General features: G+C 58.3%; 109 protein-coding genes and 1 tRNA gene. 66 read left to right on the top strand and 44 right to left on the bottom strand.

What is annotated here, in order from left to right; translation table 11 throughout:
• The first annotated feature begins 166 nt into the window (after positions 1–166).
• The gene (locus tag ACQE3M_RS13975; protein WP_011222433.1) at positions 167–1,237 is read left to right on the top strand and encodes an iron transporter; all 1,071 of its coding nucleotides are present in this window, start codon (positions 167–169) and stop codon (positions 1,235–1,237) included.
• 60 nt (positions 1,238–1,297) lie between these two features.
• Here the strand turns inward: ACQE3M_RS13975 and ACQE3M_RS13970 are convergent, their stop codons facing one another.
• Both ACQE3M_RS13970 and ACQE3M_RS13965 read right to left on the bottom strand, forming a co-directional pair.
• On the bottom strand, positions 1,298–2,809 hold the full coding sequence (locus ACQE3M_RS13970; RefSeq protein WP_004594554.1) for a hypothetical protein: 1,512 nt from the start codon (positions 2,807–2,809) through the stop codon (positions 1,298–1,300).
• Positions 2,793–3,059 carry a hypothetical protein gene (locus ACQE3M_RS13965; protein WP_004594555.1) on the bottom strand — a complete coding sequence of 89 codons (267 nt, stop codon included), beginning with the start codon at positions 3,057–3,059 and terminating at the stop codon, positions 2,793–2,795. Before ACQE3M_RS13965 ends, ACQE3M_RS13970 begins: the two co-directional genes overlap by 17 nt.
• A 481-nt stretch (positions 3,060–3,540) precedes the next feature.
• On the opposite strand from ACQE3M_RS13965, the gene ACQE3M_RS13960 reads away from it, so the two are divergent.
• The 6 genes from ACQE3M_RS13960 (at position 3,541) to ACQE3M_RS13935 (ending at position 8,771) form a co-directional block, all read left to right on the top strand.
• The gene (locus ACQE3M_RS13960) at positions 3,541–3,945 is read left to right on the top strand and encodes a DUF7541 family protein (RefSeq protein WP_004594556.1); all 405 of its coding nucleotides are present in this window, start codon (positions 3,541–3,543) and stop codon (positions 3,943–3,945) included.
• A gap of 20 nt (positions 3,946–3,965) precedes the next feature.
• Complete coding sequence (locus tag ACQE3M_RS13955; protein WP_004594557.1) at positions 3,966–4,154, top strand: DUF7333 family protein; 189 nt, start codon at positions 3,966–3,968, stop codon at positions 4,152–4,154.
• A gap of 126 nt (positions 4,155–4,280) precedes the next feature.
• Entirely contained in the window at positions 4,281–6,965 is a 2,685-nt protein-coding gene (locus tag ACQE3M_RS13950; protein ID WP_004594558.1) for a heavy metal translocating P-type ATPase, read from the top strand.
• A gap of 1 nt (position 6,966) precedes the next feature.
• The gene (locus ACQE3M_RS13945) at positions 6,967–7,404 is read left to right on the top strand and encodes a hypothetical protein (protein ID WP_004594559.1); all 438 of its coding nucleotides are present in this window, start codon (positions 6,967–6,969) and stop codon (positions 7,402–7,404) included.
• A 21-nt stretch (positions 7,405–7,425) separates the two neighbouring features.
• Complete coding sequence (locus tag ACQE3M_RS13940) at positions 7,426–8,361, top strand: cation diffusion facilitator family transporter (RefSeq protein ID WP_004594560.1); 936 nt, start codon at positions 7,426–7,428, stop codon at positions 8,359–8,361.
• A gap of 26 nt (positions 8,362–8,387) precedes the next feature.
• Positions 8,388–8,771 carry a SpoIIAA family protein gene (locus ACQE3M_RS13935; protein ID WP_004594561.1) on the top strand — a complete coding sequence of 128 codons (384 nt, stop codon included), beginning with the start codon at positions 8,388–8,390 and terminating at the stop codon, positions 8,769–8,771.
• On the opposite strand, the gene ACQE3M_RS13930 is transcribed toward ACQE3M_RS13935, so the two are convergent.
• The 5 genes from ACQE3M_RS13930 to ACQE3M_RS13910 form a co-directional block, all read right to left on the bottom strand.
• Entirely contained in the window at positions 8,768–10,090 is a 1,323-nt protein-coding gene (locus ACQE3M_RS13930) for an arylsulfotransferase family protein (RefSeq protein ID WP_004594562.1), read from the bottom strand. The genes ACQE3M_RS13935 and ACQE3M_RS13930 overlap by 4 nt on opposite strands.
• Positions 10,087–10,365 (bottom strand): DUF7521 family protein, encoded by a 279-nt coding sequence (locus ACQE3M_RS13925; protein ID WP_004594563.1) that lies wholly within the window; start codon positions 10,363–10,365, stop codon positions 10,087–10,089. The genes ACQE3M_RS13930 and ACQE3M_RS13925 overlap by 4 nt, the downstream gene beginning before the upstream one ends.
• Positions 10,362–10,739 (bottom strand): winged helix-turn-helix domain-containing protein, encoded by a 378-nt coding sequence (locus ACQE3M_RS13920; RefSeq protein WP_004594564.1) that lies wholly within the window; start codon positions 10,737–10,739, stop codon positions 10,362–10,364. The genes ACQE3M_RS13925 and ACQE3M_RS13920 overlap by 4 nt, the downstream gene beginning before the upstream one ends.
• Before the next feature lie 140 nt (positions 10,740–10,879).
• Positions 10,880–11,107, bottom strand: a complete 228-nt coding sequence (locus tag ACQE3M_RS13915; protein ID WP_004594565.1) for a hypothetical protein — start codon at positions 11,105–11,107, stop codon at positions 10,880–10,882.
• Between the two features lie 60 nt (positions 11,108–11,167).
• Complete coding sequence (locus ACQE3M_RS13910; protein WP_004594566.1) at positions 11,168–12,130, bottom strand: transcription initiation factor IIB; 963 nt, start codon at positions 12,128–12,130, stop codon at positions 11,168–11,170.
• A gap of 70 nt (positions 12,131–12,200) precedes the next feature.
• Between ACQE3M_RS13910 and ACQE3M_RS13905 the strand changes: the two genes are divergently transcribed.
• From ACQE3M_RS13905 to ACQE3M_RS13885, 5 genes are all read left to right on the top strand, one after another.
• Complete coding sequence (locus tag ACQE3M_RS13905) at positions 12,201–12,818, top strand: COX15/CtaA family protein (RefSeq protein WP_011222430.1); 618 nt, start codon at positions 12,201–12,203, stop codon at positions 12,816–12,818.
• A 104-nt stretch (positions 12,819–12,922) separates the two neighbouring features.
• Positions 12,923–13,909, top strand: coding sequence for a thioredoxin domain-containing protein (locus ACQE3M_RS13900; RefSeq protein ID WP_004594568.1), 987 nt, complete (start codon positions 12,923–12,925; stop codon positions 13,907–13,909).
• Positions 13,910–13,916: 7 nt separating this feature from the next.
• Positions 13,917–14,333, top strand: a complete 417-nt coding sequence (locus ACQE3M_RS13895) for a disulfide bond formation protein B (RefSeq protein ID WP_049909643.1) — start codon at positions 13,917–13,919, stop codon at positions 14,331–14,333.
• A 98-nt stretch (positions 14,334–14,431) separates the two neighbouring features.
• Positions 14,432–15,157, top strand: a complete 726-nt coding sequence (locus ACQE3M_RS13890; protein WP_004594570.1) for a CPBP family intramembrane glutamic endopeptidase — start codon at positions 14,432–14,434, stop codon at positions 15,155–15,157.
• Positions 15,158–15,325: 168 nt separating this feature from the next.
• Positions 15,326–16,480: a multicopper oxidase domain-containing protein gene (locus ACQE3M_RS13885; RefSeq protein ID WP_004594571.1), complete on the top strand. Its 1,155-nt coding sequence runs from the start codon at positions 15,326–15,328 to the stop codon at positions 16,478–16,480.
• 204 nt (positions 16,481–16,684) lie between these two features.
• On the opposite strand, the gene ACQE3M_RS13880 is transcribed toward ACQE3M_RS13885, so the two are convergent.
• The 3 genes from ACQE3M_RS13880 to ACQE3M_RS13870 form a co-directional block, all read right to left on the bottom strand.
• Positions 16,685–16,870 carry a DUF7333 family protein gene (locus ACQE3M_RS13880; RefSeq protein ID WP_011222429.1) on the bottom strand — a complete coding sequence of 62 codons (186 nt, stop codon included), beginning with the start codon at positions 16,868–16,870 and terminating at the stop codon, positions 16,685–16,687.
• Positions 16,871–17,153: 283 nt separating this feature from the next.
• Positions 17,154–17,906 (bottom strand): DUF7260 family protein, encoded by a 753-nt coding sequence (locus ACQE3M_RS13875; protein ID WP_011222428.1) that lies wholly within the window; start codon positions 17,904–17,906, stop codon positions 17,154–17,156.
• Between the two features lie 103 nt (positions 17,907–18,009).
• Entirely contained in the window at positions 18,010–18,573 is a 564-nt protein-coding gene (locus ACQE3M_RS13870) for a plastocyanin/azurin family copper-binding protein (RefSeq protein WP_011222427.1), read from the bottom strand.
• A gap of 98 nt (positions 18,574–18,671) precedes the next feature.
• On the opposite strand from ACQE3M_RS13870, the gene ACQE3M_RS13865 reads away from it, so the two are divergent.
• The 4 genes from ACQE3M_RS13865 to ACQE3M_RS13850 all read left to right on the top strand — a co-directional run bounded on the left by ACQE3M_RS13865 (position 18,672) and on the right by ACQE3M_RS13850 (position 20,783).
• A tRNA-Glu gene (locus ACQE3M_RS13865) sits at positions 18,672–18,746 on the top strand.
• A gap of 40 nt (positions 18,747–18,786) precedes the next feature.
• The gene (locus tag ACQE3M_RS13860; protein ID WP_011222426.1) at positions 18,787–19,206 is read left to right on the top strand and encodes a hypothetical protein; all 420 of its coding nucleotides are present in this window, start codon (positions 18,787–18,789) and stop codon (positions 19,204–19,206) included.
• Between the two features lie 128 nt (positions 19,207–19,334).
• Entirely contained in the window at positions 19,335–20,546 is a 1,212-nt protein-coding gene (locus tag ACQE3M_RS13855; RefSeq protein WP_011222425.1) for a hypothetical protein, read from the top strand.
• Positions 20,547–20,600: 54 nt separating this feature from the next.
• On the top strand, positions 20,601–20,783 hold the full coding sequence (locus tag ACQE3M_RS13850; protein ID WP_225935282.1) for a hypothetical protein: 183 nt from the start codon (positions 20,601–20,603) through the stop codon (positions 20,781–20,783).
• Positions 20,784–20,846: 63 nt separating this feature from the next.
• On the opposite strand, the gene ACQE3M_RS13845 is transcribed toward ACQE3M_RS13850, so the two are convergent.
• Entirely contained in the window at positions 20,847–23,219 is a 2,373-nt protein-coding gene (locus tag ACQE3M_RS13845; RefSeq protein WP_004594578.1) for a heavy metal translocating P-type ATPase, read from the bottom strand.
• A gap of 362 nt (positions 23,220–23,581) precedes the next feature.
• Between ACQE3M_RS13845 and ACQE3M_RS13840 the strand changes: the two genes are divergently transcribed.
• Both ACQE3M_RS13840 and ACQE3M_RS13835 read left to right on the top strand, forming a co-directional pair.
• Positions 23,582–23,878 carry a PadR family transcriptional regulator gene (locus ACQE3M_RS13840; RefSeq protein ID WP_004594579.1) on the top strand — a complete coding sequence of 99 codons (297 nt, stop codon included), beginning with the start codon at positions 23,582–23,584 and terminating at the stop codon, positions 23,876–23,878.
• A 68-nt stretch (positions 23,879–23,946) separates the two neighbouring features.
• Positions 23,947–24,834 carry a DUF8172 family protein gene (locus ACQE3M_RS13835; protein ID WP_430506197.1) on the top strand — a complete coding sequence of 296 codons (888 nt, stop codon included), beginning with the start codon at positions 23,947–23,949 and terminating at the stop codon, positions 24,832–24,834.
• 352 nt (positions 24,835–25,186) lie between these two features.
• On the opposite strand, the gene ACQE3M_RS13830 is transcribed toward ACQE3M_RS13835, so the two are convergent.
• The 6 genes from ACQE3M_RS13830 to ACQE3M_RS13805 all read right to left on the bottom strand — a co-directional run bounded on the left by ACQE3M_RS13830 (position 25,187) and on the right by ACQE3M_RS13805 (position 30,463).
• Positions 25,187–26,404: an RNA-guided endonuclease InsQ/TnpB family protein gene (locus ACQE3M_RS13830; protein ID WP_430506196.1), complete on the bottom strand. Its 1,218-nt coding sequence runs from the start codon at positions 26,402–26,404 to the stop codon at positions 25,187–25,189.
• 139 nt (positions 26,405–26,543) lie between these two features.
• On the bottom strand, positions 26,544–28,826 hold the full coding sequence (locus ACQE3M_RS13825; RefSeq protein ID WP_430506195.1) for a copper-translocating P-type ATPase: 2,283 nt from the start codon (positions 28,824–28,826) through the stop codon (positions 26,544–26,546).
• A gap of 131 nt (positions 28,827–28,957) precedes the next feature.
• A complete protein-coding gene (locus tag ACQE3M_RS13820) occupies positions 28,958–29,155 on the bottom strand; it encodes a heavy-metal-associated domain-containing protein (RefSeq protein WP_049938511.1) in 198 nt (65 codons plus the stop codon).
• A 145-nt stretch (positions 29,156–29,300) separates the two neighbouring features.
• Positions 29,301–29,696: a hypothetical protein gene (locus tag ACQE3M_RS13815; protein ID WP_430506194.1), complete on the bottom strand. Its 396-nt coding sequence runs from the start codon at positions 29,694–29,696 to the stop codon at positions 29,301–29,303.
• A 137-nt stretch (positions 29,697–29,833) separates the two neighbouring features.
• The gene (locus ACQE3M_RS13810) at positions 29,834–30,109 is read right to left on the bottom strand and encodes a DUF7521 family protein (protein ID WP_004515576.1); all 276 of its coding nucleotides are present in this window, start codon (positions 30,107–30,109) and stop codon (positions 29,834–29,836) included.
• Positions 30,110–30,112: 3 nt separating this feature from the next.
• On the bottom strand, positions 30,113–30,463 hold the full coding sequence (locus ACQE3M_RS13805; protein WP_095638028.1) for an ArsR/SmtB family transcription factor: 351 nt from the start codon (positions 30,461–30,463) through the stop codon (positions 30,113–30,115).
• A 114-nt stretch (positions 30,464–30,577) separates the two neighbouring features.
• Between ACQE3M_RS13805 and ACQE3M_RS13800 the strand changes: the two genes are divergently transcribed.
• On the top strand, positions 30,578–31,138 hold the full coding sequence (locus ACQE3M_RS13800; RefSeq protein WP_430506193.1) for a DoxX family protein: 561 nt from the start codon (positions 30,578–30,580) through the stop codon (positions 31,136–31,138).
• 30 nt (positions 31,139–31,168) lie between these two features.
• A complete protein-coding gene (locus ACQE3M_RS13795) occupies positions 31,169–31,567 on the top strand; it encodes an SHOCT domain-containing protein (RefSeq protein WP_430506192.1) in 399 nt (132 codons plus the stop codon).
• An 11-nt stretch (positions 31,568–31,578) separates the two neighbouring features.
• Here ACQE3M_RS13795 and acnA read toward each other — a convergent pair whose 3' ends face one another.
• A complete protein-coding gene (gene acnA, locus ACQE3M_RS13790) occupies positions 31,579–34,362 on the bottom strand; it encodes an aconitate hydratase AcnA (protein WP_430506191.1) in 2,784 nt (927 codons plus the stop codon).
• 71 nt (positions 34,363–34,433) lie between these two features.
• Complete coding sequence (locus tag ACQE3M_RS13785) at positions 34,434–34,631, bottom strand: heavy-metal-associated domain-containing protein (protein ID WP_049938510.1); 198 nt, start codon at positions 34,629–34,631, stop codon at positions 34,434–34,436.
• A gap of 134 nt (positions 34,632–34,765) precedes the next feature.
• Between ACQE3M_RS13785 and ACQE3M_RS13780 the strand changes: the two genes are divergently transcribed.
• The 7 genes from ACQE3M_RS13780 to ACQE3M_RS13750 all read left to right on the top strand — a co-directional run bounded on the left by ACQE3M_RS13780 (position 34,766) and on the right by ACQE3M_RS13750 (position 41,648).
• Positions 34,766–35,356 (top strand): AsnC family transcriptional regulator, encoded by a 591-nt coding sequence (locus ACQE3M_RS13780; protein WP_049938493.1) that lies wholly within the window; start codon positions 34,766–34,768, stop codon positions 35,354–35,356.
• A 94-nt stretch (positions 35,357–35,450) separates the two neighbouring features.
• Positions 35,451–38,057, top strand: a complete 2,607-nt coding sequence (locus tag ACQE3M_RS13775) for a heavy metal translocating P-type ATPase (protein WP_004594598.1) — start codon at positions 35,451–35,453, stop codon at positions 38,055–38,057.
• A 17-nt stretch (positions 38,058–38,074) separates the two neighbouring features.
• On the top strand, positions 38,075–38,299 hold the full coding sequence (locus ACQE3M_RS13770) for a DUF7123 family protein (protein ID WP_004594599.1): 225 nt from the start codon (positions 38,075–38,077) through the stop codon (positions 38,297–38,299).
• Positions 38,296–39,297 (top strand): DUF63 family protein, encoded by a 1,002-nt coding sequence (locus tag ACQE3M_RS13765; protein WP_004594600.1) that lies wholly within the window; start codon positions 38,296–38,298, stop codon positions 39,295–39,297. Before ACQE3M_RS13770 ends, ACQE3M_RS13765 begins: the two co-directional genes overlap by 4 nt.
• A 28-nt stretch (positions 39,298–39,325) precedes the next feature.
• Complete coding sequence (locus ACQE3M_RS13760) at positions 39,326–40,501, top strand: NAD(P)/FAD-dependent oxidoreductase (protein WP_011222414.1); 1,176 nt, start codon at positions 39,326–39,328, stop codon at positions 40,499–40,501.
• Between the two features lie 307 nt (positions 40,502–40,808).
• A complete protein-coding gene (locus ACQE3M_RS13755) occupies positions 40,809–41,354 on the top strand; it encodes a DoxX family protein (protein ID WP_229772977.1) in 546 nt (181 codons plus the stop codon).
• Between the two features lie 6 nt (positions 41,355–41,360).
• Positions 41,361–41,648, top strand: coding sequence for a hypothetical protein (locus ACQE3M_RS13750; RefSeq protein ID WP_004594603.1), 288 nt, complete (start codon positions 41,361–41,363; stop codon positions 41,646–41,648).
• Between the two features lie 264 nt (positions 41,649–41,912).
• Here the strand turns inward: ACQE3M_RS13750 and ACQE3M_RS13745 are convergent, their stop codons facing one another.
• Positions 41,913–42,911, bottom strand: coding sequence for a universal stress protein (locus ACQE3M_RS13745; RefSeq protein WP_004594604.1), 999 nt, complete (start codon positions 42,909–42,911; stop codon positions 41,913–41,915).
• Between the two features lie 579 nt (positions 42,912–43,490).
• Between ACQE3M_RS13745 and ACQE3M_RS13740 the strand changes: the two genes are divergently transcribed.
• From ACQE3M_RS13740 to ACQE3M_RS13705, 8 genes are all read left to right on the top strand, one after another.
• Positions 43,491–43,862: a DUF411 domain-containing protein gene (locus ACQE3M_RS13740; RefSeq protein WP_229772983.1), complete on the top strand. Its 372-nt coding sequence runs from the start codon at positions 43,491–43,493 to the stop codon at positions 43,860–43,862.
• A gap of 52 nt (positions 43,863–43,914) precedes the next feature.
• On the top strand, positions 43,915–44,286 hold the full coding sequence (locus tag ACQE3M_RS13735) for a hypothetical protein (protein WP_004594606.1): 372 nt from the start codon (positions 43,915–43,917) through the stop codon (positions 44,284–44,286).
• A gap of 7 nt (positions 44,287–44,293) precedes the next feature.
• Positions 44,294–45,175 (top strand): class I SAM-dependent methyltransferase, encoded by an 882-nt coding sequence (locus ACQE3M_RS13730; RefSeq protein WP_004594607.1) that lies wholly within the window; start codon positions 44,294–44,296, stop codon positions 45,173–45,175.
• 349 nt (positions 45,176–45,524) lie between these two features.
• Positions 45,525–45,665: a YHS domain-containing protein gene (locus tag ACQE3M_RS13725; protein ID WP_011222411.1), complete on the top strand. Its 141-nt coding sequence runs from the start codon at positions 45,525–45,527 to the stop codon at positions 45,663–45,665.
• A gap of 59 nt (positions 45,666–45,724) precedes the next feature.
• Positions 45,725–46,327, top strand: a complete 603-nt coding sequence (locus ACQE3M_RS13720; protein ID WP_004594609.1) for an AsnC family transcriptional regulator — start codon at positions 45,725–45,727, stop codon at positions 46,325–46,327.
• 216 nt (positions 46,328–46,543) lie between these two features.
• Entirely contained in the window at positions 46,544–47,167 is a 624-nt protein-coding gene (locus tag ACQE3M_RS13715) for an ATP-binding cassette domain-containing protein (protein ID WP_430506188.1), read from the top strand.
• 127 nt (positions 47,168–47,294) lie between these two features.
• Positions 47,295–47,897, top strand: coding sequence for an ABC transporter permease (locus ACQE3M_RS13710; protein ID WP_004594611.1), 603 nt, complete (start codon positions 47,295–47,297; stop codon positions 47,895–47,897).
• The gene (locus ACQE3M_RS13705; RefSeq protein ID WP_004594612.1) at positions 47,894–48,646 is read left to right on the top strand and encodes an ABC transporter permease; all 753 of its coding nucleotides are present in this window, start codon (positions 47,894–47,896) and stop codon (positions 48,644–48,646) included. The genes ACQE3M_RS13710 and ACQE3M_RS13705 overlap by 4 nt, the downstream gene beginning before the upstream one ends.
• A gap of 284 nt (positions 48,647–48,930) precedes the next feature.
• Here the strand turns inward: ACQE3M_RS13705 and ACQE3M_RS13700 are convergent, their stop codons facing one another.
• The 8 genes from ACQE3M_RS13700 to ACQE3M_RS13665 form a co-directional block, all read right to left on the bottom strand.
• Positions 48,931–49,677, bottom strand: coding sequence for a plastocyanin/azurin family copper-binding protein (locus ACQE3M_RS13700; RefSeq protein WP_004594613.1), 747 nt, complete (start codon positions 49,675–49,677; stop codon positions 48,931–48,933).
• A gap of 19 nt (positions 49,678–49,696) precedes the next feature.
• Positions 49,697–50,005 carry a thioredoxin family protein gene (locus ACQE3M_RS13695; RefSeq protein ID WP_004594614.1) on the bottom strand — a complete coding sequence of 103 codons (309 nt, stop codon included), beginning with the start codon at positions 50,003–50,005 and terminating at the stop codon, positions 49,697–49,699.
• A gap of 123 nt (positions 50,006–50,128) precedes the next feature.
• Complete coding sequence (locus ACQE3M_RS13690; RefSeq protein WP_004594615.1) at positions 50,129–50,482, bottom strand: SHOCT domain-containing protein; 354 nt, start codon at positions 50,480–50,482, stop codon at positions 50,129–50,131.
• A gap of 3 nt (positions 50,483–50,485) precedes the next feature.
• Positions 50,486–50,902, bottom strand: a complete 417-nt coding sequence (locus ACQE3M_RS13685; RefSeq protein ID WP_004594616.1) for a DUF302 domain-containing protein — start codon at positions 50,900–50,902, stop codon at positions 50,486–50,488.
• Positions 50,903–50,997: 95 nt separating this feature from the next.
• Positions 50,998–51,351, bottom strand: a complete 354-nt coding sequence (locus ACQE3M_RS13680) for an SHOCT domain-containing protein (protein WP_004594617.1) — start codon at positions 51,349–51,351, stop codon at positions 50,998–51,000.
• 57 nt (positions 51,352–51,408) lie between these two features.
• Positions 51,409–51,729 carry a hypothetical protein gene (locus ACQE3M_RS13675; protein WP_004594618.1) on the bottom strand — a complete coding sequence of 107 codons (321 nt, stop codon included), beginning with the start codon at positions 51,727–51,729 and terminating at the stop codon, positions 51,409–51,411.
• A 168-nt stretch (positions 51,730–51,897) separates the two neighbouring features.
• On the bottom strand, positions 51,898–52,497 hold the full coding sequence (locus ACQE3M_RS13670) for a helix-turn-helix transcriptional regulator (RefSeq protein WP_430506187.1): 600 nt from the start codon (positions 52,495–52,497) through the stop codon (positions 51,898–51,900).
• 125 nt (positions 52,498–52,622) lie between these two features.
• Positions 52,623–54,017 carry a permease gene (locus ACQE3M_RS13665; RefSeq protein ID WP_004594620.1) on the bottom strand — a complete coding sequence of 465 codons (1,395 nt, stop codon included), beginning with the start codon at positions 54,015–54,017 and terminating at the stop codon, positions 52,623–52,625.
• Between the two features lie 328 nt (positions 54,018–54,345).
• Between ACQE3M_RS13665 and ACQE3M_RS13660 the strand changes: the two genes are divergently transcribed.
• The gene (locus ACQE3M_RS13660; RefSeq protein ID WP_050051507.1) at positions 54,346–55,812 is read left to right on the top strand and encodes an amidohydrolase family protein; all 1,467 of its coding nucleotides are present in this window, start codon (positions 54,346–54,348) and stop codon (positions 55,810–55,812) included.
• A 29-nt stretch (positions 55,813–55,841) separates the two neighbouring features.
• Here the strand turns inward: ACQE3M_RS13660 and ACQE3M_RS13655 are convergent, their stop codons facing one another.
• The gene (locus ACQE3M_RS13655; RefSeq protein ID WP_004048660.1) at positions 55,842–56,366 is read right to left on the bottom strand and encodes an ArsR/SmtB family transcription factor; all 525 of its coding nucleotides are present in this window, start codon (positions 56,364–56,366) and stop codon (positions 55,842–55,844) included.
• A 201-nt stretch (positions 56,367–56,567) separates the two neighbouring features.
• Between ACQE3M_RS13655 and ACQE3M_RS13650 the strand changes: the two genes are divergently transcribed.
• The 3 genes from ACQE3M_RS13650 to ACQE3M_RS13640 are packed head-to-tail and all read left to right on the top strand — an operon-like array spanning position 56,568 to position 59,389.
• Entirely contained in the window at positions 56,568–56,783 is a 216-nt protein-coding gene (locus ACQE3M_RS13650) for a heavy-metal-associated domain-containing protein (RefSeq protein ID WP_004048661.1), read from the top strand.
• 4 nt (positions 56,784–56,787) lie between these two features.
• Entirely contained in the window at positions 56,788–58,707 is a 1,920-nt protein-coding gene (locus tag ACQE3M_RS13645) for a heavy metal translocating P-type ATPase (protein WP_430506186.1), read from the top strand.
• Between the two features lie 28 nt (positions 58,708–58,735).
• Positions 58,736–59,389: a hypothetical protein gene (locus ACQE3M_RS13640; protein WP_430506185.1), complete on the top strand. Its 654-nt coding sequence runs from the start codon at positions 58,736–58,738 to the stop codon at positions 59,387–59,389.
• Between the two features lie 36 nt (positions 59,390–59,425).
• Here ACQE3M_RS13640 and ACQE3M_RS13635 read toward each other — a convergent pair whose 3' ends face one another.
• The 3 genes from ACQE3M_RS13635 to ACQE3M_RS13625 form a co-directional block, all read right to left on the bottom strand.
• A complete protein-coding gene (locus tag ACQE3M_RS13635; protein ID WP_430506184.1) occupies positions 59,426–60,658 on the bottom strand; it encodes a phage integrase SAM-like domain-containing protein in 1,233 nt (410 codons plus the stop codon).
• A 273-nt stretch (positions 60,659–60,931) separates the two neighbouring features.
• On the bottom strand, positions 60,932–61,339 hold the full coding sequence (locus ACQE3M_RS13630; RefSeq protein WP_430506183.1) for a hypothetical protein: 408 nt from the start codon (positions 61,337–61,339) through the stop codon (positions 60,932–60,934).
• Entirely contained in the window at positions 61,336–62,154 is an 819-nt protein-coding gene (locus ACQE3M_RS13625; RefSeq protein ID WP_430506182.1) for a ParA family protein, read from the bottom strand. The genes ACQE3M_RS13630 and ACQE3M_RS13625 overlap by 4 nt, the downstream gene beginning before the upstream one ends.
• Positions 62,155–62,583: 429 nt before the next feature.
• Between ACQE3M_RS13625 and ACQE3M_RS13620 the strand changes: the two genes are divergently transcribed.
• Both ACQE3M_RS13620 and ACQE3M_RS13615 read left to right on the top strand, forming a co-directional pair.
• Entirely contained in the window at positions 62,584–63,258 is a 675-nt protein-coding gene (locus tag ACQE3M_RS13620; RefSeq protein WP_430506181.1) for a helix-turn-helix domain-containing protein, read from the top strand.
• Positions 63,255–63,950: a nucleotidyl transferase AbiEii/AbiGii toxin family protein gene (locus tag ACQE3M_RS13615; protein WP_430506180.1), complete on the top strand. Its 696-nt coding sequence runs from the start codon at positions 63,255–63,257 to the stop codon at positions 63,948–63,950. Before ACQE3M_RS13620 ends, ACQE3M_RS13615 begins: the two co-directional genes overlap by 4 nt.
• 58 nt (positions 63,951–64,008) lie before the next feature.
• Here the strand turns inward: ACQE3M_RS13615 and ACQE3M_RS13610 are convergent, their stop codons facing one another.
• Positions 64,009–67,641: a UvrD-helicase domain-containing protein gene (locus ACQE3M_RS13610; protein WP_430506179.1), complete on the bottom strand. Its 3,633-nt coding sequence runs from the start codon at positions 67,639–67,641 to the stop codon at positions 64,009–64,011.
• On the bottom strand, positions 67,634–70,822 hold the full coding sequence (locus ACQE3M_RS13605; protein ID WP_430506178.1) for a PD-(D/E)XK nuclease family protein: 3,189 nt from the start codon (positions 70,820–70,822) through the stop codon (positions 67,634–67,636). The genes ACQE3M_RS13610 and ACQE3M_RS13605 overlap by 8 nt, the downstream gene beginning before the upstream one ends.
• A gap of 128 nt (positions 70,823–70,950) precedes the next feature.
• On the opposite strand from ACQE3M_RS13605, the gene ACQE3M_RS13600 reads away from it, so the two are divergent.
• Genes ACQE3M_RS13600 through ACQE3M_RS13585 form a run of 4 tightly spaced genes read left to right on the top strand, consistent with a single transcriptional unit; the run spans position 70,951 to position 79,989 of the window.
• Positions 70,951–71,787 carry a BrxA family protein gene (locus tag ACQE3M_RS13600; RefSeq protein WP_430506177.1) on the top strand — a complete coding sequence of 279 codons (837 nt, stop codon included), beginning with the start codon at positions 70,951–70,953 and terminating at the stop codon, positions 71,785–71,787.
• The gene (locus ACQE3M_RS13595; protein ID WP_430506176.1) at positions 71,787–75,533 is read left to right on the top strand and encodes a hypothetical protein; all 3,747 of its coding nucleotides are present in this window, start codon (positions 71,787–71,789) and stop codon (positions 75,531–75,533) included. Before ACQE3M_RS13600 ends, ACQE3M_RS13595 begins: the two co-directional genes overlap by 1 nt.
• Complete coding sequence (locus tag ACQE3M_RS13590) at positions 75,530–76,150, top strand: BREX protein BrxB domain-containing protein (RefSeq protein WP_006182471.1); 621 nt, start codon at positions 75,530–75,532, stop codon at positions 76,148–76,150. Before ACQE3M_RS13595 ends, ACQE3M_RS13590 begins: the two co-directional genes overlap by 4 nt.
• On the top strand, positions 76,147–79,989 hold the full coding sequence (locus ACQE3M_RS13585; RefSeq protein ID WP_430506175.1) for a hypothetical protein: 3,843 nt from the start codon (positions 76,147–76,149) through the stop codon (positions 79,987–79,989). Before ACQE3M_RS13590 ends, ACQE3M_RS13585 begins: the two co-directional genes overlap by 4 nt.
• A gap of 90 nt (positions 79,990–80,079) precedes the next feature.
• Here the strand turns inward: ACQE3M_RS13585 and ACQE3M_RS13580 are convergent, their stop codons facing one another.
• Positions 80,080–80,559 carry a hypothetical protein gene (locus ACQE3M_RS13580; protein ID WP_430506174.1) on the bottom strand — a complete coding sequence of 160 codons (480 nt, stop codon included), beginning with the start codon at positions 80,557–80,559 and terminating at the stop codon, positions 80,080–80,082.
• Between the two features lie 123 nt (positions 80,560–80,682).
• Here ACQE3M_RS13580 and pglX point away from each other — a divergent pair, with 123 nt between their 5' ends.
• The 6 genes from pglX (at position 80,683) to ACQE3M_RS13550 (ending at position 92,084) form a co-directional block, all read left to right on the top strand.
• Positions 80,683–85,008 carry a BREX-5 system adenine-specific DNA-methyltransferase PglX gene (gene pglX, locus ACQE3M_RS13575; protein WP_430506173.1) on the top strand — a complete coding sequence of 1,442 codons (4,326 nt, stop codon included), beginning with the start codon at positions 80,683–80,685 and terminating at the stop codon, positions 85,006–85,008.
• Positions 85,009–85,082: 74 nt separating this feature from the next.
• Positions 85,083–85,643 carry a type II toxin-antitoxin system antitoxin SocA domain-containing protein gene (locus ACQE3M_RS13570; RefSeq protein ID WP_127015184.1) on the top strand — a complete coding sequence of 187 codons (561 nt, stop codon included), beginning with the start codon at positions 85,083–85,085 and terminating at the stop codon, positions 85,641–85,643.
• 3 nt (positions 85,644–85,646) lie between these two features.
• Positions 85,647–86,228, top strand: a complete 582-nt coding sequence (locus tag ACQE3M_RS13565; RefSeq protein WP_127015183.1) for a hypothetical protein — start codon at positions 85,647–85,649, stop codon at positions 86,226–86,228.
• A 61-nt stretch (positions 86,229–86,289) separates the two neighbouring features.
• Positions 86,290–86,607 carry a hypothetical protein gene (locus ACQE3M_RS13560; protein WP_430506172.1) on the top strand — a complete coding sequence of 106 codons (318 nt, stop codon included), beginning with the start codon at positions 86,290–86,292 and terminating at the stop codon, positions 86,605–86,607.
• 398 nt (positions 86,608–87,005) lie between these two features.
• Complete coding sequence (gene pglZ / locus ACQE3M_RS13555; RefSeq protein ID WP_430506171.1) at positions 87,006–89,171, top strand: BREX-5 system phosphatase PglZ; 2,166 nt, start codon at positions 87,006–87,008, stop codon at positions 89,169–89,171.
• A 6-nt stretch (positions 89,172–89,177) separates the two neighbouring features.
• On the top strand, positions 89,178–92,084 hold the full coding sequence (locus tag ACQE3M_RS13550) for a helicase-related protein (protein ID WP_430506170.1): 2,907 nt from the start codon (positions 89,178–89,180) through the stop codon (positions 92,082–92,084).
• Between the two features lie 227 nt (positions 92,085–92,311).
• Here the strand turns inward: ACQE3M_RS13550 and ACQE3M_RS13545 are convergent, their stop codons facing one another.
• Complete coding sequence (locus ACQE3M_RS13545; protein WP_430506169.1) at positions 92,312–93,670, bottom strand: AlbA family DNA-binding domain-containing protein; 1,359 nt, start codon at positions 93,668–93,670, stop codon at positions 92,312–92,314.
• A gap of 173 nt (positions 93,671–93,843) precedes the next feature.
• Entirely contained in the window at positions 93,844–94,935 is a 1,092-nt protein-coding gene (locus ACQE3M_RS13540; RefSeq protein WP_430506168.1) for a hypothetical protein, read from the bottom strand.
• 352 nt (positions 94,936–95,287) lie between these two features.
• Here ACQE3M_RS13540 and ACQE3M_RS13535 point away from each other — a divergent pair, with 352 nt between their 5' ends.
• A complete protein-coding gene (locus ACQE3M_RS13535; protein WP_430506167.1) occupies positions 95,288–96,316 on the top strand; it encodes a Cdc6/Cdc18 family protein in 1,029 nt (342 codons plus the stop codon).
• Positions 96,317–96,331: 15 nt separating this feature from the next.
• Here ACQE3M_RS13535 and ACQE3M_RS13530 read toward each other — a convergent pair whose 3' ends face one another.
• Positions 96,332–97,021: an SOS response-associated peptidase gene (locus ACQE3M_RS13530; protein ID WP_430506166.1), complete on the bottom strand. Its 690-nt coding sequence runs from the start codon at positions 97,019–97,021 to the stop codon at positions 96,332–96,334.
• A 181-nt stretch (positions 97,022–97,202) separates the two neighbouring features.
• Here ACQE3M_RS13530 and ACQE3M_RS13525 point away from each other — a divergent pair, with 181 nt between their 5' ends.
• The 5 genes from ACQE3M_RS13525 to ACQE3M_RS13505 all read left to right on the top strand — a co-directional run bounded on the left by ACQE3M_RS13525 (position 97,203) and on the right by ACQE3M_RS13505 (position 103,786).
• Positions 97,203–98,648 (top strand): ribonuclease H-like domain-containing protein, encoded by a 1,446-nt coding sequence (locus tag ACQE3M_RS13525; RefSeq protein WP_430506164.1) that lies wholly within the window; start codon positions 97,203–97,205, stop codon positions 98,646–98,648.
• A gap of 274 nt (positions 98,649–98,922) precedes the next feature.
• Positions 98,923–99,867, top strand: coding sequence for a hypothetical protein (locus tag ACQE3M_RS13520; RefSeq protein ID WP_430506163.1), 945 nt, complete (start codon positions 98,923–98,925; stop codon positions 99,865–99,867).
• A 2-nt stretch (positions 99,868–99,869) separates the two neighbouring features.
• Positions 99,870–100,175 carry a DUF8156 family protein gene (locus ACQE3M_RS13515; RefSeq protein WP_430506162.1) on the top strand — a complete coding sequence of 102 codons (306 nt, stop codon included), beginning with the start codon at positions 99,870–99,872 and terminating at the stop codon, positions 100,173–100,175.
• Positions 100,176–100,177: 2 nt separating this feature from the next.
• Positions 100,178–102,343, top strand: a complete 2,166-nt coding sequence (locus tag ACQE3M_RS13510; protein WP_430506161.1) for a type B DNA-directed DNA polymerase — start codon at positions 100,178–100,180, stop codon at positions 102,341–102,343.
• A gap of 174 nt (positions 102,344–102,517) precedes the next feature.
• On the top strand, positions 102,518–103,786 hold the full coding sequence (locus ACQE3M_RS13505) for an orc1/cdc6 family replication initiation protein (RefSeq protein WP_430506160.1): 1,269 nt from the start codon (positions 102,518–102,520) through the stop codon (positions 103,784–103,786).
• Between the two features lie 564 nt (positions 103,787–104,350).
• Here ACQE3M_RS13505 and ACQE3M_RS13500 read toward each other — a convergent pair.
• Positions 104,351–104,674 (bottom strand): DUF6788 family protein, encoded by a 324-nt coding sequence (locus ACQE3M_RS13500; protein ID WP_430506159.1) that lies wholly within the window; start codon positions 104,672–104,674, stop codon positions 104,351–104,353.
• Between the two features lie 139 nt (positions 104,675–104,813).
• Between ACQE3M_RS13500 and ACQE3M_RS13495 the strand changes: the two genes are divergently transcribed.
• The 4 genes from ACQE3M_RS13495 (at position 104,814) to ACQE3M_RS13480 (ending at position 108,303) form a co-directional block, all read left to right on the top strand.
• Positions 104,814–105,740: a helix-turn-helix transcriptional regulator gene (locus ACQE3M_RS13495; RefSeq protein ID WP_430506158.1), complete on the top strand. Its 927-nt coding sequence runs from the start codon at positions 104,814–104,816 to the stop codon at positions 105,738–105,740.
• The gene (locus tag ACQE3M_RS13490; RefSeq protein ID WP_430506157.1) at positions 105,737–106,540 is read left to right on the top strand and encodes a DUF6036 family nucleotidyltransferase; all 804 of its coding nucleotides are present in this window, start codon (positions 105,737–105,739) and stop codon (positions 106,538–106,540) included. Before ACQE3M_RS13495 ends, ACQE3M_RS13490 begins: the two co-directional genes overlap by 4 nt.
• A 163-nt stretch (positions 106,541–106,703) precedes the next feature.
• A complete protein-coding gene (locus tag ACQE3M_RS13485) occupies positions 106,704–107,471 on the top strand; it encodes a helix-turn-helix domain-containing protein (RefSeq protein ID WP_430506156.1) in 768 nt (255 codons plus the stop codon).
• A 73-nt stretch (positions 107,472–107,544) separates the two neighbouring features.
• Entirely contained in the window at positions 107,545–108,303 is a 759-nt protein-coding gene (locus tag ACQE3M_RS13480) for an MBL fold metallo-hydrolase (RefSeq protein ID WP_430506155.1), read from the top strand.
• 54 nt (positions 108,304–108,357) lie between these two features.
• On the opposite strand, the gene ACQE3M_RS13475 is transcribed toward ACQE3M_RS13480, so the two are convergent.
• Together ACQE3M_RS13475 and ACQE3M_RS13470 are read right to left on the bottom strand one after the other, a co-directional pair.
• On the bottom strand, positions 108,358–109,182 hold the full coding sequence (locus ACQE3M_RS13475; protein ID WP_430506154.1) for a hypothetical protein: 825 nt from the start codon (positions 109,180–109,182) through the stop codon (positions 108,358–108,360).
• A gap of 98 nt (positions 109,183–109,280) precedes the next feature.
• Entirely contained in the window at positions 109,281–110,219 is a 939-nt protein-coding gene (locus tag ACQE3M_RS13470; RefSeq protein WP_430506153.1) for an ImmA/IrrE family metallo-endopeptidase, read from the bottom strand.
• 156 nt (positions 110,220–110,375) lie between these two features.
• Here ACQE3M_RS13470 and ACQE3M_RS13465 point away from each other — a divergent pair, with 156 nt between their 5' ends.
• Positions 110,376–110,522 (top strand): zinc-ribbon domain-containing protein, encoded by a 147-nt coding sequence (locus ACQE3M_RS13465; RefSeq protein WP_430506152.1) that lies wholly within the window; start codon positions 110,376–110,378, stop codon positions 110,520–110,522.
• On the opposite strand, the gene ACQE3M_RS13460 is transcribed toward ACQE3M_RS13465, so the two are convergent.
• On the bottom strand, positions 110,523–110,870 hold the full coding sequence (locus tag ACQE3M_RS13460) for a DUF8013 domain-containing protein (protein WP_430506151.1): 348 nt from the start codon (positions 110,868–110,870) through the stop codon (positions 110,523–110,525).
• A gap of 70 nt (positions 110,871–110,940) precedes the next feature.
• Entirely contained in the window at positions 110,941–111,942 is a 1,002-nt protein-coding gene (locus tag ACQE3M_RS13455) for a DUF6610 family protein (RefSeq protein ID WP_430506150.1), read from the bottom strand.
• Positions 111,943–112,197: 255 nt separating this feature from the next.
• Here ACQE3M_RS13455 and ACQE3M_RS13450 point away from each other — a divergent pair, with 255 nt between their 5' ends.
• Genes ACQE3M_RS13450 through ACQE3M_RS13440 form a run of 3 tightly spaced genes read left to right on the top strand, consistent with a single transcriptional unit; the run spans position 112,198 to position 114,212 of the window.
• Positions 112,198–112,596: an ArsR/SmtB family transcription factor gene (locus tag ACQE3M_RS13450; protein ID WP_430506149.1), complete on the top strand. Its 399-nt coding sequence runs from the start codon at positions 112,198–112,200 to the stop codon at positions 112,594–112,596.
• Positions 112,589–113,752, top strand: a complete 1,164-nt coding sequence (gene arsB, locus ACQE3M_RS13445; protein ID WP_430506148.1) for an ACR3 family arsenite efflux transporter — start codon at positions 112,589–112,591, stop codon at positions 113,750–113,752. Before ACQE3M_RS13450 ends, arsB begins: the two co-directional genes overlap by 8 nt.
• 13 nt (positions 113,753–113,765) lie before the next feature.
• Entirely contained in the window at positions 113,766–114,212 is a 447-nt protein-coding gene (locus ACQE3M_RS13440; protein WP_430506147.1) for an arsenate reductase/protein-tyrosine-phosphatase family protein, read from the top strand.
• Positions 114,213–114,225: 13 nt separating this feature from the next.
• Here the strand turns inward: ACQE3M_RS13440 and ACQE3M_RS13435 are convergent, their stop codons facing one another.
• On the bottom strand, positions 114,226–114,441 hold the full coding sequence (locus ACQE3M_RS13435; protein WP_430506146.1) for a DUF8129 domain-containing protein: 216 nt from the start codon (positions 114,439–114,441) through the stop codon (positions 114,226–114,228).
• A gap of 131 nt (positions 114,442–114,572) precedes the next feature.
• On the opposite strand from ACQE3M_RS13435, the gene ACQE3M_RS13430 reads away from it, so the two are divergent.
• Entirely contained in the window at positions 114,573–114,779 is a 207-nt protein-coding gene (locus ACQE3M_RS13430; RefSeq protein WP_426963462.1) for a heavy-metal-associated domain-containing protein, read from the top strand.
• Positions 114,780–114,869 lie beyond the last annotated feature (90 nt).

Genomic DNA, 114,869 nt, shown 5'->3' with positions numbered 1-114,869 from the left:
GGCGACGTTACTTGGCGTTGTCTCACTCCTGGTACTCACCGGATTCGTCGTTCGCTTAGCGTAGACAGTCACAGAATGGCCGAGGCTGGCAGTTACAGAAACCCCCGGTTGACGACAGCGAGGTCGACTCAATGAATCTACCAAACATAGTATCTCAGAGGAGAACATGAATCGGAGAACGTTTCTCAAACAGGGGACTGCTCTCTCGGGGGGCCTGGTACTGTCTGGTTGCCTGGGGCGGCTCGGATTCGAGACGCAGTCTGCATGGCGTGATCCACCGATCGTGGAGGATCGACCTGACGCGGTCTACTATCCGGCAATCATCGAAGGGATGGGAATGTACGGAACGACGACGGCAGGCAGTCTCGGATTTGCACTGATGCACTCCTTCCCGCACCGTTTCTGGAACCTCACTGGCTCACGAAAGACGAAAGTCGTCGTTCAGTCGGATGATTCGGTGCATCTGATGGCGAGTGTCTGGGACACCGAGACGGAGACGATCCTCCCGGTCGACGTCTCTGTCGAAATCAGTAACAGCGACGGTCGAGTGTCCTCGACCAACCTCTGGCCGATGATCTCGCCGAATATGGGGTTCCACTACGGCGACAATATCGCTCTCCCGGGGGAAGGACAGTACGATGTGACGCTCCAGGTTGGCCCGTTGCAGACAGCTCGTACGAGTCCATTCAACGGGCGATTTACAGAGGGACAGTCTGCCACGATGCAGTTCACGTTCGATACGGATGAGACGTACAATTTGGAGATTCGCCGGTTAGGGGACAAAGCAGGCACCCGTGGGACAGTCGATCTAATGGATATGGAAATGATTCCTGAACCGGTCGTGCCGACAAAATCCGAGCTTCCCGGTCGACTACTCCACGAAGGGCAATCCGGTGACGCAACGATGCTGGTTGCTCTCGTTGACGGTGACCATCGGTTTAGTGATACTGAAGGACCCTTCCTAATCGTTTCTCCACGCACACCCTACAATCGCGTGATGCTCCCGAGGATGGCTCTTTCAGCAACACTCGACCGTGGAGGGGATACAATCACACAAGGGACACTCCAAGCGTCCCTTGATCCTGACCTCGGGAGTTTCTATGGGATGGGTATTGATGAACTCAAGACTGGCGATACGGTCAGAATCACTGTAGAGACACCACCCCAACTGGCGCGCCACGACGGCTACGAAACCGCGTTTCTCGACATGGACCCGATTGAGTTCACTGCCGAGTGATCTTTCTGGTTGAGTTCTGACCTTAGTGTGCGATCCGTTGTTCTCTCGAAACCACCAGAATCAGGGTAGATATGGGGGCGTCGCTCCTGGAAGTGAGAGAATCCAGAGGCTAATAACGGTGTACCCGATCATCACACCGATGAACGGGTACTGGCTCCGGATTGCGACGAGACGACTCGAGAAGAGTTCGTAGGCGGTCGCGTGCGCTGCCCAGATAGCGAGGAGATGCCCGATGAGCACGTAGGCGATACTCAAACCCTCGAACCACCCAGGTGGAGACAATGTCAGGGGATTCGCTGGGGGCGACAGTGGAGAGAGAATTGCCATGCCTAGAGCCGGACTGAGGGATACAGCCAGTCCGGTGTAGTGGGCGAGGTGATATCCCGCTGCGATGGCCAATAGCGAGGGTGCAAACCGAAAGGCGATACGTTTCGCTGTGATGTATGTCCCGGTCCGTCGCCGAGAGAGTACGCCCGCATACCAATACGCGGCGAAGAAAACGACGTAGCCACTGACGAAAAGGAGTGTGTAGATGAGGATCGCACGAATCTGTACGGCTCCCACTCCAATATTGGAGAGGCTGACGAGTGCCTCGGTAGTTGCTGCGCCCGTCTGCGTCGTGATGAAGCCGCTGTACGTGAGCTCCCAAATCAGCGCAATGACGAACGCAACATCGGAGGTGTCCGTGATTAAGTCTGAGTCAGTCAGGTCGCTACCGGGCAGTTTTACAGTGAGCTTCCCGTCCCGCCGTTTTACAGGGGCGACAGCCCCGAAAAATCGGAACAGGACGGATAACGGATCTGCGTTCTCGAACCACGCGTCAGGACCGAAGAGTACTGCGCCTGCGATTGTGACGGCACTGTAGCCGAGGATCGCAAGCGAAAGAATTGACGGAATCGTGCTGACAGGGAAAATCACCTCAATCCACACAAGGAGTAATAGGCCACCGACAGCTGGCCATCGGGCTAATTCTCTTGGATACGTTCTGTGTCCAGCTGGGAGAAGCGAGACGATCCCTCGCCAGGGGTTCAGTGCTGGCCAAACGTTCCCTCCAAGATACGTAAGCATCGGCAAGCCCGCTCGAACGACGACAAATGTGACGAGAATGGTGAAGCTTGCTGTCGGGAGCTGCGGTCCGGTCAGTCCGAGATACACTGCCAGTCCAAGGACGACAATCCCAAAACTACGTCCGATCCATCGAATCGGTGTCCACCAGTCGTCGACCGTCGGACCGGGGAGTGACCAGTTGTGGAGATAGCGGATAAAGGCTCGATCAGTAACGAAGCTCGCAAGTAGGGCAGAGGCGCCGATCGTGGCGCCGCCAGTGGCAAGATACAGCCATCGGGGAACGGCAAGGGTATCCCGAGGCTGCTTCGAGAGCGTCATCCCGTTACCGGCAGCGACTGTTTCGGTAAACAGCGTCAGTATCGAGACCCAGAGTACAAACTGTACGAAGAGTCTGAGCTTCGTGTTCGAGACGACCCAATGACGAAGCCTCGACCCTGGACCTGACTCTATGTGTACCTCTTCGCTTGCCCCGGTGTTCGTATCTGAGTCAGGCAAAGATAGCATACATGAATAGAAGACCGAAGTACAGGAGCACGAGGGCTCCAAGCGCTTTCAGACGGAGTGTACGCAACTCGTCTTCTTCGTCTGCTCGGGCAGAGAGGAATGCGTCCTCCTCGTCGTCATCCAGCTCTTGGGGATGTTCTAAGCCTTTGTGGAGGACGAGGCGGTCGGTCGTCGGGAACGGATGCCCACAGTAATCACACTCCCCTGCAGGTGAGTCACGCCGTGGAACCGTAGTGCCTTCGTATGACATACTCTCGAAAGCTGTTATTCGGCCGTAGGCCAGTCAGCGTTGAAACCGTTCTGGTTCGACGTTCGAACTTCTCCGCTCGCGTATCGACCTACGTGGCGTCATCAATGGCCAGAATGGTCGGTTACAACAGATCTGCTAGCGAAGAACGAAGTTGTCCAAACGCTCCCTTTGACAGCGTGGAAGTAGTCTTTTGTTCAGAGTGGTTGTCTTCGACTGGAGACTGACTCTCCGTTTCTCGCTCTTCTTCGTAGGCGTCGCAGTAGATGCACATAAAAAAGAGTAGGCAGAGCGTCTCTATAAAACCATTTGACCGTAAGATGGGATAGCGCGGAGAATCGGGACTAAGCAGTATTACCAGCTTCAGACTGTGAGGTTATACCGCACCAATATTAACTAACGGCTGAATTACAGCCATTTTCTATTAACTATAGGGGTATCAATAACAGCCGATTTATTATATCGTGAAGCTCAACTCGAGATAATGAGCGATTCCGAAGACACGGATTCAACCTTCACGGGAGCGAGTCCATGGCCACTCTTTGTCGCTATTGGATTTGCTCTCTCGGAGGTCGGTGTCGTTCTCGGCCTTCGTCCTGTCTCTGTTGCGGGACTGTTGTTGTTCGTCGGATCTGTTGCTGGCATTCTCACAGAGGCGGAGTATATTACTGAACCAGCGAAAGCAGCAGGTGTTCAAGGATTCGTCCTCTTCGGCATCGGTATCTTGCTGATCACACAGAACCAGACCGGGACGACAATCCGCGGTCAATCGATTGCGATCGCTGGTATCCTGTGTCTCGTTGGTGCACTTGTCTGGGTAGGCTTCGTTCGAAGGAAGACCCGCGCAACGGTATCGACAGCAGAGACGTCGGAAACAACATCTGATTGAGTTTCAGTAACAAACTATCGATGGAATTCGATAACACGAAAACGGTAATCGCGTTCGGGGTCCTGCTCACCCTCATAATTGGTGGGACGATGATGAGTCCGACGAGCAAAAGTACAGTCATGATGGTGAGCGTCGGCCTCGTCGTGTTTGGAGTCTTTACGCTCTTCCTCGAGGTCAAACACGGTGAGTATCGAGCAAACCATACTTAGGTCTGCATTTGAGATGAGACAACGGCCGAGTTAATAATATAGGGCAAAGTATTTATTAGGTATTGGCAGAAAATGGGTGTTTTATAGCAGTCGATTTAATAAATGTGTAGTGGCTAGGGGAGAGTGATGACCTCCCCCGACGACGATTCCCACAACAGGAGTGGTGAGCCACCGGATCGCGCCCACGAACACGAAGAAGGGTCCCACGAGCATAGTCACACGCATGACCACGACCACAGTGATCACGAACACGCCCAACACACAGAACAGGGCGTCGACGACGTTTCTCCACCCATAGACCAAGGGGACGTTGCACAATTCGCGGTCCCGGAGATGGATTGTCCATCCTGTGCAGGAAAGGTAGAGAACAGCGTCGAAAAACTGGACGGAATCCGCAGCGTCGACCCGCAAGTGACGAAAGGGACGCTGACCGTTTCATACGACGGCGAACAAACGAGTGCCACCGCGATTGCTAATCGGGTCGAAAAGGCCGGGTACACCGTGGAGGACACCGGCGAAGTGTCCTCGAAATTCACGGTTCCGGAAATGGATTGCCCGTCGTGTGCTGGCAAAATCGAGAACGCTCTCGAGAGGGTCGAGGGAATTACAACATTCGAAACCCAGCCGACGACCGGAACCGTCGTCGTCACGTACGATTCTTCGAGGACTGGAGAAGCCGATATCATCGGCGCTATCGAACGTGCCGGGTACAAGGTTACAGACACGTCGAGCGACGAATCAGGACGGCAGGACCCGACTGAGGAACGCGAGAGCATCTGGACGAGTCCACGAGCACTCAAGACGTGGATCAGCGGTGGATTCGTCGCTCTCGGCTTGCTCTTCGAGTTCTTCCTGACCGGGCAGAATGTACAGCTTGCAAGCCTTCTCGGAACGGAGCTGCTCGTCGCCGACGTACTGTTCCTCGTTGCCGTCGCGTCCGGTGGTCAGGAGATCTTCCGCAACGGCTACTACTCCGCTCGGAATCTGAACCTCGATATCGACTTCCTGATGTCGGTGGCTATCCTCGGAGCACTCGTTGCGAGCCTCGCCTTCGGTGAGGCGCTCTACTTCGAGGCGGCCACCCTCGCGTTCCTGTTCAGTATCGCCGAGCTGCTGGAGCGGTACTCGATGGATCGCGCTCGGAACTCGCTCCGGGAGTTGATGGACCTCTCACCGGATGAGGCAACCGTCAAACGGGACGATACCACGGAGACAGTTCCTGTCGACGAGGTCGCTGTCGGCGACGTGGTCGTCGTCAAACCGGGGGAGAAGATCCCGATGGACGGAACCGTCGTCGACGGTGAAAGCGCCGTCAATCAGGCACCCATCACAGGCGAAAGCGTACCCGTCGACAAGACGATGGGAGATGAGGTATACGCCGGCACGATCAACGAAGAGGGCTATCTTGAGGTAGAGGTTACCTCTGAAGCCGGTGATAACACGCTCTCGCGAATCGTGGAGATGGTCGAGGATGCCCAGTCGAACAAGACCGAGCGCGAGCAATTCGTCGAACGCTTCTCAACGTACTACACGCCAGTCGTCGTTGCCTTCGCCATTTTGACGACGGTGGGAAGCCCGTACGTTCTCGGCACGACCTGGCCCACGGCCGTCGTCTACGGGTTGACGTTACTGGTACTGGCCTGCCCGTGTGCGTTCGTCATCTCGACACCCGTGTCCGTCGTGTCGGGAATTACGAGCGCCGCGAAGAACGGCGTCCTGATCAAGGGCGGCAACCACCTCGAAGCGATGGGGGCCGTCGACGTCGTCGCCTTCGACAAAACGGGGACGCTCACGAAAGGTGAGCTCACCGTCACTGACGTCGTTCCATTAAACGAAAATTCGGAGGAAGACGTCCTCCGGTGTGCCCGCGGGCTCGAACAACGGAGCGAACATCCCATCGGCGAGGCGATCGTCGCTGAGGCCGGCAGCATGGGAGTCGCCGAGCGCGAGATCGATGATTTCGAGAGCATCACCGGCAAGGGCGTCCGGGCCGACCTCGACGGGACGCCCCACTTCGCTGGCAAGCCGGGGCTGTTCGAGGAGCTGGGATTCGACCTATCACACGTCCACGCGACCACTGACGGCGGTGTCGTCACCCAGACAGCTCGGCAGATATGCGACCGGAACAACTGCCTCGACCTTCTCGACGAGACCGTTCCCGAACTCCAAGCAGAAGGGAAGACCGTTGTCCTCGTTGGAACCGAAGACGAACTCGAAGGCGTCATCGCAGTCGCCGACGAGATCCGACCCGAAGCGAAGCGAACAGTGACGCGACTCAAGCAACTCGGCGTCTCCCGAACGGTGATGCTGACGGGTGACAATGAGCGGACTGCCCGCGCGATCGCCGAACAGGTCGGCGTCGACGAGTACCAGGCCGAATTACTCCCCGAGGACAAGGTGACGGCGATCGAGGAGCTCGTCGAGGAGTACGACGGCGTTGCGATGGTCGGTGACGGCATCAACGACGCACCGGCGCTCGCCACCGCCACAGTCGGCGTGGCGATGGGGGCTGCCGGGACTGATACCGCATTGGAGACCGCCGACATCGCCTTGATGGGTGATGACCTCGCAAAGCTCCCGTACCTCTACGAACTCGCACACGATGCGAACGGGGTCATCCGACAGAACATCTGGTCGAGTCTCGCTGTCAAAGCCGGGCTGGCAGTCGCAGTCCCGTTCGGATACGTCCCGATCTGGCTCGCCGTCCTCGCTGGCGATGCCGGAATGACGACGGCCGTCACCGGGAACGCGATGCGACTCTCTCGAATCACGCCGGAGACAGACACCGAAACCAGCGCTTCGGAGGGGTAAGATGGGTGCAGAGAATGAGGGAAACGCAACATCCCATACGGAGGCAGATCAGCAACGATACCCGTTCGGACTCTCGTCTCCGCAGTTTGCCGTCCTCGTTGTGCTCATTGGGCTCATCGGGCCCGGTTTGTTGGTATACACCTTCGAACAGGCGAACCTCTCTGCAGTTGCTGACCTCGTGTGGATCGTCGGCTATGGCACAACCGTATTTGTGGTTTGGTTCATCTGGCTTCGTCCGCTCGATTTCGCGGGCTCCTCCGCCCAAGATACATCACTCTCCGAAGAATCGGAGCGGTCCAAACCAGAACCGGAGGGAGCCGATGAGGAGATTACCTCTTCGGATAGCACTGAATCAACGGCGCAGGATTCGATGGTGACGAGTGAAGACGGGGCCCAGGAATCTACCCAGGAACAACCGGAATCCTCAGATTCGAAATAGAACCCCCTCTAATGTGAACTTATGACCCTTCACGAGCATACTGATGAGGAGACCGCAGAGCACAACCTCCCGTCTAAATCAAGTGGCAGTACGCGTCGGCTTGCGCTCGTCGCGGTCGTCAATTTCTTTGGATTCGTCATCGAACTGGCTGGTGGACTCCTGTTCGGGTCGGTCGCGCTTATCAGCGACGCACTCCACATGCTGTTCGATATGCTGGCGTACGCGATGGCGTTCGGCGCGAGCTACACCGCCGAACGGTTCGAGGGTGGCGAGGCGTGGTCGTACGGTCTCCACCGACTGGAGCCGGTTGCGGCCTTCCTGAACGGCGTCTTGCTCCTTCCAATGGTCGGATACATCGTCTGGGAGTCCTACCAGCGGTTCCTTGAGCCAGTGGCGATCAATCCCGAGTTGACGCTGATCATCGCTACGGGTGGCCTGCTGGTAAACATCGGCTCCGTGTACGTGTTGCAGGGTGGTGAGATGAGTCTCAACGAGCGCGGGGCGTTCTACCACCTGCTCGGTGACGCCGGTGGCTCTGTTGCGGTAATCGTCTCGACCGCCGCCGTCGCAGTGTTCGATCTCCCCATCGCAGACCCTGTGGCGGCCGTACTCATTGGGCTGCTGGTGCTCGCGTCGGCCGGGAACGTCCTCCGGGAAAGCACCTCGATCCTGTTGGAACGGAGCCCGGTGTCGTCCGAAGAACTCCGGGATGAATTGACGACACTCGATGGCGTCGACCAGATTGAGGATCTCCACGTCTGGCAAGTCTGTAGTCAACTCACCGTCGCAACCGTCCGACTGACAGATACGTCGACCACACTCGAGGAGCAACGGAGAATCCAGTCACGGGTTCACGACTATCTCACGAATCGAGGAATCGACCACGCAACCGTGGAGCTCGTCGGGCGTACCGATCCCGATACTGACCCTGTCGGTACGACGAATCACTCCCACTAACGATGTCCCACACAGCACCCGATCAAATGTTCGAGGTGTTGGACGAGACGAACGAGAACCTCATTGCGATTCGCGTCGGGAAGGGCACGCGAACAGGCTATCAAGAGCTGTACTCACTCCTCGTCGAAAAGAGCGATAAGCACGGGTACATCCACGTGTACGAGGAAGTTCCGAACTGGACGTTCAGGGCGTTTCTCACACACCTCCACGGGGTGGTTCCCGATCTCCGGTACGGCCCTGAGTTCGATATCGACCGGTACGCCGCAGTCGGCGATACACGATGGGCAAAACTCCTGTTCGACTGGTGGTATGCAATCCGACCGATCTGGCCAGTCGCCCCCAACGAAATGCGATATTTCGACATCAAGAAACGCGAGCGAGCTCTCGACTGGCTTCGAGAGGAAATTTAGTTACGAATACGATCAACTCCGCCGACGACAATGAGGAGTGTAGAGACAAGCGTCAGTCCAAGTTGTGGTTCCCGGAACCAGAATGGCGTTGACGGAACGACTGCCCGAAGCCCGACCAGCAGTAGTGAGAGAACCGGCACGCCGGCGTCAGGGCTGTCGACGCTGCTTCCGTTAGTCGTGTACTTCGGGGCTCCGACAGACTCACCGTAGGGCAGTCGGTCGGCTTCGTATGGGATACGCTCTGTTCGAACGCTCCAGACGACAGTCCCGGATTCGTCGACCTCTACGAGTCGCCGGTTGAGCGTGTCGGTGATAAGCGTGTTTCCGTTCGGGAGGCGATCCGCATCCCGGGGCCAATCGAGCTCGACACCCGCTGCCCGATCAAGAGCCCACGCTGGCTCCCATTTACCGCCCTCCGTTCGATGCAGTTCCACGACTCGGTCGTTCTCGCTGTCGGCAACGAGGACGGCACCATCCCCGAGCCACTGGGGGTTGTGCTGGTGGTTGAGCACGTCGGGGTCACCGCATCGAATATCGCCATCATTGTCATAGTCGTTCAACTGGCCGGATTTCCGGCAATTGGCATCGTTCGAATCGGTCGTATCCTCATTGATAACCTCAACGACGCCCTCGCCGCGCTCGATAACGAGTAGCTGGTTGGCATTCCGTACTGAGACGAGATAGCGCCCAGAGCCGATGACGTCCACGTCGTTGATGTGCAGCCAGTCGGTCGTCGTCGGATCTTGTGGGGCGTCGTAGAACGAACTCGCATTCCACTGCCACGTGACTTCGCCGTTCTTGACAGTAAAGATACGCTCGTACTCCATATCGGTGACCAAGTATTCTCCCGATTCGAGTCGTTCGACATCGTGGACTTCGCTGTTCTTGTTCGTTCGCACCGGGAAGCTATACTCCGAAACCACCTGCAGGTCTTTCCCGGGGTCAATGACTCGGAATCCCGTTCGGGTACAGGGAGACTCGTACGGTCCGCACGAAGCGTACCCGCTGTCCATGAACCCGGCTAACACTGTTCCGTTCTCCGTTTGTGTGACGTCAAAATAGCTATCAGCACTCGATTCACGCCAGGTAGTGTTCGTCCCGTTGAGAAGATAGACGCTGCCGTATTCGTGCCAGCCTGGGCCACCCCCCTGAGACCCGACCAAGGTTCGGGACGTCTGGTCTGTCTCCGAAGCCGTCCCAATCGCAGGGGCGAGCATTGCACTGCTAACAAGCGTGAGAACGAACAGAACAACGCCGAAAAGGATTAGGTAGCTACCCCGACGGAGATCAGGAACGGCAACATTCGGAACGGGGTTCATTTCTGGATATACAGCGAGTACATGATGACCGCGAGGCCAAGGGCGACGAACAGGCTGTTGATGAGCACGCCGAGGGCCAATCCGACAGAAAAGAACTGGTTGGCCACGCCAGTTAGAATTGCCCCGAGTGTGATGATACCGAACCCGACACCAAGGACACGTAGCGAATCCGCACCCGTACGTCGATAGGCTTTAAATGCAATATAGGTAATCCCGCCACCGAGAAGCAGGATTACGAACTTGACGACTGCAATCGCCGTGATGACGCCGTTCATACTTCGTCCCCCATCATCGACCAGATATCTGCAAGCCGTTCGTCTGTAGATTTCGGCGGCCGATCGACGCTCACCGAAAACGTACCTGTGTCGTCCATAGAGATCGTGACGTCCTCGAACGACCGCTCGTAGTAGGTAACCCGTCCACCTCCGGGGTTGATCGTCTCCTGTTCTCGAACGAGGGAAGCGGAACTGAGGAGTTCTAATTTTCGATACAGCGTCGACTTGGGGATGTCACATGCGTCGAGGAGTTCGTTCGCAGTCATTGGTTCGATAGTTTCCTGGAGAATAGCCCGACACGCGGGATCATCCAGCGCATCAAGGACATCCTGTACCTCCGGAGTGTCCTCGGACGACACTGAATCATCTCCCATTATTCGATAATACGTGGTCCTCGGGATATGGTGTCCGATTGCTGGAGAGGCATCCCATTGGTCCCACGAACTCAGTCGGGATCGTGGTTCCAGAGTCATGACGGTCGATCCATCGAAAGAGGGGAGACATGGTGACACAATTATGAATCGTGCTGAATTTCGAGTCGTTGTTCGCCTGCGTCTGTGATCTCGTAGAGACCCCTCCCCAGTGGAACAATACAGCCCTCACTATGGAGGTGAGCACACGTTTGGTCAATGGTGATCGGGTGTCCATCGACGGCGTTAGTGATCTCCATCACATGGCACGGTGACTCATCAACGAGCAGCTCCAATATCTCGACCTCGGTCTGTATTGAGAACTCGCTCATGGTAAATATCGTATCATGACCCACTCAGTAGCTGGATTTCGCCCGGCAGGGGCTATCCGGTCAGTCATACTGCGCGTACACCTCGAGAAGCTCTTGGTATCGATTTCGGATCGTGACTCGACTGACGTGGGCGACCTCACTCACCGTCTCCTGTGTGAGCTGTTCGTTCGTGAGGTGGGTCGCAGCATACAGAGCGGCAGCCGCCAACCCGGCTGGACTCTTTCCACTGTGGACGGCATTATCTGTAGCTACCTCAAGCAGTTCTCGAGAGCGCCGTTCTGCTTCGTCGCTCACGTCGAGCGATGACGCGAATTGTGGAATATATTGCATGGGATCCTCCGGCTCGATCTCCAGCCCAAGTTCTCGGGACAGATATCGGTACGCTCGCTGGATCCGGATTTTCTCGACACGGCTGACATCGGCGAACTCCGTCAGCGGCCGTGGCATTCCGTGCTGTCGAGCAGCCGCATACAACGACGCCGTCGACATACCCTCGATCGAGCGACCGGGGAGCAGGTTCTGCTCCACAGCACGCCGGTACAGGACGCCTGCAGTTTCCCGAACCGATTCAGGAAGTCCCAGAGCGGACGCCATGCGGCTGATCTCCCCGAGCGCTTGCTTGAGATTCCGCTCGTGAGCATCCTTCGTACGGAACCGCTCGTCCCACGTCCGGAGGCGCTGTAATTGAGCACGTTTGCGACCAGAGACAGCCTGTCCGTAGGCATCCTTGTCCTGCCAGCCGATAGTCGTACTCAGACCCTTATCGTGCATCAGCTGCGTCGTCGGAGCCCCGACCCGACTCTTTTCATCGCGTTCCTCTGAAGTGAACGCACGCCACTCAGGACCGTGGTCGATTGGATTATCTTCAAAAACCAACCCACAGCTTTCGCAGGTCGCCTCACCGCTGTCGCTAGTCCGTGTAATATGACCCTGACACTCGGGACAGATGTTGTCGTTGGCAGACTTCACCTCGCGGTCGCGTTCATCTATTGACCGTTCCTGGGTATGTTCTTGAGCCATCATACTATTGGCATATAGGGGTTTTCCCTACAAACCGTGTGTCTTCTTAACAGTATCATGAGACGGCTCCTCAATGAATAGCAGGCGGTGTCCCACTCGCTGGGAATCCGGCTTAACACTTTGTCTCCAAGACATCAACTCGTCACACCGCAAGTCAACGTCCCTACCCAATATTATGTCTCAAGCCCGACTCCGCAGGCACGATATACGAACCGCGATTTCAAGGATTCCGGTCGAGTACAGGCATATCGCCAGTTTGACGCTACTAGTGACGTATATTGTGATGCTTCTTGGAGCCTACACCAGTGCAATCGGTGCTGGACTTTCCTGTCCCGATTGGCCGACCTGCTACGGGACGTGGGTCCCCTTCCTTCAACCCGAGATCATTGCTAACTCGCCATACTCTGCACTCCAAATCTTCGCTGAGTGGGCTCACCGTGGACTGGCGATGACGGCCGGGGTTCTGATCGTCGGCACGACCCTTGGAGCGTGGGTGACACACCGTAATACCCCGATTGTCAAATGGTCGGCCACGGCCGCTCTCGTCCTCCTTCCGTTACAGGTTATCCTCGGAGGATTGACCGTCACGGAAGATCTCCAACCGACCATCGTGACGACGCATCTGGGCGTGGCAATTCTCATTCTCCTCTGTCTCCTGACGACCTGCCTCGTCGCATATCTCCGCCGCTGATGACCCCTTGCGTATAACACAATGCCACAGATACCGACGATTCAGCTCACTATGAGAGCAGAACACGGAGCCTATGAAATCTACACTTGGAGTAGTGATCACGAATGACTGCCCATACCTGCCCGATCTGTACAGATCAATTCGAAACAGCTGGAGCAGCGCGTGACCACACATGGAACGTTCACAGCGCCTGCCATTATTGTGGCGAACAACTCGGTGACGAGACTGACGAGCAGCTCTACAGACACTGGCTCGTCGCGCACCCCGACGACCTCTCAGGTGTGGATTACAAACGGGCTGAGACAGCCGTTGATTCACTCACGTTCTCAGAGCGGCTCTCCGAGGGAGGTGTTGGAGCTGCTGTCGGAGGACTAACCCGCCGACAGCTTCTCCTCGGCGGTGGTGGTGCCGCCACTGCCGGTCTCGTGATCGGCGCCACCGCTCTCTCTAACAATACGAGCACTGAGCCGGATGACGGCGCGACTGCTGGAGGTGATACGGGTGCCGTTACCACTGCCCCGATTCCCGACTCGCCTGGAGACTTCCGCTATGCGACGATGGGGTCTGCTGATGCCGATGTCATGGTCACATACTTCGGGAGCTGGAAGTGTCCGTACTGCGCCCAGTTCAGTACGGAGATGCTTTCACAACTCGTGACGGACTACGTGGAACCAGGAACAATTGCGCTCGAGTTCCGCAATCTGGCATATATCGGTGGCGACCCATTTTTGGGCCCCGATGCACCGGCAGCCGGTCAGGCCGGATTAGCCGTCTGGAACACCGACCCAGCCTCATACTGGGCGTTTCACGAATACGTGTTCGGGAATCAACCACCCGAGAGCGACCAGTGGGCGACCGCCGAGAGATTGGTCGAGTTTGCTCAGGCCGCAGGCGTCTCCGAGACAGCGTCGGTCCGCACGGCCATCCAAGAAAATCAGTATGACGACGCGCTGCGGGCGACTGACAGGGCTGCGAGCGATGTCGGTGTCGATGCCACACCCACGCTCCTCATCGATGGCATGACGGTCAATCCACTCGGAAACGAAGAGCGAGTAAGACAGCTGATCGAAGATGCAGCTGGATCAAACTGAGTCATGGATGTCCGACGGACGATTCTGGCTTGCAGGCGGGGCAGGCGTCGCGGCGATTGCAACCCTGGGAAGCCTCTGGTTCAGTCTCGGCCTCGGTCTCGTTCCGTGTACCCTCTGCTGGTACCAACGTATCCTCATGTATCCGCTTGTCGTCGTTCTCGGCGTTGCCGCCCTCGAGAGCCACAACACAATCTGGCGAACAGTCGTGCCACTATCCGTGGTGGGAGCTTCAATCGCGGGATATCACTCCGTACTCCAAGCAACGACGGCCTCATGCACCTTTGCTGGCCCCTGTGCAGTTGTCCAGTGGCAGGCTCCGGTGCTCGGACTTACAATTCCGAATCTCTCACTCATCGCGTTCGTGCTCGTGATAATTACAGTCCTCGCTGGATCCAACCTCGTCGAACCTGAACGTCAGCTATGAACAAAATCACTACCGCGGGATGTCTTGGAATGAATAGCGCCGGAATCGACCTATCGAAGCCAGCTTGTAGGGTGGAGCCCTACGCTCACATCTGATTAATGTCGTCGATATCTCGTTTCCGGTCTGTCGCCTCGGCGATTGGTCTCACGTATGGATCATACGTCGCGGGGGCTATCGTAATCCTTGCCGTCGCGACGGTAGTCGGGTTGTTCGGAGTCGACCTCGCGTCGCGCCCAGCCCTCAGACTGGTTGTGAGCACGTTCTTCCTCCAAGGAGTGACGTTTGGGGGCATCGCCATCCTTTATCTCAAAGGCCGTGATCTCGGATTGGGATTCGTTCCAGTTCGTTCACCTGACAAGCGTGATGGAGCAGTGATTGTTGGCGGGAGTATAGCGATCCTGGGGTTGCTCTTTGTGGCGTCCTCAGTAATCACAGCCCTCGGTCTGAACTCGGCTCAGAATCAGATCGTCGAGGTCGGGCGACAAAATCCGAGTGTATTCCTTCTTCTGATCCCCCTTCAATTCCTGTTAGTCGGCCCGGGAGAAGAGCTGTTGTTCCGGGGCCTCGTACAGGGCACCCTCCGTGAAAGTCTCCATCCGGCTCGTGCAATCATCCTCGCAAGCGCTCTGTTCGCATCGATCCATCTCTTCTCGTTGTCAGGGGAAGGCAAACTGGTGTACATCGGTATCGCATTCGTCCTGGCCTTAGTACTGGGAGCAGCGTACGAGTATACGGACAACCTCACAGTGCCGGCTGTGATTCACGGGACGTATAACGCGGTGCAGTTTGCAGGGGCCTATCTGACGGCGACGGGCGGACTCTAAAAATCTGACCACTTTGTCGTCTCAATTTCAGACTCCTAACGGCGAACAAGTATAAATAAAAAGCCGCCATCTCCATTCGCCTTTTGCCGAACATATCCACGCACTGTCCCGTGAATTGGGACACCGCAGTCGCCCTATGTTTAGGCCAACCAAAATGCCGAGTGTATCATGACCACACGTTTCGGCGCACCCGGAACCGGACTGTCCCGGCGTGAGTTTCTCGCGGCAACTGGCGCGACGGGTATCGCTTCGTTAGCAGGCTGTTCGGCGGGCGGAGCTAACGAGCCAGCAGCAACGAGCGATACGGCCACGCAGACACAAACTGACTCGCCTAATCTCCCCTACACCAGCCCTCCAACAGTCGTCAACGTCGACGAGCAGGGTGGTGGAGTGACGATGCGGACTCAACAGGCCCGCCACGCCGTCCACCCGCTCGATACAATGGGTGGGCCCGTCGAATTCCCACGCGTCTGGGCGTTCCAGGCCGACGACAACGACCCCAGCGTCCCAGGCCCAATTCTCAGAACGACCGAGGGTAACGCGATGGAGGTGACACTCGACAACACCGATGGCCGACGTCCCCACACGATTCACTTCCACGGAATTCGCAAGACGTGGGAGAACGACGGCGTCCCGACGACGACCGGGATTCAGGTCCCGCCAGGGGAGACACACACCTACGAGATTCCCGCTAACGTCCCTGGAACGCATTTCTACCATTGCCACTTCCAGACCCACCGGCATATCGACATGGGCATGTACGGGATCTACCGAGTTGATCCCGAAGGCTACGAACCGGCGGACCGCGAATACTTCATGACGATCAAGGACTGGGATTCGCGGGTTCCGCGGAAGTGGGCCGGTGAGGCGGACTTCACATACAATTCGGCCAGTCGCAATCCGGACGTGTTCACCGTCAACGGGAAGAGCGCACCCCGAACGCTGCACCCCGAAGAAGGCTCACCGATCATCGTCGACGAGGGCGACTCAGTTCGCATCCACCTCGTCAACGGTGGATACATGTCGCACCCGATGCATATCCATAACCACCGCTTCCAGCGTGTCGAAAAGGACGGCGGGACGATTCCAGAGGCTGCCCGCCACGACATGGACGTCACGAACGTCGCCCCCGCTGAACGACACACGATCGAATTTACTGCCGATGCAGACCCCGGCATCTACCTGATGCACTGCCACAAGGTCAACCACGTGATGAACGGCACGTTCTATCCCGGCGGGATGCTCACCGGCGTGGTCTATCGGTCCGTCATGGATACTGACATTTTCAACCAACTTATGGAGTACGCTGGCTACTCCACGTAGAGACCCTCTACACCACGACCAGGACAGGATCTAACTGAACGATAGGGGTTACCCAACCCAGGTGGACTCCTGTTGGTTCGACATCACCCCGCTAAAACAGCCGTCGCTAGGACTGCGAACCGGTCATCGAAATAATCTGAATCAACACAGCTGGGGGCTAGCATGGACCGCAACACAGCGGATTCCGGCTACTGGGTCGGCCTATTATGCACTGGCGCGGAACTCGCCATGTTTCATTCCCAGGAAGAACGCGATGACCGAGAAGATAATCATCGAGGGCAGAACCATCATAAAGACCGTCGAGGAGGTCATCACGGTCGTGAGCGCAATCGCCGCGACGGCGACAATTACGACAAGGGGGGCCACCGAGCGCACAAAGTCGAATTCCATATGTACAGTTGTGACCGGATAGACAAAACCGTTAACAAAGTAGATTTGCTGGAAGCCGGTATTGACACGGTGCGAGCGGAAGCCCACCCTTTCACAGTCATTGCCGGAGTCGATTATCTAACATGTTCGACGCCCACTCACGCCGATTCTGAAAGCCGTGCACCCGGTGCACGGAGTTCCTCGATTCCATCGCTGAGTTTGCCAGCACTAATCGCAGCCAAATCAGCAACTACTGTTCAGCCATAGGACGACGTCAAGACAGAGTAGGAGGTAAAAGAGAGGACTACTCATATTGGGAGATGATCTCCAAGATATCGACAAACGTCGCCAATACCGGATAATCAACCTCCAGACCCTCATAGAGATATGAACAGAGGTCAGTGTAGGCATCCACGTCTGCCGACCGATCGATTCGATGAGCGTGGATTTCCTCCTGCCGTTGCTGGATCCAACTCTTACATTCATCATTCAACGTATGAAGCGTCTCGTATCGGTCGGTTAGTTCAATATCTGAGTTCCCCTGTAATTTCGTAGAATCAAGTTCTGCTATCGCCTCTCGAATCTCTTGAACTGTAGATTGCACGTCTTTGAGGGTAGTGAATTCATCCTGGAGGCTCTCCAGAAAGACTCGGCGGTTGTCAATACACTGCTGTGCGGCCTCGAGGAGCCGTTGTTTGATGAGCGGTGAGAACGTAGTCGCTTCTGAGATCAGGAGCAACACATCGGCCCCGAATTCGGCACTGAGGCTCGCCTCGAACGAATCACCGTACACGTCGCCGTAGTGGTCGACCGCCATCACAGTATCATGATACCACGGCTCGATGGTATTACGGACCGACTTCTCTTCGGATGTAAGGTTCTGATCCACTCCAACAACGGACCGTTCGAACCGAGGAGTCTGTGTGTCGACGGTCTGGATACGCTGGCGAAACCGTTGGAAGGCTTGACATTCGCGCTCAACCTCACGTCGTTCTCGTAGAACACTATCGAGGGCAGCATCCGTGTATGTCGGCCACGGGCCTTGTGCGAGTGTCATCGACAGCGTATGTCTCCATACTGTCGGTCCGAAGCACAGTCAATGTCGGCCATATGGTGTACAAGCGATTCCGGAGCGCACAGCTCGCAGTATACGCGGCCGCCTACCCGGAGAACGAGCTGTACGAGACGCTGCCTTGATCAACGATGGTCTGGCTTTCGGGGACGTCTCCGTCCGGCGGCATACTCCCCTCCGCGGGACCGCCGGGTTCGCCAACGACGATCCGACCGACCATCCCCAGAGTCTTGTGCGGGATACAGAAGTAATCGTACGTCCCCGTGGTCTCGAACGTGTGCTCGAACGTTGCGCCCTGTTCACTCAGCGTTTCGCTATTGAACGTTTCTGCGCTTTCGGGAATCCGGGTAACTGATGCTGAGCTCGTTCCCTCTTTGTAGGCGGTTGCCGAGTGACTGCCGCTCTGGATTTCGAATGTCACAGTTTCCCCGGATTCGATGAACAGACCAATGGGATCGAAATAATACTCGCTCCCGTCAGTGACCATCATAACAGTATTCGAGTCTCCAGACCCACCAGCTGTCTCCTGCGTTTCAGTCGTGGTCGGCTCACCGCCACCGTCTCCGTTCCCCGAACTACTGCATCCAGCGAGACCAGTTACGCCACCTGTTGCGAGAATTCCGGCTGTCTTGAGAACCTGTCGACGCTCCATACCACATTATCAAAGACCCCAACATAAGGGGAAACGGCGGATTCCCACTGAATAGGACACCGACCAGACCTGAAGTACTGAAGCTCCAAGTTGAAGCTGCTCCGTTGGTGTAGCTCGGCCAACCATCTCGGCATCTCACGTCGAGGACCGAGGTTCAAATCCTCGACGGAGCATCCCCGATCTGATCCACTGCCCTACCCATAACCCTCACAGATGGCTACCGCACAACAAGGGACTGAGGAACACATTTTGACCCGCTATGCCTCCGTAGAGATCGGTACAATCACCAGTCCGTGTCTGATTGTTCTTGCCACCGCAACGGTTGTATACAACTGGCCACCGGCTGTACTCGGCTGGTTTGTATCCGGCCTACTCGGACTTCTCATCGCAGTAGTATCCGGCCGGACGTCAGCAATCAGGCCCAGTCTCATCAAATGGCCCCGGGCTGAGTCAAGAGGCGATTTAGCGGTGAATGCGATTGCATACAACGGCGTCTTGATTATTGGCACCGTACTTGGACAGATCGTGTGGACAGCATCGAATAGTCTCCTACTCGCTGCAGGGGTTGGAGCCGTTCTTCCGGTCTGGTTCTTCAAGCATATACAGTTCCTCGTATTTCTGGACGGCGAGTGAATTCACCGTGCCGATCGTACTTTCGGAGGGGGATATTTCCACAGCCAGCAGGATCTAACGACAGTCAAGCCCAGGATATCAGAGGTAAATCAGTCAGGTAGAAGTGCCTCTCTGTCCAAGACAGAATAATGTCACCGGAAGAGCGTCACCCACGTGGAGATCCCTCCCGTGGACAGACCACTCGAATCGGGTCTGTTCGGCCACTCTCTGTACTTCTTGCCGCAATTGTTACGCTCACTCAGGTTCCCGTCGCGTCCGCCCACGGTACAACCGGAAGCGGTGGACTCTCGCAAGGACACGGTGTACTTCTTGCTTTCGTTGGTGCCGTTATTCTCGGCGGCTTCATCCTTCTCAAACGGACCGATCGCATCACCTCAACAACCGCCCTTTACGGCGTATTTGTCGGGATCTCCATCACGGCACTCGGAGCAATTCTCTTCGAAGGGCTCTCCCCAGATCCGACATATACTGCGAGTTCGATGCCGTTCCCCCGGTCGTGGTATCAGCCGTTGGCCCTACTGAGTGGCTTGGGCATCATGGTCGCGAGCTTCATCGTTGGGTGGCTCCGCTGGCCATCCCGCCCACGATACACGTTCCTCGGCATCCTCATGGGATTGTGGATCTCGTACCCCTACCTCATTCCTGGACTGGCAAGTGATACACACCCACTAGGGTACGCAATCGTCCTCGGAACACCAATTCTAGTCGGCTACGTTGTCTGGAAGGACGCAGGGAGTGTCATTCGCGCAGTCATGCGTGATCCGGTTGCGCGTCGCTTCGGCATCGGCGTCGGTGTCGTGTTAGCACTCTTTTTCGTCTCTATAACAGGATACCTCTCGTTTTTCCCCGAGGAGGGCTTCCCCGAAGAGGTGACGGTCGTCGTTCTACCCGCAATCTATCAGCTAGTATCGTGGCCGACGCTCGAAATCGCGATTCCGCATCTCCCGTTCATACATATCCCGTTCTTCCTAGCCCTGTCACCCGGCCAGGTCATCGTCGTCGGGATGCTAAGCGCACTCATCGGGTTAAACGCCGCTCTCATCGCCCGTCACTGGCGCGTCGAGGAACGAGCCGGCATGACCGAAGGGACCGCCGGAAGCGCTGCAATCGTCGGGACGTGTACCTGTGGATGCTGTGGGCCACTCGTCGCGAAGATCGCGGTACTTGCTGCCGGGCCATCGATTGCCGCCCCTCTCTACTGGGTGTTCGTCGATTCGGCCTCGCCGCTCAGTGCAGTATTCATCGTTGGAAGCTTCGTCCTCTTCACGGGGAGCCTAATCTACTCGGTCCAAGCAGCCCGACAGCCCGATCAATCGGCTGCCATCATCCCGGCGGACTGAGGTAAGGTATCTACTGTGATCTCACGGTACCTAGGGGGACAAATGCCTCAATATATGAGGGGAAAACGTCGTCAGTACGTGTTTTTGGAACTGGCAGCGGTACTGATCGTTGTCGGCACCTTCGCAACCGGCTTCCTCCCGTCGACGCCGTTCTACCAAGTCCTCTCCGGAGGCATCATCGTTGCGGGCTTTGCGGTCGGGTACGCGGGGCTCGGTGCCTTTGAATTGCTCGAATGAAGCGATAGGAATCGTCTTCACCCGGTTACAGCAGGTATCTGCCGCTTCGCTGGGTTGGTGCCGCTACTCGTGAAGCAGGTCTCGAAACGAATTCGCTGCGAGGAGACCGCCGGTCGCCACGACCGCACCCATCGCGAACACCGGATTCAGCAACCCCGTCGCTGCGAGTGGCATCGTGACCCCATTATAGAGCAGCGCTAGCCCGTTGTTCTGTTTGACACGCCGACGAGCTGCATCTGCGAGATCGAACGTCGTCTCCACCGCCGCGAGGTCATCATCGACGATAGAAATATCCGCGGCATCGGACGCGAGTGCCGTTCCACCACCGAGCGAGATTCCCAGGTCTGCGGTCGCAAGAGCCGGTGCATCGTTCGTTCCATCACCAACCATTGTAACCTGTCCCCGGGACTGTAACCGCCGGATCGTCGCGGTCTTGCCTGCCGGCGGGACCCCCGCAAACACGTGATCGACGGCAGGATGACTGTCGAGAAAGTCAGTAGCAGCCTCGTCATCACCGGTCAGAACAACGATCTCGATATCACGGTCATTCAGCTGCGTGAGTGTGTCATCCCAACCTGCCCGTGGTTCGTCCCCCACGACGACGACGCCCTCTGCATGACCGTCACGACCGACGACGACCGGAAGGTGACCGGCCGTTCGTGCCTCTGCGGCACGCGTCTCGATCTGCTCGCTCACCGACCACCCAAGTTCCGCGAAGAGATCGAGATTCCCGACGAGAACGCGCGTGTCCTCGACGACTCCTTCGACGCCGGTCGCGTGGCTCGTGAATTCGGTGATGTCCGCTGCGTACTCGTGGTCACTGCCATCGGCAACCCCCCCATCGGCTCTTGAGCGATCGCCCTCCTGATTCCTTTGTGCAAACGTATTCACGATTGCGTCGGCCGCTGGGTGGGATGCTCGCTGTTCGAGGGCCGCGACGGTTTCAAGGAGATCCGACGGTGCATCCACCTCGAGGACATCCATCTGGCCGGTCGTGAGAGTCCCTGTTTTGTCGAAGACGACGACGTCGACGTTCCGAAGGCGCTCGAAGACTGTCTCGTCGAAGATGACGATGCCCCGCTCTACCGCTTGTTCGATACTGGTTGCCACCGAGAGCGGGGTTGCCAGGCCAAGTGCCCACGGACATCCCACTAAGAGAACTACCAGCGCCGTCAGGACGGCGACGGGAATACCAGTCCCCACCAGAAGCGACCCCAATCCAGCGAGTACCGCCCCACCGACGACGACCGGGATGATGACTGACGCGAGCTTATCGGCCTGCCGCTGGACACCGTGATCCCCACTCTGGAGATTCCAGACAGAGGTGACGAGGCGATCGATACTACTGGTTGTCCCATCGCTCACCGTGAGGACAGCAGCCCCATTTGTGACGACCGCCCCGCCGACGACCTCGTCCCCAGCTTGTTTCGATACCGGGAGCGACTCGCCCGTCACGATCGCTTCATCGACCGTGCACTCACTCTCAGCGAGAACACCATCGACTGGGATGCGTTCGCCCTCACGGACGAGAACCCGTTCCCCGGGTTCCAGACTGTGTACGTCGACCATCGTCGTCCCATCGGCGCCATACCGCCTGGCTTCGGTGACGTGGGAGATAGTGAGATTCGTCAGGCGATCCATCGCTCGCTGCTTGCTCAGTGATTCGTAGAAGATGGCGGCCACCACACTCGCGGCAACCACGATCGTGAGGTCGTAGAAAACGTCGAGTCGACCGAGGAGAAAGGCAATCGTGCTGTACACGTAGGCGCTCACCACGGTGATCGCGACGAGAAAGTCCGTATTCGGCTGTCGCATCTTCAGACTGACATACGCACCCTGTAACAGCGGCAGGCCGGTAAACACGAGGACGACACCCGTCAGAACGAGAAAGAGCGGGAGGATCAACAGGCCATCTCCACCGCCGATCCCGGACGTACTCGCGTACATATCGAGCGTCCCCTCACCAAAGAACGACGAGAGCTGCGCCGGATAGAGGAGGACCGCATATGGGAGGAGCATGAACGTCCCGAAAATGACGCCAGCAGCGTAACGGAATCCCAGCACCTCGTCAATCCCTCGTTCATTCGGCTCGTCCGACCGGCGCGACTGTCCGATTATAGTCGGTGTGTCATCGCTCCCTCCAGCACGGAGGGTTGCCGAATAGCCGAGTGTACTCAGGGTATCACAGAGAGTTTCCTTCGAGACGCGATCAGGGTCGTATGTGATACGAACCGTCTCGGTGACGTAGCTTGCTGCCACGTCTACAACACCCTCGCAGTCCTCGGCGACTGATTCAAGAAATGCTTCACACGTCGCACAGTGCATCCCGTCGACCTGAAAGAAAGCTCGTTCCTCAGACCCTAATCGAGGGGTATCCGCATCGCGTTCGCCCGCCCCAGCACCGGACTCGCGCATGGGGTCGTCTGTCGGGTCCATCCGACTGTGGACTCCATCGCCACCGAGTACTCGATGGACGTTTCGACATCCATCACAGCAGAAGACGGTGTCGTTCTCACCCACGACTCTATCGTCAGGGACAGCCCTACCACAAAGCGCGCACGTGGAAGATGAGGATTGAGATGAAGACACAATTGATTACCACCGGCTGACAGCTGACCGAGCACAGCCATGGAACCTCAACGGCGACCTCGGCCGAAGCGCCATTACCGGTGATACAGAGGCATGGGTATTAAGCGCTGTTTGGAGACGAGTGTACTGGTAGATATCCTCGATCCGAAGCTCTGCTTCTGAGTACCAGAGAGAACATATGCCATCCCTCAAAAATAGGGAGCAGACGGATGCACGATCTAACCGGGTTCCAGCGGGACGTCTTGTACGTTATCGCCGGGCTCGAGGAACCACACGGGCTCGCAGTAAAGGCCGAACTCGACGACTACTACGAACAAGAGATCAATCATGGGCGGCTCTATCCAAACCTCGACGACCTCGTCGGCAAAGGCCTCCTGGAGAAAGGTGAACTCGACAAACGGACGAACGTGTACACGGTCACACAACGCGGAGTGCGGGAGATCGAGGCGCGACGTGAGTGGGAAAGCCAGTATTTAGAGGACGTGAACGCACCCACTACGTCGTAGAACCAGGCGAGTAGAACTCAATATCAAAGCGGGACTGCTTTACCCACTTCCCACGAATACGCATTGAGATGGCTCGGCTCGTCTTCTATCATCACCCACAGGCCGAGAATTTCTCACTCAAATATAGCTCGGCATCGGTAGCAGAGATCCGGTCTCAGCAAGAGCAATCCGACGAGTCGACAAAGCTCATCGGGTACCCCTTCGAAGCTCCGGTCTATGTGCTCTATGAAGGCGATTCAGAGATCGAATCAGCGCAAGATATCGACTTTGATCAGGAATGGCTGAGCGATCGTATTCGTGACCTCCCCCGTGCTGGGCAGGTTGTCGCATTCCGATTAGTAGAGTTGCTCGAAGCCGCGGTCGATGTTCGAGATGAGGATGAGTTCCGGCTCTACAAGGAGTTCGAACCACAAAAGATCCAGCAGGCACTCGATCACGTCTCCTGGGAAGCACCGCTTCCGACCGTCGCTGGAGAGGTGATGTCGAATTTGATCCTCCGACATTCCCTCCCGAATGCGAATCATCGAACTGGCATCGCGATGCTGCAGTTCTGTATTGAGAGTGTGGACCCGGATTTTGAGATGCCACGAACGCACGTCGACGACGATTCCTGGCGAGAGTGGGTCGATCCCTATATCGTCGATTCCAAACGGCTCATTACTGTCCGCCGGAACAACCTCCGTTTCAAGCAACTCGAAGAGCTGGACGTCGACCTCGTCGAACGGAAAGATGGGATCCAAATCCGGTTAGCCGAGTTCGAGCTGGATATGCACTGGCGAGAAGCCCTCACAGAGTATGCTGGGCAGCACGAATCCCACTGTACGGACTTCGCGCAGGCAGTTCTCGAACGAGCAGGACGGGACGATCTACTTGACCGTCAAGGACCAACGAAACAAGAGTTCATCACGTATCTGGAGAACGGACTGGTCGAACGAGACTTCAGAGAAATGTTTTGATCAGTCGCGAAGCTCGGCGACCGACTGACCGACCTCACGGACGTGTTCACTCCGCTCGAGGTCAAGTTCCTCGGCGAGGTAGTCAACCGTCTCTTCGAGGCTCATATCGGAATGAAGTCCGTCTAACGGTATAAACCTAGTGCTGGCGCAACAATGTCGCCCATCAGAGGAAGCGTCTGTGTATACCAAACTTCGCACCCCTCGGGATAACTGTGGAATCGGTGACCGCATAGCGATACCCACCGAAATCACGCAGTATCGCTATTTGCTGTCCATCAACCGAACTCAAGTCAACTGCCCCGCGCACGGTGGCGCGGGGCTTGTCAGTGAACTCGGCCTTTACCGACCGTGGTTAGTCGGACGGGACAAATCCCCGATTCGGCGTCACTACTCCTGACTTCAGGGCGAGTTGACTGTCACCCGTCCGCCGCGACGACTGTAGGCCGCGACGGACGTACCGCCATCCAACATTCTTCGCACCCACGTAATCTGCATTCTGAGTTGCACCGCACGACTCACACTCAAACTCCGCCTGTCGCACTCGGTTCCCGTCGCTCGTGTGACCACATTCAGGACACCGCCGACTCGTATTCTTCGGGTCTACAAACTCGACGCTAATCCCTTCAGCTTCAGCCTTGTACTCCACGAGGTCAACGAGCTGCCGGTGCGCCCACTGGTGGAATTCTTTGACCGGCGGCGCACGTTCCCTAATGTGTTTCAGGTTCTCGAACGCGATGTACTCGCAGTCGTGTGTTCGTGCTTCTTCGAGAATCTGGTTCGCAACTTGATGGAGTTGGTCACGAAGATACCGTGATTCTCTACCCCCCATCTGCTGAATCGTCCGATGGGCGGATTGTGTCCCAGTCCGCTGGAGGTTGCCACGAATCCGCTCGAACTCTCGATGCTGGTGTCGAAGTTCTCTCCCCGATGCGAAGTATGCCGTGCTAGTGGTGGCGATGTTGACGATGCCGAGGTCAACGCCGAGAACTGTCCTGTCCTCGTCGTCATCCTGTATTTCGACCTGTTTTTCGGGTTTGTCTTTGCGGAACCCGAGGTGGAGGTAGTAGTCGCCATCACGCTTTGACAGCGTAGACTCTGTCACTTCCCACTCGTCATCGGTGAGGTATTCGTGTTGATACCCGTCGTCTTCGTCGGGGAGATTCAGGTCACACCGAATCCGGCCATCGACAGTGGAGAGCGAAACAGACCCGTCATCGAACAGCGTCATCGTCCGGGTGTCGTATTTCACCGTGTTACTGGTGAACTCTGGTTGAGACGTTTTGTAGTGTTCGTCAAGGTCTTCGATTGCTTCGACACCATCGAGTGCGGCTGCGGCTTGGTGGGTGGCGAGAATTGCGTGTTGGCTCCCGAGACGTGTTTCCTCCAACGCAGTGTTGTAGGCGAGGTCTTGGAGGTAGGTTTTCCGCGTTTCACCGTGTTCCCATCCGATGCGACTACTGATGTTACAGGCATCTTTCCACTCGCTGATGGTGGCGTCGAGCAAGTCCTGTTGCTCGTGGGTGAGGATGGGGCGGGTGATTGCGGTGCGTCTCAGGTAGTCGTCTGCCACGGGTTTCAATAGATAGCAGAGGTACTTAATATTCCGTGGTTTGTGGCAGCGAGTGTCGGCTTCCTCCCCGCCCACGGTACGCCGGGGAATCCGCCTCGCTACCTAGTTTGAAAGAAGCTCCGAAGCGTTCGGGAGCGGTTCAGTCTGCAGGTTGTGCGTCAGTCGCTGGTGTCCCGCCCGGAAGCTCGGGAATGGACAAGTCCACACGGCGGAGCAGCTGAGCGTTGATGGCAACGATGACCGTACTCAACGACATCAGGAGCGCACCCACAGCGGGGGAGAGCAGAATCCCAATCGGTGCCAACACGCCTGCTGCGAGCGGAATCGCGAAGACGTTGTAGCCGGCCGCCCAGACGATGTTCTCCTGCATCTTCCGGTAGCTCGCCTTACTGAGTTTCACGAGCCGAACGACGTCCATCGGGTTGTTCTGCACGAGAATGACGTCGGCCGACTGGACGGCGACGTCGGTGCCGCTCCCGATCGCGATGCCGACATCGGCCCGCGTCAGTGCCGGCGCGTCGTTCACACCGTCGCCGACCATCCCCACGAGTTTGCCCTGGTCCTGGAGTTCCTGGACTTTCTTGTCCTTGTCTTCGGGGAGGACCTCCGCGAACACCGTGTCGATGCCCAGTTCGTCGGCGACAGCGTTGGCGACGTCCTGGGAGTCCCCAGTCAGCATCGCCACCTCGATGCCCAGATCGTGGAGGGCGTCGACGACGCGGAAACTCTCCTCGCGGATCACGTCGGCCATCGCGAAGGCGGCGATCAGCTCTCCGTCACGAACGAGATACACCACAGTCTGGGCGTTCTGACCGGCCTCGTCAGCGAAGTGCTGGAGATGGTCGGGAATTTCGCTATCGAGTTGGGCCAACAGGTTCGGGCCACCGACGTACACCTCGTTTCCGTCGACATTCGCCCGGACACCCTTGCCTTTAATCGCCTCGAAGGCTGTCGCGTCAGGAGTAGTTACATCTCGCTCGTCGGCGGCCTCACGGATCGCTCGGGCGATCATGTGTTCGGAGTCACTCTCGACGGCTGCCGCCAGCCCGAGCGCGTCGTCCTCGTCAACGCCGTCGACGGTCGCCATATCCACGACGCCGTGTTCACCCTCAGTAAGCGTCCCTGTCTTGTCGAAGATGATGGCATCCAAGTTCCGCGCGTCCTCCATCGCAATTCGGTCGCGGACGAGCATCCCGTTGCGCGCTGCAAGTGAGGTGTTGATCGCGACGACCAGCGGGATGGCGAGCCCGAGGGCGTGTGGGCAGGCGATGACGAGCACCGTCACGACTCGCTCGATGACCGTCGCGTCGAACGAGACTGCGACCGTCCACGCAATCGCGGTCACGACTGCCGCCCCGAGCGCGACGTAGAACAGCCAGCCGGCCGCCCGGTCGGCCAACACTTGCGTCTTGGACTTGCTCTGTTGAGCTTCCTCGACGAGGCGCATGATGCCCGCGAGTGTTGTCTCCTCGCCCGTCGCACCGACGCGAACACGGAGACTCCCGTCGCCGTTGATGGTGCCGCCGATGACCTCGTCGCCAGGCTCTTTCGAGACGGGCTTGGACTCGCCGGTGATCATCGACTCGTTGACGTCGGAGTCACCCTCCTCGACGGTGCCGTCAGCAGGGACACTCGCGCCCGGCCGGACGAGCACGAGATCGCCTTCCGAGAGCTCACTGACGGGAACTTCTTCGGTCTCCCCGTCGTCGGTGATACGCTCGGCGGTGTCTGGCATCAGTTTCGCCAGTTCGTCGAGCGCGCTGGAGGCCCGCCGGACCGACCGCATCTCGATCCAGTGGCCCAGCAGCATGATGTCGATCAGCGTGACGAGCTCCCAGAAGAACGCCGACTGCGTCGGGAAGACCACGCTCGCGAGGCTGTAGACGAACGCGACGGTGATCGCCATCGAGATGAGCGTCATCATCCCCGGCGACCGATCTTTCAGCTCCGGTACCGCCATCTGGAGGAACGGCATCCCACCGTACGCGAAGACGATGACCGCGAAGACGGGGTTGATCCACTCGCTGCCCGGGAACGCGGGGACGGAGAACCCGAGCCACTCCTGCAGCATTTCGCTGTATAGCAGGACTGGGATCGACAGGAGCGTCGAGACGAAGAAGCGCCGGCGGAACATCTGCTCGTGGCCCTTGTGCATCCCGCCATGCCCCTCACCGTGGCCCTCATGGGAACCGTGGTCGTGTCCTTCGCCCTCGTGTCCAGCGTGCTCGTGCTGCTCGTCGAGCACTGTCTCACTCTCCGCAGCAGGGTGTGCCTCTTCTTCCAGTAGGTCCTGTTCTACCCGCTGCTCGTCCGACTCGGCGTCCGATTCATCCTGCTCGCCGTGTTCGTGCTGGTGACTGCTGTCGTCCTGCTGGTGTTCCCCTCCAGGGAGATTCTCATTTGTATCTTTGTGGTCGTCCATAGCCCATATTCTCTGTAGAGGTGGATCCGCTGGCCCCCTGAATCTTCCCCACTGAACTGTACAGCAGGACCAGCGTAGCGAAGCTTCAAAGACAACGGTTGGCCGTTGTCTCGGAGTGGTCCGCGCGATTCTCAGGCGTAAGCGGTGTACCCGGCGTCTTCGACGGCCTCCACGAGAGCTGTGACATTTGCCTCACCATCGACGCTCGCCTGTTCGCTCTCCCTGTCGACGGTCACGTCAGTCACGCCGGATACCTCTTCGAGGGCCTCTTCGACCGTCTGCTCACAGTGACCGCACGACATTCCTTCCACGGTGATGGTCGTCGTCATACAGAGGTACATACGGCTCCCTCTCTTTAGCGGATTTCCCCTTCGATTATACTGGTCTCTTGGGGGTCAAACTTTAGATTCCAAGTGATACGTGCAGCCGAAACGAACCAAATTTCAGATTCAGCAACTGACGATGCGGGAAGACTCAGGTACCGTTGTGGCGCTCCAGATACGTCTTCGCCGCTAAAAAGACGTATAGTGCGCCGATAGCCCGAATACCCGAGCGGAATCGCTCGTTCCATTCGACCGACTCCGGACGCTCGTACAGGAACGCGGTGGCAAATCTTCGATACAGATCGGGAAACAGGAAGACGATAGCGCCGAACACACCGGTAAGATTCATCAGCCACGCGTATGCTCGCCCATTGAGGAGGGAAATCGCAGCTATCAGAACGCCCTCAGACCGGATAGCTGGGCGGACCCACCCTCTCACTGTTCCCTCGTCTGGATTCGAAATCGCGAGTTTCTCGAAGAGCTCGACGATTTCGTCCGGGAACAGCGCTGAGATAGCGCCGAGGACACCGACGAGTGTTCGAATCATACGATATGGTACGACCGATATGGATATAACTCCCACTGCGACGCTACACTATCGAGAACGAGGGGAGTCCGAACAGTAGCGGCTTCGAACCGGGCACGACGCGCAAAGGCCGCTTGTCGAATGGGCGTCCTGAATCCTTATGGATTCGGGGCATACAGGGCGTAGAGGATAGACAGCATCCCGGCTGCGGTGACGAGTGCTGCGACGAATCCTGCTTCGAAGATCGACACCTGGAGGAGTTCGAAGAGGACGCCTTCAAGGAGGCCGCCAAGCCCGACCAATGCGAAGCCGGCGGCGACGTACAGGAGTAACTGCGTGTGATGTCGTTGGTACCCGCGATAGGCCTGATATGCGATGACCAGTGCTAACGCGGTCGTGAACAGTTTGCCGATGACGAATAGCGTGTGTTCCATAAGTCAGTCTCCCCGCATCTCCTCGAAGATGGTCGTAATCCGGTCGGCGGGGTCCGCCCGGACATCGATCTGGACATCGAAGCCCTCTGCCTGGAGGAGGACTTCAATACGTTCGAGACGAGCCTCGTACTCGCTGTAGTGCCGTCCTCCGGGGTCGACGTGCGTATACTCTTCGAGGAGGCCCTGCTCGACGAGGCGGGTGACACGGCGCGAGACGGTCGGGCGTGACATGTCACATTCATCGCTGAGTTCCTTCGCAGACAGTCGGTCGGTCTTCGTCGCCACGAGGATGTCGCGAGCGTACTCGTCGTCGAGTGTAGCGAAGATTTCCGACGGGTCGGACTCCTCGGTCACACGTCTCTACTCGCGACAGGAGCGTAATATAGCCCGCCGATTTTCTGACTCAGAACGCCGGCTCGCCGTTATATCGTCTCTGCCTCCGTACTGATAGTTGAAGGTGCAATAACTATGTCCACACTCGACTCCGGCATGAATCAGCTCGAGAGCAAAATCGGCGGACTGACCGTTGGCGGGAAGGTCCACAGCCTCAGTGCGTGGTTCGTACTCGCGCTCCGCCTCATGATGGGCTACGCGTTCGCATATTCCGGGTTCACGAAGATCACCGGTGAGTTCGGGGCCGGCGGCTACCTGTCGAACGTCGCCGCGACCAACGGCAACCCCCTCGCGGGCCTGTTCGCGTGGATGGGGTCGACGCCATGGTTCGTCGAGTTCGCGAACGTCGCCGTCCCGTGGGGCGAGCTGTTCATCGGCCTCGGCCTCCTCGTCGGCGCGTTCGTTCGCCTTGCGGCGTTCTTCGGTGCGCTCATGATGCTCATGTTCTACTTCGGCAACTGGGACATGGGTCACGGGTTCATCAACGGAGACTTCGCGTACATGCTCGTGTTCCTCGCGGTCGCCGCGTTCGCCGCGGGCCGCATCCTGGGCCTCGATCAGTACATCGAACAGTACGACATCGGCGGCGAAGCGCTCGTCGAGCGCTACCCCCGACTTGAATACATCCTCGGCTAACCACGCCGAACTCTCTTCAGGAGTACAATTATGCAAAATCCAATTCAATCACGCGGTATTCGTTCCCTGGGACTCATCGTCGTCGGTGCACTGTCGCTGGCCGTCGTCGGCGGGATGGCCCTGACGCATGCGACTGTCCCGGATGCAGTGATGTGGGGGTGGCACGACGGAATATGGAATGACGGCCATATGACCGGGTGGGGTATTTGGGGCTGGGGAATGATGCTGGTCGGCCTGCTGTGGATGGCTCTCCTCGTCGCCTTGCCCATCTATTTCGTCTACTGGCTGGCAATCCGGTCACAATCGGACGGGAGCACTGAAGACAACGCGCTCGCGGTCCTCCAGGAGCGGTACGCCCGTGGGGAGATCGACGATGAGGAATTCGACCGCCGCCGCGCCCGTCTCACGCCCGACGACGGCCGTTACTGACCGCGCTGTCGTTACTGAGTGAGGAGTTGTCTAAGGACGTAGTGGAGGATGCCGCCGTGTTCAATATATGTCACGGCAGCCGGCGTTCCGACCTGTGCCGTGACTGGGAACTCGACAGTCGAACCGTCCTCACGCTCGGCGATAACGGTCAGCTCATCCATCACCTCGAGACCGTCATCGAGACCGCGGATCGTGAAGACCTCCGACCCATCCAGCCCGAGAGATTCCCACGAGTCGCCCTCATCGAACTGTAGGGGGAGAACACCCATACCGACGAGGTTGTCGCGGTAGATACGCTCGTAACTCTCGCCGATGGTTGCGCGGACACCGAGTAGATCCGTTCCTTTCGCTGCCCAGTCACGACTCGACCCTGTCCCGAGCTCCTCGCCCGCCATCACGATGAGTGGGGTGCCCTCCTCGCGGTAGCGTTGGCTGGCCTCGAAGACGGTGGTCTGCTCATCAGTCGGGTGATGAACCGTGTAGCCGCCCTCAACATCGTCGAGCATTTCGTTCTCGATACGGACGTTGGCGAACGTCCCCCGCATCATCACCTCGTGGTTGCCCCGACGCGCGCCATAGGTGTTGAACTCGTATGGCTCGACGCCATGGTCGAGCAGCCACTGGCCGGCAGGGAGATCAGACCCGAACGGGCCAGCAGGACTGATGTGGTCGGTAGTAACGGTATCGCCGAGCGTCAGCAGACAACGTCCGTCATCGATATCGGCGACACCGGGTTTCTCTACCGGGAAGTTCTGGAAGAACGGCGGTTCGCGGATGTACGTCGAGTCGTCGTCCCATTCGTAGACGTCACCGCTGGGCGCGTCGAGAGCAGCCCATCGCTCGTCGCCTTCGAACACGGAAGCGTACTTCTCCTCGAACATCTCGGGAGAGACGTTCTCGTGAATTGCTGCCTGCACGTCCTCTGCATCGGGCCAGATATCAGCCAGATACACCGGCTCACCCTCCTCGTTGGTACCCAGCGGCTCATTTTCAAGATCGATGTCCATCCGTCCTGCGAGCCCATAGGCAACCACGAGCGGCGGGCTCGCGAGATAGTTCGCACGGACCTTCGGGTGGATACGCGCCTCGAAGTTACGGTTCCCCGAGAGGACGCTCGTCGTCCAGAGGTCGTGGTCGTCGATTGCCTGCTCGATGGGATCGGGAAGCGGCCCAGCGTTACCGATACAGGTGGTACAGCCGTAGCCGACGACGGCGTACCCGAGCTCTTCGAGATACGGAAGCAGCCCCGATTCTTCGAGATACTGCGTGACGACACGGCTACCCGGTGCGAGACTCGTCTTGACGTACGGCGGGACGTCTAGGCCTTTCTCGACGGCGTTCTGGGCGAGCAGTCCAGCAGCGATCATCACCGACGGGTTCGACGTGTTCGTACAGCTCGTGATGGCGCTGACGAGGACGTCTCCGTGTCCGATTTCGACCGTCTCACCGTCGAGGTCGACCTCGACACGTTTGGTTAACGGGTGCAGTTCCGATTCGGGTTCGACCTGAACGCCACCGTCGGTCTCCGCATCAGCTGCACCACCCTCACCGAGCCACCGCTGCAAGGCGTCCTCGTCGACATCATCGAGGTCGTCCTCGAACTCCCCGTGGAGAAGTCCCCGGAAGCTCTGTTTCACGTCCCCCATCGGAATCCGGTCCTGTGGCCGCTTGTGTCCGGCCAGACTCGGTTCGACTGTCGAGAGGTCGAACTCGACGACCTCAGTATATTCTGGTTCCTGTTCCCCGAACAGCCCTTGGGCTTCGAGGTACTCGCGAACGAGGTCGACGTGGTCGGGATCACGCCCGGTGAGTTCGAGATACTCGAGCGTCTGCTCGTCGACCGGGAACATACTGATCGTCGAGCCCTGTTCGGGCGCCATATTGGCGATCGTGGCCCGGTCGGGGACTGTGAGATTCTCCACACCGGGACCGAAGAACTCCACGAACCGGTCGACGACGCCGACCTCGCGGAGTCGTTCGGTGATGTGGAGCACGAGATCCGTAGCCGTCGCGCCCTCGGGTAATTCGCCTTCGAGACGGACGCCGACGACCTCGGGGAGTTTCATCGTGACCGGTTGACCGAGCATCGCCGCTTCCGCTTCGATGCCGCCGACGCCCCAACCGACCACACCGATGCCACCGATCATCGGGGTGTGGCTGTCCGTGCCGACGAGCGTGTCCGGCAGGAGCCAGTTCTCGCCGTCTTGCTCGCGGGCGTGGACGACCCGACCCAGATGTTCGAGATTCACCTGGTGGACGATACCGGTCCCCGGCGGGACGACGTTGAAGTTCTCGAAGGCGTTCTGCGCCCACTTGATCGCGCGATACCGTTCGGCGTTTCGCTCGTACTCCAGTTCGACGTTCTTCTCGTAGGCGTCCTCGGAGTCGAAGTAGTCGACCTGGACGCTGTGGTCGATCACGAGATCAATAGGAATCTCCGGTTCGACCAGGGTGGGATCTCGGTCTTTGCGGTCGACCTCGGATCGAAGGGCCGCCAGGTCGACGACTGCGGGTACACCGGTGAGATCTTGCAGGACGACTCGTGATGGAGAGAACGGAACCTCTGCGTCCGGTACGTCTGGCTTCCAGCCAGCAGCATTCTTGACATCCGCTGCAGTAACAGTTTCGCCGTCGGCGTTCCGGAGCACCGACTCAAGCAGAATACGGATGCTCACAGGGAGCGTGTCGAGGTCACAGAGCCCCTGCTCTTCGAGTGCTCGAAGATCGGCCATCTTGTACGTCGTCCCGTCGACGTCGAGCTCGCGGACGGCATCGAACGGAAGTGTATCAGTCATAGTATCTACACCTGGGATTGGCAGTCGTATCAATCCCTCTCCGAATCCGATTCGACGAGAATCGGGATTTGTTACGCAGAGGCATCGTATCCAGCGTCTTCGACCACAGTCACAAGCTCATCCCGTTCAGCGGACCCCTCGACCGTCGCGGATTCTGAGTCACGATCCGCAGTAGCGGACGTAACCCCCTCAACTTCTTCGAGTGCCTCTTCGACGGTCTGCTCGCAATGTTCACAGGTCATTCCTTCGACGGTGATTGTCTGAGTCATATCCATTCGTAGATAGGGGCGAGTATTCTATGTGGTTTTCTGCTTAGAATCCAATGTTGTCGCAGCCCTAGATCACCGATTTCGAAGGTGTGTTGTGGGCAACAATAATGTATCCTGCGAGACGAAGCGGTCGTATGCGCGATTTGGATGAAACCGACTTAGAAATCCTCTCGTTACTCGCTGATGACGCCCGCCGCCCGTTCAGCGATATTGGCGAGGAGGTCGACTTGTCGGGGCCAGCCGTTTCTGACCGGGTAAAGCGATTACAGGAAGCTGGCATCATTAACAACTTCACGATTGACGTCAACCGGGCTCATCTCCGAGCTGGTGTACCGGTATTTATTCAGGCCGAAATCGGCTCAGCGTCGTTGGAGGCCGCCCGCGAGCGGGCTCGAGAGTCAGATGGCGTTGAACACGTCTTCACGACCTCCGAAGGAGATCTTTGGTTCTATGCCCGTGTTGAAGCCCAGAACGTACGTCAGTGGGTAGATGGACTCTTTAACGAGATCGATGTAGCAGATTACACCGTCACACTAATTGACGAGCTTGAATGGACGCCGTCCGTTGATGGCGTCGAATTTGCACTCACCTGTGCTGAATGTAACAATACCGTTGATAATCAAGGTGAAACGACGAGAATCGACGGAGAGATCTATCACTTCTGTTGTCCGTCCTGTCTCACACGGTTCGACGATCGGTATCAGCGACTCGAAGAGGGAGCGTAACGCCGTCTTTGGAATCCAAATTTTCCTGCAGTCGAAACCCCGCCTCTCGAAGCAGTAAATCGCCTAAACCTAGACCCCGTATAGTAGAACAAGCATGACAAGCCAAACAATCCATCTTGATATCACGGGAATGTCCTGCGCCAACTGTTCGGCGACGATCCAGGACACTCTCGAATCGCTCGACGGGGTATCGGAGGCGGATGCGAACTTCGCCACCGACGAGGGTTCCGTCACCTACGACCCTGAAGAGGTATCGCTCAAAGAAATCTACGACGCGATCGACGAGGCCGGGTACGGCGCAGTCTCTGAGACGGTAACGATTGCCATCTCCGATATGACCTGTGCCAACTGCGCCGAGACCAACCAAACCGCTCTTGAAAATATTCCGGGCGTCGTTAATGCGGAGGTCAATTACGCAACCGACGAAGCACAGGTCACCTACAATCCTGCGGAAGTATCTATTGGTGCGCTGTACGATGCTATCGAGGAGGCTGGCTACTCGCCCGTCCGCGAAGATGGTGCCGACGAAGAGTCGGGCCAGGACGCACGAGATGCCGCCCGTCAAGCCGAAACTCGGAAACAACTCAGGTTGACCCTCTTTGGGGCAGTGTTATCGGCACCGTTGCTCTTCTTCCTCATCGACAATTATCTGCTCGGTGGCGCGATCGTCCCTGAAGCCGTCTTCGGTGTGGAACTTGGCTGGGTTGAGTTCCTCCTCGCCACGCCGGTACAGGCGATCCTCGGCTGGCCGTTCTATAAGAACTCGTACAAGGCGATCGTGAAGAACGGCCGCGCCAATATGGACGTGCTGATTGCGATCGGTTCAACAACGGCCTATCTATACTCTGTGGCAGTCCTTGCTGAACTCATTGCAGGTGGACTTTATTTCGACACGGCAGCCCTCATCCTCGTGTTCATCACGTTGGGTAACTATCTCGAAGCTCGGTCGAAGGGCCAAGCGGGTGAGGCCCTCCGAAAGCTCCTCGAAATGGAAGCCGAAACGGCGACCATTGTCCGCGAGGACGGCAGTGAAGAAGAAGTTCCACTCGAAGAGGTCACAACTGGTGACCGGATGAAAATTCGTCCAGGTGAGAAGATTCCCACAGACGGTGTCGTTGTCGACGGTCAGTCTGCCGTCGACGAGTCAATGGTCACTGGCGAATCTGTGCCTGTCGAGAAAGAGGAGGGCGATGAGGTCGTCGGCTCGACGATTAACGAGAACGGCGTCCTTGTCGTGGAGGCGACGAAGGTTGGAGAAGACACGGCCCTCCAACAGATCGTCCAGACAGTCAAGGAGGCCCAGTCGCGCCAGCCCGACATCCAGAATCTCGCCGACCGCATCTCCGCGTACTTCGTGCCTGCGGTCATCGCGAACGCCCTTCTCTGGGGTGTCGTCTGGTTCCTGTTCCCCGAGGCTCTCGCTGGCTTCGTCGACTGGCTCCCGCTGTGGGGTCAGGTTGCTGGCGGCCCGGCCCCGGTCGGTGGGACCGTTTCAGTCTTCGAGTTCGCGATAATTGTCTTCGCGTCCTCGATCCTCATCGCCTGTCCCTGTGCGCTGGGGCTGGCGACGCCCGCAGCGACGATGGTCGGGACGACGATTGGTGCCCAGAACGGCGTCCTGTTCAAGGGCGGTGACATCCTCGAACGCGCAAAAGACGTCGACACGGTCGTCTTCGACAAGACGGGCACCCTCACGGAGGGTGAAATGGAACTCACCGACGTGGTCGTCTTTGATAGCGATGGAAATGTGGTGACTGACGGTGGCGAGCCGACCCCAGATGGTGGACAGCTCAGCACCCGTGAGCGCCTCTCAGAGGATGATGTGCTTCGACTGGCGGCGATAGCTGAAAGCGGCAGCGAACACCCGCTCGCCCGTGCAATCGTCGAAGGGGCCGAAGAACGCGGCCTGGACGTGACTGAGCCTGACGACTTCGAGAACGTTCCGGGCCACGGGATCAAAGCAGTCATTGGTGACAGCGAGGTGCTGGTCGGCAACCGCAAGCTGCTGCGGGACAACGGGATCGACCCCTCTCCCGCTGAGGAGACGATGGAACGCCTCGAGAACGAGGGGAAGACGGCGATGCTGGTCGCCTACGAGGGGGAGCTCGTGGGTGTGGTCGCCGACGCCGACACAGTGAAGGAAAGCTCCAAGCAGGCTGTCACAGCACTCCAAGAGCGGGGAGTTGACGTGATGATGATTACGGGCGACAACGAGCGAACTGCCCGTGCGGTCGCTAAACAGGTGGGTATCGACCCGAAGAACGTCCGCGCAGGAGTCCTTCCTGAGGACAAGTCCAACGCGGTCGACAGTATTCAAGACGAGGGCCGGCAGGCGATGATGGTCGGTGACGGCGTCAACGACGCTCCGGCACTCGCGGTCGCACACGTCGGGACAGCAATCGGCTCCGGCACCGACGTCGCCATCGAAGCTGCAGACGTCACGCTGATGCGAGACGACCCGCTCGACGTGGTAAAGGCGATCCGAATCTCAGACGCGACACTCCAGAAGATCAAACAGAACCTCGTGTGGGCGCTCGGTTACAACACGGCGATGATTCCGTTAGCGTCGCTCGGCCTCCTCCAGCCCGTGCTCGCTGCAGCAGCAATGGCGTTCTCGTCGGTGTCGGTGCTGACGAACAGTCTCCTGTTCCGGCGGTACACCCCCGATCACGACTACAAGCTCTTCGGATTTCTTCGCTAACCGTCACCTCTAGATCAATGTCGAATATTTCCCGGCACACGGTTCGAAGGTACCTCGTCGAGACAGCCAGTAGCGAACCGACATACCTCCGGGCTCGCGAGATTGCCAGCGACCTCGACGGATCTCCCAAGGCAGTCGCGCAGTATCTCAGCCAGCTCCAGGACGAACTCACAATCGTTTCACTCGAACAGTGGGGGCGCTCGAAAAGCACGACGTGGCGATTGGAGGTGAACGGGTCGTGAGTACTGTCACCCGCCGCGTCGAGACTGTCCTTCCGGAGACCGGCTCACGCGAGTGGTGGGCGCTGTACCTGCTGGCCCCGCTCGTCCTCCTCGGTGGGGGCATCCTCGTGTTTCCGACGTTGGTCTACGACCGGTTCATCTGGCAGTATCTCTGGGGACCAGTCGTCGCCGATGCGGCCGGTCAGCCAGTCACGCACGAGGGGGTTCGTGCTGTCCAGGGCTACAACGCGGTGAACACGGTAATCTACCTCGCGGCAGTCGTATACAGCCTCCCCGGACTACGTGCGTATCTCGACCAACTCGACGTCACGTTCGACGCACGACTGGCCTACGGGTTCGCTCCGATCATCATCGCAGGTGGGGCGATGCGCGCCCTCGAGGATCTCGGGCTGCTCGGGGACTACGCGGTGTGGTTCATCACGCCATCGATTTACATCGTCGTCACCGCTGTCACCATCCTCGCGCTCGGTGTCGGTGCACTCTTGCGTGACCAAAATATCGGATCTATCCCGCTAACAGTCGGGCTCGTCGGGTCGGTGTGGGCTGTCGGGGCCGTCTGGTGGGCTGTTTGGCACGGCCTCTCGACATCGACCCCACTCCGCCTATGGGTTCCTGTCGCGACGACGGGGATAGCGCTCGGCGTAACCGCACTCTACTACTGGGGCGCGAGTTTCGTCAATATCACACACCTTCGACACCCGCTAATTCTGCTGGCCGTTTTCGGCCAGTTGTGGGACGCTGCGCAGAATCTCATCGGTGTGACGTTCCTCGGCTACTCCCCAAAGCTGGTCGTGACGAATCTCGTGTACCAGGCGACTGGATTCTCCGGATCGACGTTCGTGCTGAAACTCGTCGTGACTGTCGGCATCGTGTGGTATCTCGCCGATGCGAAAGAGGAGATGAATCACACGTGGTGGTGGCTTATGACGTTCTTCATCGGAGCGATCGGACTCCCGATGGGCGTTCGTGGGTCACTTCGGATGCTGTTGGGAGCTTAACGATGGCCTCAAAGATTGGCAAAAACCGATGACACGAACGTCCAAAATTGCGGTAATAGGTGGAGGGATGGCCGGGCTTGCAGCAGCTGCTGGATTCGACGACGCTGGATTCGTCGTCGAACTATATGAGCGGCAGTCCTACGATAGCAAACGCGTTAATTGCGGAGAAGCGATGACAGCGGTATCGAAGATCCCACTCGAGCCGACTGTAGAGAACGGCTTTCTCAATCCGCTGCCAGCGATGGAAGTGGAGGTGTATGACGGAATCGACGCCGATCGCCACCGCACTGGAGCCGGCACCTTTCCTGCTGCGGATACATATATAACGGACCGAAATGTCGTTGAGCAGTCCTGGGCAGAACAACTCTCAGAGAAGGGTGTTGACATCCACGAAAACCAGTCTATCACACGGACAGATTTCCACGAGTTCACCGATGAGTATGATCTCGTCGTTGATGCAACCGGTCAGCCATCACTCTCTAGTAAAGCGCTCGGAACAACCAACGAGTATTCAGGATATATGGTAGCGCTTAACAGTGATGTCGAAGGGGACTTCACCGAGTTGTACCCGAACAGCCGGATAATTCTGGAGAACTATACAGGGTACTCGTGGGCATTCCCGAAGACATCGCAACGAGCCAACGTTGGTATCGGCTGGACGGTCAGTGACCGGCCTAGTGATTATATGAAGGCATTGAGGGAAGCCTGTAAGCGGAATGGGTGGCCAGTCCCGTCGCAGGAACGGACGAACGTCGCAATCATTCCCGAGGGACCAAGCCTTGATCCCGACAGAACCTATCTACCGGAGCATTCCGTCGTACGGGTGGGTGATGCTGCAGGTATCGCAAACCGACTCACCGGAAAGGGGATCTCACAGGCCGTTGAATCGGGATTCTTGGCCGCAGAGTTGGCTAACAGCGGCCAATTACACAATTTTCCTGACAGTTTATATCAGAGGATGAAAACGGAGTACATTTTCGCCACAGTTGTGAGATACTTTCTTGAAACTCGTAATCCCAAGGTTCTGGGAGCAGCAATTCGTGCCGCTGCCGGGATCGATATTGAAGACGTTGACCGGTCTCCGAGTACAGTTCTACTGCGTCTCCTCCGCCACCCTGTTTTGTTTGCCCGTATTTTCTCGAGACGACGAGTTTTAAACCGTGTCTATGGAGGAATGACTAACCAATGGGAGTTGATTAATTGACATCCGCTCGAGTTAAATTCTCAGAATCTGTTAGCTACTGGGAGGATCGGTAAGTACAGAGGATTAAATCAGCAAATGGAGTCCCTCAAGCGAATTTTCCGAGATCCAGAATTCGGTGGGCTCGGCTTCATCAGTGTTCCCGCTTACACGCCCCAGCACACAATCAGTCCGTAGAGGGTGACCGAATTCCTTCTTGAGAATCATCCAACTCACCTCGGATATCCGCGTTCCTGAAATGAGCCCCGACTCTTAGAAATCACGAACACCATCAATCTTTTTTACTACATCTGACAAAATCAGCCGTGAGGTGAAGTATGCCATGTCAACTCAATCCATCCGTACGAATTTTCTCGGAACCGAGACGTCGTTCTCGGTCTCGGGAGCCTGGTTGTCGTATTGGATCCTGCTGCTCCGGCTGACCGCCGGGTGGTGGATGCTCCACGCTGGCCTTGACAAAATCTGGGCGTGGCCCTTCGACGCCAGCTGGTTCGTCGGCGGAGCCGCTCAGGGCACGATTCTCGCCCCCTTCGTCACGCCGTTCAGCGACGGCATCCTGTTGGCGTTCGTCAACGTGGCGGTACCGCTTGGGCAAACCGCCATCGGTCTCGGGCTGATACTCGGTGTCCTCACGAGGACCGCCGCCTTCTTTGGTGCCTTCATGATGCTGTTCTTCTACTTCATCAACGGCTACGGTGGCGGCTGGGCCAACGGTATGGTCACGGGTGAACTCCTTGGGATCATGGTCTTCGGAACCATTGTGGCACTTGGAGCGGGCGGCGTCCTGGCAGTCGATAACCGCCTGCGTGAGATGGAACTGTTCGAGAACACGCGATTACGGAAACTCCTCGGGTGACTACCAATGAGTGACTTATCAACGGCAGACCAAATCGCCATGTACGTCGGCGGTGGCCTGGTTGTCTTGGGCGTCGTCGTGATCGGCCTGCTCGACATGCTACTGGGAGCCGGGCACCCAGTCGATAGCGAGGGAGCAATCGAACACGCTGCAGTGGTCCCCATCGACATTAGGGCGGGCATCATCCTGCTCGGCTTGGTGATTTGGGGACTCGTCGCCGTTTACAAGTTTGCCGCAGGGTCGGCACCGTCGGGATCGACTACGGGCCAAACCCCATCCGGCATGGACGACTAGTTCAACAACTCAGTCCGTGGAGCCATTTGCCAGTTAACTTTTCGCGTTGCTCGCACTAACGTCCATCTGATGCACCTAAACGTGAAGACAAACACGATTTTTAGGAGTAGCCCTGTCGTTTCTTGGTTTTCCTTCTGGTCAGTACGCGCGCTTTATTCAGCAGAACGAACTTAACACTCTTTGGTTTGGTAGAAGAAACGGGGATTAATACGCAATTAGAATTTCCGAATTTAAGACTGAAATTAGTATATTACAAATAATATTTCAATATAGCCTTGACTTCCGATTCTGGTTTGTCTTTCGAAGAAAGGTGTACGGGTGTTTTTTCAATTCAGCTGTCCTTCGGTTAATCGTTAGAACGGGGTAATCTGCTTCCTCGATCACTTGAGCTGCGACGCTTCCCTGTAATAGCCGACGAATGCCAGTCAATCCTCGTGTCCCCATTGTAACAAGGTCGATGTCAGTCACCTCAGTGTATTTGAGAATCTCCTGCTGAGGTTGACCAAAGCTCAACGTAGTTCGGACAGGAACGTCCAAGGTCGCTGCCTTCTCCGTAATGTCCTCCAAGAGCCGAGTTCCCCGCTGTTCCCAAGAGTCAGTGACCTCTTCCCACGTGAATCCAGGCCGACTCGAATAGGACTGTTCGGAAATGATAAAAAGTCCATGTAGGGTTGCATCATACCGTTTAGCAATTTGTAGCCCATGTTTGAAGGCCACAGATGCCTCGTCGTATCCATCCGTAGGCACGAGAATATCTGTGAACTGACTAGTAGATAACTCTCCTACCGGATCAGAGGGATCCATATCAGGTATCGTCAAGACAGGAAGAGAGATATTTTGAATGATGTGGCTGGAGACGTCTCTCCGGAGAATTCGTGCTAATCTAGTCTGTGTAGGTTTCTGGTGGACAAGCAAATCGATATCATTCTCCTCAGCGTATTCCCGAATAACACCTGGAGAGTGCCCACTATCCACTGCTGGTATCACATTGAGTCCGAGCGAGTGGGCCTGATCCACCACGGGTTCAATTACCGCTGCTGCGTCCCATTCCTCTTGTTTAGTGACTTGATCGGATTCCACCTCCGTGCGTTCCTCATCTTGAATATATAACACGTGGAGAGCCGCATCATACGTTTCTGCAAGTGATAGGCCATATTGGACCACTGAGTCCCTTATATCAGCTCCGTAGAGTGGAATGAGGATCTGGTTGTACAGGTTGATGTCCGCACCTTCTCGAACTTCTAGATGGCTGGGGGAGTTCATACATATCTATACGTAACGACGATTTACCGTGCTTTCTGTTAAGAATCGAAACCGGGAGAACAGTCTCTGGGGTGGTGACTTGAGGCTTTTATCGCAAGTAACTCGCTATAGCACGTCTATTTCGAAAAGAGTGGAGACGTCGTTTGGAGTCGCATCAGTTCGACGAGAGCGTATTTCCCACAGTTTCGAGGAGTGAAGTGTCGGAGTCGGTGCGACGAGTCATGCTCTGGGTCATGTTGGGCGCAATTTAAGGCCGATATGCTCGTTGACGGAAAACCGTCACGGCAGCACCCTCGACCGATGAGGGTCGCCACATAGAGACGAATACGGGACTCTGACCTTTGGGGTTTCCTCCTCAGAACTGAAAGTCACCTTCCCCGTCGTGCTTGAATCCGTTCTCAATACACAGGAAAGGTCGACGTACAATTGAATACTTCCGAGCCAAGTGACGAGCATATGGAACGGGCCGTAACTCGTCGCGAACTACTACGGGTCGGTGCGACGACAGTCGCACTCGGAACCGCCGGTTGTTTGGGGTCATCGAGTGGGGATGAGTGGGATATCGAGGGAACGCTAGCGGTGACGAACGCCCAACAATACAGTTCACCAGGCTGTAGCTGTTGTGGAAAATATGCGTCGTACCTGCGGGAACAGCTCGACACGACGCTCGGGGAAACCGAAACCGAGGACGTGACGGATCTCAAGCGCCAACACGGTATTCCATCGGATCTACAGAGCTGTCACACACTCGTCCTCGACGAGTACGTCGTCGAAGGACATGTTCCTGCCGAGGTTATCGCGACGATGCTCGAGGAAGAGCCGGCGATTGACGGCATCGCGTTGCCCGGGATGCCGGCTGGATCGCCGGGGATGGGCGGGACGAAGTCCGACACATTCACCGTCTACAAACTCGGCGGCGGAAAGACAGGTGACGTGTACACCGAAATCTGAACAGAAAACACCTGGTCAAGATACTTTGGGACGGCAGTCGACACCCTAAACAATGATTCGACGACTCCTCCACGATCTCGGATACGTGCTTGCATACGTCCTTTTCCTCGGCGCGAATACGCCAGAATCGGTCGTTACCCGTCTTCGCATCGCCTATCGCCTTGTCGGTGTCCGGATCGTCGAGACGCCACAGGTTGATTCGGTCGAACGGACGATCTTCCTGTGTCCGTACCGAAATCTGGGCACTACGTGGGTTAGGGAGAAGTGGATCTGTCACGACATCCTGGACCGCGTCGACGACGGATACGTGACGTATCTCCGACGGCACAAGGGAATCGACTACCAGCGTCCTCGCGGGTGTGCCGACCTCGCGTACTGCGACGAATCCGAGTACTGCTATTCGGAGGTTTCCGAACTCGAGTAGGTGGCCGATGGATCAGAGTACTCTCCGCCACCGAATCACCGACCAGTTTTCTTACCGCGGCGAGCGAGCCGATATCTGGCGGGCGTTCGACCTCCTGTTCGATACTGACGAGTTCCTCAATCTCGGCTACTCGGAGTGGTACCAGCCACATATAGCCGGTTCGAGTCAACGTCGCCTCGTCACGGAAGTCGGCTCAAGGGTCGCGTCGCATCTACCCACAACCGACGGAGTGCGCCTCCTCGATGTCGGCTGCGGTCGGGGGGGTCCAGCCCTCCACCTCGCCTATCAGTTCGGCTTCAACGTCACTGGTGTCGACCTCGTTCCGTACAACATCCAGATGGCAACCGAGAACGCACGGGGTAAGCACCTCGATTCCGAGTTCATCATCGGTGACGCGACACAACTCCCGTTTACCAGGGACTCGTTTACCGCGTGTACAGCCATCGACGCACTCGTATACCTCCCCGAGCGGAATCGCGTTTTCGCTACAGTCGCAGATACCCTCGAACCCGAGGGGGTTCTCGTAGTCTCCGATCTCGTGATGCAGTCAGACGTGACTGAAACGGAACGGAGATTGGTCGATTCATTTGCGGATGCGTGGGATATGCCGTCCTTGGGTACTGTTGAAGGATACAAAGCTGCTCTCGACGAGACGAGCTTTGAGCTCAAAGCGGTCGAAGATATCACGAAACACAGCGTCGGACGCTTCCGAAAGTGGACGACGCTGTACCTCCAGCTACTCACGAGCCCGCTCCGGGCTCTCATTGAACGACTGTTAGGAGCGTATGATCTCGATCCCCCAGCGATTACTGAGCAGGTACGGAAGGCTCACCACGCGCTGCCGTTCCTGCGACACGTTATCTTCGTTGCGGAACTAGAGACTACTTGACTGCTACTTGCACGGCGCAAGAAAGAATCGGATCGTCACGTCGACGCTTGAGCATCCACGAATTTGGATGGACCTGTGGGGTCTTCACTGCTCGTGATTGTCGTGTGGTGGATCGTGACCCATAGGTTTAGAATTGGTTCAGACTCCAGTATTTATATAGGACACAGATAGGAATCCGTTGGTATACTCGAACGATAGTTCGGGATTGTGAGGTACTAACCGTTGATTGTGGAGTCAGAAAAGCCAAACCGTGCAGCACGGCTCAAATCGCTATGTATCCCGACTTTGGATTGCTAAGAACAAATTGCTTGATTCAGGCCCTCGTACCATTGATGTGGGGTGAAACCGAATGGCAACTGATCCAGTCTGTGGAATGGACGTCGATGAAAGTGATCCGGCGGCCACAGCTGAGTACGACGGTCAGACGTACTACTTCTGTGCCGAGGGCTGCAAGGAGACGTTCACCTCGACACCGGAGGAGTACGTCTAACCGTCACACCCCACACCTGCGTCGTAGCTCCCCCACACCCACCCCCATTCCGCCTTTCGATGACCCAACCAGAACTTGACGACACGGATCGCGAAATCCTCCGTCTTTTAGCGGAGAACGCGAGACGACCCTACAGCACTATTGCTGAGGCTGTAAATCTTTCACCCCCGTCCGTTTCAGCACGCGTCCGTCAGTTGGAGCAAGAAGATGTCATTCGTCGATTCACCGTTGATCTCGACCTCACACAGTACGAAAACCGGATACACGTCATGGTACGCCTCCAGCCTGAGCTCGGAAAGACGGATTCTCTTCGAGAATCGATCCTCGAGACCCCAGCCGTAGAACACGTATTCACAACTGCGGAGGGCGAAATCGTAGCTGTTGCGACGCCGCCGCGGAATACAGTCGGAAACTGGGCGCAGCAATATCTACCACTGACTGACGTGCGGCGATACGACGTACAACTGCTGTCGAACGCTGCTCAATCAGCGTATGCCGAGGGGACTGAATCCGCACTCAAATGTGCAAATTGCGGAACCACTGTCGGTGAAGACGGACTAGCCACCCGTGTCGGTGGTTCACTCCAGCAGTTTTGCAGTGAGAACTGTGAAACAACGTATAGGGAACAGTATACAGAAAGTCAAGAGAAATCTGATGCTTAGAGTCTAGCATTAGCTGTATACTCAATTCCTGATTGCTTACGAGTTTGCTGCAAATAGTTTTGATTTGAAACAGTAATCGCAGTGAATTAGAAGCGTGTGTATACACCTATGGAAGCGTCCACAACCACCAAAGGAGAAGCTACAAGCAACAAGGTACTCGTCCGTGCTAATGAGATTGAAAAAACGTACGGATCGAGTTTTCCATTTACGCGGTCAGTGACCGTCCTCACCGATGCCGATCTCGAAATTCGGACGGGGGAAATCGTCGGGATCGTCGGCGCGAACGGGTCGGGCAAATCCACGCTCATGAACATCCTCGTCGGTGTCCTCGAACAGGATTCCGGAACAGTCGAACGGACGGGAACCGTTGGCTGGTGTCCACAGGAACCACTGCTTTACGACCGCTTGACGGTCGGAGAGACGTTCCGACTGTTCGGTTCCGGATACGGAATGACCGCCGAAGAAATCGATGAGGCCAAACACCGCTTGGCGTCGAAACTCGATTTCGAGCAGTACCTTGACTACCGAATCGACCAACTCAGTGGTGGAAACCGGCAGAAAATCAATCTCAGTATCGCCCTGATGCACGATCCGGACGTCCTCATGCTGGACGAGCCCTACACTGGATTCCACTGGGAAACGTATCTCACGTTCTGGGATCTCGCCGAGGAACTCGCTGCCGACGGAACAGCTGTCACGATGATTTCACACCTGATCGAAGAGCAAAGTCGTCTCGACCGCATCTATGAGGTTCGTGACGGACAGGTCTACGACGTGACTGACCAGGAAGGCGAGACTGATGCAACGGCCAGTGAACGGGGGGAAGAGACCGATGAATAGGGTTTGGACGGGGATTCGGGCGAACGTCTCCACCTTCCTCAGAACCCCCCTGAATGTTGTCCTAGCACTTCTCCTTCCGATTGTCGTTATCGAAGGCTGGGGACAAGCAATGGCTGGGTTACCAAGTATGCCGACGGTCGAGGCGATTCCGATCGAGCTAGGTCGCCTTCTCGGAGCGATATTCGGGGTCGCCATCATTGCCGGCCTGATGGGACTCGCGCAGATGATTAGTGCGCGTGCAGCCGATCGGCGACTCGTTCAGACAGGCTATCCACCCCGAACACTGCTTGCGACTCGATTAGCGGCGCTCGGAGGAGTGACCGTTGTCGTGGCTGCCGTAAACTACGGCGTTCTCTGGCTGACGATTTCACCGGGAGCCCCTGTCCTGACGTTCGTATTCCTCGTACTTGCCGGCCTCGTCTATGCGTTTCTTGGCGCACTCGTCGGGGCGCTCCTTCCACGACTGTTCGAAGGCTCGCTCGTCGTGGTGTTCCTTGCAATGATGGATGCGTTCCTCAGTGGCGACAGTCCGCTGGCCGCCGACGTTCCCGAGTTCGTGGAATACTTCCCGCTCTATCATCCAAAGGAACTCCTTCAGGAGGCGATGTTCCAAGGCACATATACGACGGGTGATCTCGGCTTCGTCGCCGGATACCTGCTAGTCCTGCTTGTACTCGTCACCGCAGTGTTCGGAGTGACGATGCGCACCAGTGGTGGGTGGTCCGCATGAGTCGTACGACAACGGCGTTCACAATCGGCATCAAAGAACAGGCGCGAAACTACGTCCTCGTCGCTCTACTGGTCGTCCTACCGGTCTCGTTCATCACGTTGGCGTTCGCAGTCACCCAGGACGTCGAGATGCCGGTTCGGACGCTCGTCGACGGTGAGACGGTGACGGTCATGCGAGGGATGCCTGAGGTCCACGGCGTGATTATGACGCCGATTACGAGCGCCCTCATCGCGGGACTCGCCGGGTTGTTCCTGATGCGAGAAGCCAAAGACACAGACGGTCGTCTGGCAGTCGCCGGCTATCGTGCACGACAGGTAATCACTGCCCGGTTTGGGGTCCTCGCAGCAATCACTCTCATCGTTACCGGCGTCTCAGTCGGCGTGATGCTCGTCGATTTCCAGCCTGAGCATCTCTGGTGGTTCGTCGCAGCGATGCTCGTCGTCTCGGTCACGTATGGTCTCATCGGGATGCTCGTCGGGGCCGTTTTCGACCGCCTAGCCGGGATGTGGCTAATGCTGATTCTCCCGATGCTCGATATCGGACTCTTCCAGGATCCGCTGTTCATCCAGTCCGAGCCCGAATGGTGGATGAAACTACTCCCCGGCTATTGGCCCGTCCGTGTGATGGTCGATACCGGACTCACAACGGACGTAGATACGACTCTCTCATTGGTGTGGGCTACTGGATACCTCCTCCTCGTAGCTGTCCTCACAATCGGCGTCTACTACCGAATTACACAGGAGAAGTAAGATCAGGCCAGTAGACTACTTACTCCGGTAACTGTAGGGGAGAAGACCCAAACAGCACTATATCCAGCTTCGCTCAATTGGATAGTTTGACTCGGATTTCACTACGACCGTCTGATCGGGCAAACGGTTCGGTGGACTCTGGTTGCTGCTGTGTCCCTCGTTCTCTGGGCACCGATGAGTGCGGCTTACGTTCCGCGGAGAAGTGCCGCGGCGTAGGAACAGGTCTTCGAAGGACTCCTGAGCGAGGGACCTCAGGCGTGTAGAAATGGCGACGACACCGCGCCTTACCGAGATGGGTCTTCACTCCCAGTCTCCAACCGTTCACGACGCTTCTGGAACTCTTCTTCGTCGATCTCGCCTCGTGCGTAACGACGTTGGAGGGTTTCCATAGCGGAATCGTCACTCTCTGGAGGTGCATCGCCTCGACCCATTGCCCAGTAGAGGAAGCCGCCGACCAGCCCCAGCATCCCGAGTGCCCCGCCGACGAACGGCAGCCCACCGAACCATCCACCGTTCCGGCCGTGCATCATCCCTGGACCCATCATTCCGCCATCGGTACTCCCACTGCCGTCGACGTCCGAGCCGACGGCAACGGCGCCGTTCTGGACGATCGTTTCGCTGTCTGGGACCTCGCCGTCCGGGATCGGGCTGTCTTCAGCTGGACCGCCAGGGCTACCAACGACGATGCGACCGACCATGCCGACCGTCTTGTGAGGGATGCAGTAGTAGTCGTACGTTCCGGGCACCTCGAACGTGTGCTCGAAGCTCCCCTGCGAGATGGTCCCGCTGTCGAAGGCGGTGGCGTCGGCGGGAACGCGGTCCGGATAGGCCGTCGCCGAGTGAGCTCCGGCTGCTATCTCGAAGCGGACGGTCGTGCCAGGTTCGACGTGGAGCCCGATCGGGTCGAAGTAGTTGTTGCCCATCTTCACGACGGGCGTCTCCTGTGCGGCGACTGGTTGGGTGAATCCCGCACTCGCGACTGTGCCAGCACCGAGCGCTCCCAGGAACTGGCGTCTACTGTAGTCTGTCATTGTAGCTGGTTGGCTTCTGTTATCCACGGATGATGCTGGCGAGCCGGTTCGTGAGTCCGGGCGATTGCTGGCCGGCGCTCTCGATGGCAGCCTCCAATTCGTCCCGGTCGACGATGCCGATGAACTCGGCCGTCTGTTCCCCGTTTGCATACACGAGCGTCGTTGGCGTCTTTCGGACACCGTACTCCTCGGCCGTCTCCAGATCGGTCTGGATGTCGACCTCCCGGAACTCGACATCCGGATACGCATCTTCGATACCCTCGTTTTTCTCTCGCTGCGTTGCGCACGCTCCACAAGTCTCCTGTGTGAACAGGATAACTTCCGTCATAGTAGCTAGTATGGTCTTATGCTTTTAGCACACTTCTATTCACATCCGAAAGCTGTGAGGGTCACAGATTTCGGATTCCAAGGGGCCGGACGTGAGTAACGCCGGAGGTTGGTGGTCGGACCGTCACTCCGAGCGTTCGAGCTTGTTCCGACGCGCCTCGAACTCTTCCTCGGTGAGATCTCCGCGGGCGTATGCCATACGCAGCTCCTCCATTGCGGGATTCCGCGACGACTGCGATGCCGTCACGCGACGGAAGACGAGATATCCGCCACCGAGCAGGAGGAGGAGGAAGACCAGCTGGACGAGCATCCCGACGAGTGGCCACCAGCCGCTGGTCGTCCCGTATCCACCCATCATTCCACCGTATCCCATCATCCCGCCGAATCCCATCCCCATCGTGAGCAAGGGGAGGACGATGATCGCCCCGAGGATGAGGAGGACGATGGTTGTGGTGTCGAGTTGGTTTGATGATGTCATGGTTCAGATCTCGGTCGATGATTCGAGTTCGTCCGCGACGCTGGCGAGAACGCGTTCGAACCGGTCGTGGACCTCGTTCGCGATCGAGTCGAGTGCCTCGTTGTCGGCGATGCCGACGAGCTGTTGTGGGTCGACGGCACTCACCATGACCTCGCCGCCGTCGGTTTCGTAGACAATGACGTTACACGGGAGGAGTGCGCCGAGTTCGATCTCTTCGTTCAGGCCCTCGTGTGCCAGCCCCGGGTTGCACGCACCGAGGATGCAGTACTGTCGAAACTCCTCGCCGAGTTTCTCCTCGAGCGTCGCTTGGACGTCGATGTCACAGAGGACGCCGAATCCTTCGTCTTTGAGCGCCGCAATCGTCGTGTCGACGACGTCGTCGAACTCACCGGTGACTGAAGTCTGTATTGTGTATTCCATGAAGTATCATACCCCGTCTACGGGGTTAACGGTTGGGTGCCGCAACGGCGGCCGTTGGGAATATGATGTATCGGCTGGAACAGCAGCTGCTCCAGTCATCCGGTGCGTTCGAGCTGTTCTCGCCGCCGATCGAATTCGTCATCCGAGAGCTCTCCGCGGGCGTAGCGCTCACGGAGAACCGACAGCGACTGCTCTTCGTTCCCACCGGAGCCTCGATTGAGGAGCGCATAGACAATGTAGAGCGGAACGGCGATGAGGAGCCCCATCCAGAGGAACCCCCAGAGCCCCATCGCTCCACCGAAGAGGCCCCAGCCGCCCCCCATCATGCCGCCGCCGTAGCTCCCACTACCGTGGGCAACAGCCGGTCCAGTCGCCGCAACTAGCAGCGGGACGGCGAGGATCGCGAGTCGCCGAGCAGTGCGTCCGATGTGAGTGGTGAGTTGCGTCATTATCTTGCGTTGGTGAGTTGTGGTGTTCGATTGGAGCGATCGAAACGGCCAGAGCCGTCAGCAGTGGCCCTGCCCGTACATCCCGCCGTTGTAGCCGTCGTCAGCCCCGTCGTGGTATTCCCCGTCAGCCATGTCCTGGGCCATCTCGTCGACGGTCACACCCATGTGCGACTCCATCCACTCGACGCTACCCGGGCCCATGTGTTCGGTCATCTGTGCCTCCATCCAAGTGGCCCATTCATCTGCGGTGGCATTGTCCGTAGGCGCGTCGTCAGCGGTCGTTGCGTTGTCGTGTGCGCTGACTGCCGGTGCGGCGAACGCGAGTCCGACAATCGCGAGCGCCACGAGCAGCCACCGGCCGAGTTTGAAGTTGGTCATTGTCTCTCTCCTCGGTTACTCGTAGGCCTGCTCGGGAGTTATCGACATGGGTGTGAATCCATACAGGAGAACGTTCGAGAACGTCTATAACATCTTCTAACCGTTTTGCTCGAGGGAGACCGTTCATACCTACGGAATTCGAGAGGGAGAGCGCCCGATAGATAGCGACTATTTTCCCGGTTGTTGCTGCCGAAGGTCATCACTCGGATACACACGATAGGTCCGACCCTGTCGTTCCCGATACAGCAGACCTCGCTCCTCGAGTGAACTCACGGTCTGGCTTACTTTACTCTTCGAGAACTCAGATCGATCCCGAAGTTCAATCTGCGTGATTCCGGGGGAGTTCAGGACGGGTTCGAGGACGCGTCGTTCATCATCCGGTAAGAGATCGAGAACGCGTGCTTGGGGGTCCGATTCAGGATTGATAGACGTCGCCGGTGCAGCGTCATCATCCATCGACGTAGCTGTTGCCGCCGATGTCTGTGCAGGATCGACAGGCGCCGTTGTGTCGGCCACATCTGGATCGGTGAGTTCTCCCCGGACCACGTAATAGACGCCACCGATAACGCCAGCAACCAGCAGGGTTCCAACCACGTACCAGAGGGGGTCTGGGCCGTGCATCGTTCCCATAGATGAACCCATCATTGACCCCATCGATTGCTCGATAGCCCGACGCTGTTGATAGGCCCGCCAACTGAGTACCCCGCCGGCCAGGAGAACGAACCCGAGAAGCACACCGACGACAGTATCTGCTCGACGGCGATTCATATGACAGCCCCGAGTTGCGGGATTTGACTATTCATACCGTCTATTTGAGCGCAGTAGGTGTGACAATTGCGGATTGAAACTGTGATGATGAACCCCATCACAGCGGATGAACCACAGTGCGATCATCAGTGGTCATGATCGTGATCGTGGCTCGATATTTGCGGGCTTTGATTAGTAAATTCCGTTGGTTCTTCTTCGAACGTACGCTTGCATTTCTTTGAGCAAAAATAGTACGTCGTCCCATCGTGGGACGCACTCGGGCCCTCATCGTCGGTTCGCATCCCGCACACCGGATCTCGATACTGACCTGGTGCGCCGAGTCCCCGCCGGTAGACATACAGAAGGAACCCGGAGAGCGCAAAGGCGATAATATTGAGGTAGAACGTGTAGTTGAGCTCGAAGTACGTCTGTTCAGTCGCCGTCTCGCCGCCCGCCAGATCTGGAACGATACCCAGCGCGTCGAACAGCAGCTCCATGAGGAAGCCGGTGAACGCCATCGTGACGAAGAAGACGCCGAGGATGTACAGCATCACCTTCCAGCCGTAGTACTTCCGGTAGACGTTCAGGACGGGCACGGTGATGAGGTCGGCGTAGACGAACGCGATGATCCCGGCGAAGCTGACGCCACCACCCCAGAGCGCGACGGCGAACGGGACGTTGCCCATACTGCCGACGAAACTGAGGACGGCGATGATGACGCCCATGACGGCGTTCTCGGCAGTCACGAGCAGGCCGTCGCCCTGAATGAACAGCGTGTTCCACACCCACTGCGGGACGAAGACGATGACGAACCCAGAAATAAGGAAGCCGGCGACGATGTCTTTCCAGATCATCGACCACTCCTTGCGGTACTGATTCCCGACCTTGTACCAGCCACCCCACGACAGCAACTCGTCACGCCACCCGCCGCTACTCGACGTCTCCTGGCGATAGGTCTCCATACAGCCCTCCGAGCAGAATTTGAGCGTCTCACCGCCGTCGGTCGTGAGCGTGTACTCGTCTTTCCCCTCCATCCCGCAGGTGGGATCTTCCGTGACGCCCGCCTGGCGGTCGCGCTCGTTGAGCTTCTCGCGGACTTCGTTAAACAGGTTTTCGGGAAGCGTAAGGTGGACGATGGCGGCCATGACGGCGATGAGAATCAGGCCGCCGAGCAGTTCCGCGACGAGGAACTCCCAGCCAAGCAGGATGAGAATCATCAGCCCTAGTTCGACGATGAGGTTCGTCGACGCGAACATGAACGCGAGGAAGTTCACCGCGTGCGCCCCCTTCTTGAACAGGCCCTTCCCGATGGCGACGGCGCCGAAACTACAGCCACTGCTTGCTGCTCCGAACACAGTCGCCTTGGTAAGTCCAGTTAGATCGCCCTCACCCAGCACCTGTGCCATCCGCTCCTTCGAGACGTAGACCTGGACCAGACTCGTAATCGTGAGGCCCATGATGATCGCCCACGCCGCCGTCCAGAGAAATCCGACACCGATACGAAGGGATTCAAGAACTCCGTCGATTATCGTCGCCTGCATAGGTGTATCATTGTAGGGATCATCTATTGCGGTTTTGATTAGAATATACTGCCTATGAGGGTATCAGTACTATGGCATCGTAACCGTCGGCCATAGATGATCTATCGTGAAGAGGGGAAAACATTGCAAACCTCCACAAGCTCCACGGAATCCGACTTCAGATTCAAAAGGGGAATCTGATTAAATCACGCCGACGTATTAGAGGCTAATGGGACCAGTAGAGACCGATGATATCCCAAATGAGGGGAACACCACCTGGAAGAACAGCCTTCGCCGGCCTGCTCGGTTGTCCAGTACGGTAACTGTCACATCCACTTCCTAATTTACGATGGCTGTCGATCTGGCAATCCATGATGCACTCGTTCTCACAGCCGACGAACGGAACCGCCTGTACGAGCGCGGCACAGTATGCATCACCGATGGCTGTATCGAAGAAGTCCGACCATCACGTGCAGGAGACGGAGAATTAGAAGCGTCCACCGTTATCGACGGGAACGGGAAACTGGTGATGCCGGGGTTGGTGAACGCCCACACGCACTTGGAGATGACACCGCTCATCGGTGCGTTTAGCGAACTCGAGCTGACGGAGATGCTTGGGAGTGGGACGGCCTTGTTTAACAGATTAGGGAACGGCGAATTCGAGTACCTCGTCGAGGCAGGCGTCGAGCTCGCAGCGCTCAATTTCCTCTTGGGCGGTGTCACGACCGTGAACTCGATGGACGCACGGCCTGCCGCAGGTGCAGAGGCGTTCGGGGAAGCAGGGCTCCGCGGATTTTTCGGCCCGGCGATCTCGGACCTCTTCTGGGACCAACCAGTCGATCAGCAGTTCTCCCGTGCTCGCGAGTTCGTCGAAACGTACCACGACACGTACGAGGGCCGAATCAGGGCGACGATCTGCCCGCACGACGACTGGTCGTGTACCAGGCAGCTGTGGGAACGGACCGCGTCCCTCGCCGCAGAGTACCCGGACCTGCTCGTCCACACGCACTTGCTCGAACTCGAGGAGAGTAACACGATGGCACGAGCGAACGGTGGCGAGGACTCGGTGGGATTGCTCGACGACGTTGGACTCCTGGACGACCGACTGGTCGCTGCTCACTTCCGCCTCGCCGACGAAGAGGACATCCAGCGAACCGCCGAGGCGGACGCGGCTGTTGCGCACTGCCCGTCCGTCTTCTGTTACTGGAATCCGGACGGGGAGACGCAGTGGACGCCCGTTCCCGAGCTTCGAGCCGCCGGCGTCGACGTCGGAGTAGGGATTGACGACCACTACTGGCACGACTCGTACAGCATGTTCGGTGAAGCGCGGCAAGCTCGGCTGGCGGCAAATCTCAAGCGTTCAGCCGGGCAGTTCGACTCGATGGAACTGATACGAATGCTCACTATTGAAGGCGCACGCGCGCTGGGGATGGGCGACGAGATCGGCAGTATTGAAGCGGGAAAGCGCGCGGATATTATCCTCCTCGACGTCGACAAACCGAAGTTCACGCCACGGACCAATATTCCTGCACAGGTCGTGAACAACGCGGTGCCGGCCGACGTCGAGACAGTGATCGTTGACGGCGACGTCGTCCTCCGGAATGGTGTGCCCGAGACAATGGACTCGGACGACGTGCGACAGCGAGTAAATCAGGCTGTCGAACGCTTCATGGACGAGACAGGCTGGGAGTTAGACATTGGTGGTAGTGAACCGCCGACCAGCATCGAGACTGTACGGGACCTCCCAAAGCGTGGCCCTGCGCGACTCCTGACTCGCCTCGCGATGCAATCCGCGCGTGATCGGTTCTCCTTCTAAGACCCTGCCAGCGTAGGGGTGGTTCCCCCTCAGGAATTTCTGTGGGCGCGAACGAACGCACGTCGCAGGACGGTCAGAAGAACGTACGTCTCGTACTTCTGGGTCTGGCAGTGCTCGCAGGGCTGCATATCCTCGACGATCTCCTCAATAGCGTCGTCGTACTCGTCGGTGAGCGTAGTGAGCGCGTCCGTGATCTGGGGCTGGGCAGCGTCGATCATCTCCTCGACGGCGGCGTCGGCCGAATCTGGTAGTGAGTACGAGAGGACGATCGTGTTCGCGTGGTAGTACTTCGTCGTCCCACCACGCCCCTCCTCGAAGCGAACGACGTCGACGAGGCCCGCATCCCGGAGCTCGTTGATGTGATGGCGGACCGTGTTCTCCGTCCGGTCGATGCCGCGATCGTCGAGGCGTTCGTGGACCTCGGTCGCAGTTAGGGCTTCCTCGGACAGAATGTCGAGGACCATCGCCCGCATCGGCTCGTCGATGGCGTCCGAAATCCGAGTGTCTCGCACCGCGATGTCGTCGAGACGGTGGTCGGTATCGGAATCACTCATACGAGAACTGAGCGCGAGCACGCGGGAAAAGGTAGCGGGGCAGGAGTCGGGTAGGTGTCTGTCGAGGTATCCAGTACAGGATGGACCCGCGATAGCGAAAGCCCTAGACGACCCGTTTGACTGTTCCAACGACCCGTATCCGAATTCAAACATATCATCTAAAAAATACTTATTGAGGTACGGGCACTATCTCAAACTGTAATGAGCGACACAACCCAATTCCGCGTCCTCGACTTCGACTGCCCGACCTGCGCGAGTACCGTCGAACGCGCCCTGTCGAACGTCGACGGCGTCCAGCACGTCGAAGTCCACTACGCGACCGGCCGCGTCGAGATCGAGTACGACGACAGCGTCACTGACCCCGACGCCTTCGCAGAGACCATCGAAAACCAGGGGTACACTCCCCAGCCCGCCTAACACTATGAACAAACAATCGATCACGCAGTACTACCGGAACCACCGGAAGGCCATCGTCACGGCGACGAGCGGCCTGCTGTACGGCGGTGGCTGGAGTCTCGGCTACCTCACGAGTTTCGAGATGGCAAGCGCCGCCATCCTCGTCCTCGCGACGGTCGTGGGTGGCTACGACATCGCCAAGACCGCTTACCACGAGGTCACCAACCGGACGCTCGGCATCAAGACGCTGGTGACGCTGGCCGCCATCGGTGCTATCGTCATCGGGGAGTACTGGGAAGCCGCCGCCGTCGTCTTCCTGTTCAGCCTTGGCAGCTACCTCGAAGGCCGGACGATGCGGAAGACCCGGACGGCACTTCAGGAGCTACTGGAGATGACGCCCGACACGGCGACCGTCCGTCGCGACGGGACACTCCAAGAGGTCTCCGCCCGCGATGTCGAAGAGGGCGAAGTCGTCGTCGTAAAGCCGGGCGGGAAGATCCCGGTCGACGGAACCGTCGTCGACGGCGAGAGCGCAGTCAACCAGGCGCCGGTCACCGGCGAGAGCGCGCCCGTCCACAAGGCCGACGGCGACGAAGTCTACGCCGGGACGGTCAACCAGGAGGGCGCGCTAGAAATCCGGACGACGGGTGCGGGCTCGGACACGACCCTCGAACGTATCATCCGTCGCGTCGAGGAGGCCCAAGAGGCCCAGTCGCCCACGGAGAGTCTCATCGACCGGTTCGCGAAGTACTACACGCCGGCCGTCATCGTGCTGGCCATCGGCGCATATGCAGTCACGCAGAACGCGATCCTGTCGCTGACGCTGTTGGTCATCGGCTGTCCCGGCGCGCTGGTCATCGGGCCACCGGTCAGCATCGTCTCGGCCATCGGTAACGCCGCTCGGTCTGGCGTGCTGATGAAGGGCGGCGAACACCTCGAACGCGCCGGCAAGATCGACCTCGTCGCTTTCGACAAGACGGGGACGCTCACGAAGGGCGAGACCACCGTCGCCGACGTCGAGGGATTCGGCGTCGCCGACGACGAGGTCCTCTCGCTCGCGGCGACAGCCGAGAAGAAGAGCGAACACCACCTTGCCGACGCCATCGTTGACGCAGCCCGCGAGCGCCCGACTGCTGCGACGGACGGTGGGGCGGCGGTCGCCCAGGCGGACGATACGGACGCCAGCCGCCAGTCGATTTCCGATCCGGACGACTTCGACGTGATTGCCGGCAAGGGCGTCATCGCCAATGCCGATGGCCATGAAGTTGTCGTCGGCAACCGCGCACTGCTGGACGACCGCGACATCGACGTCCCCAGTCCGGTCGCCGAATACGTCCGCGAGCGTGAGGGGCGCGGCGAGACGGTCGTCCACGTCATCCGCGATGGGGACATCATCGGCGCAATCGCGCTGCGGGACGAGCTCCGGGAGGCAGCTCCTAACGTCGTCGCGGCGCTTCAGGACGTCGGCATCGAGACGGTGATGCTCACCGGCGACAACGAGCGGACGGCCGCCGCCGTTGCCGAGGAGGTCGGCATCGACGAGTACCGCGCCGAACTCCTCCCCGAGGACAAGCAGACCGTCATCGAGGCCTACCAAGCCGACGGACACGTCGTCGCGATGGTCGGCGACGGCATCAACGACGCGCCGTCGCTGGCGACCGCTGACGTCGGCATCGCGATGGGTGCCGCCGGGACGGACACCGCCATCGAAACGGCGGACATGGCGCTGATGGCCGACGACCTCGAACGCATCCCCTACGCGGTCAAACTCAGCAAGGCGACGCGCTGGAACGTCCTCGAGAACGTCGGGCTCGCAGTGTTGACCGTGACCGTCCTGCTCGCGGGCGTGCTCACCAGCTACGTCACCCTCGCCGCGGGAATGTTGGTCCACGAGGCCAGCGTCCTCGCGGTCATCCTCAACGGGATGCGACTGCTTCGCCACTGACCACTAGATACGATCATCACCACCACTCATGACATCGAACTCGACTGCGACTGACACGACCCAGACGAGAACCAATTGGCAGGTCGACTACGACGTCGACCCGATCGAAATCCGCGACCCCGTCGCGGAGGCCCTCGGCGTCCTCGAACCGGGCGAGCCGTTCGTCGTCACCTACCGGGACGCGGTGAAAGAAGCGGGCCACTCCTGTCCGACAGCCTCGGGCGCCTACCGGATCGTCCAGCTCGGGCTCAACGCCCTGTATCCCGACGACTATCCAGTCCGGAGCAAAATCGAGGTCCAGACGGCCGGCCCGCAGGACGATGCCGCGTACGGCGTGATGAGCCGCATCATCTCGTACGTGACTGGCGCGACCGGCGATGACGGATTCAGCGGGCTCGCCGGCGGCTATGGCGGCCGCCGCGACCTCCTCGTCTTCGACGCGTTCGACCCGGACACGGCGGACCCGACGTTCCGGTTCCGGCGAACCGACACGGACGAGACCGTCGAAGTGGCCTACCACGTCAGCGACGTTCCTGGCGGTGGACCCGCGATCGGGAACCTCCAAGGGATTCTCGACGGATCGGCAAGCGACCAGCAACGGGAGGCCTTTGCTGACGCCTGGCACCGCCGGGTACAGGTCGTCCTCAGCGACGACTCGCTGTTCACCGTCGACGCGGTGTGAACGCGACGGTCTACCCCTCACACTCGAAATATGTTACTACGGTATACTATCGATCTCCTCGAGCGCCTCAGTAGCGACATCACCGAGTTCTCCGGCCTCGATATGTGAATACCGCTCTCTCACCATCTCCTCTGAATTGTCGAGATACCGGGCGGCAACCGTGTATCCGAATGCTCGAACGAGGACCTCACCCATCCCGCGTCGACCACCGTGCGGAGCGAGATAGTCGTGTTTCGGATGGTCAATGTCTATCTCTGCAGCTTCTGAGAGCCGTTGGAGAATCGATCGTGTGCCGTCCGTCGTAATCGAGGGCGGCCGAATATCCTCATCGAGCGCCAGGAGGAGGTCGCGAGCGTACTCCCCACGGCGTTCAGCGATTGCTTCCGGGCGTTCCCCTCGTTCGGCTAGCTCTTCCCGGACGAGCTCTGCGAGCGTCCGTTGGTCGAACGTCGGAAACACCGGCCAGCGCTCCGTGGGTGGGTCCATCAGCTGGCGGTAGCTCCGGAGCGGCGAGATCACCGGGTCGGGGAGACTCGCGGCGTCCCATTGCTGTTTCTTCCGGTAGACGTCCATACTCCCCTCGTCAAGCGAGAGGTCCTCCCAGCGGACGCCACGTCGCCGCGGGTCGTTCGGGTCCCGGAGAAGTTCCCCAACACGGACGGCCGTGTACGCGAGAACGAACACCAGAGCCCGGTCACGAGCCGCCTTCAGCGCTTCGTAGCGCGCTCGCTGCTTGTCGAGGGGGTCAGTATCCTCCGGGAGTGTCGTGTACGCCTCGACGGCGTCGCGGGCCCGTTCGTCGACGTGACGGGTGAGGGCGTGGCGCTGTTCGGACGTCCAGGCCTGCTGGTCGCCGGGCTTACGGCCGTCGTCCTCCGGTAACGGCGCCATCGCACTCGCCCGCTGCGCGTAGTGTGCCTCAAGATATCCCTCGTTGACGCACCAGCCACACCACGCAGAGATATAGCGGTAATAGGTTTGTACCGTGTTCTGCTTGAGTCCCCGATCTCCACCGAGATGTCGGGCGTACTCCCGGAACACGCGTTCGTCGAGATCGTCGAAGGTCGGCTCGCGGTCGACGTCGTCGGGAACGATCCCGGTCCAGTCGTCGGCGCCGCGGTCGCCGGCGGCCCACTCGGCGAACCGCTCGAGCTCGCGGGCTGCGTTGCGTCGATAGTTCCCACCGTCCCCACCACGGCCTTTCCCCTTGTCCTGAAGGTAGCGCTCGAAGCTGTCGTCGAGCGGCGTCGAAAGCGCTCGGTCAGGCATTCACCGGTCCTCCACCGTCCTGCAAGCCCGGTCTCGGTGCCTCTACCCTGGGGGAAGCGCCGTCGTGAGGCGGTTGCAGCATCCGTGCTTCACCGACGGCGGCGGGGTACTTCAAACTGGTCGTGATTACCGGCGTAATCAGGACCACTCGATGTATTCGACCTCTCGGCAGGATTCGGGGGGCTGGAGTCTCCTAACACCGGATTTCGGCACTAAGCAAAATCATATACCTTATATCGCTATACGCAATCCCGAACCTCACTCTGCGCGAGGTCACTCGTCGCCAAGTTCCGAAAGCCGAGACTGGATTTCCTCAGCATCGGCCTCAGAGAGCGCTTCAACACCGAACTGGACGAGTAGCGGGTAGAAGTGGCGGTTCTTCTTGAACTCGTCCTGGCCCGCCTTTCGGAGCTTTAGCTGTGACTCGAGGTAGGTATCCTCCATCTCGTCGAGGACACCGTCGGGGATGTAGATCGTCCGGCCGTTCCACTCGTCCTTGATATTTGTCTTCGTTTTGTTCGTTTCGCTCGTTTCACTCGGTGAAGTTGATTCGGTCGTTTCGGTCGATGACCTGGTTTCCACCGTTTCACTCACCTCACTCGCTCCGCTGGAATCGCCCTCGTCATCCTCATCTTCGTAGTTGCCCTCGATGCCGGAGGCATCTCCCCAGCCATCGCTCATGCTTCCACCTCCTCAGGAGCAGCCTTCTCGAACGTCTCGTCGAACAAGTCGGCAATCTCGTTGAACAGTTCGCGTGCATCCTCAACTCGCTGGTTCTCCTTGCCGAAGCCGAAGACGGACACACCTTCGCCAATCGATTGAGAAAGGTCGGTCCGCTTCGGGATCTCGAAGATCGGGAGTGAATACGCGGATTTGATCTCCTCGATGGTGTCTCGATGCTCGGCGTTTTGCTCGACACGGTTGCAGACAATCGCGAGGCGATTGATGTCTCCGTATGCCTGTTCAAGAGAGCTCAGCTGCTTTGCGAAAATCTGGAGGCTGTTGGCGTTGAGTTTCTCCGGAATGACGGGGATGACGACGTTGCCGGTTGCGACGAGGGCGTTGTCGGTGAGGACGTTCAGGGATGGGGGCGTGTCGACGATGATGTAGTCATAGTCGCTATCGAGTTCATCGAGAGTCATCTCCAGTCGTTCTCGACTCTTCGGCGCCTCAAGCAACGTCTGGATGTTCTTGTTGTTCGCGAGCTTCTCGCTGGCAGGGAGGATGTCGAATTCCTCGTGCTCGACGATGATGTCGTTCACCGACTCCATCTGGTCGAAGTCGAGCACGTCGAATAGCGTTGTGCGGTCGGTGTCGTAGTACAGATCGTTGTAGCCAAGCGAGCAGGTGAGTCCCCCGTGGTAGTCGATGTCGACTAGGAGGACATCGTAGCCCCGGGCAGCTAGCGCCCCGCCTGTGTGAATGACGTCAGTCGTCTTCCCGGCGCCTCCCTTCTGATTCGCCACGGTGATTCGTGCAGTGTTGGTGTCAGTCATTTCCTTCGTTTACCTCGTTGTGTTCGTTTCGTTCGTTTTGCTCGTTATGCTTGTTCTGTTCGTTTGGTTCGGTGAGGGTGTTTCACTCGGTGAGAGGAATACTACGATGTTAAAACCAAGTGTTCGTTCCACTCGTTGAAGCAAACACACTCGTTTCCATCAACCCATTCGTTCTATTCGTTACGTTCGTTTGCCTCGTTTTATTCATCGAGTACGGGGCAGCCAGTTCATCCTCTACCAGTTCGTTTCTCAGAATGCGTTCAATGCATTCGTTTTTCTCGTTCCGTTCGTTTTGCTCGATGAATTCGTTATAGTCGTTCCGCATGTTTTCAGCGGGAATCAGGACTACCTTCGAGATGAAGAGAGATCGTGCTTCATGGACAGTCGGGTAAGACTTTTAACTGTTACCGGGTTATTGGTAACCACCAGATGTATGAGGTGCTCGACGACACGGCGGCACAGACTATCCTCGCCATCGAGAGTGGTGACTCCATCCGTCGTGTCGCCCAACACCTCCACACGCCCTACGAGACAGTGAGACAGGCCGTCAATCGGCTGGAAGACGCAGGCTACGTTTCCTATGACGACGGCCTCACTGTCGTTGACGAGCGCGTACGCGATGCAGCCCGCGAGCTCGTCGCTGCCAGCGCCGGCGTCAGTCCACCATCCATCGAGGAAGCCTACGTCATCCCACAGTTCGGTGACTGGCCGTTCGCATTTACACGGATCGACGCCGTCTACGTGTGGACCCAGGGCGGCTACCAAGTTGGGCGGAATCCGGATGACTATCCGCTGTTCCTGGCCGTCCGTGAGCGAGACGTCGACGCCTGGGGGACCTTCTTTGAGTCCTTCGACCTTCCCACCGCATTCGAGCGACAGCCCCGAGACGAGCTGGAGGGACCGCTGCAGATCGTCCTCGAGCCACGCCCGTCACTCGACATCGAGCACGTCGAAGGGTACCCGGTGATCCCGAGAGTAGAGACGATCGAGTATATGCGCGAGAACTACGCCCAGTTCCAGTCGGCACTGGCGATGCTCGACCGGATGTACGAGGACCTCGACCTCGGCGTTACGTATCGAGAAACCGAACGGGCACAGCCATGAGCTTCAACAACCGAAGTGACGCACTCATCGAACTGCTCGAGGACCTCACTCAGGAGGGACACGAGTACGTCCTTGTCGGGGGGTACGCTGTATCGGCGTTCAACGCCCGCTTCTCCACTGATCTGGATATCGTCGTCGCACCAGACTCCAAGGCCGAATTCATCGAATTCCTCGAAAATCGGGAGTTCGAAGAAACGGATAGCCACGCCAAGGAGTGGTTCTACGACACCGAAGTGATCGAGTACGAGAAGCGGCTCACGCCGCAGCAGCCGATCGGCTTCGATCTGCTAGTGAATGGCCTCGGCTGCCGCCAGACGGAGGCACAGTGGTCGTTTGACTACCTGTACGACCATAGCCACCAGCAGGAGGTGAGCGGGGGCACAGTAACGACGACGGCCAGAGTGATCAATGGAGCCGTCCTCGTGGCGGCAAAACTCCACAGCGGCCGCGAAACAGATCTTCGTGACGTCCTGGCAGTCGCGGAAGAGATCGACCTTGACGCTGTCACGCCCCACCTGCGGCGAGGGGACGACGATGCACTACGGGAGCAGCTAAAGCGTGGACTGGAGATCTTGGAGAGCGACGAACTCAAGCACGGGTATCGGAGTGACTTCGGGGCCTCAGCTGTCTCAGAAGAGACAGTCTCCGCCCTCCAAGAATATCTGGCAGAGCAGGTAAATAGGTTGGATTGAGAATCAGTCGTGGCAACAAACAATTCTGCGAACAGCTGATTGTCGAATAGCCGTGTGACTACTTGACCAGGTCAATCATCGGTCGAAGTTCAGATTCAATTTCTGCCATCTGATCCGATACCCAATTGAACCGTTCCTCTACGCCTGCATCAGTAAACCGGAGTGAAGCTCGTACGTCACAATTTCGGTCATGTTGGAGGAGTGCGAGAGCGTACGCGAGCATCTGCGGTCGATAGTGTTCTGCGAGTTCATCCGACGTCGTAGCTGAGAGGTCGTTGGTCTTGTAGTCGATAATGTGGAAGGCATCCGGTGTGACGAGCAGCCGGTCGATATCACCGACAATCCGCGACTCATCAATTCGGGCGACAACAGAATACTCGTCGTAAACCGCTTGGAGCTGGGAATCAGCCTCAACCTGGTCCACAAATTCGACCGCATCATCGGCATGATCGACAGCATCGCGGAGGTCAGGTTCTATGGGCTCCTCACCGGCCATCCGACTCAGACGGCGGATCAGGGTAGGCCACTCGTCTCTCGGAGGCCGGAGTTCGTTGATCCGGTGGACGACCGTCCCGAACGTCGTTGGACTCAGGCCCGCCGACTCCTCCCGTTGAGAGTAACTGTGACCGTCTGTAGACGCATCCGCCACCGCATTCACGAGCGTCGTGGCCGCGATCCGTTTCGCCGGCGCTAGCGACGGCGGTGAAGGAATCGAGATCTCCGGCGCTGAATCAACAGCGTCGTCGTCGGTGTGCCAGTCTACTGGGCGCGGCGGCTTGCGAACGGTATAGCTGGCCCCAGCCATCTCGCCACGGGCCTGTCCCTCCCGAACCGCCTCGGCGACGAGAGCTCCGTCAAGGAGGGCTGGCTGTAACCAGTCCCGCCACCGGTCTGCGTCGTCGAAGGCTGCAGGCTCGCCCAGTTCGATTGTCCCGGACTCGTCGACGTCGATGTCATGCGTGCCGCAGAGAAGGAGGTGATCCCGCGTTCGTGTACACGCTACATAGAGGAGGCGTTTCGACTCCGCCCGCTCCTGAGGACGCGACCGTCGGTCGGCGTACTCGTGGACGGCCGTCTTCTCGATGGAGAACGCATCGCCCGGATTCGGCCCACCGACCGCCGGCACCGGCGGCGCGTCATCAGTTCCATCCACGAGTCGAACGTACCCATGGTCGTCCACAGAGCGACCCAAGTTGAGGTCACTCCCGAGATCGGGGACGGTGACGATCGGGAACTCGAGTCCCTTCGCGGAATGGATCGTCATAATCCGGACGCCCTCGGCGTCACCCGGAATATCTGCCTCCCCCTCACGGGGATCGATTTCGGCCTGGCGGTCGATCCGATGGAGCAACCCGGCAGCGGTGTGAACACCGTTCTCGCTCCAGGTACGGACCTGGTCGCGGAACTTTTCGACGTTCGCGACGGCCTGTCGACCGCGTTCGTCGGCACTCACACTCGCCAGATACCCTGTGTCGTCGATCACCCGGGACAGCAGGCGGTTCCACGGGAGGACGCCATCTTCGGACGGCGTCGCACAGCCGCTGAGGGTCCGCCACGTCGTAAGAAGATCGAACGCGTCCGACAGCTGCGGGTCGTCCGTCTCGGCGAGCGCGTCCCACACTGAATCAGCCGCTGCGACAGCCGGTGCGAGGCGATCATCGGTGAATCCGAACAGCGGCGACCGAAGCACCCCGTAGAGGGAGACATCGTCCTGTGGATCACCGAGTACTCGAAGCAGGTTCGTGAGCGCCTGGACCTCAGGCGTATCGTAGAACCCGACGCCACCGACGACAGTGTAGGGAATATTGTACTCCTCAAGGGCGCGCTGATACCGATCCAGATGGGTTCGCCGGCGAAGGAGGATTGCCGTGTCGTCAGGAGTGGCGTCACGATGGACACCCGTATCGGGGTCTTGGACTTGCGGCGGATCGTCGAACAGGTGTGTCAGTCGAGCAGCGAGCGCTTGCGCCTCTGCTTCGATGGTGTGATCGAGCGCGCCTCCGGCGACCGGATGGTCGTCGCCGAAGAGCTCCGCCGCCGTATCGGCGTCGTCGGGGACAGCGAGATACTCGACGCTCCCGGTGAGTCCCTCGATATCTTCGACGCGGTCGCGTTGCGTACTCAGTTCCTGCGGTGGCGCTTCGTACGGTTCGTGGGTGTCACCTTCCGGCTGGAAGAGATGTTCAAAGAGCTCGTTTAGGAACGACAGCGGCTCGTCCAACGTCCGGAAGTTCCCGGAGAGTTCGAGCGCGGTCGGACTCTCGGCGTCGCTGTCGGGGACGTCGTCGACCCCACGGGCTTCGTTGACGGCCTGGAGTTCCGCTCTCGCCGCCCCGAACGTCGTCACGTCGGCCCCACGGAATCCGTAGATGCTCTGTTTCTCGTCGCCGACCAGGAAGACGTTCGACGCCGCCTGCTCGTCAACGCCCGTGAGGAGCTTGATCAACTCCCACTGACGCGGGTCCGTGTCCTGAAACTCGTCGACCATCACGGCCGCAAACTGCTCTCGGAGCCGCTCCGTGACGGCATCGTTGGCTCGCAGGAACTCAAGGGTCGTCTCGATCACGTCGGGGAAGTCGAGCGTATCGCGGCGCTCCTTCTCGTCGGTGTAGGTTGCGAGGAGGTCGTCGAAGACCCGCATCAGAGCCAGCGCGTAGTGAGCGCTGTTCGCTTCGAGCTCACCGGGTGTGGTCTCGACCGCATCCGCGTGCGGTTCGACGGCATCGATGACCGTGTCGATGGCGTCCTTCAGGTCGTCGTAGACGTCACCGTACTCATCCCACTCGTCCCGATCGCCGACGACGTACCCCGAACTGCTGTACAGGCCGCCGTTCTTCTTCTCACAGGCCTCGTACAGATCAAGGATTGCCCGCTGACAGTCCCGGGGATTGCTTTCCTCGGGGTCGTCAGGGAGCGTCGCGACCTCGGTGAAGGTCCGGTAGGCTCGAAGACCGTCTTCGTCGGCGATAGCGCCCTCGCGGTCGACACGGCCCGCAACCGTGCGTAGCTGGTCAAGGAGTCCGTCTGCATACAGCGTCTGTCGGGCGTCGGCGACGTCGAGATCACAAACGACCTCCCAGCAGATATCGACGTAGTCGTCGACTTCGGCGTCACGCCACGCCTCGAGGACCGCCTCGCTCTGTGGGCGCTCATCGAGTAGTCCAGTGAGTACATCGACCAGCTGGTCACGACTCCATAGCTGAGCAAGGAGCTCCACGTCGTCATCGTCCAGGTTACGTTCGAGGAACTCCGTCACGACTTCGCGTTGGAGTGTCGCGGCGCCGTCTTCGTCGAGCACGTCGAAACCGAGCGGGACCGGAGCCTCGACGGCCCGTTCTCGCAAGAGCCGGGTACAGTACGCGTGAATGGTGTGGACATAGCCGTCCTCCAGATCGTCGAGGACGTTTCGCCAGCGGTGGTAGGCCTCTGGTGAGTCGACAGCCGCGAGCCGGTCGTATACCTCCTCACGAACGCGCTCGGTCAGTTCGGCAGCAGCCTTTCGCGTGAAGGTGATCGTGACGATGTTCTCCGGCGTGAGCGACGGGTTCTCGGCCAGTATCGTGACGTACCGCTCGGTGAGCGTCGTCGTCTTCCCCGTCCCGGCGCCGGCAGTTATCGCGACGTTCCGACCTTGGACGAGCGCGTCCTTCTGTTCCCCCGTAAGCTGAATCTCCTCGGGTTCCTCAGTCATCGCTCATCACCGCCTCGATGTCCTCGTCGTCGCGAACACGTAGTGGAACGTACGCAACGTCGTCCTCGTGGACCTTATCGACGAACTCGCGCTTGCGGTGATGGCGGACATCGCACGCCCGACGGTAGTCACAGTATCGGCAGTTCGCACCCCGAGCGGACAGGAGCGTTGTATGGAACCGTCCGTTGGCGATCGCCTCGTCGATCTGGCCCAGCCATTCCGGAACGACATCGTTCAGGAAACGGCGGAGTTCGACCTCTGAATCGAACTTCGATTCGACACCGCGTGGAACCTTGAGGTCGTTGGGGGGTCGCACCTGATAGTACGTCGCTGAAAGCGATCCCTGCTCGAACAGATCACCGTCGACGACGTTTGCCGCAGCGAGCAGATAGATGGGGAGCTGGAACTTCGTGCCGCCGGTTGTCTTTGTCATATACGGTGCTCGACCAGTCTTGTAGTCGTAGAGCGTGAGCGTCGCTTGTTCGCCATCCCGACTCACGTCAACCCGGTCGATGTATCCGCGGATCGAGACAATCGAGCCGTCCGGTCGCTCAACTGTGAACGGCCCTGCATCCGAGTCGGGAAGTCCCTCGCCGAACGGGGCTTCGAACAGGTGTGGGCGGCCGGCGCCGTCCCGCGAGAGTTCGTTGTCGAGGAAGGTAGCCAACAACCCCTGTTCCGGTGCGTCGTGGGGTTTGCTCCCGGCCTCGTACGGAGCGCTCTCGTCGTTACCCAGGCCCGCGAACAGCTCCGCCTTCCACCGTTCGTAGAACAGACCCTCGTACTCGAAGTCAGCATCCCGGAGTTCATCGACGGCGATCTCGCGAAGGTGCGTCGCCAGGTCGTTCCGGTCGAAGTCCGTGAGATCGACACCATCCTCGGTCTCGTCCTGCAGATCCGCGAAAAACCGTTCGAGGACGTCGTGAACGTACGACCCGGTTTCGAGGGGAGTGGGGACGACTTCGACATCACCGGGATCCTCGATTCCGAGCACTTCGTCAGCGTAGAACTTGAACCCACACTCGACGTATCGCTCGATTCGACTCGCGCTGTAGGGTTCCCGCTCCGACGGAGGGTATACCTCATCGACTGTCTCGGGTTCTAAGACGCCATCGTGTTCGGAGAGGCCAGCCGTTCCCCTGTTGTCCGCACAGTGGAGACCCCGATCCGTGCGCTTGGTCTGCTCGGGGGAGAGATCGCCTCGGTCGCCGGCGCGGCTGACTGCCGCACGCCGGTCGGCCGTTGCAGCGACGTGCCGCTGGAGGTCTTCGCGGGAGCCCACGCGGTCGTCGACGCCGTCTTCGGGTTCGATGCCGGTCACGCGCTGGAGTTCGTCGAGGACTGGCGACCGGACGACGGCGGATTCGTCGTCGCCCGTCTCGGGCGTGGTGATCGTGAGCTCTTCGACGTTCGCGAGCAGCGTCGCGAAGAGATAGCGGCCACGGAGCCGCTCGTCGCCAGTGTCGAAACGCGGATGGGCGTCGGTCATCTCCTCGAAGAAGGCCGGTCGTTCCGGGGTCACCGGGAAATGCTCGCTCGTCAGTCCCACAAAGAACACCTTCTCGAAGGATCGCATCCGCGCGTCGAGCAACCCCATCACTTCGACGTGGCCGCCAGCAGCGCTCTGCGGGACTCGAATCGGTACACCATCGAAAGCACGGGTGAACAGCGCCAGCGGAGAGAGGTCGCTATCGACCCCCTCCAGCGACTCGAACGAGGAGAGGACCTCGTCCACGAGATCGTAGGCCCGCTGTTCGACAGCTTGCTCGGCGCCGCTGGCGTAGTCCTCTGTTGCTGCCTCTACGTCAAACTGACCGTCCAGCAGCCGGCGGAGCGTCTCGGTCGCATCTTCGACGTTCCCCGTTCGGACCGTTTCCAATGTGGACAGTAGATCCTCGATCAGTGCCTCCGCGTCGTCGTCGACGTCATCGAGCAGGGGTGATACAGAAACGGTGTCACGCCGGCGAGCAGATGCCGTGACGGCGTTGGCTTGGTCAGTATCGACGACGTCGACCAGTGGATTCGCCAGCAAGGACGTGAGATCCTCGGCACGCGGGTCGGGTTCGGCGAGGTTCAAGAGATCGTGTACGACGCTCCCGGTGAACGTCCGGTTCAGCTGTGAAGCGGCGGTCGTGACGTGCGGGATGTCGAACGTATCGAACGTGTCCTCGACGTACCCCGAATAGGCCTCGGTCCCCGGGACGACGACGGCCAGGTCGTCGGGGTCACGGCCATCGGCCAACTCGGTTCGGAGCTCGCGAGCGACGAAGCGCATCTCGCGCTCGGGCGTCGGGAGTTCCCGCCACCGGAGCGCCTCTGGAATAGGGACGGTGTCGGGATCCCAGCGGTAGAGTGCCTCGGTGATGGTACCGAAGGCCCGTCCTGACTTGTCGACGGGCCCGAGTTCTACTGTCTCAAAGTCAAGTGCTTCGTAGACATCCAAGGCGTCTTCCGCAACGGCGTCGACTCCGCTCCGGCCATCTTGGTGGAGCGGCAGCAGTGCGATCATCGGAAGTTCGTCGACGAGGCGTTCAATGAGTCGGCGTTCGACGGGACGGAACTCGTGATACCCGGAAAGGATGACGACATCCAGTTCCGGGGAGAACACCGATAGTGACTGCTCCGCCGTCGCCACGGCGTCGAACATTTCTCCCCGGGTACAGACCCACTCGTCGACATAGTCGCCGTGGAGATCCCAGTAGTGTCGGTACGCGTCGACAGTGGCTTTCGCGATACGGTCATCGAGAGCAGAGCCCTCAAACTCAGCTGCCAATGCGTCGGGGGCCCCGACGCCGGCGTCGTCGAAGAGTGAGAAGCGGCTACTGAACGAATCAGCGAGGGCGGCAGAGGCCGGTTCGCCAGCAAGAGCGCCATCTGTCTCGGCTGTTGTTCGGTCAAGCGCGTACTCCGCGAGCCGACGGTTCAGCTGCCCGGAGAGAGGTTGGACCGGACCGTGGAGATGCTCGTACCACTCCCGAACGACTGCGTCGAGCGTCTCGGCACGAAGACTGAGAGAGCCGTGCGTCGTAGCCCAATTGTCCTCAACTTCACTTCGACGAGCGTCGTTCCGGGTGATGTAGAGAACACTCCCAAGTGAATTCTCAGCAATCTCCGCAGCCCGTTCAAAAGCCGCCTCCTCTAAATGTACATGCTGAGAACCAGTTAGGAGCGTAGAGGTCATCGAATACAGTCCTCAAGATATCGCTCTCACTTCATTTTTATTGGTTCCACTATGCGTATTCTGACTAACGCGGAGTGAATATCCAACAATGACAAATAGTAAAGTGGGTCGGTTGACTCCACCTTCGTATGAACGCTCTACCGGACGGCGATAACGGACCGCCGTCTCTTTCCCGCACATTCTCTCCCGAAGAGGTCAACATGGATTTGACCATGTGCGGCCTCCTACCTGATCGAGCAGAAGAGATCGCTCGGTTGTACCGTGAACACGGAAACTGGAACCAGGTCAAGGATATCTGGTTTGAGGAACGACGTGCGAACCGCAGTACGAAGGGGAGTTCCCAGAAGATATACCGCGTTCTCTCATCACGATTCAAAAACGCACCTGCCACCCTCCCTAATCCAAGTGAACTTCCCGCCGTTTTGGATACCTGTTCGTCATCGCGAGACAAAGCCCAAGTGCTCTACCTCTATCTGGTCGCCGATGACGCGCTCGTTCGATATGCCGTCCACGAATATGCCCGACGCCTTGCTGAGGACTTTCCCGAGCCTCTTGACTTCTCTAACGAGACACTCACATCTATTCTGAACCAGTTCGAATACACTGACGAGACACCGTTCGACTATGCGGACTCAACGACAGAGAGATGGTGCGAAGGACTGCGGTCAGTTATGCGCGAGATCGGCGTCCTAGAGAATCAGCAAACGGTCGTCGGTGATCCACCATCACTAGGAGATACGCCACTCCTCGTCGCAATGGGCTACTCGTCTGAGGAAGGCGACGAAGAGTGGTTCGAATCACCAACTGGGCTCCAGTACCTATTCCAGCCGAGCGCCCGTTGGGAGGAACTCTACAATCGGGTAGCAGAGACGGAAGCGTGGGAGTTTGTCGAGCTCCATGGAAGTCTCCAACTGCGGCCGACCGACGAGCCGTACGCATCGATTACGAGTGGGGGAGCTGAATAATGGTCGACGCAACATGGTTTGAAGACTTACCGGAGGACTTCGAGGAATCGGTACGCATCGACCGCGAGGACCAATCTGCAGACGAGAAACGTCACCGGAAACAAGCCATCGAGTCATATCACGTTACGGCTGACTCCCAGCGGTTCCTCGAAGACTTCGTCAAACGCCTGCTCGGCGAAGCAGAGGATATGCGTACGGGGTCGAACTACTGGCTCTACGGGTACTACGGGAGCGGAAAGAGCCACCTCCTCACAGTTCTGGATGGGCTGATGGATACTCAGTGGCTCCAAGACCACTCCGACGAGGTTTGGAGAAACCTCGTCCCGGATGCGTCAGCGAGCGGAGACCTAGATACGCTCCAAACCCAGTGGGAATCCGTTCATTCCGAATATCACGTCATCCCTGTCTCAGTAAACCTGCTGAAGTATCAGGGGCAGAAGCAACGCAGCTTTAGTGAAATCGTTCTCCGGCACGCCCACCAGAATCCGATTCTCACGGGCGTCAATAACGGGGTCTCGACTGGATTGTCCTCCCAGCTTGACGTCGCATACTTCGAAGATTGGTATCAAACGACCGACGCCTGGCCGGAACGAGAGGATCGAGCTGCATCAGTCGTCGAGGGAGTGACACCGGACCAACCACGATACGAGTGGGAAACGGACGGCCTCTGGACCGACGTCCAAGAGTACAGTGCGCTGTCCGATGTTGTGCTTCCGAAGCTGTTCGAGGGTGTCACGGGGACACGCGATGGCTACACCGACCTCCAACCCTCGGATATTGACCCAGAAGAGGTTGTCAGTCGACTGGAATCGCTGCGCCAGGAGCGTGAAGCGGCGCTTGATCAACCTGTCAAGCTCGTCCTCCTGCTCGACGAGGTGAGCCTCTTCATTGGGACCGACTTCGAGCGGCTCACCGAACTACAGACACTCGCGGAAAACGTCGACAACATCGGAGACGGCGACATTCAGCTCGTCGCGACGGCGCAGGCAAAAATCGAAGACGTCCAACCCAAGTTCGCGGCCCACGGGGCCGATTTCAGTATCGTCAAAGACCGGTTCCCGCACCGGTATCAGCTTCCGAGCAAGCACGTCGGGGACATCGCCAAACGCCGGCTGTTCCAGAAGTCAGAGACGGGCGAGGACGCGGTTCGGCGAGTCCTTGACGACGCCGACGTGAAACCGGCTGAGTCGCTCGTGTACAACGAAATCAAACAGAACACGAAGCCGGCACTCGATGCGATTGATGATGAGGAACTCGTAGAGTTCTACCCCTTCCTGCCGTATCACGCGCCGCTGTTCCTCGAAATCCTGTTCAACCTCCGTCGAGAGGCAAACGACCCGGCAAAGTCCATCTTCTCGGGGACTGCCCGTGCCATTCTCGCGCTTATGCACGGGTTGCTGGACGACTGGGTCGACGTGGGCAAGGAAGACCATATCGTCTCGCTGGTCGACTTCTTCGAGCTGATCGAGCCTGAACTCCGTGAGATCTTACCGCAGGATATGCGGGTCGTCGAGGGCGCCGAAGAGACAACCGGCATCGCTGACGAGGTAGCCGATGACGAAAGTGAGCTTCAGGAGTTCGACCTCGACGTTGCGAAAGCCGTACTCCTGCTCCAGCACGTCCACGAAATCGTTCCCCTGAACGAGGGGAATATCGCGGTCGCCGTCATGGACGACCTGAACGGCCAATCGTGGATTAGCACGACCAACCGCGTCGAGGAATCACTGGATCGACTGCAGAAGTTCATTCGACCGACGCAGGACGAAAGTGGGCCTCGATATCGGTTCGCGACACAGGAGGAACGCCTCATCTACGACGAGACCGAGGAGAATGAAGCTGACCCCGACTGGGACGACGTCGTCGACACCTTGGACGACCATCTCTGGAATCGCATCACTCAGGACCTATCGCTACCAGAGTCCGTCCCGTACGGAGAATCTAGTGATGAGTACCCCGTTTCGTATCACTTCGGACTCGACGGGACAACATTCGAGAGCAGTATTGAAGCCGAAGGTGGGCTGGACATCGACGTCGATGTGCAGGGCGTCCGCCCAGACATAGAACCAGAGCAAATCGACGAGGACACGCTCTACTGGGAGATCGACACGGATGGCCTCCAAGATCTTCGCAAACGAATGATTGAGTGGTGGGCGCTTCGCGACGCAATTGCAACGCGTGACGCCCCACCAGCCGTCGAGCGTGACCTCGAACAGCGTGCGAACGCCGTCCGAAGTAAGCTGACGAGCGCAATGATGAGTGGCTCCTATAGCGTGAAAGATCGGACGGACATCGGTGGTCTCTCGAAGGCGATACAGGCCACTGTCGACGTCGCCTATCCCGACGACTTCCACCCGATGATGCTCCAGGTCGACGAAAGTCGGCTGCGAGAACTACGCGAACTCGACAGCGATGCACCGCTCCCGCCGTGGGCACGAACAATCCAAGTCCCCTCGTCGAACCAGAATGGTGGGCAGGGTAAACAGACGATTCAACGAAACGTAATGTCCCTCACCGGCCGGCAGCTGAAAGGCCGCGACGAAGGACTCAATATGAACACCGTTCTCGACGGGATCGTTGAGGAGAAGCCATTCTACGACGAGGCCCGGCCTGCTCTCTGTGCGATCATCTGGGGATTCTGTCGGGAGGGGAGACTACTACCAATCGACGAAGACGGAAACACGCTGGAGGACGAAGCCGTCCTTGACCTCGACAGCCTCTCGACGACGAGGTTGAAACTCCTTCCACGCACAAACTTGAGCAAGCTGCTGGAAGAGGGTGGATTCAAAGAGACAACTGAAACGGTCGCGGATGGTCTCATCCACCTCCAAGAAGCCAACCAGCAGATTCGCTCGAAGCTGACCGGACTTCGCGAAGACGTCACGCTAGTCGTCGACACCGACGTGCGAACCGACGAAGTCGCTGGCTTACTCAATGCGTTTGCTGATGAGCTGGCGGAACGAATCAAAACTACCGAAAATCGCATCTCAACTGTCAAGTCACAAGATGACGGTATCGAGGGTGTCATCGACGAGACCAACGAGGCCCAAGAGTGGGTCGAAGAGGTAACTGACGTCTGGAACCGGCGTCTTTCGACACTACACCAGCTCGACGCGGTACTAACGATTCGAAACCGCCAGTTCGACTGGGTTGACGACGACGCTCAAGCATCTATCGAGTCCCGCTCATCTGCGGTCTCATCGTTCGATGGGGAGTGGTGGACGACCGATGGGTGGAGTACACTCTCCGGAGAATTAGTTCCCGACCTCGCACCCGAACTTAAGAGGTCGTGGAACGCGTTCGTTGACGAACGGGGCCTGCGTGAACTAGTCAGTCGTATTGAGGAGCATCCATGGATTCTTCCAGCAACTGATCTCCCCGCAGGCGTCCACGTCGCCTTCGAAGGCGAATACATCACTCCGATGCGCCACCTCCAGCAGTGGTACGAAACCATCGAGAGCGCGATCGCGGTGTTGTCTACCGATCCTGATTCAGACGATATCGTCGAGATCACTGACGACGTGGCGCAGTTAGAGCCGCTCGCTGAAACCATCGAGTACAGCCCGAGTGAACTGGATGGCCGGCTCGATGAACTGTCGTCGATCGTTGGGGATCGATCGCCGGACGACGTCGATCAAATCGGTATCGTTCCTGACGATCGGCAGAAACTGAACCGGCGGTTGGAGCGTCTCGTGGAACAGCAAGATCTTGAGATCGAGGAGACTGACGAAGGGGTGATTATTCGATGAGCCAGACGAGTTCGTCGCCGTATCGTGAATTCAAGGAGAAACTACGGACATTCGCTCAGGGGCAACACGGGATTCGTAACCCGTTCGTCATCGCTGCTGTCGACCCAGCAGTCGAGCATCGGGTCGCAGATAGGCTCGCGACCTGGTCTGATGGACGAAAGGAAGCCCCAGAGATTCCTGACAACGTAACCGTCCAGCCGATCTGGCTTGACGAACTACTGCCACGGACCGATGTGTACAAACTCCTCGTCGACCTGGGCGAACCCCTGGCTGAACTCGAGGGCGATACGTCGCCAGGTGAGCGTATCGAGGAGACGATGCAGGACCGGCTTGCTGAAGAACTCGTTCAGCAAATGATCGAACACGAGCTCAGCGAAGCCCAGCTGGAGACCCAGAGCCATGTGGTACTCTTGCTAAATCTCGGCAGTCTGTATCCGTTCACGCGTGCATCGGAACTGCTGGACGAGCTTGACCGTCGGAACGTAAAGTCCACCATCGGAATCCCATTCCCGGGGGACGTCGTCGGCGGGAAGCTGAGCTTCTTCGGCGGTGAATCACGCCATTACTACCCCGCCCACCAGATTGACGGCCAGATCCAGGGGGTGCATCTCCAATGACTATCGACGACCTCTTCCACAGCGATCCGACGCGACAGCTCGAAGAAGTACAGAAAGTCAACGCTCGCGAGCGAGCCGAGACCGACGTGAGAGAGTTCTACGAAACCGACAGTGCCGAGCAGGTCCTCGAAACGCTCGGCGAAGCTATCCAGACCCATCCCGGTGAAGCCGCGCGGTTCCTCTACATCCACGCGACGTTCGGTTCGGGGAAGACCCACCTCCTGAAGCTGGTCGGCCTCCTCGCCGACGACGAATCCGAGTTCGCTTACCTAGGTGATCGACTTGCCGAACAGTGGCCGGGGTTCGACGAACTCCAGCAGGCAATCACAGACTCTCACGTCGACCGCCTCAAGCCAGTTTTCCTCAACCTGCTTGACCGCGATGCGTCGAAAGAGCCGCCGCTGCCGTTCCTCATCTTCGAGGCGATTGGTCGGGATCTCGGATATCCGACCGACCCGAACTGGCTGCTCGAGTGGGCCTGGACGCTGGATATGGAGTACGATGGGGTCTGGGAGGCCCTTCAAGCGTTCGAGCATGACGGGAAGACATTCGACGACGTTCTCGCCGAACGGGCGTCCCTCCGCAGCTGGCTCTACGAGGCGTTGCCGGCGATGGAAGAGACGTCCGGAACGGAGCTCAACAGTCGTTCGGGCGTGAAAGCCTCCATCGAGACCGCAGAAGCGGATGTCGATCCAGAAGAATTCGATCCCGAGGACCTCGTCTCACGGGTCGAGACTGCAACGGAGGCTCTCAACGACGGCAGCAAACGAACCGAATTGCTGCTCGGCTTAGACGAGGTGGCGCTCTTCGTCGGCGACAGTCGCCATCGCTATCGTGAGTTCGAGGACACAATGGAGGCACTGCAGCGTGGGCCGAACCCGGTCGTGGTCACCACCGGGCAGTACTCCCTCCCGGATACACGGGAGAGTCTCATCGGCGAGCCGCCCGAAGATCACTGGACGCATCAACAGGTACGGCTTGAAGGAGCGGACACCGAGATCATCGTCCGGAAGCGATGGCTCCAGAAGTCGGACCCCGAGGGACGCGAACGTGTCGAGTCACTGGTGGCGTCGATGCCCGATCTCTCACTCGACACGTATTCGTCGGTGACGAGCGCGGATCCGGACCCAGTCGAGTCCTATCCGTTCCGCGAGTACGACCTGTCGCTCCTGCGGGCGGTGATGCAGGAACTCATCACGCAGGGCCGGTCGACCGATCGCGACTACATTCAGGGGCGAGCACTGCTCGTCCTCGTTCGGTCGCTGTTCACGAAGTTCGGATGGGCGTCGAAAGAGGAGGGCTCGCTCGTCACGTGGGACGTCCTGTTCGACCTGTTGGTCGAGGAGACCACGTACCTCCCGCTCTGGGTCCAGGAGATGATCGACAACACGCTCGTCCCGACGTTCGATGGTGACGAGGATGCGTGGGAAGTCCGCCTCGCGAAAGGACTCTACCTTCTGAACCAGACGCCCGCTGTGCCGTCGACGCCAGAGAACCTCGGTCGGTTGATGGTCGACGACGTCACGGCGTCCGTCGACGACGTCGTCGAGCGAACCGAATCGGGACTGGAGACGCTCGTCGACAAGCAGAAGGCCCTCACCGAGACGAACGACCAAGGCGACGAGGTCTACACGCTAGTCTCGGAGGAACAGGAGAGCATCCTCAGTCGCGCCCAGGACAAGGCCGCGAAGATCTCGCCGCATCAGCTGTCGGCGTGGGTGGAAACGCGGCTGCGGGAGAACGACGCGTTCTTCAGGAGTGACGGCAGCCGCCACGAGGTCGATGTCGGCGACGAGCGCCTCGTCCCACTGCGGTACGAGTACTCCATCCTCGAACCGGTCGACCGAGCGCCGTCACCCGAGTACGACGCGCTTCGCGTTCGTGTGCTGGCCGATGATCACGATACTGTCTCGGAGCAGACCGAGACGTGGCAGGACGTGAACAACGGTCGGGATGGTGGCGAGCATATCCTGATCACCGTCGACGTTCCGGAGACGATGCTGGAGCGAATCCGGAACGTCATCGGGATGGGACAGGTGTTGGACGAGGAGACCGAATCCCACGAGGAACTCGAACGCGAACACCGTGCCGACAAACGCCGCCTCGAATCCTCGGTGACGGAGATACTCGAAGATGCGTCGGTGTACACGGTACACGAACACCGTGGTGCGCGCTCGAGCGTGCTTGACAGTGTCGTCGAAGACCAGGTCAACGCTGTCTTCGGGTCGTCTCGAAAGACGCTCTCACGGCCGCTCGTCGAGGTCGACGACGCAAAGGCGATGGCGAGGTTCTTCCGCGGGAGCGGTGAGTGGCCCCTTTCGGACGCAGACGCCGCGATGCTTGGCGTCGACACCGCCAACGCGGAAGTCGCCGATACGGGCTGGTGTCGCGAGTTCATCGATACGTACGAGGGGCAGAAATCCGTCGACGTCGACACACTCCTCCAGCAGACTCAGACTGCCAACGGGGACTACCGCGGGACCCCTCAGGAGTCGATCGCGGCGCTGCTCATCACACTTGCGACCTCCAACGAGTCAGTCGCGCTCAAGCAGGATACGGAGTACGTGTCTGATCCCGCCGCCATCGGCCGACAAGTGCGGACCAAAGGGGGACTGACATCACTCCAAGTCCGCTTCGGCGTCGAGATTATCGACCCGAAGACGGTGCGAAAACTCGTTACGACGGTCCTCGGCGAACAGCCGTCGGGTGACGGACCAGACGAATGGCTGGGCGAGCTCGGCCAATGGGTCAACGAGAACAGTGCAACTGTCAAGCGGACGCTGAAAGGCGCCAGCCGTGAGTTCGATGTGCCGCTCAGCGCCTTCGAGACAACGGTCGGCCCAGCCCTCGGCGGGGACGAGCTTTCCACGTCCGACCTTGGAAGTGAAGATGACCTCGAAACGATACTCGAAGAGGCGAAAATCTTCGCGAACGCTCGTGAACTCTTCGGCGTCAGCGAAGACGGGACGACACTCTGGGAACGCTTCAGCGACGATCTCGACACGATGGCCTCGCTCTATCCGAACGCGTCGATCACTGCCAGTATGAGAGTGACAGCGGAAGGCGATACTGTCCCCAGCGTTTCGACGGTCGAGTCACGGCTTGAGGACGCGAAGGGACATCGCGCCGACGAAACGTCGGCGCAGTACCGGCGGATCACAGGTGAGACCGTCGCTGACTCTGATCCGGAAGCCATCTGTGACGATTTGAGCGCGTGGCTCCGGTCGAACGAGGACAACGTTCGAGGAATCGTCGATGGTGCTACTGATGAGTTCGACGACATCGTACTTGGCGACCTGGAGGACGTCTTCGAAGCTGTGTGGGCCGGCGAGGATCTGTCGGAAAGTGATGTCGTCGACTCCGCCGTCGTCCAGCAGGCCGAGACGTACGAGCAGGTTCGCGACCTCCTCGACGACTCTGACGGTTCGGCTCTTTGGTCGCAGCTACGGGCAGCAGGCAAAGAGATGCGTGAGGAGCACCCAGACTCACCGACGACCGAGTCCGTCGAGACTACGCTCGCCGCATCACGGCCACCCTCGAAGCGACGTGTGCGCCAGCTCATCGAACGGGCAAAAGACCCGAGACCGCCAGATGCGGACGACGATGCGTGGGCCGAACTTCAGATGGTCGCTGAAGAGCTTCGCCAGGAGCTTCCGAACGCCGACGTGACCGATGAAGTTACTACGGCCGTCGACGCTGACGACAGGCCGAGTGAAGAACGTGTGAACGAACTGCTCTCAGGGGCGAGGACCGTGTTGGATCGGATTCGAGGTGTGAAAGGACAGCTGGACGATCTCGAAGAGGGGAGCATCGTCCTCTTAGAGAACAATCCTGAGTAAGACGGATTTCGAGATTCAGAGACTCCCGTGGAAGAGGGAGACGCCGGTTGTCAAAGAAATCACCAACAGTAGCACTCTTCTATCTAATACTCACTCAGGTTCAATCTGGTCCCACTCGGCAGGGTCAGTTTGGAAGTCGTTCTGCTCTAATCGGCGAAGTTCTTGAAAGGTGTCAGAACGATCCTTGATCTCATTCCAGGCCATTCGAAATGCAGGTCGCTTCAAATTCGATTCGATGCCATCCTGCCAGTTCTCCCACGTTTCCTTGCTAACCCGCTCCTCAAATCGCAGAAACACCTGTTCGTTCGAGAGATCGACGTAGTAGTAGAGATCAGGAAACTCCTCTTTGAATTCCTCGTCGGTCAATTCGTCCCCCAAGAGTGCTTTTACCGGTAATTCCCGAGCCAATTCTCTATATTCACGAGAGAGCTCATCTTCGAACTGGGTTGTCGCCTGTTCCTTTCGAAGCTTGACCTGCCGATATGTCAAAAATACAGCTCCAACCGCAACAACAACGGCTCCAGCCTGAATAATTGGAGCCCAGATACGGAGGGCGTCAATCAAGTCCATATGCAGGCGATTATCTCCATCGGGAAAAGTTTCGACTCAATATCAACCGCCATCTCCGAGTTCACCTTTCGGCAACATTAAAGACGGTCGTGTGATTCGGACATAGCATACACATTACCTCCTATGGAAAGCGATTCTCTCTCCCAGCGGAAGGCTCAATTGGACAAGGAAGAACGTGAACACCTCGAAGACGTCGTCACCGAGATGCGAGAGCGCGTCGAGGACAACGTCGACTTCCAGCTTAAACAAAAAGGGCTCGACGACGAGCCCGAGGACATCGACTCGCTGGACGAGGATACCCAACAGCTCGTAGAAGCGATCGAACTCGAAGCTGTCGACGGCGAAACTTGGTCGGAAGCCTTCGAACAGTACGTGACTGGTGTGGGCTACACGATCGTCAATCGTCTGGCCGCGCTGCGCTGCATGGAGGTGCGGGGGTTCATCGACGAGGAGGTCACCGTCTTCAAGGATAACGGTCTGACGCCCGCCGCCGAGACCCTCGTCCATGAGGAATTCCTGCTGGAGGACGAAGCCATTCTGGAGGCGTATCACAACGCCTGTGACGATCTCGCTGAGGAAATCGAGATCCTGTTCGATCGTTCCTCGGCGTACAGCCTCATCGATCCCGACGACGATACCTTCGAGGAACTCTGCGGGATGCTCGACAGTGTTGAAGACGTAGTTTGGCGGGCCGACGATGTGCTCGGCTGGGTCTACGAATACTACAACGTCAAACTTCTCGACGATCTGCGTCGCAAGGGCGACCGCGAAGGGCTTGATCCCGAGGACGTCCCGCCGGCGAACCAGTTCTACACCCCCCACTGGGTCGTCCGGATGCTCACCGACAACTCCCTCGGAAAGCTCTACCTCGAACACACCGGCGAGCTGCAGGAGGTCGTCGACGCCCAGGATTCGTTGGCCCCCGAGGAGCGCAAGAACCGCCCACTCTCACCGGACGAGTCGCCCGACATCGCCGACTTCTGTACCTACCTCGTTCCGAGTGAGGAAGCGGGCGAGCCGACCGACTTCGACCACCCTCGGGAGCTGCGGGTGATCGATCCGGCATGTGGGAGTGGCCACTTCCTCCTCTACGCCTTTGACGTGCTCGAACGCATCTGGCGCATCGAAACGGACCTCCCCAGTGAGCAAATTCCCAGAAAGATTCTGCAGCACAACCTCTACGGCGTCGATCTGGACATGCGGGCCTGCCAGCTCGCGGCGTTCAATCTCTACCTCAAGGGTCGCACCCGGGCCGAAGCCGAGGGCGCCGATGGCTTCGACATGCCGGAGGTGGGAATCGTCTGTGCCGATGCCTCCATCGCGGAGATCGACGGCGTCGAGGCGGTGTTCGACGAGATCGCCGGCGACGACCCCGAGGTCCAGCAGGCGCTTGAGCGTATCCTCGACGCCTTCGAGGAGGTTCACGGTCTCGGTAGCTTGCTCGACGTGCGCGGCACCCTCGGCGACCTGTTCGAGGACGACGCCGACATCGGCGGCACACAGCTGACCCTCGGCGACGACCCTCGCGAGAGCCACACGCTCGGGCAGGTGTTGCACAGTCTGCGGGAGGCTGTGGAGGAGCACCGGGAAGGGGACTCGTTCCTAGCGCAGGATCTCCGGAGCTTCGTTCGGCTGTTGGATATTCTGGCCCAGGACTACGATGTTTCGTTGATGAATCCGCCGTACGGATCGCGAAATCGGATGCCCGATTCGGTTAAGGGCTACGTTGAGGATCATTTTAAGTACAAACCAGAGTTCTACATCAATTTCTTCGAAGTGTGCGATACTCTCTGCAAAGACGACGGCAGAATTGGGATGCTAGTCCCTCGCACATTCATGTACAAGAGCACCTTCGAAGACTTCAGAGAAGACTTCGTGGGTCAGCGTGGAGAGTTCGATTTCTTAGCTGAATATGGAATCGGTGTTTTAGACAACGCTACCGTCCGTACTGTGGGTACTGTCGTTAGAACTGGTCGATCGATGGAAGACAGCACTGGCGACTTTTTCAGGCTTCACGATCTTGCGTCTGAGGAGAAAGAAGAAGGATTCCTGTATTCAGCCTTTGAAGAATCGAACACCAATTCGGAAGTCAATCGACGATATGAAGTACCGATTTCCGAATTTTCGCGGGTCCCCGGAACCCCTCTCTCGTACTGGACACCGCCCGAGATACGAGATCTGTTTGAGTCGGAGATCGTGTTTGACGCGGACAACGCCGGAATTAACCGCAAAAGTTTGGGGATTACTAAGCAGGGGCTTATAACCGGAAATAACGCTCGCTTCGTTCAGAAGTTTTGGGAATCATCGGCGGGGAGGTGGGTTCCGTTTGCGAAAGGAGGTGAGGATGCTTGGGTGATGCCGAGCGTAGACTCAATGGTTTACTGGGAAAAGGAAGGTGCAGAAATCCGACGCATCACTTCATCAAGGCCGCAAAATATCCAGCACTTCTTCACGGAGTCCTTGGCTTTCAACCGAATCAAGGAGACAGGTCGACGGTTCGGTTATTTGAACGATGCATCGATATTTAGTGACACGAGTATGGTATTTATACCAAACTCGAATTTGTGGAGCGTGCTACCGTATTCAAATAGTGACTTAGGTACGTTCCTCGTTCTATCTCTCACCGTAGGTCGTCACTGGAACGTCGGAGAAATCGGAAGAATTCCTTGGCCATCCCCGATAGCGGACTCAGACGAGCTGGAAAAGCTTGCTGTATCTCAGTTCGGCGAAATGGTCAAGAAACGGATGTATGAGCCGGACAGTCCCTATTACGTATCCCCATACCTACTTCCTGAAGAATATGCTTCTGGATTCTTCTATCAAGACCATCCCCACGTCGAGAAAGTAACGAACCTCCTTGACATCGAGTTTTCCGGGGGAGCTAGTGATCGAACAATCCACAGTCTCGCGCGTGAAGGAGAACAAGCCCAGCTAAAAAGAGATGCAAATCTTGAGCGGTACGCAGCGGAAATCGACTCGAAAGTATACGATTTACTCGATATTTCTGATGAGTCTAGACGGAGAGCGAAGCAAGAAATCTTCCTCCGCACTTCTGAAGACCCTGGGGACCGCGAAGTTCCCGACCCCGAATCCGTCCCCGAAATCCCCGAGAACGTTGACGAACAGGTCGAGGACCTCGTCCACCACTTCGCCATGGAGGCCGTCCGAGAAGCCGAAGACGGCATCGTCCCACTCCATGACACCGAGGACCAGCCGAACATGCTGGACCGCATCGTCGAGCGCTTCGAGGACGCCTACGGCGAGCACGCCGACGACCGACTGATCGAGGTCGACGAAATTCTCGGCGCCGAGTCCGCCGCCGAGGAGGCATACCCCAATCTCCGCCGGTGGATAGCCGAGGAGCTGTTCGACTACCACGTGAGCCGGATGGAGAACACACCTATCATCTGGAAGCTGACGACCGAACGTCTACTCGCCGACTCCACCGGTGAGGGGTTCGCATGCTTCGTCGACTACCACAGCCTCGATTCAGGGTTGTTCGACCGCCTCTCGAACCAGTATCTCGAACCGAGGAAGGCCGAACTCCGGGAGCAGCGCAGCGCCGCGAACCGCCGCCGAGGCGACGAGGCGCTATCCGCCAGCGAGCAAGCAGAGGCAGCCGAGCAGTACGAGCGCTGTGCGAGCGGGCTCGACCAGATCGCCGTCTTCGAGGACATCATCCAGGATCTCGGGAGCGTAGACGAACGCGAGTTCGATGAATCGGATCGTACGCTGGTGGAGGACCTCGCGCCGAAAGTCGCCGCGTTCCGGGAGGAGACCCGCGAGCGCGTAGACACGCTCGCGGAACTGCACGAGCGCAAGAGCTCGGCGTGGTTCAAAGATACCTTCTCGGAGAAATTCTGGGAAACCGTCGACGAGTGGCGCGACGAGTGGCTCGACGCGCTTGCGGAACTCGAAGGTGCCTGTGAAGCATACGCCAAGCCGACCGACGAGCCTGTAGAAGCACACCTCGCCGACCTGTTCGACTACTTCAACTGGCGACTCAAGGGCTCGGACCACTACTCCAGCTCAGGCATCCTGTTCATGACCTACTACTTCGAGCGGGAAGGTTCCGACCTGCTTGACGAGAACGGACAACCTCACGATCACCTCTCCGAAGACGAACGCCGCCTCGCTTCGTTGGCGATGGGGCTTGACGATGTCTCCATCGTTGATGAGGAGTACCTCGAAGCAGTCGCCGATGACGAGGGCGTGGATGACATCGAGGACCTACCGCCGCTGGCCGAGTTCAAGGCGCTGGCCGAAGAGATCGACGACCGCTGCCAGACAATCGACAAGCGCGTTCCTTCGGACTGGGCTGACCGCGCGCTCTCAGAGATAACGACTGCTGGCTATCAGCCCAACCACAAGCACGGCGTCGAAATCAACATCACACCGCTCGCCAATGCCGAGATCGTTCCAAAAACCGTCGACGATGATGTGCTCTAACTCGCAAATTGACCGGGCATATCTGTTATACACCAAACTTATGCCCATTCCTGCCTGACGTATAATAGAGAGTTATGTCCACACCAGAATCCTCTCCGGATCGCTCTGTCGATCTTGACGAGGATGACTGGGAGGAACTCAAGGAGATAATCATCGAGTTCCTCTCCAAGTACGATGCACTCTATGAGAAGCGAGTGCAGAAGCTGATTTTCTACTGTGAGATCAAGACCGCTATCAAGACCGGACAGCGGCTAACCGATGCCACGTTTATGCCGTACGATTACGGTCCTTATTCCAGAACCGTTACTGCAGCCCTCGAGGAGCTGGATGAGGAGGGGCGAATCTCCGTTCGGGATAACGGTCAGTATGCGACTGCCCTCGATGGCGGCTCCCTATCGCCGAAAAAGAAGTATCTGATCGAACGGTTCCACGAGGAAACGAAGCGGATGAGCACTGACGAGTTAGTCGACCGCGCAAAGGATACCTGGCTGTGGAAGCATTTCGAATATTCCGAGGACATGGACTTTGCGACGTATATCGATGACGTGATTATGTCTCCGGAAGTCCGTCATTGCTTGGAAGACCCTGACCGGGATCCTGTCGACGAGCCGGATCTGGAGCGATTGCTTTCCTGATGGATGTGTGAAATTCCGACGGATACTCCCTGGGACATCAACTGGGATCGGGATTTCGAAGCCACCGTCCAAGAGCTAAAACAGAGTGGCTCCTTCGATACGTACCGGAAGAAAATCATCCGGATTATGCGCAATCCGGTTCGCGAGGGGTCCTACAAGAGTGAAAACCTGAAAGGACTCAAGACGGCCCATATACCGGGAAACCGGCAGCATATCATCTGTTTTGAGATCACTCCGGGGATCAACGATGAGTCCCAGAAAGACGATCTCGAAGAGCTGTACTTCCATTTCATCGACCATTGGGACAACTACGATTCAGCATTAACGCGCCGTGACCCTGCAGATCAGGAAGATGGATTCGAGATCCACATCCCGTATTACGGTGGCCCATTCGACGTTGAGAAAGTAATCCACACGGTCTATCAATCTGCGAAGGAGCATGACGGACTTCGAGTCGCTGCTCAAGAATGGGACGACGAGTACGTAAGAATGACCGGAGAGGCAGATCCGGATGTTAGACACGTATTCGATGAGATTCTACCTGACGCTGCAACCATAGAATACGACGAGAACACGCTATTTTGAGGCGCTCTGGTGACCTCCGAGGTCCCCGAGGTTTTTAGAATTCCTACGGTTGAATTGAGGTATGACAAAACGAGGAACAATTCTAGAGTGGGCGATTGAACGGATCTTCAAGGCAAAAACAGGAATCCTGTTTTTCGGAGCGATATTGATCTTAGTGGGTACTGAGCTACGGATTGACTATCCGCTCGCCGGTTACTCTCTGACGTTTGTAGGCTTAGTAACTGACTGGGGAATTGTCTACCTTGTTTACCGTGAAATAAGCCAGATCCGAGATGAGGTTGAACAAACGAAATATGAGATCGAAGATGCTCGGTCAGAACTTGAGGATACAAGATCACTAGCTGAAGAAGCAGAGGAAAAGGCAGGAACTTGGAGATGAACCAGAAAGTTAGTCTCTATTGAAATCCTCAGCAAATCGCATAATTTGACAGTTTTTCTATCAATAAGAGACTCACTGGACTTCAAATTGTTACCCTTTCTGCCGTTCTATTTGTCCAAGGGCCGCAGCACCGCAGAGAGACACAGACAATTTTGAATATCGAGTTCCGAAGGACGTCAGTTCTCCATCTCGTTTTCACCGCCAGTTTAGTCGTGGTTCTCTGATTGTTGAGGTACATTAAAGGCAATTGTGTGGGTCCTTTAGTGTACGAATCAACCTCATATGGGATATGATGCTCATCTGTGTCGGTGTCCTACGTTGATTGAGAGTCAATTGACTCCTCAGCTAATTCCAAGTATCCAAGTGAACTATCCAACGGACGGCATGAAGCGATAATTATGCCCGCAATGAAGACCCTTCCGCAGTGTGCTGAAGACGCCATCGAGACTGCCATCGACGAGGCAGCCGACAAAGACCCAGTCGTGCTCTGGTGGGACGACGGTGGCTACCTTCGCGACGTCGTCGAGAGCGTGAGCCACTCGCTGGGCTGTGAGTTCCACGCAGCCGAACAGACGCCACTTGAGCTGCGCGCCGACGCACCCCGAGACCGAACCGTCTGGTACGTACCACAGGCCCACAGCGACGACGTAGACTGGTTCAAGGATGTCGAGAACACCGGCGGCGTCGTCGAAGCGCACATCGGCAAGCTCGCCGCACGCTGCTTCGAGAACGACCGCATTCAGGCGGCGTCGATCCGCACGGCCTACGAGGACGTCGGCAAAGGTGACCGCGAACAGGTCGCCAAAACGCTCTTCCAAGAACTCAACGGCGATGGCGGTCTCCCAACGCTCCAGGGCCTCCAGACGAAGATCGTCCTCGATGGCCACGAGGACCCGGTTCAGTTCGTTCTCGAACACGGCGCCGAGAACCTTCCCGACGAGACCGGCGAACTGCTACAGATTCGCGATCTGTTGATCGACAACGGCGTCGCCGCCGTCGACGGCGTCACCGACGAGGACGTGCTCGTGACGCGTACGCGGCGCTGGGCCGTCGCCGAATGGCTCGTCGAAGAAGGACTCGATCCGTCACTGCTCGACGCTGAATACCGACCCGAGTCCAGGTCGGGACTCGGAATCTCCCGACCTGAACTCCAGTCACTACTGAGCAAGGTCGACCCAGAACGTGCCGAAGAGCTGGCGCATGTGTACCTCGATCCGGACACCCAGTTCTGGCACGACATTCTTCGGTCCTACGACGACCCGTGGGAACTGGCCGACTGTCCCGTCGACGCCTCGCTCGAACACGAGCTATGGAACGAGTGGCTGCAAGCGTTCCACGACGGCGAGTACGAGACGTGTACGACCCGCGCATCAACACGCTACCAGCGTCTCGAAACGACCTACGGCGACGTCCCGTGGACGAGCGTCTGGAACCAGGCTGTCGAGGTTGCCAAACTCGCACACGAACTCGAAACGTGGGAGGGGCGTGGCGATACGACCGATGTCGTCGACCTCTACGGTGACGTCGACGATGGAACCTGGCAGATTGACAACGCCGTCTTCAACCTCATCATCTCGGGCGAGCCCGAGCGCGGGCTCCCCGAGGAGCATCCCGCGACGGCGAGTCTCGATGACCTGCGCACGTCGCTGACTGAGTCACGCTACCTCGACTATCTCAGCGACCTCGGCGACCTGGTCGTCGACCAGATCGAGGCAGGCTCACCGTTTGTCGGCGAAAACTACGCCCACCAGTTCTTCGACCAGGAGCAAGAACACCTCCAGAGTGGCCAGAGCGTTGCGCTGTTCATCGTCGACGCGCTGCGTTTCGACCTCGCCCACGAACTGGCGGAGTCTATCCGTCGTGAACTTCCCAGCCTCGAAGTTGACGAGACTGCTTGGGTCGGAACACTTCCCTCGGACACCGAGTTCGGAAAAGCAGCGCTCACGCCCGGCAGTAAGTTCAGCTTCAACATCGAACTCGACGACGGGGAACTCGTTCCGGAACGCAACGGCCGCGAGATCACTAACTACCAGCGCGAGAAGATGCTGAAAGACGATGGCTGGAGTTACATCATGCAGAGCGAGGACGACGCATCGGGATGGAGCAACACCCGCGTCGCGTACTACTGGAACGACCTCGACAAGGCCGGTGAAGAGGAGCTGACCGACTTCGAGGCGCTGTTCAGCGACCGTATCGAGAAAATCTCGGACATCATCTGCGAGAAGCTCGACCAGGGGGAGTGGGACCGCGCGTACATCCTCGCCGACCACGGCTTCGTCTCCCTTCCCCAGAGCATCGACCTTGATGGCATCTATCCACCGGACGGTGCGGAGCAAGTGACGCGCCGTTGGGTAGCCGGAGAAGACATCGACGAGGATGCACCTGGCGTCCTCCTCGACGAGAACGCTCACCTCGGCTACCTTGACGACGACACGAAAATCAGTGTCCTCGCTGATCCGATCCAGCGCTTCCGCAATCAGGGACTTCCCGATGCTCGCTTCTACCACGGTGGGGTCCTCCCACAGGAATTCGTGCTCAACTTCGTCACAATCACGCAGGAATGACCGCTTATGACTAACTTCGATCCCGGTGATACGGTCCTCCTCAATGGAAGCACTGCTGAGGTCATTAAGACCTATTCCGTCGGCGATCTCGACTATCTCCGGGCCTACGTCGAAGACGCCGGCGTGAAAACCGTCTGTATCGACGATGTCGAGGTCGAACCCAAACGCGATCAGTTTGGTGAACTGCGCTCGGCGTCAGCCGAACAGTTACACCCCGACCACGAGTCGGTCTCTGCCGAGTGGTTCGACCTACGTTCGCAGGCCCTTCAGCTTCAAATCGCCCACGAGCAGGGACAGCTGCTGAGCATTTCGAATTCGCTGGTTCGCCTCGAACCGTATCAGCTCGCCGCAGTCAACTGGGTGATGCAGAAGCTGCGCCAACGTGCCCTCATCGCCGACGACGTCGGCCTTGGGAAGACCATCGAAGCGGGGCTCATCCTCAAAGAACTTACCGCCCGAAATCGTGCTGACCGCGTCCTGTTCGTCGTTCCCGCCCATCTCCAGAAGAAGTGGATCCGAGATATGGACCGCTTCTTCGACATCGACCTCACACCGGCTGACCGACAGTGGGTCGAAGGTGAGCGCCGCCGACTCGGCGAGGAGGCCAACATCTGGGACCAGGACCACCAGCAGATGGTCACTAGCCAAGCCTTCCTCCGCCAGGATGAGTTCCAGCCTGCGCTCGAGGAGGCGTTCTGGGACGTCGTGGTGGTCGACGAAGCACACAAGGCCGCCAAGCGTGGCGAGTCGCCCAGCGAGACGTCGAAGATGGTCGAACGGGTAGCTGGTCACTCTGACTCCCTGCTGCTGCTCAGCGCGACGCCACACGACGGCAAGGGTGAAGCGTTCCGCTCGCTCGTCGAGTACATCGACCCGTTCCTCGTCTCCGAGGACCAGGATCTCTCGAAGGAAGCCGTCGACCGCGTGATGATTCGTCGCGGGAAGCAGACGCTGTACGACGACGACGGTGAGCGCATCTTCCCCGACCGCGAGGTCAATTCCGTTCCCGTGGAGATGACTCACGACGAGCGGCAGTTCTACCGCGCGGTTACTGACTACGTCCAGAACGTCTACAACCGCTCCGAGAAACTGAACGAGCCAGCGGTCGGGTTCGCGATGGCGCTCATGCAGAAACGCCTCGTCAGCAGCATCGGCGCCATCCAAGCGACACTGAGTCGTCGCTTGGGCGATCTCGTCGACGAGCAGTCGACCTCCACCAGTCTCTCGGAAGAGGCCTCCGCCTACCTCGATGGCGAGGACCTCGACGAAGAGGATAAACAGCGAGCCGAGGAGGAACTCTCCGCGCTGACCGTCACCGAGAGCGATGCGCAACTTGAGGAAGAGATCGAAACGCTCCGCGACCTCGTCTCGCTCGCCGAGGGCATCTCCGTCGACTCGAAGGCTCAGAAGGTCCGCCGCTACATCCAGCAGTTGCTTGAAGAGCAACCCGACGAGAAACTCCTGCTGTTCACCGAGTATCGCGACACGCTGGACTACCTCCTCGACCTCGTGAAGGACGAACCCTGGGCCGACGAGATCCTCGTCATCCACGGTGACGTCGACAAGGAAGAGCGTGCCCGTATCGAGGAAGAGTTCAACCATGGCCAGTCCCGACTGCTGTTCGCGACCGACGCGGCGAGCGAGGGGATCGACCTCCAGCACAGCTGCCACATCATGGTGAACTACGAGCTGCCGTGGAACCCGAACCGGCTCGAGCAGCGCATCGGTCGCCTCCACCGCTACGGGCAGGACAAGGAGGTCAAGGTCTGGAACTTCACATTCGAGGACACGCGCGAGGGCGAGATCTTCGAGATGCTCCAGAACAAAGTCGAGAACATCCGAGGCAAACTCGGCAACACGGCTGACGTGCTGGGGATGCTCGACGACATCAACGTCGACTCGCTCATCATGGAGTCCATCCAGAACGAGGAGCCTGCGAGCGCAACAAAGGAGGAACTCGAGGAGCTCATCGACGAGCGCCAACGCACGCTTCAGGAGTGGTACGAACGCAGCCTCATTGACACGAGTACATTCGACCAGGAAAGTCGGGAGAAGATTCAGGAGGTGATGGACGAGTCCGAGGACGTCTACGGGACCGAAGCCGACATCCACGAGTTCGTCGAACGCGGCGTCGAGGCGCTTGGTGGTGACGTCGAGAAAGCCGGGAACAATCTCTACAGGGCCCAGCTACCTCGGTCCCTTCGGCAGGGAACGGACGAGGAGTACGGGCCGTTCACGTTCAGCCGAGACTTCGCTATGGACCACGACGGCATTGACTACGTCTCACCCGATGATGATCTGGTCCAACGGCTTATGCAGCAAATTCTGGAGAGTGAGCACGGCGATGTTGGGCTAAAGCTCCTCCCGTTCGTCGACGAACCAGGGATGGCATACAACTACCGCGTGACGTTCGAGGACGGGACAGGCGAGGTCATCCGGGAAGATATGATCCCTGTGTATGTCGATGCCCGCCATCAAGACCCCCGGCAGCGGATGGGTCAGCGTGTTGTTCAGGGTGACAGTATCAAAGGGTCGCCCGACGCTGACCGTGTACAATCGCTGATTCAGAGTCAGGACCAGCTGCGAGAAGCCGCTGACCGGTACATCAGCCAGCAGGTCACTTCCTTAAAAGAGGAACTACACGAACGCCGCCGAGAGGAGACCCAGCAAGAACTGGATGACCTTGAGGAGTATGCGGAGGCCGAACGACAGCGGATTGAGGAGTTCATCGAGAACTATGAGCGGAAAGCAGAGGCTGGATCGAATATGGACATTGCGATCCGGGGGCAACAGGAACGGCTCAACAAACTTGAACAGCGTATCGAAGACCGTCGCCAAGAATTGCAGCGGAAGGCTCGGGTCATCTCACTTGCGCCAGAGGTGGAGAACGTTTGCTTTGCTCTCCCGGTCTAATCAATATACTATCAACTAATTAATCGACCGGGATGGTCAACCCATCATCACCCCATAACCAGATTGATAGCTGGTGCTTATACAGATGAGTACTTCCGGGTGCTCACGCGGCTTCCCAACAGGGCGAGTTCACCCAAGCCGCTGTCTGGGATGCGTGCAATGATGGGATTCACGACGCAATCGAGACACAATATGCGATAGCACCAACGAATGACGAAAATAAGGACTTACCAGTTTGCGTCGAATCGAATCTCCTTCACATTCGCGTAAACTCCCTTAGCAAATTCATTCCAATCAGTAACAAGGAATCGCTTGGCTTCATATTCGCTCTCCTCATCGACATAATCCCAATCGCGCAAATATGCGAAAGCACGATCGTATTTCGTGAGGGGGCTTAACCCCTCAAGATCCAACTCGCGTTCAACAACCCCCAGATTGTCGAAAAACGGATTTGCGCAGACAACTCCATCAACACGACGATGATTTTCACCCGGCGGTACATCCTCCCGAACCACTTGTTCAGTTACCTTCACAGGTATCCTCGCCGGCTCCTCGATGCCGTCTGTTGGAATAGATACCCCATGGGCTTGTGACAGATACAGATCAGTTCTCTCAGAAAATTCAATTAATGGGCGAACATCAGCTGGATGTCCATCAATCAAGAAGTTGATGGCAATATTTCGATACCCCTCGTGATCCACAAAAGGACCGACGTAAATGATAACAGTCGATTCCGGATACACCTTGTCGAGATTGGTGATGAATACAGCCTGTTCATTACCATAGAGATCGAGGTCGTACTCGTGGTCCTGCTCTGCTTCCCGATACCGTTCTTCCTGATCCCTGAGGTTATGAATGAAATTATGGAAGCCTCGCCCGATCCAGGCTGCGTTTGACTGATTGATGGTAAATGAGGAATCACCGCTTGAAAGACCGAATAGATCCTCTAAAACGGCGAAAATGTGTTCGACTTCAACCTTGTGCAAGTGTCCTGCTCGGACATGGATTCTGACCGGGTTCCCCGGATAGTAAATATTCGAGAACAAACATATATCCGAGATATGCCCATCCGGGGCTCTAATAAAATGGTTCGAGGACTCACCATTCGGAAGCCTCAAATATTCTTCATCAGAATCATCATCTTCAATCTGATCTTCGTAGTGATCAGCCACATCGTGGCCGTGCATGTATCCCACACGCGAATTTCTTCGAATCGGGAACACCGGTTCATCCATCTTCCAATGGCGGAAGCTGTGAAGCGCATTGGATGGATCAACAGCAAACTCAACGACAGTCTTCCCATCATCAACTTGGGGTGTGTTTGTGTTGAAATCGAGTGTGGGCTCTACCCGATCATAGATCACGTTAGTAACCGACTCTACCCGTTGGTGAGGGACAGACACATCCTGAATGAGATCTGGTTCGCCATCGTCATTATCACGGACACCGAGGATGAGGCTTCCACCTTGACCATTTGCCATAGCGGCGAGTTCAAGCGCTATCTTCCGATTATCGACCTCTTTGCTCTTGTACTCAAGGCGAGTATCCTCCGGATCTCCGCGATCGATTCGGTCACTAATCTCCATATGATTGGCCTGAATGTTCTCATCCAGATTAAATCAAGGTTGACATAGAAAAACGGTCCACTTACAGGAGAACCGCTGAACGAGATTGGTTAAGGCTGACCACCAGACGCCACCCCAACACCCATCTGAAACGTCTCCATCGAAAACACTAAGAGACAAAATGCGTTCAGCCGTCAGAGCAGGTCCTTGAACTTCGTTGATTTGACCTCCATATTCTGAGCGATAGCCTCGTATACAGAGTGGGAGTTCATCTTCTCAGAGTAGAAATTCGGGAAGAAGTGGCCGTAGCCCGGTTTATCGATGAACAAGACGCCTGCCACCCGGTCAAAGGCCCTATCCGCAAAGATTCCCTCATCACCTCTGCAGATACACGAATCACCGACGTGTTTCAGGTCGTACTTCGGATCATCTGGCTCCACCTGCTGCATATAAGTAGTCGTCCCACTGTCCGGGATATACCCCTGCTTTCTGAGATAGTCACCCCACACTGCTCGGTGCTGATACACCCGGTCTGACACCTCTTTCTGTGGACCAGATGACGGGACACCGTGCAGCAGCGCCCGCATATCCTCTGGTTCAAGGAAGGAGACGTCAGCATCATAGAACAGGAGAAGTGGCCGTCCTCCACGCTGTTTTTTCACCTTGTCCGTAAGCTGATCTACAATACGGCCATCTGGGTCACGAGGGATCTTCTCCGCGCTGCCCCAGCGAATGATTGCGCCGCCGCTTCCGGTTCGCTCGAACTGGATCCGGAAACCATTGTTGTTAATCGAATCAAGAGGATTCGACGTGTCCAACTGCTCGATCTTGTCGATGATGTCGTCGACCAACTGTTCGTTGTGGTCAATATCGGCTCCAGTGTATGGGATCTTGGTGAAGTCGTCTCGCAGCGTGATGATTGCGGTGTACGGTGTATCGTTCAGTTTTTCTTCCAGCGCTACGCGGACATTGTCTTTTTTGTCCCAAGCTGTTCGACTGGCGACCTCGATATCGAGCTGGCCGATGGTGAACTCGTAGTCCGGTTCGCCCTCTGTGCCTTGGATATCTGCCGGAGAAGGTGCGAATACCCAGTTTTTGAGGGCGACATGGGCTTTCATCTCGGCGTAGAACGACTGGAAGTTGCTCTTGCTGGTCAGTCGGTTCGGATCTTTCCGTATCGCTTCGGCTGGTGATTTCTGTGCGAGTGTGTTGAGCAGGGAGAGGTAGTCAGTGCGGTCTTGCTCAATCGCCCGCCGGAGCGTATTTTCATCAGCTGCATCGGCCATGAAGTCCTGCGGTAGAAGGTCTGCAATAACGGGGTAGTCGGATTGAAATTGACTAAAGTGCATAGTTGGGGTATTGGTATCAGTGTCGGGGGACTGGCTTATAGAGGCACCAGTCCCGAGGTCCGGTCTAAGTCAAGTTACCAGCAAAATCCACGTTCAGCTCGCTCGGCTACTCAGCAACCGACTCAAATATTGGGTTTCCGGAGATAGATAAAAGGGCCTCACCATCTCCCGTCAAATTAGCACATAGAACCGTTCTCTCTGTACTATTGATATCAGCGTTAGATTGCTTTCCGGAAACGACCCGGTCACGCTTTTATGACTAGCCAGAAAACCAGTCTATCAAGCAAAGATGATCCGCGATGCTCGCGTTCTCCGCGCCGGGTTCGTTCCTCGGGAAGTTGAGCATCGCGACGCCGAAGTCAACCATCTCTCCAGCGTACTCGAGCCCATCACGAACGGGGAACCCGCCGACACGGCCATTGTCACCGGGCCGAGCGGCGCCGGCAAGACCTGCATCTCGCAGTTCGTCACCGAACGGCTCCGTGAAGAGGTCCTCGACGTCGAGACCACCTACGTCAACTGCTGGCGCAACTACACCCGATTCCGGACGCTCTACCAGATCCTCGACGACCTCGGCGCCACCATCGACATCCACCGGCAGTCGACACCCCACGACGAACTCGTCGACCGCCTCCAACAGCATGACGGCCCGCGAACGGTTGTCATCCTCGACGAGGTCGACCAGTTGGAAGACCCCAGCGTCATCTACGACCTCCACAGCCTCCCGCAGTTCGCGATCATCTGCATCGCGAACAAGGAAGAGGAGCTGTTCAGCCGCGTCGACGACCGACTCGTGAGCCGGCTGCGCTCCAGCGAGCACGTCCGGATGGACAAGTACCACGACGAGCAGCTGTACGACATTCTGAGTGCGCGGGCGAAGTGGGGCCTCGACGAGGACGTCATCACCGACGACCAGCTCTACCGAATCGCCGACGCGGCCGCCGGCGACGCCCGCCTCGCGATCGGCATCCTCCGAACGGCTGCCGGCAAGGCCGATCGCGAGAACCACGAGCGCATCACCGACGACATCCTCCTGGACGCCGCCGAGGATGCTCGTGCCCAGATCAAGCAGAAAAGCCTCGACTCGCTCACGCCGCACCAGCGCGTCGTCTACGACATCGTTCGCGAGCACGGCCCGGTCGGGCCGAGCGAAATCCACGAGCGCTATACCGAGGACGTCGAGGACCCCCGAACGAAACGGACTATCCGCACGTATCTCTCGAAGATGGAGCAGTACAACCTCCTCGAGGCGGAGGGCACGAGCCGGGATCGAGAGTACTCGCTCGTCGATTCGGCAGCTGCATCGCCGATGCAGTGACCGTGGCGCCGTCAGCTATCCCGAACTGAACTCACCGAGGCCCGATTGCTCGTGGTCCAGCGGCTCGATGACCTGGGGATCGTCGTTGCCGGGGGTGTTGACCCGCGTCGAGATCTCGTAGGCGTCCAGATCGTCCTTTGGATACGGCTGGCACAGTTCCTTGCGGGTGTCCGGGTCTGCGGTGAGCCAGTCGGACTCAGCGTCCTGTGGGAGGACGACCGGCATCCGATCGTGGATTGAGTTCATCAAGTCGTTCGGGTCCGTCGTGAGAATCGTGACGCACGAGATCGTCTCGTCGTCGCCCTCCCAGACGTCCCAAAGTCCGGCCATCGCGAACGCGGGGTCGTCCTCGCGAAAAATCCGGTAGGGCTGTTTCGATCCGCCGTTCGCCGATTTCCACTCGTAGAATCCTGAAGAGAGGACAAGGCAGGGACGTGATTCCCACGCCCGCTTGAACGCGCTCTTATCATTGGCTGTCTCGGAGCGAGCGTTGATGATGCCCTCCTCGGGCTCGTCCGCCCAGAACGGAATCAACCCCCAGTGGTAGGCATCGATCTCGTCGGAAGCCTCGTTCGTGATGATGTGGAGGTCGTCGCCAGGCGCGATGTTGTATCGGGGTGTGTACCCGCCGTCAGTGACGATCTCGGCATCGAAGCGGGCCTCGAGGTCTGCTTGGTCGATGAAGAGCGAGTTCCGGCCACACATACCGAGGAGTTCGGAGGGTAGCATCTTCAACGTGGTCGCACAGGAATCTCAGCGTTAACCAACAGATTGTCCCGATAAGCCTGAGTTGTTGGTTAACGACACGGGGCGGAGAATCTCCTAATGACAAACGGTACACCTAAACAAACGATAGAAGAGGCTACACTAACTACGCTCATACAAAATGACCCATATACTCGCCGTATCTGACTGGCGCTCTCAACCTATTGACGATCTCTACACCATTCTCGAAACTGTAGAACCAACTCCAGATTTACTACTATATGCCGGCGACGACCTCTCACGTTTCAAAAACGCCAATACTGACACTGATCATCTTGCAGAACTTGCTCGCCTCACGAAGCACCAACAATCACTCTATGTCCGAGGAAACGACGACTTCCCCCCGTCAACCGGTCCGCAATTCGATGCAGAATTTACCACCGACCTCCACAGGACTCCATACACCTACGAGGATCTCGTGTTCATCGGCCAGGAAGGATCAACCCAGGGACCTGGTCTCATCACCTATTCCGAGGACGACGTCCAACGGCACCTTTCCGAACAACGCACCGCTTGTGAAGACAGAACTCCGATTCTTGTCACTCACACTCCTCCCTTCGGCATTCTCGATGTCGGAAAGCGATTCGGGCAACAACATATCGGGTCGAAGGCCGTCAGGAGCTTCATAGACGACATCCAGCCCCCAGCTACCGTCTGCGGTCATTGCCATCAATTCGGAGGCAGGGCTGAAACCCTTGAGTACGGCACGGTGATCAACATTGCGTCCCACGACGGAGTAGACGACCCAGGAAGGTACGCACTCATCACCATCGACGCCTCGAACGAGTCTATCGAGTACGAGTTTTACGACACTCGCCATCTGCTAGGGAGCCGGCTGACTGATCTCGTCCAGGTCGGAAGAAACCGAGTGGAACAGTTCAGTGAGTTAGGAATCACTAGCCCCGATGAGATTACCGAGGAACGGCGTACCGAACTCGAAGCCCTCCCTGGAGCCTCGTCATGGCACGTGGACCGGTGGATTGCTCATCAACAGGCTTTCGAAAACGATGAGATCGTGATTCTAAACAAGTCCGCCTTCAACGACCTTCACGATACGGAGCCTCTCCTCTTAGACATAGAAACGGATCTTCAGCAGGATCGGATTTGGCTGGTCGGCACCTACAATTACCAGACCGATGCGTACCGACAATTCTTCGATCCGGACGACGAGTCAGCACTCCTTCAGGAGCTGTCTGAGTACCTTAATGATCATGGCTCCGAGCCAATCATCTACTACGGAGGGAACTACTTCGACGAACAGTGTCTCAGTCGGAGATTCGACGAACACGGCATCACTGAGGGGATCGACCATCTGGAGCGAGCACACGACCTCGGGATAACTGCACAACAGGAACTCTTCGGGCCCTTCAATCGGCATAAATTGGACGTCGTAGCGAGCGCACTCGGCTTTGAATATCAAGACCCGACCGTCGATGGATTTGTGGTCGGGAGCAAGTACACACGATATCTCCTCGACGGCGAAGAACCAGATTGGGATCGACTCAAACAGTACAATATCGACGATGTAACCGCGCTGAGAACAATCGTCGATCACATCAGATCGTAGGCTCGGGGGAAATGCGGGGCCGTCAGCAGAATTACGTGAGGGCGATATCACCATAGGTTCAGAGAGTCTTAACCAACAGTTGAGCTGTGATCCCCCGGACTGTTGGTTAATCCGACACTGCTGTCCGCCTTCCTCTCTGGAAACGTTCTCGGAAACGGTTGAACGATGGTTGAAATCCGTTGCCTGAGTCCGGTTCTACATACATTCCAAACCTTCCCTGAAACGCGGAAGCGCCACGCCGCGGCTTATCGGGAAAGTAGACCTCTAGTCGAGTATGGGAGAACACTCAACGTCGAACCGATTGGCGGTGGACCAGCCGAAACGGGGAGCTGACCGCAATCGGTCCCTCGCTGACCAAGCCGATCCGGCTACGGACGAGATGCTGCTGCCGCAGGTCGACGACGGCATCACGCTGATCGACGTCGAGGGAGGGCGCGGCGTCCCAATCCTGCAGTCGGTCGTACTCGACCATCTCCTCCTGCACGACGGGCCCGCCTTCTGGGTCGACGCAAATGGTCACGCGACGACGACGACACTCGCCCAGATCGCGCCCAGTCAACGGTTGCTCAACCGAATCCACGTGGCACGCGGATTCACCGCCTACCAGCACTACGGCGCCGTCTGTGATCTCCCGACGCCAGTGAACAAGTCGATCCAGACGTCCACCACCGACGCCGGGGCGGCCGGTCAAGGGGAACCGAGTCGTGACGAGGACACGTCGCCCCACACACCCGCCCTCATCGTCGCGCCGGCCGTCGACGCCCAGTACCGCGCCGACGATACCCTCGGCGAAACCCACGCAAAAACCCTCCAAGCCCGCACCCTCGCCCGGTTAGCGACCTACGCCGAGGGGTACGATATCCCGGTGCTCGTTACGCGAAACGAACGAAACGAATTCACCGAGCCGGTCGCGACGGCCGCCGACCACCACCTCGAGTGCGAGCAGACGCGGATGGGCCCTCGGGTCGTCGGCGAGGACTTCGAGACGCTTGTCTACCCCGTCGACGACGGTGCGTACTACCAGACGACGTTCGCGTATTGGCAGCAGCTGCTCGCGGCGCGCGCCACGCAGGTCGGCGTGGAACCGACGACGCCGGCGCCGTCGACGCCGACCCCGGAGGGTGTCGGAACGGGCGTCACCGCTGACGGTGAGGCGGTGGCGGCCACCGCAGATCCCTTGCTCGATGCGTGGACAGCGACCGGTACAGGAGGCCGATAGCGATGGGGCGTACGAACCCGACGTACCGAGATGCGTTGCGAGCCATCGAAGAGCGCTGGGCGGAGTTCCGGCGGGCACTGCGGCGTCGCGACCAGCCACGGTTCGACCGGCTATTCGAGTACGCCCGCGAACACGCCGACGCGAGCGGGCTGTTGAACCACCAGAATCCGCTGCTGCCGGCGCTGCTCAGCATCGATCTCGAACAGGAGGCCCGCCTCGACGACCACGAGGAACGCCTCGAAGAGCTCGAAGCCGCGGTCACAGCGAGCGATGACCAGGAGGCCGCTCCACCGGACTCGAGCCCGTGACGATGCCGTTCAGTCTCGACTTCCTGGACGACGGCCGCGTCCTGGAGTGGGAGGCAACCGCCGACGGCGCCGTCGCGACCGAGCACGAAGACTACTCGCCGCGCTTCTACGTTGCCGCTCGCGACCCAGCGACCGACCTCGACCTCACGACCCTCCAATCGGTGTACGACCAGCACCCGGACGTCGTCGCGACCGAACTGGTTGCGCGACGCCCCGGCTTTCGACGAGATGAGGAGGCCGTTCTCGCGGTCGACGTCGCCCACATCGACCGCGTCTCCCCACTCGCCCGGCAGGCACGCCAGTTGTCGGACTATCCAGTCGGGGATCTCGCCTGTTTCAACGTCGACTTCTCGCGAGAATTCAGATACTGTCTGGAGACCGGCGCCGATCCGACGCCGGCGAGTGAGCTGTCGGCGCTCCGTCTCAGCGTTCCGGTGACCGAAACGAGCAACGACGTCTATGGGGAGTTGTCCGTCGCCGGCGACACCGTCACCGGCTCGCCGACGGATCTCCTGACCGCCGTCCAGGGGGCGCTCGACGCACACGATCCGGACGTCCTGGTCTGCTCGACGAGCGAGACCGTCCCGACCCTGTACGAGATGGCGACGGACGCCGGCGTCGACGACTTCTCGTTGAGTCGGTGGCCGGACGCCGACTACCAGCAGCTCGCGAGTCGGTCGACGTACTCAAGCTACGGCCGCGTCGGCCACTCGCCTGCGCGGTACAACGTGCCCGGGCGGGCGATCATCGACGAGTCGAACACGTTCTTCTACGGGGAGACGAACCTCGACGGCGTCCTCGACCTCGTGTCGCGCTCGAAAAAGCCCGTCCAGGAGCTCGCGTGGTCGTCGATCGGGAACGTCCTCACGGCGATCCAGATTTGCGAGGCCCACAACCGCGGTGTCCTCGTCCCGTGGAACTCCTGGCGCCACGAGTTCTACAAGCCGATGGGAACGCTCCACGACGCCGACCGCGGCGGCTTCATCTTTGCACCCGAGGTCGGCCTCCACGAGAACGTCCACGAACTCGACTTCTCGAGCCTGTACCCGAACATCATCTGTACGCGAAACGTCTCGCCGGACGTCATCCGGTGTGACTGCCACAGCGACCGCGACGACGTCCCCGGCCTCGGGTACTCGATCTGCGACGACCGGGGCTACCTCGTCGACGTGCTACAGCCGATCATCGACGCTCGCGACGAGATCAAGGCGGCCATCCGTCGCGAGAAGGAACGGGACAACCCCGACGAGGACCGCCTGGCAGAACTCGAGGGACGGTCGGGCGCGCTGAAGTGGATCCTCGTCGCCTGCTTCGGCTATCAAGGGTTCAGCAACGCGAAGTTCGGCCGCATCGAGTGCCACGAGGCAATCAACGCGTTCGCTCGCGAGATCCTGCTGACGGCGAAACAGCGGCTGGAAGCCGGCGGCTGGCGGGTCGTCCACGGCATCGTCGACTCCATCTGGGTGACCCCGGACCCCGGCGTCGACGACGATGACCGCGAGGACCTCCAGACGCTCGCGACGGAGATCACCGACTGCGTCGAGATTCGGCTCGAACACGAAGCTCACTACGACTGGGTGGCGTTCGTGCCGCAGCGCGAGAGCGACGCCGGCGCGCTGACGAAGTACTTCGGCAAGGTCGCCACCGACGACGATTTCAAGATCAGAGGCATCGAAGCCCGGCAGCGCTCAACCCCGCCGTTCATCGAGGACATCCAGCGGGACTGTCTCGACCGGCTCGATGCCACGCGGTCACCGGACGCGGTGCTCGGGCGTCTCGAACGAGCAATCGACGAACTGCAGGCGGGCAACGTAGCAGTAGAGCGGCTCGTCGAGCGGAATCGTGTCTCCAAGCCGCTGGAAGGCTACTCACAGAATACCCAGAACGTGGCCGCCTTGAAGCGAGCCCGCGAGCAGGGCCTGGCAGTCCACCCGGGGCAGGATATCGAGTACGTGGTCGTCGACGACGAGAAATCCTCGCGAGAGCGTGTCGCCCTCGCCCACGAAGCGATCGAGACCTACGACGCCTCGTACTACGAGACGCAGCTGGTCCGAGCTGTCGAGAGCGTGCTGTTGCCGCTTGGGTGGGACCGGTTAGACATTCGACGGAGACTCGCAAAGACACGAGAGGTGGAGCTGACGGAGTTCACAGCGGCCCGGAACGGATGAGTAGGCTCGGATGTCACTTGAGGTGAGCAAAAACACAAGTGGGCGACGAGGTCAATGCCATTCACACTCTGGGGGGCCTTCCTCTATGGAACACCCCCCGGAGTGTGAATGGAGGAAAATCAATCACACCGAGGGTGGACAACCTATATGTGAATGGGGTGAATTGGTCCGGCCATGCCAAACAACGATTCTACGCAAACAACCGTCGACGAGATATTAAATGTCGATGAGGGAGATAGCGAAGACGAATCGGATATTTTTGAGAAACCATGGTTGCTCGAGATCGATAACGTTCCTGACGCCAATCGAATTGTCGGTCGAGACGACCACATCACGTTCTTGGCCAAGAATCTCCGGAAGATGCGGACAAATAGCGTCCCGGATAACGTCCTGGAGTGGGGTGAAACCGGGACGGGGAAGACACTAGTTGCAAGACACGTCTGTGAGCGACTCGAAGCAGCAACTGAAGGAACGGACTCCCCGATCGTTACTGCTTACATTAATCCGGATCCCATCTCTACGTATACCTCCACCTTCCGGAAGATCGCAGAACAGGTGAACGCGAAAGCAGAGAATCCGCTCGAAGTCCCCTATCAGGGCCTCTCAGCTGAACATTATCGGGATCAGAAATTGTGGCCCGTTGTTCAGCGGGAGTTTTCTGGTGGTCTCGTCGTCATCATCGATGAAATCGACAAGCACGGAGAAGTCAACGAAGTGCTCTACACGCTATCACGGACACAATCAAAAGACGACGTTGACTTCCCAGTCGTTACGATCGGGATTTCGAACGACATCGAATTCAAGGGAGAAATCGAGTCGCGGGTCCAATCGACTCTCCAGCCAGAACACCGAACGTTCACGCCGTACGAAGAAGACCAGCTCATTGCAATCCTCGAAAATCGACGGGACGCATTCTACGATGGTGTCCTCGATGAGGAGGTGATTCCAACCACAGCTGAACTCGCAGCTGAAGAACACGGTGACGCTCGACGCGCAGTCCGTTTGTTCCGGAATGCAGGTGAAATAGCCGACGAGGAAGGGGACAACATCGTGACAGGCGAACATGTCCATGAGGCTGACGAACTCGTCGAAGTCGAACTGTTCATGGAGATGGTAAAGGGAACGCCGTTATCTGGAAAGCTTCTCCTCTTTTCACTCACACGTCTTGATCGGAATAACCCGGAGAAAGAATGGTTCCGAACCTCGGAGATCCACGAGGTGTACCAAACAGTAGCGCGGGATGTCGAAGTAGAGCCGAAGGGGTACAATCGTGCGCTCGAACTGCTGAACAAGCACGTGACAACAGGTGTTCTCGAATCCAAGAAGAAAGAAGGCGGAGATCAGGGGAAGTTCAGGTCGTATGCTCTCCAAGGAGACGTGGAGAGTACACGAACTGGACTGATCAACTCAACGGCGGAGCTCCAGACGTTGATGGGATGGTGACACCCCCACCCCTCGGTGTGAATGGTATGGCATAGGCTACGACTGTTGTAAAGACGAAGCCGGACTCAGCCTGCAGAAGACGGTTCGTTCATCTGAAGAAGCGATAACGGTACGGAGAGCGGCTTTCACGTTCCGCCACGGTAGCTGCCCCGGTCCGCTACTGCACCGCACCGCAGCTGTAGTTATCTTTATTATACTACAGTCAAAACAGCCCTCCGAGTGGGTGTATTCTGAAAGGCGAGGCCTTGTGCCGAAGCCGACGCTTCGTCACTGAGGCGAGAACCCTCCTACTGCGTGAGGACTTCTGCTGTTAAGGACTTCTTAATCGCGGTACACTGGGTGGTGGACCATTCACACTGAGGGGTGTGGGGGTAAACGAGGCGTAATCTATCGACGTGTTTCTATGGCTTCTATCGACCTGAAGTCCCGTCAGAGAGTACCCGTTGGTAGCCCATTCACACCGAGGGGTGTCGGGTAAACCGATCCCATTCACACTCTGGGGGGTGTCATCTGCTACGCTACGAATCACGTTGAAACGAACATCTGGCTACAGTTCAATCTCGTCTACTCGTCGGGATTCACCGGCCCTTTGTACTTCGACGTTACCGAATCTCCTTCACGCCACTGCCAGTAGTAGTAGCGGTTGTCGTTGATTTCCTTGATCGTGATCGTCGCCTTCGCCGGCACGTCGTCCGGGAGGTCATCGGGGCGCTCCTCGACGTCGCCGTCGTCCGCTTCCTCCTCGAGACGAGCTTCACGCTCCTTGTGTTCGGCCAACGCCTCGGCGTAGCTGGCAGCGTCCCGAAGATGCTCCGGTGTGGCTTCGTTGAGGGCGTCGACGATCTCCGTCGGGAGGTTTGTCGGTGGGGACGGTGGTTCGTAGGACATCGACTCTCTCCGTGTTAACCAACACGAACTCTCTATCTATAGTTTTGTTGGTTAAGACGATGGAGCAAGCTCTTGTTCCTCTCTGCCTGTAACACTACTCGAAACTTCTTTATATAGTAGTTTCGTACAATGTTACACCGTGCTCCGGCGCATCGAACTCGAGGTCCTCGCCACGGTCGACCGCGGCGACACGATCTCCGAGCTCGCGACGAAGCTCGACCACAGCGAGAGTTACCTCTCTCGTGCCGTCGGCGACCTCGTCGAAAAGGGACTCGTCTACACGGAACGCGACGGCCGGCGAAAACGAGTCGTCCCGTCGGATGCTCGCGCCGTCGAACTCTATCGGGACCTCGTCCGCCAGCACCCCCACATCGAGTTCCCCGAGCTGCTGACCGGGAAGGCACTCGAGGTGCTGTACTACCTCGACCAGGCGCGAACCGTCTCCGAGATCGCCGACCGGAGCGACAACTACCGCAACACGGTCAACCGCGCCCTCAAGCGGTTTCGCGACCGGGGTCTCGTCGGGACAGCCGACGGCCACTACGAGTTCAACGCCGATTTCGACCGCCTCCACGAGTTCGCCCGTGAACTAGCACACCATCTGTATCGCCAGCGCCTCGAAGCCGTTGCCCCGAAGGGTACGATTCTCTGGGAGGACTACGACGAATTCCTCGCCCAGGCCGAGACGGAAATCGACGCGGCGGCGTTCCACGAAACCGGCCTCGCTCGGTTCGCAGCCTTCGACCTCCAGTTCCTGCTCACCGGCCATCGCTACTACTTTTACTCCGAGGAACTCGACGCAGTCTCGCCGGCGGAGCTCTGCTGTCACACGCTGCTTATCGACGACGGCAGCCGCCACCGCTCGTACTGTCTCCTCCTGCTCAGCCACGTCGACGTCGACGAGGCGGACCTCCGAGAGCAGGCGGCGAAGTATGGCCTCGAAGACGAAATCGACGCCTTGCTCCGCTACCTCGAAACGCACGGCGAGGTATACGACGACCGACTCCCGGAGTGGGACGAGTTCCAGGAGCTGGCGGCTGAGTACGAGGTGGGACTACCACAATGAGACCAACATTCGGACGCGAGTACATCGAGAACGAATTCCAGCGAATCGCGGATGGCCTCTCAGCCCCGCTCACGGTCTACCTGATCGGTGGTGGCGCGATGTCGCTGCGCGACCTCAAGGGGGCGACGAAAGATATCGATCTGGTTGTTCCAGATGGCGACGCGTACGGCCAGCTGTGGGCCGTCCTGATGGACCTCGGGTATGCGGAGGTCCAATCGCTGGATCCAGATTACCGGGCGCTGGGCGCGACGAGTTGCGTCGAGAACGACGATGGGTGTCGCCTCGACATCTTCAACCAGCAGGTCGCGAACAAGCTCGTGCTCACCGACGGGATGCAAGAGCGCAGCGAGCCGTTCCTCAACCTGGATCGACTGACGGTCCGGCTGGTCAGCAACGAGGATATCTTCCTGTTCAAGGCGATCGCCGGCCGCGACGACGACATCGAGGACATGAATATGCTCGTGCAGGCCGGCCTCGATTACGACATCGTCCGGGCCGAACTCGAAACCCAGATCGAACGCCTGGGGGACGATCAGTTCGCCACGTTCGCGAACGAGGCCCTGGTCGAACTCGAGGAGCGGTACGGGGTGACCACGCCGATCGAGGCCCGCGTCCAGGAGCTCACGAACAGGTACTACCGGGGGCTCGAAGTCCTCCAAGCACTCGACGAGCCGATGACCGTCGACGAACTGGCCGCCGAACTGGAGCTGGATACCGACGAGGTTCACGACCGGCTCGCGTATCTCTCGACGTTCGATCGAGTCCGGCGGGATGGTGACACAGTCCGTCCCGTGGAGTAGGCCGCTCTACTCTCGTTGAACTAGACCAAAAATTCTCCCAATACGGCCGCTGGTACCCCTCAATGCGTAACTTGGTGTAAAATCAGGGGCAGCATAGATTTCCCTCTGAGGGACGAGAGTACGACAAGCAGGTTTTACCCAAGAAGCGCCAACGACCGGCATCATGCGGGAGTTCGTCTTCACAGTCGAATACGATGCCGGGGTCGATGCAGTGATGGATTGCTTCATCGAACACCCGGACCTGTCCGCTCGGTCGATGGAGATCAACGCGACGAGCGAGGCAGTGTGGGGCATCGAGAAGGTCGTCGGCCCCTCTACCGTCCTCGATGAACTTGACGATACGCTGGAACGCGTTGCCAACGATCCGAATCAGACCGGGATGTGCGGGGCGTCCGTGACCGAGTTCGAGTATACGATTCTCTCGTCGAACGCCGAATCGCGGAAAATTCACTGGCTTCGCCGGGAAGGTGATGGTCCACGGTCGATTCCCCTCGTCGCCGCGAAGCACATCGGCGAGGGACTAATCATGCGCACCGAACGGCGGGGAGATCAGTATCGCTGGCGACTGCTTATTGACGGTCCCGCAACGGAGGTTCACGAAGCGGTTCGAGAGAACCTTCGAGAGGGACTCTCATTAACCGTCGAACGACTCGGCACGCCGCCATGCTTGCTCGAAGACGGACGCGTCCAGCAGACACTCACGCCCGAACAGAAGGCAGCTCTCGAAGCAGCAATCGAACGCGGATACTACGAGGAGCCACGGCAGCAGTCGGTTACTGAGATCGCAAACGATGTCGGCGTGTCGCGTTCGACGTTCCAATACCGCCTCAACCGAGCCGAAGCGTGGTTAGCACGGCAGTTCGCGGCTGATTCACTCGACGCCAACCTCGACGTGAATCTCGACCCGGAGGACATCGAATTTATCCAGTGAGATCGGGTCGACGTGAGGGCGGTTGGAATATGTCGAAGTAAATCCTACCCCGATGGCTCTCGTCCCTTACTGTATGTCTACAACTGATGCCAGCGTGCAGCTGATTCGGAATGCCACGACTCTCTTGGACGTCGATGACACGACGTTCCTCGTCGACCCGATGTTCACGCCGCAGGGTGAGATGCCGACCGTGACGGAATCCCCCGGCGTTCCTGAGTTCCTCACGACAGAAAACCAGAAACGGAACCCACTCGTTCCGTTACATGACGTCGATCTCGACTACGACGCCGTGGTCGTCACACATCGTCACCCCGACCACTGGGACGAGACAGCTATCGAGAAACTCGACGCCAACGTGCCGCTATTCTGTCAGCCCGAGGAAGCGGACGAGTTCACTGACGAGGGCTTCACTGACGTTCGGCCGGTCGACGATGAGACGACCTTCGACGGTATCACCATCTACCGGACGCCGGGCCAGCACGGGCACGGCGAACTTGCCGAGGGGATGGCCCCGGTCTCGGGCTTCGTCTTCGAGGGTAAGGAGACGGTGTACGTCGCTGGCGACACGATCTGGTACGAGCCGGTCGAAGAGACACTCGATGAGTTCGACCCGGATCTAGTCGTTCTCAACGGCGGCGAAGCACAGTTCGATCAGGGCGAACCCATCACGATGGGCGTCGAGGACATCAATGCTGTCCGCGAGGCCACTGATGCCGAGATAGTGGTTGTCCACATGGAGGCGATCAACCATTGCTTGCTGTCGCGCGACGAATTGCGGGCAGAGACAGAAGATGTACACGTTCCTGAGGACGGCGAACGGTTCAGTCTATAACGTGGGAACTCCCGCTTGCAACTGTACCGCGTTGTAACCTCCGGTTCCGGGTGATTACCTCGCTAGCTCAGCTGGGAGTCGACCGTCTGGACGGGGAACGCGGCCCCGTTTGATCTCGTAATCGACGCGACGCAGGTGCTTGCAGCCGCCCTCGGGTGAGCGCTGCTGCCAGTCGGGACAGGTACACGATTCGTCGATGACGTCGACTTCGTACCTGTTGCCGGACGCGGACTGTACCTCGTAGCGGCCACCTTTCGAAAGGAGCGAAACGTCCATCGCTTCGCCGACGGCACGCTTCGTGCGGGGCTCGAGATCGTCCCGTGACTCTGCGTTTTCGTCGACGACCAGTCGGTCGCGAACGTCGCCCGTTCGACCTCCGTCCGGCGCGACGGCTTCCGCAGAGCCACTGAGCCACTCGTGGAGAACCTCCTCCACCGGATGGCCTTCCGGCCACAGGAAGTGGACCTCGCGGCGCTCGCGATGGTCGTAGGAGCCGCACGCCGCTGCGCTCCCGGTCCACACTCGCCAGGCACCCAGCGCGGCCATCACATCGACGATGTCGCGGGGAACCGTCTGGTGGTCGTCCGGGAAGAACACCCGAAAGCGGGTACACGTCTCCTGGGGCGGGACAGTTTCCCACCAATCTTCGCTGGCGCTCCAGCTGTCGAACATCGCGTCGTCGCTGCCGTAGCCCACCGTGACGCCGTCGATCGGCGTCCAGTCCGCTGGGAGGTGGTCCGCCTCGCCTTCGAGCACCCGAAGAACGGCGTATCGGAGGTACTCGTGGGCTTGGTTGTCTGTCGTACGAGCGACTTGGTTGTGCTGCTCGGCAACGTGCTCGGCTTCCTCGAGGACCGTCGTGAGATAGGTGTCAGTCATCATTCGACGGAGGTCTGAATGCGCCTCCGCCCCTCGGCGGGCGCAGAAAAACTTAACCAACAAAACGTCTGGGAACGGCTACCTGTTGGTTAACTAAATTAGCTACCGAGCGATTCTTCGAGAACGTCGATGAGTTCCTCTGCCGTCCCACTGATGCGTCCGAGACGTTCTCGAACGACTTCGGGATCATCCGACTTCCAGGCAGCCAAGTAGAACGCCGAACCGCTGGTGTCGAGTTCGCAGTACCGCCCAACGACGTACGCGACGGCTTCGGCCTCGACTTCGCGTTTCGACCGCTCGATATCGTCGTCAACGTCGAAATGGAGTAGGGCGTGCGCGTATTCGTGAATCAGCGTTCGGGCGAGATCGGCGTCGTTCTCCCGGTCACGGACCTCAACGCGCGGCTGCATATCGACGAGACTGAGCTGCTCGCAGATGCCCTTCGCCTCACCGTGCGTCCACTCCGTTTCCGGAACAATCCGAACCGTCACACCGAGTTCATCCGCCGCGTCGGTCAGTCGACCGACGAGGTTGCCGGCGTCCCCGGTCGCTTCTGTGTCGAGTTCGGGAAGTGGCTCGCCTTCGGTTTGGGAGACGTCGAACACTGGCGCCGGCTTGAACCCGACCAGCCCCTCCGACCACTCTTCGGGCGGCGTCTCGTCGTACTCACAGTCGCTGTTCTCGTGGTAACTCGGCGAGTTCTCGCACTCCGGGCACTGGTTGGTGATGATCGGCGCCCAGATCCAGAGGGCCGACTCGCCCTCCGTGACGTGGCGGTCGAACTCCTTCTGCCACGTCCGGTAACCCGCCACGCGGGTTGCCTCGGGACACTGGCGCTTGATGAGGAGCGTGTTCCGATACGAGTAATCGTGGAACCGACTCTGGACATCGAGCCATTCCTGGAACTCCGCGCTAGCCTGCGCGTCGTCGACGCCGGCGACGAGATCGTCAATCCACTGTTCGATGGTGCTGTTCATCTCGTCCGATCGCGTGTCGGTCTGCTCGAAGGAGACCGACGAGTCACTGGTCGTAGCCATTGGGTTCACCGAATTGAGTTCACGGCGACTGCGTCAGTTCAGACCGCGCCGCACCCCTCAGGGGCGCAGAAAAAACACGCCTCCACGACTTCGTTCAAGTCGGGGTGGCTGACAGGGGATGGTGTTAACAACCGCAAGTACATCAGATAAGCCAGAATGGGTCTCTTGAGTACACTCCGTAGGGCCGTCGAAGGGGAGTCATCGACCCTGTGGGAGTGCCGAAACTGTGGAGAGACACTCTCAGAGAACGCCGAAGAGTGTCCAAGCTGTGGGACTGAGGATGCCGTCTGCTACGAGCTCTGATCAGCGAAGCGCTTCCTTCTCATCAGCGAAGCCGACCGTGACGAGGTACTCGAGGTACGCGTCGAACCGCTCGACGTCGCTGGGCGTGTCGGTCGCAAGGTGACGCGCCCACTCGATGGCCCACTGGAAGGCAGGATCCGTGCCGCCCTTGCCGTGTAGATACCACCAGCGAGCCGCTTTCAGTACGACCAGCGGATTCGTCGGCGGGTGTTCACCGGCAAGCCCCAGGCTGATCGACTCGATTTCATCGGGGATGTCGGTGGGATTGACTTCACCTGATTGTGTGCTGTCGATATCGACTGGGATGTCGTCGATTGAGACGTTGTCGGCACTCTGTTGTTGACTCACTGAAGTCACCTCTGAGGACCCTCGATGGAGCCCTCGCCCTCTCCGGGGGCACGAAAAACAGGTCGCGAAATCACTCCGGCGGGAGGTAGACGCTCTGCTCGCCGGCGATCTCCTCCAGGTTGTTCCGGTGACGGTGATTGAAGTAGCACTCGTAGCTACAGTATCCACAGATTGCGCCGGTATCGTACTCGGCGACGTACGGGCCGCGGCGAGTTCGCCAGACGTTCGCCCCGCACTCGGTACAGGCGGCTTGTTCGAGATCAGCTGGACTCGGTCCCTCGTACTCGACGTCCAACCCCTCGTCTTCCGGTGTTGTTTCGGGCCAGATTCCGTTGGCGATCCAGAACTGGCGGACGCGGGCGAGGCTGTGGCGCACCGTCTTTCGCACGGTGACGTGGTCGGCGTCGCGACCGCTGTCGTCCCAGCCGTCGGCCGTCCAGAACTCACCGAACTGTGCGCCACGATGCGGCCCGTTCCAGTCGACGCCGACGATGTCGGCCGGTGGCTCGTCCGTGAGTGTCGGTCGGGTCAGCTGCCGAATGGCGTCAAGCTGCTTGGGCGGACTCCCACCGAGGATGTGGACGCGCCGACCTCTCCAATCGGCCGGATCTGAGAACTCGTGCGCTAGCCGGTCGGCGTAGCCACGCGAATATCCGAGCACGAGGTCCTCGGGAATCGCGTCGATCACCGCCCGCGACTTCGGAACGACGATGAGCTCGGCCTCGGGATAGCTCGCTTGGATCTCACGAGCAGCAGCGACGTGGGCGTTGACATCGTCGATATCGTCGACGTCCCCGATGACCCCGACCTGTGGTTCGTGCTCGAAGAAGCGGTCGACGAACCGCTCCAGATCGGGATTCCGGAAGTCGTTATCGAGCATCCCGACGGGAATGTCTAATCCGTGAAACTGCGTTTGTTGATACCCACAGTCTTCGCGAAAGCCGGGTAGATATCCGAGGTCGAAGGCATCGATCGCGAACGGAGCTCGATGAAGGAACGCTACATGGTCTGCTTGTCTAGCTTCGACAATCTTGCGAGCAGTGCTGCCGCTGGTACTACATTCGAGTGACATAAATTCGAGCTGTGGGGCGCAGCTTGCTGCCCCGCACCCTCTCAGGGGCACCAACAACAGGGTTTGAGGACTATTAACCAACAAATGGCTAAATCCAACTACTGTTGGTTAATCATTACACCCAATTATTGGCTATGACTGTGTTTAGAAAATAGTCAAGTAAGCTTTCACGCTAGATGGGATTTAGCACTGGGTGAGCTGTAGAGAGGACTATAATCGGAACTCTTACTTGAGAGTCTATTCAATTCGATTACGATGGCACAAGGGACGGAACGACTTCGACGCTATCTCGACGATGAACTTGAGGAGTGTCGCAGCGAGGACGTCGAGCGCCGACTCGACGAACTCAGCACCCTCGAAGCAGCACTCGGGACTACGCAGGTAGAGGCTGAACTCGATGTGCTCTCGGCACTCTCCAACGAGACACGATATACGATCATCCGTGTGCTCGTTGCCGCACAAGAGGAACTCTGCGTCTGTGAGCTGAATGCGGTCGTTGACGTGACCGAGAGCGGGCTCAGCCACGCGCTCTCGAAACTCGTCGATGCAGGATTGGTCGACGGCCGGAAGGACGGCCGGTGGAAGAAGTACCGTGCTACCAACCGGGCTGTTGCGCTCATTACCGTTCTTGAGGGGAGCGTGACCGATGAGTAACGCCGACGCCCACGACCACGGCCCCAACTGTGACTGTGAGAGCTGTGGCGACCCGCGGTCGATGGACTTTCTCGATAAGTACCTTACCGTCTGGATTTTCGGGGCAATGGCGATCGGCGTGGGACTTGGGTTCGTCGCCCCGTCGGTGACCCAACCGATTCAGAACTTCCATCTCGTCGAGATCGGCCTCATTGCGATGATGTATCCGCCACTGGCGAAGGCCGATTACTCGCAACTTCGGACCGTCTTCAGCAACTGGCGAGTACTCGGGTTGAGCCTCGTGCAGAACTGGCTGATCGGCCCGACGCTGATGTTCGGGCTCGCGGTCGTCTTCTTCAGCGGGCTCGTCCCAGGGCTTCCGGCGCGTCCCGAATACTTCCTCGGGCTCGTGTTCATCGGGATGGCCCGGTGTATCGCGATGGTACTCGTCTGGAACGAACTCGCAGAAGGCTCGACCGAGTACGTCACCGGGCTCGTCGCGTTCAACAGCCTCTTCCAGATCATCACCTACGGCGTCTACGTCTGGTTCTTCGCGCTCTTCCTCCCGCCACTTCTGGGGATGGAGTCACTCGTCGCTGGCATCACGACATTCGACATCACGCCGATGCAGGTGTTCGAGGCGATCGTCATCTTCCTCGGGATTCCGTTCGCGGGCGGCTTCCTGACCCGGTATGTCGGAACTCGCGCCAAGAGCGAAGCCTGGTACGATGATGAGTTCATCCCAAAGATCGACCCGCTGACACTCGTCGCGCTCCTGTTCACCGTCATCGTGATGTTCGCCACGCAGGGCGGCACCATCGTCGCCTCGCCGGGTGACGTCCTACTGATCGCCGTGCCGCTGACGATTTACTTCGTCGTGATGTTCTTCGTGAGCTTTGGGATGGGTCGCGGCATCGGCGCCGACTACTCGACGACGACGGCAATCGGGTTCACGGCGGCATCGAACAACTTCGAGCTGGCAATCGCCGTCGCCGTGGCGGTGTTCGGCGTCGGCTCCGGCGTCGCATTCGCGACCGTCGTTGGCCCGCTTATTGAAGTCCCCGTCTTGCTTGCGCTGGTCAACGTTGCACTGTACTTCCAGCGGAAGTTCGATTGGGGAGACTTCGATACTGGAAGTCTCGAGCCGGCTGCACTAAATCCGGAGACTGACGACTAACCACGACAAAACAATGTCATCCAACACTGAAACCGACGACCCGATTCGTATCGCCTTCATGTGCGTCCAGAACGCTGGCCGCTCACAGATGTCCACGGCCTTCGCAGAACGTGAACGAGAACGCCGTGACCTCGATGACCGTGTCGAAATCCTCACTGGAGGTACCCACCCGGCCGACCACGTACACGACGATGTCGTTGACGTGATGGACGAAGTGGGGTTTGACCTCTCCGACCGGACGCCACGAGAGATCACGCTGGACGAACTGCGTTCCTGCGACTACGTCGCCACGATGGGTTGCTCGACACTCGACGTCGGCGATGTCGGTGAGGACGTCGATGTCCGTGATTGGGCGCTGGAGGATCCTGATGGACAGGATCTTGATCAGGTAGGCGAAATCCGTGACGAAATCGAACAGCGGGTTATCTCGTTGTTCGATGAATTCAGCACTGTTGAGTAATTCTTCCGAAGTATTACTCTTCGTCTTCTCGCAACGCTTCTGCTTTCCACTGGAGTCGGCGCAGAATCTGCGTTCGATTTTGGTGGGCGTTCTCGTAGGCAACACACTCCCGGAGCGTCTCCATATCGGGGATCGTCGCGATCCCGGCCTTGATCAGGCGCGTGTTCGGTGCTTCCAGACGCTTTTCTGGAGGGAATTCGTCACTCTCTTCGTCGTCAGTGGTTCCCATCTCAAAGAGCCTCCATCCCTTTGGGGCTGACACAAACAACTCTCCGGACGATAATGCCCATCTCTAATAGAGATAAAACCGATACAACGGTTACCGTAATGGTCATTCCCCGCGAGTGTTTACAGGCCCGTATGGAGCGAAAGACGATCTCCGTCACCGGGATGTCCTGCAACGGGTGCGAACAGAACGTGGAGACCGCCCTGCGAAACCTCGATGGTGTGAATCGGGTCGAGGCCGACCACGACGCTAACACGGTCGACGTCGTCCTCGAGGATGGAGTCTCAGACGACGACGTGAACGCGGCAATCGAACAGGCTGGCTACGACATAAAGGCTTAATCGGCTGTCAATCGGCCGTCTCCACGCTCGCCGTCGGTGCGGTCGTCGAGGGCGAACTCGGTGTTGACACCCTCGCCGGAGAGGAGTTGA

The organism is Halosubterraneus shenae (assembly GCF_050510935.1).
In the GTDB taxonomy this organism is placed as follows: domain Archaea; phylum Halobacteriota; class Halobacteria; order Halobacteriales; family Haloferacaceae; genus JBDGPU01.
This window is presented reverse-complemented; position numbering and strand designations above follow the sequence as displayed.

Bases quoted from the DNA above. Each gene is read 5' to 3' on its own strand.
- ACQE3M_RS13975 (WP_011222433.1), top strand. From the start codon at position 167: ATGAATCGGAGAACGTTTCTCAAACAGGGGACTGCTCTCTCGGGGGGC.
- ACQE3M_RS13970 (WP_004594554.1), bottom strand. From the start codon at position 2,809: ATGCTATCTTTGCCTGACTCAGATACGAACACCGGGGCAAGCGAAGAG.
- ACQE3M_RS13965 (WP_004594555.1), bottom strand. From the start codon at position 3,059: ATGTCATACGAAGGCACTACGGTTCCACGGCGTGACTCACCTGCAGGG.
- ACQE3M_RS13960 (WP_004594556.1), top strand. From the start codon at position 3,541: ATGAGCGATTCCGAAGACACGGATTCAACCTTCACGGGAGCGAGTCCA.
- ACQE3M_RS13955 (WP_004594557.1), top strand. From the start codon at position 3,966: ATGGAATTCGATAACACGAAAACGGTAATCGCGTTCGGGGTCCTGCTC.
- ACQE3M_RS13950 (WP_004594558.1), top strand. From the start codon at position 4,281: ATGACCTCCCCCGACGACGATTCCCACAACAGGAGTGGTGAGCCACCG.
- ACQE3M_RS13945 (WP_004594559.1), top strand. From the start codon at position 6,967: ATGGGTGCAGAGAATGAGGGAAACGCAACATCCCATACGGAGGCAGAT.
- ACQE3M_RS13940 (WP_004594560.1), top strand. From the start codon at position 7,426: ATGACCCTTCACGAGCATACTGATGAGGAGACCGCAGAGCACAACCTC.
- ACQE3M_RS13935 (WP_004594561.1), top strand. From the start codon at position 8,388: ATGTTCGAGGTGTTGGACGAGACGAACGAGAACCTCATTGCGATTCGC.
- ACQE3M_RS13930 (WP_004594562.1), bottom strand. From the start codon at position 10,090: ATGAACCCCGTTCCGAATGTTGCCGTTCCTGATCTCCGTCGGGGTAGC.
- ACQE3M_RS13925 (WP_004594563.1), bottom strand. From the start codon at position 10,365: ATGAACGGCGTCATCACGGCGATTGCAGTCGTCAAGTTCGTAATCCTG.
- ACQE3M_RS13920 (WP_004594564.1), bottom strand. From the start codon at position 10,739: ATGGGAGATGATTCAGTGTCGTCCGAGGACACTCCGGAGGTACAGGAT.
- ACQE3M_RS13915 (WP_004594565.1), bottom strand. From the start codon at position 11,107: ATGAGCGAGTTCTCAATACAGACCGAGGTCGAGATATTGGAGCTGCTC.
- ACQE3M_RS13910 (WP_004594566.1), bottom strand. From the start codon at position 12,130: ATGATGGCTCAAGAACATACCCAGGAACGGTCAATAGATGAACGCGAC.
- ACQE3M_RS13905 (WP_011222430.1), top strand. From the start codon at position 12,201: ATGAATAGCAGGCGGTGTCCCACTCGCTGGGAATCCGGCTTAACACTT.
- ACQE3M_RS13900 (WP_004594568.1), top strand. From the start codon at position 12,923: ATGACTGCCCATACCTGCCCGATCTGTACAGATCAATTCGAAACAGCT.
- ACQE3M_RS13895 (WP_049909643.1), top strand. From the start codon at position 13,917: ATGTCCGACGGACGATTCTGGCTTGCAGGCGGGGCAGGCGTCGCGGCG.
- ACQE3M_RS13890 (WP_004594570.1), top strand. From the start codon at position 14,432: ATGTCGTCGATATCTCGTTTCCGGTCTGTCGCCTCGGCGATTGGTCTC.
- ACQE3M_RS13885 (WP_004594571.1), top strand. From the start codon at position 15,326: ATGACCACACGTTTCGGCGCACCCGGAACCGGACTGTCCCGGCGTGAG.
- ACQE3M_RS13880 (WP_011222429.1), bottom strand. From the start codon at position 16,870: ATGGAATTCGACTTTGTGCGCTCGGTGGCCCCCCTTGTCGTAATTGTC.
- ACQE3M_RS13875 (WP_011222428.1), bottom strand. From the start codon at position 17,906: ATGACACTCGCACAAGGCCCGTGGCCGACATACACGGATGCTGCCCTC.
- ACQE3M_RS13870 (WP_011222427.1), bottom strand. From the start codon at position 18,573: ATGGAGCGTCGACAGGTTCTCAAGACAGCCGGAATTCTCGCAACAGGT.
- ACQE3M_RS13860 (WP_011222426.1), top strand. From the start codon at position 18,787: ATGGCTACCGCACAACAAGGGACTGAGGAACACATTTTGACCCGCTAT.
- ACQE3M_RS13855 (WP_011222425.1), top strand. From the start codon at position 19,335: ATGTCACCGGAAGAGCGTCACCCACGTGGAGATCCCTCCCGTGGACAG.
- ACQE3M_RS13850 (WP_225935282.1), top strand. From the start codon at position 20,601: ATGAGGGGAAAACGTCGTCAGTACGTGTTTTTGGAACTGGCAGCGGTA.
- ACQE3M_RS13845 (WP_004594578.1), bottom strand. From the start codon at position 23,219: ATGGACCCGACAGACGACCCCATGCGCGAGTCCGGTGCTGGGGCGGGC.
- ACQE3M_RS13840 (WP_004594579.1), top strand. From the start codon at position 23,582: ATGCACGATCTAACCGGGTTCCAGCGGGACGTCTTGTACGTTATCGCC.
- ACQE3M_RS13835 (WP_430506197.1), top strand. From the start codon at position 23,947: ATGGCTCGGCTCGTCTTCTATCATCACCCACAGGCCGAGAATTTCTCA.
- ACQE3M_RS13825 (WP_430506195.1), bottom strand. From the start codon at position 28,826: ATGGACGACCACAAAGATACAAATGAGAATCTCCCTGGAGGGGAACAC.
- ACQE3M_RS13820 (WP_049938511.1), bottom strand. From the start codon at position 29,155: ATGACGACGACCATCACCGTGGAAGGAATGTCGTGCGGTCACTGTGAG.
- ACQE3M_RS13815 (WP_430506194.1), bottom strand. From the start codon at position 29,696: ATGATTCGAACACTCGTCGGTGTCCTCGGCGCTATCTCAGCGCTGTTC.
- ACQE3M_RS13810 (WP_004515576.1), bottom strand. From the start codon at position 30,109: ATGGAACACACGCTATTCGTCATCGGCAAACTGTTCACGACCGCGTTA.
- ACQE3M_RS13800 (WP_430506193.1), top strand. From the start codon at position 30,578: ATGTCCACACTCGACTCCGGCATGAATCAGCTCGAGAGCAAAATCGGC.
- ACQE3M_RS13795 (WP_430506192.1), top strand. From the start codon at position 31,169: ATGCAAAATCCAATTCAATCACGCGGTATTCGTTCCCTGGGACTCATC.
- acnA (WP_430506191.1), bottom strand. From the start codon at position 34,362: ATGACTGATACACTTCCGTTCGATGCCGTCCGCGAGCTCGACGTCGAC.
- ACQE3M_RS13785 (WP_049938510.1), bottom strand. From the start codon at position 34,631: ATGACTCAGACAATCACCGTCGAAGGAATGACCTGTGAACATTGCGAG.
- ACQE3M_RS13780 (WP_049938493.1), top strand. From the start codon at position 34,766: ATGCGCGATTTGGATGAAACCGACTTAGAAATCCTCTCGTTACTCGCT.
- ACQE3M_RS13775 (WP_004594598.1), top strand. From the start codon at position 35,451: ATGACAAGCCAAACAATCCATCTTGATATCACGGGAATGTCCTGCGCC.
- ACQE3M_RS13770 (WP_004594599.1), top strand. From the start codon at position 38,075: ATGTCGAATATTTCCCGGCACACGGTTCGAAGGTACCTCGTCGAGACA.
- ACQE3M_RS13760 (WP_011222414.1), top strand. From the start codon at position 39,326: ATGACACGAACGTCCAAAATTGCGGTAATAGGTGGAGGGATGGCCGGG.
- ACQE3M_RS13750 (WP_004594603.1), top strand. From the start codon at position 41,361: ATGAGTGACTTATCAACGGCAGACCAAATCGCCATGTACGTCGGCGGT.
- ACQE3M_RS13745 (WP_004594604.1), bottom strand. From the start codon at position 42,911: ATGAACTCCCCCAGCCATCTAGAAGTTCGAGAAGGTGCGGACATCAAC.
- ACQE3M_RS13735 (WP_004594606.1), top strand. From the start codon at position 43,915: ATGATTCGACGACTCCTCCACGATCTCGGATACGTGCTTGCATACGTC.
- ACQE3M_RS13730 (WP_004594607.1), top strand. From the start codon at position 44,294: ATGGATCAGAGTACTCTCCGCCACCGAATCACCGACCAGTTTTCTTAC.
- ACQE3M_RS13725 (WP_011222411.1), top strand. From the start codon at position 45,525: ATGGCAACTGATCCAGTCTGTGGAATGGACGTCGATGAAAGTGATCCG.
- ACQE3M_RS13720 (WP_004594609.1), top strand. From the start codon at position 45,725: ATGACCCAACCAGAACTTGACGACACGGATCGCGAAATCCTCCGTCTT.
- ACQE3M_RS13710 (WP_004594611.1), top strand. From the start codon at position 47,295: ATGCCGACGGTCGAGGCGATTCCGATCGAGCTAGGTCGCCTTCTCGGA.
- ACQE3M_RS13705 (WP_004594612.1), top strand. From the start codon at position 47,894: ATGAGTCGTACGACAACGGCGTTCACAATCGGCATCAAAGAACAGGCG.
- ACQE3M_RS13700 (WP_004594613.1), bottom strand. From the start codon at position 49,677: ATGACAGACTACAGTAGACGCCAGTTCCTGGGAGCGCTCGGTGCTGGC.
- ACQE3M_RS13695 (WP_004594614.1), bottom strand. From the start codon at position 50,005: ATGACGGAAGTTATCCTGTTCACACAGGAGACTTGTGGAGCGTGCGCA.
- ACQE3M_RS13690 (WP_004594615.1), bottom strand. From the start codon at position 50,482: ATGACATCATCAAACCAACTCGACACCACAACCATCGTCCTCCTCATC.
- ACQE3M_RS13685 (WP_004594616.1), bottom strand. From the start codon at position 50,902: ATGGAATACACAATACAGACTTCAGTCACCGGTGAGTTCGACGACGTC.
- ACQE3M_RS13680 (WP_004594617.1), bottom strand. From the start codon at position 51,351: ATGACGCAACTCACCACTCACATCGGACGCACTGCTCGGCGACTCGCG.
- ACQE3M_RS13675 (WP_004594618.1), bottom strand. From the start codon at position 51,729: ATGACCAACTTCAAACTCGGCCGGTGGCTGCTCGTGGCGCTCGCGATT.
- ACQE3M_RS13670 (WP_430506187.1), bottom strand. From the start codon at position 52,497: ATGAATCGCCGTCGAGCAGATACTGTCGTCGGTGTGCTTCTCGGGTTC.
- ACQE3M_RS13665 (WP_004594620.1), bottom strand. From the start codon at position 54,017: ATGCAGGCGACGATAATCGACGGAGTTCTTGAATCCCTTCGTATCGGT.
- ACQE3M_RS13660 (WP_050051507.1), top strand. From the start codon at position 54,346: ATGGCTGTCGATCTGGCAATCCATGATGCACTCGTTCTCACAGCCGAC.
- ACQE3M_RS13655 (WP_004048660.1), bottom strand. From the start codon at position 56,366: ATGAGTGATTCCGATACCGACCACCGTCTCGACGACATCGCGGTGCGA.
- ACQE3M_RS13650 (WP_004048661.1), top strand. From the start codon at position 56,568: ATGAGCGACACAACCCAATTCCGCGTCCTCGACTTCGACTGCCCGACC.
- ACQE3M_RS13645 (WP_430506186.1), top strand. From the start codon at position 56,788: ATGAACAAACAATCGATCACGCAGTACTACCGGAACCACCGGAAGGCC.
- ACQE3M_RS13640 (WP_430506185.1), top strand. From the start codon at position 58,736: ATGACATCGAACTCGACTGCGACTGACACGACCCAGACGAGAACCAAT.
- ACQE3M_RS13635 (WP_430506184.1), bottom strand. From the start codon at position 60,658: ATGCCTGACCGAGCGCTTTCGACGCCGCTCGACGACAGCTTCGAGCGC.
- ACQE3M_RS13630 (WP_430506183.1), bottom strand. From the start codon at position 61,339: ATGAGCGATGGCTGGGGAGATGCCTCCGGCATCGAGGGCAACTACGAA.
- ACQE3M_RS13625 (WP_430506182.1), bottom strand. From the start codon at position 62,154: ATGACTGACACCAACACTGCACGAATCACCGTGGCGAATCAGAAGGGA.
- ACQE3M_RS13620 (WP_430506181.1), top strand. From the start codon at position 62,584: ATGTATGAGGTGCTCGACGACACGGCGGCACAGACTATCCTCGCCATC.
- ACQE3M_RS13615 (WP_430506180.1), top strand. From the start codon at position 63,255: ATGAGCTTCAACAACCGAAGTGACGCACTCATCGAACTGCTCGAGGAC.
- ACQE3M_RS13610 (WP_430506179.1), bottom strand. From the start codon at position 67,641: ATGACTGAGGAACCCGAGGAGATTCAGCTTACGGGGGAACAGAAGGAC.
- ACQE3M_RS13605 (WP_430506178.1), bottom strand. From the start codon at position 70,822: ATGACCTCTACGCTCCTAACTGGTTCTCAGCATGTACATTTAGAGGAG.
- ACQE3M_RS13600 (WP_430506177.1), top strand. From the start codon at position 70,951: ATGAACGCTCTACCGGACGGCGATAACGGACCGCCGTCTCTTTCCCGC.
- ACQE3M_RS13595 (WP_430506176.1), top strand. From the start codon at position 71,787: ATGGTCGACGCAACATGGTTTGAAGACTTACCGGAGGACTTCGAGGAA.
- ACQE3M_RS13590 (WP_006182471.1), top strand. From the start codon at position 75,530: ATGAGCCAGACGAGTTCGTCGCCGTATCGTGAATTCAAGGAGAAACTA.
- ACQE3M_RS13585 (WP_430506175.1), top strand. From the start codon at position 76,147: ATGACTATCGACGACCTCTTCCACAGCGATCCGACGCGACAGCTCGAA.
- ACQE3M_RS13580 (WP_430506174.1), bottom strand. From the start codon at position 80,559: ATGGACTTGATTGACGCCCTCCGTATCTGGGCTCCAATTATTCAGGCT.
- pglX (WP_430506173.1), top strand. From the start codon at position 80,683: ATGGAAAGCGATTCTCTCTCCCAGCGGAAGGCTCAATTGGACAAGGAA.
- ACQE3M_RS13570 (WP_127015184.1), top strand. From the start codon at position 85,083: ATGTCCACACCAGAATCCTCTCCGGATCGCTCTGTCGATCTTGACGAG.
- ACQE3M_RS13565 (WP_127015183.1), top strand. From the start codon at position 85,647: ATGTGTGAAATTCCGACGGATACTCCCTGGGACATCAACTGGGATCGG.
- ACQE3M_RS13560 (WP_430506172.1), top strand. From the start codon at position 86,290: ATGACAAAACGAGGAACAATTCTAGAGTGGGCGATTGAACGGATCTTC.
- pglZ (WP_430506171.1), top strand. From the start codon at position 87,006: ATGCCCGCAATGAAGACCCTTCCGCAGTGTGCTGAAGACGCCATCGAG.
- ACQE3M_RS13550 (WP_430506170.1), top strand. From the start codon at position 89,178: ATGACTAACTTCGATCCCGGTGATACGGTCCTCCTCAATGGAAGCACT.
- ACQE3M_RS13545 (WP_430506169.1), bottom strand. From the start codon at position 93,670: ATGGAGATTAGTGACCGAATCGATCGCGGAGATCCGGAGGATACTCGC.
- ACQE3M_RS13540 (WP_430506168.1), bottom strand. From the start codon at position 94,935: ATGGCCGATGCAGCTGATGAAAATACGCTCCGGCGGGCGATTGAGCAA.
- ACQE3M_RS13535 (WP_430506167.1), top strand. From the start codon at position 95,288: ATGATCCGCGATGCTCGCGTTCTCCGCGCCGGGTTCGTTCCTCGGGAA.
- ACQE3M_RS13530 (WP_430506166.1), bottom strand. From the start codon at position 97,021: ATGTGTGGCCGGAACTCGCTCTTCATCGACCAAGCAGACCTCGAGGCC.
- ACQE3M_RS13525 (WP_430506164.1), top strand. From the start codon at position 97,203: ATGACCCATATACTCGCCGTATCTGACTGGCGCTCTCAACCTATTGAC.
- ACQE3M_RS13520 (WP_430506163.1), top strand. From the start codon at position 98,923: ATGGGAGAACACTCAACGTCGAACCGATTGGCGGTGGACCAGCCGAAA.
- ACQE3M_RS13515 (WP_430506162.1), top strand. From the start codon at position 99,870: ATGGGGCGTACGAACCCGACGTACCGAGATGCGTTGCGAGCCATCGAA.
- ACQE3M_RS13510 (WP_430506161.1), top strand. From the start codon at position 100,178: ATGCCGTTCAGTCTCGACTTCCTGGACGACGGCCGCGTCCTGGAGTGG.
- ACQE3M_RS13505 (WP_430506160.1), top strand. From the start codon at position 102,518: ATGCCAAACAACGATTCTACGCAAACAACCGTCGACGAGATATTAAAT.
- ACQE3M_RS13500 (WP_430506159.1), bottom strand. From the start codon at position 104,674: ATGTCCTACGAACCACCGTCCCCACCGACAAACCTCCCGACGGAGATC.
- ACQE3M_RS13490 (WP_430506157.1), top strand. From the start codon at position 105,737: ATGAGACCAACATTCGGACGCGAGTACATCGAGAACGAATTCCAGCGA.
- ACQE3M_RS13485 (WP_430506156.1), top strand. From the start codon at position 106,704: ATGCGGGAGTTCGTCTTCACAGTCGAATACGATGCCGGGGTCGATGCA.
- ACQE3M_RS13480 (WP_430506155.1), top strand. From the start codon at position 107,545: ATGTCTACAACTGATGCCAGCGTGCAGCTGATTCGGAATGCCACGACT.
- ACQE3M_RS13475 (WP_430506154.1), bottom strand. From the start codon at position 109,182: ATGACTGACACCTATCTCACGACGGTCCTCGAGGAAGCCGAGCACGTT.
- ACQE3M_RS13470 (WP_430506153.1), bottom strand. From the start codon at position 110,219: ATGGCTACGACCAGTGACTCGTCGGTCTCCTTCGAGCAGACCGACACG.
- ACQE3M_RS13465 (WP_430506152.1), top strand. From the start codon at position 110,376: ATGGGTCTCTTGAGTACACTCCGTAGGGCCGTCGAAGGGGAGTCATCG.
- ACQE3M_RS13455 (WP_430506150.1), bottom strand. From the start codon at position 111,942: ATGTCACTCGAATGTAGTACCAGCGGCAGCACTGCTCGCAAGATTGTC.
- ACQE3M_RS13450 (WP_430506149.1), top strand. From the start codon at position 112,198: ATGGCACAAGGGACGGAACGACTTCGACGCTATCTCGACGATGAACTT.
- arsB (WP_430506148.1), top strand. From the start codon at position 112,589: ATGAGTAACGCCGACGCCCACGACCACGGCCCCAACTGTGACTGTGAG.
- ACQE3M_RS13440 (WP_430506147.1), top strand. From the start codon at position 113,766: ATGTCATCCAACACTGAAACCGACGACCCGATTCGTATCGCCTTCATG.
- ACQE3M_RS13435 (WP_430506146.1), bottom strand. From the start codon at position 114,441: ATGGGAACCACTGACGACGAAGAGAGTGACGAATTCCCTCCAGAAAAG.
- ACQE3M_RS13430 (WP_426963462.1), top strand. From the start codon at position 114,573: ATGGAGCGAAAGACGATCTCCGTCACCGGGATGTCCTGCAACGGGTGC.